112 protein-coding genes and 2 tRNA genes (2 of these 114 cut by a window edge) are annotated in these 115,343 nt (G+C 35.0%); 65 read left to right on the top strand and 49 right to left on the bottom strand.

The genetic code is table 11. The features are described 5' to 3' along the window. On the top strand, positions 1-419 hold the end of the coding sequence (gene ald, locus ACZ1AQ_RS10145; RefSeq protein ID WP_489632791.1) for an alanine dehydrogenase. The gene continues 712 nt to the left of window position 1, outside the view; the window shows 419 of its 1,131 coding nt (coding positions 713-1,131); its start codon lies beyond the left edge, outside the window; its stop codon occupies positions 417-419. A gap of 280 nt (positions 420-699) precedes the next feature. On the opposite strand, the gene ACZ1AQ_RS10140 is transcribed toward ald, so the two are convergent. The 3 genes from ACZ1AQ_RS10140 to ACZ1AQ_RS10130 form a co-directional block, all read right to left on the bottom strand. Further along, on the bottom strand, positions 700-1,800 hold the full coding sequence (locus ACZ1AQ_RS10140) for a DUF3644 domain-containing protein (protein WP_489632790.1): 1,101 nt from the start codon (positions 1,798-1,800) through the stop codon (positions 700-702). Positions 1,801-2,094: 294 nt separating this feature from the next. Then, entirely contained in the window at positions 2,095-3,516 is a 1,422-nt protein-coding gene (locus tag ACZ1AQ_RS10135) for an APC family permease (RefSeq protein WP_489632789.1), read from the bottom strand. Between the two features lie 90 nt (positions 3,517-3,606). Next, positions 3,607-4,884: a dicarboxylate/amino acid:cation symporter gene (locus ACZ1AQ_RS10130; protein WP_489632788.1), complete on the bottom strand. Its 1,278-nt coding sequence runs from the start codon at positions 4,882-4,884 to the stop codon at positions 3,607-3,609. 332 nt (positions 4,885-5,216) lie between these two features. On the opposite strand from ACZ1AQ_RS10130, the gene ACZ1AQ_RS10125 reads away from it, so the two are divergent. Both ACZ1AQ_RS10125 and ACZ1AQ_RS10120 read left to right on the top strand, forming a co-directional pair. Continuing rightward, on the top strand, positions 5,217-5,558 hold the full coding sequence (locus ACZ1AQ_RS10125) for an iron chaperone (RefSeq protein WP_489632787.1): 342 nt from the start codon (positions 5,217-5,219) through the stop codon (positions 5,556-5,558). A gap of 226 nt (positions 5,559-5,784) precedes the next feature. Continuing rightward, complete coding sequence (locus tag ACZ1AQ_RS10120; RefSeq protein ID WP_489632786.1) at positions 5,785-6,606, top strand: alpha/beta hydrolase; 822 nt, start codon at positions 5,785-5,787, stop codon at positions 6,604-6,606. An 86-nt stretch (positions 6,607-6,692) separates the two neighbouring features. Here ACZ1AQ_RS10120 and ACZ1AQ_RS10115 read toward each other — a convergent pair whose 3' ends face one another. Then, positions 6,693-7,607 carry a TIGR01777 family oxidoreductase gene (locus ACZ1AQ_RS10115; protein ID WP_489632785.1) on the bottom strand — a complete coding sequence of 305 codons (915 nt, stop codon included), beginning with the start codon at positions 7,605-7,607 and terminating at the stop codon, positions 6,693-6,695. A gap of 118 nt (positions 7,608-7,725) precedes the next feature. Between ACZ1AQ_RS10115 and ACZ1AQ_RS10110 the strand changes: the two genes are divergently transcribed. From ACZ1AQ_RS10110 to ACZ1AQ_RS10075, 8 genes are all read left to right on the top strand, one after another. Next, positions 7,726-8,385, top strand: a complete 660-nt coding sequence (locus ACZ1AQ_RS10110) for a TetR family transcriptional regulator C-terminal domain-containing protein (RefSeq protein WP_489632784.1) — start codon at positions 7,726-7,728, stop codon at positions 8,383-8,385. Further along, entirely contained in the window at positions 8,385-9,692 is a 1,308-nt protein-coding gene (locus ACZ1AQ_RS10105; RefSeq protein ID WP_489632783.1) for an ABC1 kinase family protein, read from the top strand. The genes ACZ1AQ_RS10110 and ACZ1AQ_RS10105 overlap by 1 nt, the downstream gene beginning before the upstream one ends. Positions 9,693-9,694: 2 nt before the next feature. After that, on the top strand, positions 9,695-9,850 hold the full coding sequence (locus tag ACZ1AQ_RS10100) for a DUF2256 domain-containing protein (protein WP_201296271.1): 156 nt from the start codon (positions 9,695-9,697) through the stop codon (positions 9,848-9,850). Further along, complete coding sequence (locus ACZ1AQ_RS10095) at positions 9,805-11,109, top strand: DASH family cryptochrome (RefSeq protein ID WP_489632782.1); 1,305 nt, start codon at positions 9,805-9,807, stop codon at positions 11,107-11,109. Before ACZ1AQ_RS10100 ends, ACZ1AQ_RS10095 begins: the two co-directional genes overlap by 46 nt. Before the next feature lie 3 nt (positions 11,110-11,112). Beyond that, positions 11,113-12,597: a cryptochrome/deoxyribodipyrimidine photo-lyase family protein gene (locus tag ACZ1AQ_RS10090; RefSeq protein ID WP_489632781.1), complete on the top strand. Its 1,485-nt coding sequence runs from the start codon at positions 11,113-11,115 to the stop codon at positions 12,595-12,597. 38 nt (positions 12,598-12,635) lie between these two features. Next, positions 12,636-12,920, top strand: a complete 285-nt coding sequence (locus ACZ1AQ_RS10085) for a TIGR03643 family protein (protein WP_489632780.1) — start codon at positions 12,636-12,638, stop codon at positions 12,918-12,920. Positions 12,921-12,942: 22 nt separating this feature from the next. After that, a complete protein-coding gene (locus ACZ1AQ_RS10080; protein WP_489632779.1) occupies positions 12,943-13,626 on the top strand; it encodes an SDR family NAD(P)-dependent oxidoreductase in 684 nt (227 codons plus the stop codon). A gap of 130 nt (positions 13,627-13,756) precedes the next feature. Continuing rightward, positions 13,757-15,178, top strand: coding sequence for an SDR family oxidoreductase (locus ACZ1AQ_RS10075; RefSeq protein WP_489632778.1), 1,422 nt, complete (start codon positions 13,757-13,759; stop codon positions 15,176-15,178). A gap of 100 nt (positions 15,179-15,278) precedes the next feature. On the opposite strand, the gene ACZ1AQ_RS10070 is transcribed toward ACZ1AQ_RS10075, so the two are convergent. From ACZ1AQ_RS10070 to ACZ1AQ_RS10020, 11 genes are all read right to left on the bottom strand, one after another. Beyond that, positions 15,279-17,489 carry a heavy metal translocating P-type ATPase gene (locus ACZ1AQ_RS10070; RefSeq protein ID WP_489632777.1) on the bottom strand — a complete coding sequence of 737 codons (2,211 nt, stop codon included), beginning with the start codon at positions 17,487-17,489 and terminating at the stop codon, positions 15,279-15,281. Positions 17,490-17,596: 107 nt separating this feature from the next. After that, positions 17,597-18,163: a helix-turn-helix domain-containing protein gene (locus tag ACZ1AQ_RS10065; RefSeq protein ID WP_489632776.1), complete on the bottom strand. Its 567-nt coding sequence runs from the start codon at positions 18,161-18,163 to the stop codon at positions 17,597-17,599. A 30-nt stretch (positions 18,164-18,193) separates the two neighbouring features. Beyond that, a complete protein-coding gene (locus tag ACZ1AQ_RS10060; RefSeq protein WP_489632775.1) occupies positions 18,194-20,419 on the bottom strand; it encodes a multicopper oxidase family protein in 2,226 nt (741 codons plus the stop codon). A 67-nt stretch (positions 20,420-20,486) separates the two neighbouring features. Continuing rightward, complete coding sequence (locus ACZ1AQ_RS10055; RefSeq protein WP_489632774.1) at positions 20,487-21,074, bottom strand: DUF3347 domain-containing protein; 588 nt, start codon at positions 21,072-21,074, stop codon at positions 20,487-20,489. 521 nt (positions 21,075-21,595) lie between these two features. Continuing rightward, on the bottom strand, positions 21,596-22,891 hold the full coding sequence (locus ACZ1AQ_RS10050) for a cryptochrome/photolyase family protein (RefSeq protein WP_489632773.1): 1,296 nt from the start codon (positions 22,889-22,891) through the stop codon (positions 21,596-21,598). Next, on the bottom strand, positions 22,891-23,352 hold the full coding sequence (locus ACZ1AQ_RS10045; RefSeq protein ID WP_489632772.1) for an SRPBCC family protein: 462 nt from the start codon (positions 23,350-23,352) through the stop codon (positions 22,891-22,893). Before ACZ1AQ_RS10045 ends, ACZ1AQ_RS10050 begins: the two co-directional genes overlap by 1 nt. 190 nt (positions 23,353-23,542) lie before the next feature. After that, positions 23,543-23,983, bottom strand: coding sequence for a sterol desaturase family protein (locus ACZ1AQ_RS10040; protein WP_489632771.1), 441 nt, complete (start codon positions 23,981-23,983; stop codon positions 23,543-23,545). Positions 23,984-24,019: 36 nt separating this feature from the next. Beyond that, complete coding sequence (locus tag ACZ1AQ_RS10035) at positions 24,020-24,859, bottom strand: phytoene/squalene synthase family protein (protein ID WP_489632770.1); 840 nt, start codon at positions 24,857-24,859, stop codon at positions 24,020-24,022. A 3-nt stretch (positions 24,860-24,862) separates the two neighbouring features. Then, positions 24,863-26,329 (bottom strand): phytoene desaturase family protein, encoded by a 1,467-nt coding sequence (locus ACZ1AQ_RS10030; RefSeq protein WP_489632769.1) that lies wholly within the window; start codon positions 26,327-26,329, stop codon positions 24,863-24,865. 28 nt (positions 26,330-26,357) lie between these two features. Then, positions 26,358-27,254, bottom strand: a complete 897-nt coding sequence (locus ACZ1AQ_RS10025) for a MerR family transcriptional regulator (RefSeq protein WP_489632768.1) — start codon at positions 27,252-27,254, stop codon at positions 26,358-26,360. A gap of 65 nt (positions 27,255-27,319) precedes the next feature. Beyond that, the gene (locus tag ACZ1AQ_RS10020; protein ID WP_489632767.1) at positions 27,320-28,279 is read right to left on the bottom strand and encodes an ion channel; all 960 of its coding nucleotides are present in this window, start codon (positions 28,277-28,279) and stop codon (positions 27,320-27,322) included. A 140-nt stretch (positions 28,280-28,419) separates the two neighbouring features. On the opposite strand from ACZ1AQ_RS10020, the gene ACZ1AQ_RS10015 reads away from it, so the two are divergent. From ACZ1AQ_RS10015 to ACZ1AQ_RS09995, 5 genes are read left to right on the top strand one after another with little or no spacing between them, the layout of a single operon-like run. Beyond that, the gene (locus tag ACZ1AQ_RS10015; RefSeq protein WP_489632766.1) at positions 28,420-28,797 is read left to right on the top strand and encodes a hypothetical protein; all 378 of its coding nucleotides are present in this window, start codon (positions 28,420-28,422) and stop codon (positions 28,795-28,797) included. Positions 28,798-28,825: 28 nt separating this feature from the next. Continuing rightward, positions 28,826-29,713 (top strand): dienelactone hydrolase family protein, encoded by an 888-nt coding sequence (locus tag ACZ1AQ_RS10010; RefSeq protein WP_489632765.1) that lies wholly within the window; start codon positions 28,826-28,828, stop codon positions 29,711-29,713. 33 nt (positions 29,714-29,746) lie between these two features. Further along, a complete protein-coding gene (locus tag ACZ1AQ_RS10005; protein WP_489632764.1) occupies positions 29,747-30,385 on the top strand; it encodes a CatB-related O-acetyltransferase in 639 nt (212 codons plus the stop codon). Then, positions 30,375-31,028, top strand: coding sequence for a hypothetical protein (locus tag ACZ1AQ_RS10000; protein WP_489632763.1), 654 nt, complete (start codon positions 30,375-30,377; stop codon positions 31,026-31,028). The genes ACZ1AQ_RS10005 and ACZ1AQ_RS10000 overlap by 11 nt, the downstream gene beginning before the upstream one ends. Before the next feature lie 8 nt (positions 31,029-31,036). Next, a complete protein-coding gene (locus tag ACZ1AQ_RS09995; protein ID WP_489632762.1) occupies positions 31,037-31,882 on the top strand; it encodes a sulfurtransferase in 846 nt (281 codons plus the stop codon). Between the two features lie 67 nt (positions 31,883-31,949). Here ACZ1AQ_RS09995 and carB read toward each other — a convergent pair whose 3' ends face one another. Both carB and rpmH read right to left on the bottom strand, forming a co-directional pair. Next, complete coding sequence (gene carB / locus ACZ1AQ_RS09990) at positions 31,950-34,802, bottom strand: carbamoyl-phosphate synthase large subunit (protein WP_489632761.1); 2,853 nt, start codon at positions 34,800-34,802, stop codon at positions 31,950-31,952. Positions 34,803-34,925: 123 nt separating this feature from the next. Then, positions 34,926-35,087: a 50S ribosomal protein L34 gene (gene rpmH / locus ACZ1AQ_RS09985; RefSeq protein WP_008464848.1), complete on the bottom strand. Its 162-nt coding sequence runs from the start codon at positions 35,085-35,087 to the stop codon at positions 34,926-34,928. Positions 35,088-35,256: 169 nt separating this feature from the next. On the opposite strand from rpmH, the gene ACZ1AQ_RS09980 reads away from it, so the two are divergent. Further along, positions 35,257-35,772 carry a DUF2892 domain-containing protein gene (locus ACZ1AQ_RS09980; protein ID WP_438062035.1) on the top strand — a complete coding sequence of 172 codons (516 nt, stop codon included), beginning with the start codon at positions 35,257-35,259 and terminating at the stop codon, positions 35,770-35,772. Positions 35,773-35,812: 40 nt separating this feature from the next. Here ACZ1AQ_RS09980 and ACZ1AQ_RS09975 read toward each other — a convergent pair whose 3' ends face one another. Further along, on the bottom strand, positions 35,813-36,487 hold the full coding sequence (locus ACZ1AQ_RS09975; protein ID WP_489632760.1) for an alpha/beta fold hydrolase: 675 nt from the start codon (positions 36,485-36,487) through the stop codon (positions 35,813-35,815). A gap of 258 nt (positions 36,488-36,745) precedes the next feature. On the opposite strand from ACZ1AQ_RS09975, the gene ACZ1AQ_RS09970 reads away from it, so the two are divergent. Beyond that, positions 36,746-37,030: a GNAT family N-acetyltransferase gene (locus tag ACZ1AQ_RS09970; protein WP_489632759.1), complete on the top strand. Its 285-nt coding sequence runs from the start codon at positions 36,746-36,748 to the stop codon at positions 37,028-37,030. Positions 37,031-37,063: 33 nt separating this feature from the next. Here the strand turns inward: ACZ1AQ_RS09970 and ACZ1AQ_RS09965 are convergent, their stop codons facing one another. Beyond that, entirely contained in the window at positions 37,064-38,197 is a 1,134-nt protein-coding gene (locus tag ACZ1AQ_RS09965) for a dermokine domain-containing protein (RefSeq protein WP_489632758.1), read from the bottom strand. Between the two features lie 158 nt (positions 38,198-38,355). Between ACZ1AQ_RS09965 and ACZ1AQ_RS09960 the strand changes: the two genes are divergently transcribed. Genes ACZ1AQ_RS09960 through ACZ1AQ_RS09950 form a run of 3 tightly spaced genes read left to right on the top strand, consistent with a single transcriptional unit; the run spans position 38,356 to position 41,899 of the window. Further along, a complete protein-coding gene (locus ACZ1AQ_RS09960) occupies positions 38,356-39,756 on the top strand; it encodes a TolC family protein (protein ID WP_489632757.1) in 1,401 nt (466 codons plus the stop codon). Between the two features lie 29 nt (positions 39,757-39,785). After that, positions 39,786-40,739, top strand: a complete 954-nt coding sequence (locus ACZ1AQ_RS09955) for an HlyD family secretion protein (protein ID WP_489632756.1) — start codon at positions 39,786-39,788, stop codon at positions 40,737-40,739. Positions 40,740-40,741: 2 nt separating this feature from the next. Continuing rightward, complete coding sequence (locus ACZ1AQ_RS09950) at positions 40,742-41,899, top strand: ABC transporter permease (RefSeq protein WP_489632755.1); 1,158 nt, start codon at positions 40,742-40,744, stop codon at positions 41,897-41,899. Between the two features lie 53 nt (positions 41,900-41,952). Here the strand turns inward: ACZ1AQ_RS09950 and ACZ1AQ_RS09945 are convergent, their stop codons facing one another. From ACZ1AQ_RS09945 to ACZ1AQ_RS09935, 3 genes are all read right to left on the bottom strand, one after another. Beyond that, positions 41,953-43,590 carry an ABC-F family ATP-binding cassette domain-containing protein gene (locus ACZ1AQ_RS09945; protein WP_489632754.1) on the bottom strand — a complete coding sequence of 546 codons (1,638 nt, stop codon included), beginning with the start codon at positions 43,588-43,590 and terminating at the stop codon, positions 41,953-41,955. Positions 43,591-43,765: 175 nt separating this feature from the next. Further along, positions 43,766-44,941, bottom strand: coding sequence for a GlmU family protein (locus ACZ1AQ_RS09940; protein WP_489632753.1), 1,176 nt, complete (start codon positions 44,939-44,941; stop codon positions 43,766-43,768). Positions 44,942-45,095: 154 nt separating this feature from the next. Next, positions 45,096-45,347, bottom strand: coding sequence for a type B 50S ribosomal protein L31 (locus tag ACZ1AQ_RS09935; protein ID WP_024981357.1), 252 nt, complete (start codon positions 45,345-45,347; stop codon positions 45,096-45,098). 241 nt (positions 45,348-45,588) lie between these two features. Between ACZ1AQ_RS09935 and ACZ1AQ_RS09930 the strand changes: the two genes are divergently transcribed. The 5 genes from ACZ1AQ_RS09930 (at position 45,589) to ACZ1AQ_RS09910 (ending at position 51,552) form a co-directional block, all read left to right on the top strand. Beyond that, on the top strand, positions 45,589-46,122 hold the full coding sequence (locus ACZ1AQ_RS09930; RefSeq protein ID WP_489632752.1) for a DUF4199 domain-containing protein: 534 nt from the start codon (positions 45,589-45,591) through the stop codon (positions 46,120-46,122). Positions 46,123-46,131: 9 nt separating this feature from the next. Then, positions 46,132-47,088: a glycosyltransferase family 2 protein gene (locus ACZ1AQ_RS09925; RefSeq protein ID WP_489632751.1), complete on the top strand. Its 957-nt coding sequence runs from the start codon at positions 46,132-46,134 to the stop codon at positions 47,086-47,088. Positions 47,089-47,143: 55 nt separating this feature from the next. After that, positions 47,144-48,871: a phospho-sugar mutase gene (locus ACZ1AQ_RS09920; RefSeq protein ID WP_489632750.1), complete on the top strand. Its 1,728-nt coding sequence runs from the start codon at positions 47,144-47,146 to the stop codon at positions 48,869-48,871. 78 nt (positions 48,872-48,949) lie between these two features. Continuing rightward, positions 48,950-50,797: an ABC transporter ATP-binding protein gene (locus ACZ1AQ_RS09915; RefSeq protein WP_489632749.1), complete on the top strand. Its 1,848-nt coding sequence runs from the start codon at positions 48,950-48,952 to the stop codon at positions 50,795-50,797. Positions 50,798-50,850: 53 nt separating this feature from the next. Further along, complete coding sequence (locus ACZ1AQ_RS09910) at positions 50,851-51,552, top strand: hypothetical protein (RefSeq protein ID WP_489632748.1); 702 nt, start codon at positions 50,851-50,853, stop codon at positions 51,550-51,552. On the opposite strand, the gene ACZ1AQ_RS09905 is transcribed toward ACZ1AQ_RS09910, so the two are convergent. The 3 genes from ACZ1AQ_RS09905 to ACZ1AQ_RS09895 form a co-directional block, all read right to left on the bottom strand. Continuing rightward, a complete protein-coding gene (locus ACZ1AQ_RS09905; RefSeq protein ID WP_489632747.1) occupies positions 51,553-52,275 on the bottom strand; it encodes a hypothetical protein in 723 nt (240 codons plus the stop codon). 93 nt (positions 52,276-52,368) lie between these two features. Next, the gene (locus tag ACZ1AQ_RS09900) at positions 52,369-54,834 is read right to left on the bottom strand and encodes a TonB-dependent receptor (RefSeq protein WP_489632746.1); all 2,466 of its coding nucleotides are present in this window, start codon (positions 54,832-54,834) and stop codon (positions 52,369-52,371) included. An 8-nt stretch (positions 54,835-54,842) separates the two neighbouring features. Further along, a complete protein-coding gene (locus ACZ1AQ_RS09895; RefSeq protein WP_489632745.1) occupies positions 54,843-56,543 on the bottom strand; it encodes a M23 family metallopeptidase in 1,701 nt (566 codons plus the stop codon). Between the two features lie 174 nt (positions 56,544-56,717). On the opposite strand from ACZ1AQ_RS09895, the gene ACZ1AQ_RS09890 reads away from it, so the two are divergent. From ACZ1AQ_RS09890 to rny, 3 genes are all read left to right on the top strand, one after another. Next, a complete protein-coding gene (locus ACZ1AQ_RS09890) occupies positions 56,718-57,008 on the top strand; it encodes a hypothetical protein (RefSeq protein ID WP_489632744.1) in 291 nt (96 codons plus the stop codon). A gap of 3 nt (positions 57,009-57,011) precedes the next feature. Beyond that, positions 57,012-57,302: a cell division protein ZapA gene (locus tag ACZ1AQ_RS09885; RefSeq protein ID WP_489632743.1), complete on the top strand. Its 291-nt coding sequence runs from the start codon at positions 57,012-57,014 to the stop codon at positions 57,300-57,302. A 206-nt stretch (positions 57,303-57,508) separates the two neighbouring features. Then, a complete protein-coding gene (rny, locus tag ACZ1AQ_RS09880) occupies positions 57,509-59,074 on the top strand; it encodes a ribonuclease Y (protein ID WP_489632742.1) in 1,566 nt (521 codons plus the stop codon). A 58-nt stretch (positions 59,075-59,132) separates the two neighbouring features. Here the strand turns inward: rny and ACZ1AQ_RS09875 are convergent, their stop codons facing one another. The 3 genes from ACZ1AQ_RS09875 to ACZ1AQ_RS09865 form a co-directional block, all read right to left on the bottom strand. Next, positions 59,133-60,644: a sensor histidine kinase gene (locus ACZ1AQ_RS09875; RefSeq protein ID WP_489632741.1), complete on the bottom strand. Its 1,512-nt coding sequence runs from the start codon at positions 60,642-60,644 to the stop codon at positions 59,133-59,135. A gap of 87 nt (positions 60,645-60,731) precedes the next feature. Further along, positions 60,732-61,637 (bottom strand): site-specific tyrosine recombinase, encoded by a 906-nt coding sequence (locus tag ACZ1AQ_RS09870; RefSeq protein WP_489632740.1) that lies wholly within the window; start codon positions 61,635-61,637, stop codon positions 60,732-60,734. Between the two features lie 75 nt (positions 61,638-61,712). Continuing rightward, a complete protein-coding gene (locus ACZ1AQ_RS09865) occupies positions 61,713-62,321 on the bottom strand; it encodes a porin family protein (RefSeq protein WP_489632739.1) in 609 nt (202 codons plus the stop codon). 367 nt (positions 62,322-62,688) lie between these two features. Between ACZ1AQ_RS09865 and ACZ1AQ_RS09860 the strand changes: the two genes are divergently transcribed. From ACZ1AQ_RS09860 to ACZ1AQ_RS09850, 3 genes are all read left to right on the top strand, one after another. Continuing rightward, the gene (locus tag ACZ1AQ_RS09860; RefSeq protein ID WP_489632738.1) at positions 62,689-63,252 is read left to right on the top strand and encodes a porin family protein; all 564 of its coding nucleotides are present in this window, start codon (positions 62,689-62,691) and stop codon (positions 63,250-63,252) included. Positions 63,253-63,326: 74 nt separating this feature from the next. Continuing rightward, positions 63,327-63,740, top strand: coding sequence for a type II 3-dehydroquinate dehydratase (gene aroQ, locus ACZ1AQ_RS09855; RefSeq protein ID WP_489632737.1), 414 nt, complete (start codon positions 63,327-63,329; stop codon positions 63,738-63,740). An 81-nt stretch (positions 63,741-63,821) separates the two neighbouring features. Beyond that, positions 63,822-66,311 (top strand): DUF5686 and carboxypeptidase regulatory-like domain-containing protein, encoded by a 2,490-nt coding sequence (locus ACZ1AQ_RS09850; RefSeq protein WP_489632736.1) that lies wholly within the window; start codon positions 63,822-63,824, stop codon positions 66,309-66,311. Between the two features lie 172 nt (positions 66,312-66,483). On the opposite strand, the gene ACZ1AQ_RS09845 is transcribed toward ACZ1AQ_RS09850, so the two are convergent. The 4 genes from ACZ1AQ_RS09845 to ACZ1AQ_RS09830 form a co-directional block, all read right to left on the bottom strand. After that, positions 66,484-67,350, bottom strand: a complete 867-nt coding sequence (locus ACZ1AQ_RS09845; protein ID WP_489632735.1) for a cation diffusion facilitator family transporter — start codon at positions 67,348-67,350, stop codon at positions 66,484-66,486. A 195-nt stretch (positions 67,351-67,545) separates the two neighbouring features. Next, positions 67,546-68,856, bottom strand: a complete 1,311-nt coding sequence (murA, locus tag ACZ1AQ_RS09840) for a UDP-N-acetylglucosamine 1-carboxyvinyltransferase (protein ID WP_489632734.1) — start codon at positions 68,854-68,856, stop codon at positions 67,546-67,548. A 45-nt stretch (positions 68,857-68,901) separates the two neighbouring features. Next, on the bottom strand, positions 68,902-69,621 hold the full coding sequence (locus ACZ1AQ_RS09835; protein WP_489632733.1) for a DUF4290 domain-containing protein: 720 nt from the start codon (positions 69,619-69,621) through the stop codon (positions 68,902-68,904). Positions 69,622-69,623: 2 nt separating this feature from the next. Then, complete coding sequence (locus ACZ1AQ_RS09830) at positions 69,624-69,920, bottom strand: DUF493 family protein (RefSeq protein ID WP_489632831.1); 297 nt, start codon at positions 69,918-69,920, stop codon at positions 69,624-69,626. 299 nt (positions 69,921-70,219) lie between these two features. On the opposite strand from ACZ1AQ_RS09830, the gene ACZ1AQ_RS09825 reads away from it, so the two are divergent. From ACZ1AQ_RS09825 to ACZ1AQ_RS09805, 5 genes are all read left to right on the top strand, one after another. Further along, positions 70,220-70,762: an AAA family ATPase gene (locus tag ACZ1AQ_RS09825; RefSeq protein WP_489632732.1), complete on the top strand. Its 543-nt coding sequence runs from the start codon at positions 70,220-70,222 to the stop codon at positions 70,760-70,762. 46 nt (positions 70,763-70,808) lie between these two features. Next, complete coding sequence (locus ACZ1AQ_RS09820; RefSeq protein WP_489632731.1) at positions 70,809-72,701, top strand: RecQ family ATP-dependent DNA helicase; 1,893 nt, start codon at positions 70,809-70,811, stop codon at positions 72,699-72,701. A gap of 1 nt (position 72,702) precedes the next feature. Beyond that, positions 72,703-73,650: a methionyl-tRNA formyltransferase gene (gene fmt, locus ACZ1AQ_RS09815; RefSeq protein ID WP_489632730.1), complete on the top strand. Its 948-nt coding sequence runs from the start codon at positions 72,703-72,705 to the stop codon at positions 73,648-73,650. 175 nt (positions 73,651-73,825) lie between these two features. Further along, positions 73,826-74,098: an HU family DNA-binding protein gene (locus tag ACZ1AQ_RS09810; RefSeq protein ID WP_064714443.1), complete on the top strand. Its 273-nt coding sequence runs from the start codon at positions 73,826-73,828 to the stop codon at positions 74,096-74,098. A 119-nt stretch (positions 74,099-74,217) separates the two neighbouring features. After that, positions 74,218-74,778, top strand: coding sequence for a YqgE/AlgH family protein (locus ACZ1AQ_RS09805; protein WP_489632729.1), 561 nt, complete (start codon positions 74,218-74,220; stop codon positions 74,776-74,778). On the opposite strand, the gene ACZ1AQ_RS09800 is transcribed toward ACZ1AQ_RS09805, so the two are convergent. Beyond that, a complete protein-coding gene (locus tag ACZ1AQ_RS09800) occupies positions 74,775-75,614 on the bottom strand; it encodes an aminotransferase class IV (RefSeq protein ID WP_489632728.1) in 840 nt (279 codons plus the stop codon). The two genes, ACZ1AQ_RS09805 and ACZ1AQ_RS09800, sit on opposite strands and share 4 nt — an antisense overlap. 55 nt (positions 75,615-75,669) lie before the next feature. Further along, positions 75,670-76,062, bottom strand: a complete 393-nt coding sequence (locus ACZ1AQ_RS09795) for an START-like domain-containing protein (protein ID WP_159682455.1) — start codon at positions 76,060-76,062, stop codon at positions 75,670-75,672. A gap of 151 nt (positions 76,063-76,213) precedes the next feature. On the opposite strand from ACZ1AQ_RS09795, the gene ACZ1AQ_RS09790 reads away from it, so the two are divergent. Both ACZ1AQ_RS09790 and ACZ1AQ_RS09785 read left to right on the top strand, forming a co-directional pair. Continuing rightward, positions 76,214-76,290, top strand: a tRNA-Met gene (locus ACZ1AQ_RS09790). 204 nt (positions 76,291-76,494) lie between these two features. Next, the gene (locus ACZ1AQ_RS09785) at positions 76,495-76,677 is read left to right on the top strand and encodes a hypothetical protein (RefSeq protein WP_315145814.1); all 183 of its coding nucleotides are present in this window, start codon (positions 76,495-76,497) and stop codon (positions 76,675-76,677) included. A 53-nt stretch (positions 76,678-76,730) separates the two neighbouring features. On the opposite strand, the gene ACZ1AQ_RS09780 is transcribed toward ACZ1AQ_RS09785, so the two are convergent. Beyond that, complete coding sequence (locus ACZ1AQ_RS09780) at positions 76,731-77,183, bottom strand: DUF4442 domain-containing protein (protein WP_489632727.1); 453 nt, start codon at positions 77,181-77,183, stop codon at positions 76,731-76,733. Between the two features lie 253 nt (positions 77,184-77,436). Here ACZ1AQ_RS09780 and ACZ1AQ_RS09775 point away from each other — a divergent pair, with 253 nt between their 5' ends. From ACZ1AQ_RS09775 to ACZ1AQ_RS09760, 4 genes are all read left to right on the top strand, one after another. Continuing rightward, positions 77,437-77,892, top strand: coding sequence for a DUF4870 domain-containing protein (locus tag ACZ1AQ_RS09775; protein ID WP_489632726.1), 456 nt, complete (start codon positions 77,437-77,439; stop codon positions 77,890-77,892). Positions 77,893-78,014: 122 nt separating this feature from the next. Next, on the top strand, positions 78,015-78,347 hold the full coding sequence (locus ACZ1AQ_RS09770) for a PadR family transcriptional regulator (RefSeq protein ID WP_489632725.1): 333 nt from the start codon (positions 78,015-78,017) through the stop codon (positions 78,345-78,347). A gap of 2 nt (positions 78,348-78,349) precedes the next feature. Then, entirely contained in the window at positions 78,350-80,074 is a 1,725-nt protein-coding gene (locus ACZ1AQ_RS09765) for a PspC domain-containing protein (protein WP_489632724.1), read from the top strand. Between the two features lie 2 nt (positions 80,075-80,076). Then, entirely contained in the window at positions 80,077-80,817 is a 741-nt protein-coding gene (locus tag ACZ1AQ_RS09760) for a head GIN domain-containing protein (protein WP_489632723.1), read from the top strand. A gap of 204 nt (positions 80,818-81,021) precedes the next feature. On the opposite strand, the gene trxB is transcribed toward ACZ1AQ_RS09760, so the two are convergent. From trxB to ACZ1AQ_RS09740, 4 genes are all read right to left on the bottom strand, one after another. Next, positions 81,022-81,969, bottom strand: coding sequence for a thioredoxin-disulfide reductase (gene trxB / locus ACZ1AQ_RS09755; protein ID WP_489632722.1), 948 nt, complete (start codon positions 81,967-81,969; stop codon positions 81,022-81,024). 407 nt (positions 81,970-82,376) lie between these two features. Further along, entirely contained in the window at positions 82,377-82,514 is a 138-nt protein-coding gene (locus ACZ1AQ_RS09750; protein WP_489632721.1) for a GIY-YIG nuclease family protein, read from the bottom strand. Between the two features lie 124 nt (positions 82,515-82,638). Further along, positions 82,639-82,884, bottom strand: a complete 246-nt coding sequence (locus tag ACZ1AQ_RS09745; RefSeq protein ID WP_489632720.1) for a GIY-YIG nuclease family protein — start codon at positions 82,882-82,884, stop codon at positions 82,639-82,641. 42 nt (positions 82,885-82,926) lie between these two features. Further along, a tRNA-Pro gene (locus ACZ1AQ_RS09740) sits at positions 82,927-83,001 on the bottom strand. Positions 83,002-83,233: 232 nt separating this feature from the next. Here ACZ1AQ_RS09740 and ACZ1AQ_RS09735 point away from each other — a divergent pair. The 7 genes from ACZ1AQ_RS09735 (at position 83,234) to ACZ1AQ_RS09705 (ending at position 89,469) form a co-directional block, all read left to right on the top strand. Then, positions 83,234-83,866, top strand: coding sequence for a PliI family lysozyme inhibitor of I-type lysozyme (locus ACZ1AQ_RS09735; protein ID WP_489632719.1), 633 nt, complete (start codon positions 83,234-83,236; stop codon positions 83,864-83,866). Positions 83,867-84,209: 343 nt separating this feature from the next. Continuing rightward, complete coding sequence (locus ACZ1AQ_RS09730) at positions 84,210-84,977, top strand: ParA family protein (RefSeq protein ID WP_489632718.1); 768 nt, start codon at positions 84,210-84,212, stop codon at positions 84,975-84,977. Between the two features lie 5 nt (positions 84,978-84,982). Then, positions 84,983-85,882, top strand: a complete 900-nt coding sequence (locus tag ACZ1AQ_RS09725; protein ID WP_489632717.1) for a ParB/RepB/Spo0J family partition protein — start codon at positions 84,983-84,985, stop codon at positions 85,880-85,882. A 35-nt stretch (positions 85,883-85,917) separates the two neighbouring features. Continuing rightward, the gene (locus tag ACZ1AQ_RS09720) at positions 85,918-86,442 is read left to right on the top strand and encodes a DUF5683 domain-containing protein (protein ID WP_489632830.1); all 525 of its coding nucleotides are present in this window, start codon (positions 85,918-85,920) and stop codon (positions 86,440-86,442) included. Positions 86,443-86,468: 26 nt separating this feature from the next. Next, positions 86,469-87,173, top strand: coding sequence for a 4-hydroxy-tetrahydrodipicolinate reductase (gene dapB / locus ACZ1AQ_RS09715; protein ID WP_489632716.1), 705 nt, complete (start codon positions 86,469-86,471; stop codon positions 87,171-87,173). Positions 87,174-87,211: 38 nt separating this feature from the next. Continuing rightward, the gene (lepB, locus tag ACZ1AQ_RS09710; RefSeq protein WP_489632715.1) at positions 87,212-88,768 is read left to right on the top strand and encodes a signal peptidase I; all 1,557 of its coding nucleotides are present in this window, start codon (positions 87,212-87,214) and stop codon (positions 88,766-88,768) included. 77 nt (positions 88,769-88,845) lie between these two features. Next, entirely contained in the window at positions 88,846-89,469 is a 624-nt protein-coding gene (locus ACZ1AQ_RS09705) for a WbqC family protein (protein ID WP_489632714.1), read from the top strand. A gap of 161 nt (positions 89,470-89,630) precedes the next feature. Here the strand turns inward: ACZ1AQ_RS09705 and ACZ1AQ_RS09700 are convergent, their stop codons facing one another. The 6 genes from ACZ1AQ_RS09700 to ACZ1AQ_RS09675 all read right to left on the bottom strand — a co-directional run bounded on the left by ACZ1AQ_RS09700 (position 89,631) and on the right by ACZ1AQ_RS09675 (position 96,114). Next, positions 89,631-90,674 carry an endonuclease/exonuclease/phosphatase family protein gene (locus ACZ1AQ_RS09700; RefSeq protein WP_489632713.1) on the bottom strand — a complete coding sequence of 348 codons (1,044 nt, stop codon included), beginning with the start codon at positions 90,672-90,674 and terminating at the stop codon, positions 89,631-89,633. Positions 90,675-90,725: 51 nt separating this feature from the next. Continuing rightward, entirely contained in the window at positions 90,726-91,592 is an 867-nt protein-coding gene (locus tag ACZ1AQ_RS09695) for a rhomboid family intramembrane serine protease (RefSeq protein WP_489632712.1), read from the bottom strand. 58 nt (positions 91,593-91,650) lie between these two features. Then, positions 91,651-92,409, bottom strand: coding sequence for a rhomboid family intramembrane serine protease (locus ACZ1AQ_RS09690; protein ID WP_489632711.1), 759 nt, complete (start codon positions 92,407-92,409; stop codon positions 91,651-91,653). After that, complete coding sequence (mutL, locus tag ACZ1AQ_RS09685) at positions 92,406-94,271, bottom strand: DNA mismatch repair endonuclease MutL (protein WP_489632710.1); 1,866 nt, start codon at positions 94,269-94,271, stop codon at positions 92,406-92,408. Before mutL ends, ACZ1AQ_RS09690 begins: the two co-directional genes overlap by 4 nt. 178 nt (positions 94,272-94,449) lie before the next feature. Beyond that, complete coding sequence (gene ribH / locus ACZ1AQ_RS09680) at positions 94,450-95,022, bottom strand: 6,7-dimethyl-8-ribityllumazine synthase (RefSeq protein WP_489632709.1); 573 nt, start codon at positions 95,020-95,022, stop codon at positions 94,450-94,452. Positions 95,023-95,340: 318 nt separating this feature from the next. Then, the gene (locus tag ACZ1AQ_RS09675; RefSeq protein WP_489632708.1) at positions 95,341-96,114 is read right to left on the bottom strand and encodes a tetratricopeptide repeat protein; all 774 of its coding nucleotides are present in this window, start codon (positions 96,112-96,114) and stop codon (positions 95,341-95,343) included. A gap of 201 nt (positions 96,115-96,315) precedes the next feature. Here ACZ1AQ_RS09675 and recF point away from each other — a divergent pair, with 201 nt between their 5' ends. The 11 genes from recF (at position 96,316) to ACZ1AQ_RS09620 (ending at position 107,753) form a co-directional block, all read left to right on the top strand. Further along, a complete protein-coding gene (gene recF / locus ACZ1AQ_RS09670) occupies positions 96,316-97,395 on the top strand; it encodes a DNA replication/repair protein RecF (protein ID WP_489632707.1) in 1,080 nt (359 codons plus the stop codon). 194 nt (positions 97,396-97,589) lie between these two features. After that, positions 97,590-98,288: a thioredoxin domain-containing protein gene (locus ACZ1AQ_RS09665; protein WP_489632706.1), complete on the top strand. Its 699-nt coding sequence runs from the start codon at positions 97,590-97,592 to the stop codon at positions 98,286-98,288. A gap of 3 nt (positions 98,289-98,291) precedes the next feature. Next, positions 98,292-98,963 (top strand): DUF2461 domain-containing protein, encoded by a 672-nt coding sequence (locus tag ACZ1AQ_RS09660; RefSeq protein WP_489632705.1) that lies wholly within the window; start codon positions 98,292-98,294, stop codon positions 98,961-98,963. 19 nt (positions 98,964-98,982) lie between these two features. After that, positions 98,983-100,008, top strand: a complete 1,026-nt coding sequence (gene murB, locus ACZ1AQ_RS09655; protein WP_489632829.1) for a UDP-N-acetylmuramate dehydrogenase — start codon at positions 98,983-98,985, stop codon at positions 100,006-100,008. Between the two features lie 177 nt (positions 100,009-100,185). Then, on the top strand, positions 100,186-100,800 hold the full coding sequence (locus tag ACZ1AQ_RS09650; protein WP_489632704.1) for an FMN-binding negative transcriptional regulator: 615 nt from the start codon (positions 100,186-100,188) through the stop codon (positions 100,798-100,800). 73 nt (positions 100,801-100,873) lie between these two features. After that, the gene (locus ACZ1AQ_RS09645; protein WP_489632703.1) at positions 100,874-101,980 is read left to right on the top strand and encodes a glycosyltransferase; all 1,107 of its coding nucleotides are present in this window, start codon (positions 100,874-100,876) and stop codon (positions 101,978-101,980) included. Next, on the top strand, positions 101,971-102,522 hold the full coding sequence (locus ACZ1AQ_RS09640; protein WP_489632702.1) for an RNA polymerase sigma factor: 552 nt from the start codon (positions 101,971-101,973) through the stop codon (positions 102,520-102,522). The genes ACZ1AQ_RS09645 and ACZ1AQ_RS09640 overlap by 10 nt, the downstream gene beginning before the upstream one ends. A gap of 198 nt (positions 102,523-102,720) precedes the next feature. Beyond that, positions 102,721-103,542, top strand: coding sequence for an energy transducer TonB (locus tag ACZ1AQ_RS09635; RefSeq protein ID WP_489632701.1), 822 nt, complete (start codon positions 102,721-102,723; stop codon positions 103,540-103,542). A gap of 125 nt (positions 103,543-103,667) precedes the next feature. Further along, positions 103,668-104,537, top strand: coding sequence for a lipoyl synthase (lipA, locus tag ACZ1AQ_RS09630; protein ID WP_342692863.1), 870 nt, complete (start codon positions 103,668-103,670; stop codon positions 104,535-104,537). 28 nt (positions 104,538-104,565) lie between these two features. After that, positions 104,566-105,570, top strand: a complete 1,005-nt coding sequence (gene gap / locus ACZ1AQ_RS09625; RefSeq protein ID WP_489632700.1) for a type I glyceraldehyde-3-phosphate dehydrogenase — start codon at positions 104,566-104,568, stop codon at positions 105,568-105,570. Then, on the top strand, positions 105,570-107,753 hold the full coding sequence (locus ACZ1AQ_RS09620) for a tetratricopeptide repeat-containing hybrid sensor histidine kinase/response regulator (RefSeq protein WP_489632699.1): 2,184 nt from the start codon (positions 105,570-105,572) through the stop codon (positions 107,751-107,753). The genes gap and ACZ1AQ_RS09620 overlap by 1 nt, the downstream gene beginning before the upstream one ends. Here ACZ1AQ_RS09620 and ACZ1AQ_RS09615 read toward each other — a convergent pair. The 3 genes from ACZ1AQ_RS09615 to ACZ1AQ_RS09605 form a co-directional block, all read right to left on the bottom strand. Continuing rightward, entirely contained in the window at positions 107,750-108,562 is an 813-nt protein-coding gene (locus tag ACZ1AQ_RS09615; protein ID WP_489632698.1) for a purine-nucleoside phosphorylase, read from the bottom strand. The two genes, ACZ1AQ_RS09620 and ACZ1AQ_RS09615, sit on opposite strands and share 4 nt — an antisense overlap. Next, a complete protein-coding gene (gene lpxK, locus ACZ1AQ_RS09610; RefSeq protein ID WP_489632697.1) occupies positions 108,534-109,559 on the bottom strand; it encodes a tetraacyldisaccharide 4'-kinase in 1,026 nt (341 codons plus the stop codon). Before lpxK ends, ACZ1AQ_RS09615 begins: the two co-directional genes overlap by 29 nt. A gap of 66 nt (positions 109,560-109,625) precedes the next feature. Then, positions 109,626-110,363, bottom strand: coding sequence for a peptidase associated/transthyretin-like domain-containing protein (locus ACZ1AQ_RS09605; RefSeq protein WP_489632696.1), 738 nt, complete (start codon positions 110,361-110,363; stop codon positions 109,626-109,628). A 230-nt stretch (positions 110,364-110,593) separates the two neighbouring features. On the opposite strand from ACZ1AQ_RS09605, the gene ACZ1AQ_RS09600 reads away from it, so the two are divergent. The 4 genes from ACZ1AQ_RS09600 to rluF all read left to right on the top strand — a co-directional run bounded on the left by ACZ1AQ_RS09600 (position 110,594) and on the right by rluF (position 114,288). Further along, positions 110,594-111,709 carry a Nif3-like dinuclear metal center hexameric protein gene (locus tag ACZ1AQ_RS09600; protein WP_489632695.1) on the top strand — a complete coding sequence of 372 codons (1,116 nt, stop codon included), beginning with the start codon at positions 110,594-110,596 and terminating at the stop codon, positions 111,707-111,709. A gap of 3 nt (positions 111,710-111,712) precedes the next feature. Continuing rightward, complete coding sequence (locus ACZ1AQ_RS09595) at positions 111,713-112,492, top strand: zinc ribbon domain-containing protein (RefSeq protein WP_489632694.1); 780 nt, start codon at positions 111,713-111,715, stop codon at positions 112,490-112,492. 36 nt (positions 112,493-112,528) lie between these two features. Continuing rightward, positions 112,529-113,371: an alpha/beta fold hydrolase gene (locus ACZ1AQ_RS09590; protein WP_489632693.1), complete on the top strand. Its 843-nt coding sequence runs from the start codon at positions 112,529-112,531 to the stop codon at positions 113,369-113,371. Positions 113,372-113,469: 98 nt separating this feature from the next. Continuing rightward, positions 113,470-114,288, top strand: a complete 819-nt coding sequence (gene rluF / locus ACZ1AQ_RS09585; RefSeq protein ID WP_489632692.1) for a 23S rRNA pseudouridine(2604) synthase RluF — start codon at positions 113,470-113,472, stop codon at positions 114,286-114,288. Positions 114,289-114,332: 44 nt separating this feature from the next. Here the strand turns inward: rluF and ACZ1AQ_RS09580 are convergent, their stop codons facing one another. Then, positions 114,333-115,343: the 3' portion of a DUF4153 domain-containing protein gene (locus ACZ1AQ_RS09580; RefSeq protein ID WP_489632691.1), read on the bottom strand. It continues 369 nt past the right edge of the window; the window shows 1,011 of its 1,380 coding nt (coding positions 370-1,380); its start codon lies beyond the right edge, outside the window; it ends in the stop codon at positions 114,333-114,335.

The following is a 115,343-nucleotide window of genomic DNA, read 5'->3' as shown; positions in this document are numbered from 1 at the left end:
GTGTATTGATTCCAGGAGCCAAAGCGCCTCACTTAATCACTCGCGATATGCTAAAATTAATGAGTCCTGGAACCGTAGTTGTAGACGTAGCCGTTGACCAAGGAGGTTGTATCGAAACTTGTAAACCGACCACTCACGAAGACCCGACTTTCATCATCGATGATATTGTTCACTATTGTGTGGCTAATATGCCAGGTGCAGTGCCTTACACTTCAACTTTGGCGTTGACCAATGCGACTTTGCCTTACGCAATTCAATTGGCCAACAAAGGATGGAGAAAAGCCTGCGAAGAAAACAAAGAACTAAAATTAGGATTGAACGTAGCCAACGGAAAAGTAGTATACCGTGGCGTTGCCGAAGCTTGGGATTTACCGTTGCACGAAGTAGAAAGCGTTATAGCCGAAGAAGCGGTTTGCTAATTCCTTACAGTTAAAATACAAAATCCGTCTCGTTGCAAAACCAGACGGATTTTTTTATGCTTATTTGGGAGCGGAAAGAATAGGCTTTTTTGTGGTCATCGTCCTGCTCTCCGCTCTATCTTTGCTTTTTAACCCAAAAAGCAAAGGATGCCGCTGCGATCAGGGCTAAAAGCTGAGAAATGGCTTTCTTGGAGGTATTGAGAATAAAAAATATTTTAAAGAAAACAAATAATTTATTAACATAATTGAGAATATGGAAATAGTATAATATCCTGAAACTTTATAATTCAAAATCTTCAATATTAAGTAAAGTCTTATTATCAAAGTTTTGTTTCCATATCTCTTTATTTATCATATTATTAGATAAAACGTGTATTAAAAATTGAACCCAAGACTCTTGATATAGATAGTCATTATGTACTTCATCATAATGACAATATATAGTATTAGTGTCAAATGGATCAAAATCTTGACAAAAATCTTTGTATGGTCTTATTTTAAAAATTGATTGAATATATTTATGATCAGCGTGATTTATTTTAAACTGCAAATGTTTGTTAACTTGTTTTATTACTGCACCAGGTTTCAACTTTCCAACATTTGAAGCTTCTACTTTAATGACTTTATCTTTAACTATCGTTGAAATTTTATCATATTTTTCTTTATCATCCTCAGACAGTAAGTTCCAATTAACAAATTCAACTGCTAAATCATTTTTATTAGTGTTTGCAATTTTTGGTATTTGTATTAATTTGATACTAAACTCTTGAGTAGCAAAAACCTCATCTTTTAAATTGTCTCTATATTTTTTAATAAAATCTAAAATATCTTTATATTCTGAAGATAGAAGTTGTTTACTTGCTTCTTTTTGTTTTGTAGTTCTTAACCTAGAAAACTGTAATGAATAAGCAAGACTTTCATTTAAAGCATAATCATTTCCAAAAAGTTTAATTAATTCATTTTCAAAATTATACAACAAGGATTGACATTCGCCAAAAATCATTAATCCTATTTCGTCTTTATTTATAGTTCTATGTTCAATTTTGTTCCTTAATTTGATAAAGAATTCAAGATTAGTTTTTACACCTTCTGATAAATTCCCATATTCTTTAATTGAAGTTTTTAGCTCCCAAGATTTTTTATCACCATCTATTATTTTGTATCGTCCGTTTTTTTCTTTGTAAAAATAAGTTTCCCCAATAGTATGATTAAAGTAGGCTTGAAATAATCTTGTCCAAGCCATAATCATATGTGTTATAAACGTTTCAACTCTAAAAGGAGCTCTTGGTTTATTATATATTTCTACAGCCAAAAGAGCACAATCAATTGAACTTTCAAGTAATGATTTTGTTTTTCCTTTTCTTAGAATCGGTGTCCCCATTTTTACTCATAAATTTTAAATTACAACTAACTCATTTACTAAATATAAACTTGTGTAACCTACAGAATTTTAAAACAAATTACAACGATTACCAAAGTATTCTTATTATTTCAAATTTAGTATTCATCCTCCAAAATAAACCTTTATGCCTCATATCTTAACACCTGAAAGGTTTAAAAACCTGTCAGGTGTATAATTCAACAGAACTATTAAAAACAATTCTCCTATGCAACTAATTACAATCCGCTGCTTTTAAAACATTATCTTTTAAGCTTGTCAATTCTGGTTAAAAAACTACTCTTTCAACACCTTACGCTGCGTAACATAATACACTGGAATACCCGTAAGCATAATCAGTACGCCCCAACCACAAGTAGAAAATTTGGTAAACAATAACGAGATACAAATTGCCGTGGCAATTACGATATACAAACCTGGTAAAAAAGGATAGCCAAACGCTTTGTAAGGACGCTCAGCGTCGGGCATTTTTTTACGTAAAATAAAAATACCGTAGATGGTCAAAATGTAAAAAATCAATACAATGATGATTACAAAATCCAATAAATCACCGTATTTACCTGTCAAACACAAAGCCGAAGCCCAAAAACACTGTGCCCAAAGCGCCCATCCTGGTACACTTTTCTCATTCAGTTGTGCGGCTTGCTTGAAGAACAAACCGTCTTTGGCCATTGTGTAATACACTCGTGAGCCCGCCATAATCAATCCGTTATTGCAAGCAAAAGTCGAAATCATAATCATCACCGCGATAATCACCGTACCGTAATCACCAAACGTATATTGAGAAGCCACCACCGCTACCCTATCGGATTTGGCTGTGGCAATTTCTTCTATTGGAATAACTGCCAAATACATCAAATTGGTCAACACATAAATAATCGTTACAATGAAAGTTCCTAGAAACAAACTCAAGCCCACATTGCGCTTTGGATTTTTCAATTCGGCTGCAATAAAAGTAACTCCGTTCCAAGCATCACTCGAAAACAACGACCCTACCATAGCTGCCGAAATCCCAGCTAATAATGCCGTTCCTGCAATTGGTGTCCATTGTTTTGTATCTAAATTATAGGATTTGGTTTCCCATACGTCCGTCCAGTTCACGTCCCAAACTTCGGCTTTTGCCGCAAGGATAAATCCAAAAACAATCAATCCAAAAAGTGACAAAATTTTGATAATCGTAAGCACCGTTTGCAACGTTTTGCTGTCTTTTACGCCGCGACTGTTGAGATAGGTTAAGAAAACAATGGTAATGATAGAAACAATTTGAGCCGCGTTGAGTTGAAAAGCACCCAAATCGAGCAAAATATTTTCATCACTCAAGGATGGAATCAAATAGGCGGCAAACTTAGAAAAACCTACACCCACCGCAGCAATAGTTCCAGTTTGAATCACTGCAAAAAAACTCCATCCATACAGAAACGCAATCAATTTGTTGTAGGCTTCTTTTAGATACACATATTGTCCGCCAGCATTGGGCATCATAGCGCTCAATTCGCCATAACTCACCGCAGCAATCATAGTAATGAGTCCAGAGATTAACCAAATCAAAGTAAGCCAAGCAGCAGAACCTACTTGTCGCGCAATATCGGCACTTACAATAAAAATTCCTGAGCCAATCATCGAACCTACTACGAGCATCGTACCATCTAAAAGTCCGAGTTCACGTTTAAAATCTTCGGGTTTGTTTTCTTTGTTCATAGTTGAAGTTAAAATTCATTAAATAAAATTGGCTTTCGCCAGTTGTTAATAGCATAAAAATTGTGAGTTCACTCTTTAAAAGTAAAGGCGTTATCGCAACGCTTTTTCTAAGGCTTCCTCATCGAGTTGATTTTCCCAACGAGCAATGACAATTGTAGCAACGGTATTGCCAATAAAATTAGTCAATGCTCTACATTCTGACATAAATTTATCAATACCAAGAATCAAGGTCATTCCAACTACTGGCACATCAGGAACGACGGCTAATGTCGCAGCCAATGTAATAAATCCAGCTCCCGAAACTCCCGCAGCTCCTTTTGAACTCAGCATAGCAACGAGTAACAACAAAATTTGTTTGTCAAGAGATAAATCAACATCACAGGCTTGGGCAATAAAAAGTGCTGCCAAAGTCATATAAATATTAGTCCCATCCAAATTAAAAGAATAGCCGGTTGGAATTACCAATCCAACGACTTGTTTGGCACAGCCTGCTTTTTCTAACTTCTTCATCACATTTGGCAAAGCCGATTCAGAAGAGCTAGTACCTAATACCAAAACCAACTCTTCCTTAATGTATCGTAGCAATTTGAAAATATTGAATTTATTGTACCAAGCAACAGCCCCTAAAATGATAAAAATAAAAAAGGCTGAAGTCAGGTAAAAGGTAACTACCAATCCTCCTAATTTCAATAAAACAGACAAACCAAATTTACCCACCGTAAAGCCCATCGCTCCAAACGCACCAATGGGAGCCAGCTTCATCAATATTTCGACGATTTTAAAAATGGGATGCGACAATGCGTGTAAAAAATCAAGTACTGGTTTACTTTTATCGATAGTCAACGTAATCCCAATACCGAACATAATCGATACGAAAAGTACTTGTAAAATGCTGTCACCAGTGAGGGAACTCATCAGCGATTTTGGAATAATATCTAGCACAAAGTTGGATAAATTATGCTCCTTTGTGGCATCAATATAATCTTGTATAGATTTGGGGTCTAGGGATTTTGCATCAATATGCAGGCCGGCTCCAGGTTGAATGATGTTACTTACTAACATTCCTATAATCAAAGCCAAAGTCGAAAAGATAAAAAAGTAAACAAATGCTTTACTAGTAATTCTTCCCATTGCTTTTAGGTCGCCCATAGAAGCAATTCCTGTAGTAACTGTTACAAAGATTACTGGGGCAATAATCATTTTTATTAAAGCAATAAATCCGTCTCCCAAGACTTTTAAATTCATCGCTTTTTCGGGTACAAAATGGCCCAATAGAACTCCTGCTAGGATAGCAAGGAGCACCTGAAAATAAAGAGCTCTATACCAAGGTTTGGGGAGAGTTGGAGTGGTATGCACTTCAAATGACATAAGAAATAGGTTAGTTATAGTTGGCTAAAGATATACTTTTTTGCTAAAAATTGGATGTTATGAAAAAAAATCCTAACAAAGGCTAAAAAAGCAGGCCACAAATTCACAAATTCTTTTTTAAATCTTTTACTGACGAAAAAATAAAAAAAAAGATTTTACTATTTTTGAGAATGTTTACATAAGGGTACTTTGTTTCCTTTTAGCCCCGGGAGGAGCGGCATCCTTTGTCTTTTTTCTTTAAAAAGGCAAAGATATAGCGTATCACGGGACTTTGATGGCCAAAAAGCCGATTGTTACTGCTCCTAATACTTTTTATTTTAAAATCATTAGATATGGAAACCGTAGCCTCTTATTTCGCTAAATTCCCCGAAGTCAGTCAGAAAAGAATGCAGCTAATTAGAACGCTCATTTTGGAAAAAGCGCCCGAGGCTCAAGAAAGCATTAGCTACGGAATGCCCGCCTATAAAACCAATGGTAAGCCGTTGATTTATTATGCGGCTTTCAAAAATCACATTGGTTTGTATGCTACACCTTCTGGTCATTCGCATTTCGCTGAAGCACTTTCGTCTTACAAACAGGGCAAAGGCTCCGTACAGTTTCCGAATGACAAGCCGCTTCCACTTGATTTAATCGCTGAAATTATAGCGTTCAGGGTGGAAGAAAACAAGAAATAGCCCATTGGGTAAAATTATTTTTACCACATAGAATCATAGAATTTATAGTTTTTTAAAAGAAATAAATAGACGTTTTACTATTCACATAGGTCATCTATTGTGAAAAATAGAACTATTTCTGTTTTTTCTATGTTGATTTGCTACTAATATATGGCTCTATGTGGTTAAGTTTTTTTAATTTCAATTAACAGTTAAGATATACCCACTTTAAAGCAACAAGTATAGTATGAAATATTCCTTTTTAGTCCTTTTTTGTATCCTTCATTTTTCTGTTCAAGGGCAATCCGTTTCAAAACAAAGTACGCCTTTGACGATTGGTGAAGTGAAAACTATTTCTTCTTCGATTTTAAAAGAAGAGCGAACTTTAAATATTTATTTGCCTCAAAATTATGATACTACCAAATCTTATCCCGTAATCTATCTTCTTGATGGAAGTAGGAATGAAGATTTTCTGCATATTACAGGCTTGGTTCAGTTTTTTAACCTTCAATTCAAAATGCCTGATTGTATTTTGGTAGGCATTGCCAACATTGACCGTAAAAAAGATTTCACTTTTTACACCGATAAAAAAGACTTTCAAAAAGAATTTCCGACCACAGGACATTCCGCAGAATTTATCAATTTTATTGAAAAAGAGTTGCAGCCCTTTATCCAATCCCAATACAAAACCAACGGAACCAACTATTTAATTGGTCAATCCTTGGGCGGACTTTTAGCTACTGAAATCGTCCTAAAACGCCCCAATTTATTCTCGCATTACTTAATTGTGAGTCCAAGTTTGTGGTGGGATGACGAAAGTTTACTTACACAAGCACCAGAATTACTATCAAAATCAAGCCCTCAATCAAAATACGTTTACATAGCAGTAGGAAAAAAAGAGCATCCTGTGATGCAAAAAGATGCCGAAACATTAGTTACTATTTTACAAAAAGCACAATTGAAAGACACCAAGATAGATTTCAAGAGTATGCCTAATGACAATCACGCTACTATTTTGCACCAAAGTATCTACGAGGCTTTTCTTTTGTTGTTTCCGTTTAAAGAATAAAAAACCTCATTTCGCTATGGCAGCAGCAAAATGAGGTTATTACAACAAACTACAAGTAACAAATTAAACTATTAAAACAAATTCTTCTATTTTTTTAAGCAATCGCGCAAGGCAAAATCAAGATTTTTAAATTGAAATCGAAAACCTAAATTGAGTAATTTATCATTGGAAATGCGGCGACCTGTAAGTACCAAAACCGACATTTCGCCCAAAGCCAGTTGCAATACAAAGGCTGGAATCCTTGGCAACCAAACCGAATATCCATAAATATTAGCTAAACTTTTAGAGAAAAGAGCATTTGTTGTACTATCCTCAATAGCGGCATTGTACGCACCAAACATTTCTTCATTTTCCAAGGCTTCTAGATAAATGGCACACAAATCATGAATATGAATCCAAGGCATAAATTGGTTTCCTGAACCCAAAACCGAACCAAATCCATATCTAAAAATTGGTACCATTTTTTGTAGAAATCCTTCATTTTTACCAAGAACTAATCCTGTTCTTATTTTCACTGTTCGGATGCCAAGTGCTGCTACAGCATCGGCAGCTTTTTCCCACTCTTGACAAACTTTACTCAAAAAATCATGAGCAACTGGTGATTCTTCGGTGCATATACCTTCTCCATTCAGAGCGCCATAAACCCCAACACCAGAGGCCGAAATAAAAGCTTTGACTTTTTTATTGTTGGTTTGTAAAACTGAGGCCAGCAAACCCGCTGATTGCACCCTACTGTCTAAAATTTCTTTTTTTCGTGCTACAGTCCATCGCTTATCTCCAATAGATTCTCCAGCCAAATGAATGATATAATCGGCATCCATTATCGCTTTTTCTTCGATACAACCCGTAGACACATCCCAAGTATAATAAGAAATTCCTTCTGTATTTTTCTTTGGTGTTCGTGTCAATACATTTACAGTATATCCTTTATCGAGCAACATTTGAGTTAAATGTTTCCCAACAAAACCAGTACCTCCTGTCAACAATACCCTTTTTTTCATTTTATTTTTTTTGTGTTATCAAAATAACTTATGCAAACATAGGTTAAAATTTTGTTTAACGTTATTAATAATAAGTTAAACAATAGTATCTTTATACTCTAATTTAAATGGAACAGCAATGGCAACTAAAAAATCAGCAATATCCAAAGACAAAATCGTATCCTTTTATATGGATTATGTTGTAGAGCACAACGAAAAACCAAAATCAATTTTCCAATTTGCTAAGCTTAACGGATTTAGCGAAGCAGAGTTTTATACTTTCTTTGGAACACTTGAAGCTATCGAGAAAGAAATCTTCATTCAGTTCTTTGACAAAACCATCGAATTATTAGAAAAAAACCCTGCTTATCCAAGTTATGACATGCGGTCCAAATTGTTGAGTTTCTATTTTACATTTTTTGAATTGCTAACTGCGAACCGAAGTTATGTTTTATATGCCTTGCAACAGCATAAAAATCAGTTAAAAAATGTACTGATTTTGGCTGATGTTCGTAAAAAATTCAAAAATTATATAGGTGAAATTACAACCGATGATTTTCGCATTCAAATCGAGCGCTTTCAGGAATACCAAGAAAAAGTAACAAAAGAATCGTTGTGGATTCAGTTTTTACTCACCATAAAGTTTTGGATGGACGACAGTTCCGCTGGATTTGAAAAGACAGATATCTATATAGAAAAATCAGTAAAGGCAGCCTTCGAATTAATGAACATCACTCCTATTGACAGTTTAATCGATCTTGGAAAATTCCTATTCAAAGAAAAAATACAAAAAAACTAATGAAAACTATAGACTATATTCCTACTTCAAAGATTGAACGAGCGACCAAATTGGTGCAAACGGGGGCAAAAGTAGGTGTGAATTACCTAAAATATTACGGCGAAAAAATAGTCAACTCCGACTTGACGAGAGATAAACTCAACGAAGACAATGCCGAAGATATTTATGACGGCCTAAAAAGCTTGAAAGGAAGTGCGCTAAAAGTGGCACAAATGCTGAGTATGGACAAAAATTTTCTACCACAAGCCTATGTAGAAAAGTTTTCATTGTCACAGTTTTCTGTTCCTCCGCTTTCGGCTCCTTTGGTACTCAAAACCTTTAAATCGAATTTTGGCAAAACACCTTATGAAATTTTTGATGAATTCAATGCCGAATCGTTAAATGCAGCAAGTATTGGTCAAGTACATTTGGCCAAGAAAAACGGAAAAAAATTAGCGGTAAAAATTCAATATCCAGGTGTAGCCAATAGCATTTCTTCGGATTTGGCTTTGGTTAAACCAATGGCGATTCGAATGTTTAATCTACAGGGCAAAGATTCTGATAAATACTTTAAAGAAGTAGAAGACAAATTGATTGAAGAAACCAATTATACGCTTGAACTAAAACAAAGTCAAGAAGTAGTGGCAGCTTGCCAAAAAATAGAAAACTTGGTTTTTCCTGCCTACTATCCTGAATTTTCATCCGAAAAAATCCTAACGATGGATTGGATGACAGGGAAACATTTATCTGAGTTTACTGCCGAAAACACCAATCAAGAAACCGCCAACAAAGTGGGACAAGCACTTTGGGATTTTTATATGTACCAAATTCACGTTTTACGAAAAGTACACGCCGACCCACATCCTGGAAACTTTTTGGTAGACGAAAACCAGCAATTGGTTGCCTTAGATTTTGGTTGTATGAAAAGCATTCCGAATGACTTTTATGTGCCATATTTTGAATTAATCAACAAAGAAATTATTGACAACAAGCAACTTTTTAATGCCAAATTATTTGAGCTTGAAATTTTAAGAAAAGAAGATACTCCAGAAGAAATCGAGTATTTCACGAGTATGTTTTATGACTTGCTATCACTCTTCACTTTGCCGTTTCAAAACACGCATTTTGATTTTTCAGACGAAGTCTTCTTTAACAATATTGCGCAATTAGGCGAACGATTTGCCAAAGACACTAACCTGCGCAAGATGAATGGTAATCGCGGTTCCAAGCATTTTATTTATATGAATAGAACCTTCTTTGGCTTGTATAATTTGATGTTTGACCTCAAGGCTTCCATCGCCGTAAATCAATATCAAAACTATTTATAAAGTTGAAAAAAACACATTTGCCTTCCAAAATATGCGTGGTCTGCAATCGCCCTTTTGATTGGAGAAAAAAATGGGAAAAAGTTTGGGACGAAGTAAAATATTGTAGCGAAAAATGCAGAAGAAACAAAAAGGAATCGTTTGGTTCAGAAATGACCTAAGAGTCGCGGATAATCCAGCGCTACAAAAGGCTATTGCCGAAAACGAAAGCGTAGTTGGCGTGTATTGTTTTGACCCAAAACAGTATGCAACCACAGCTTTTGGATTTAAAAAAACGGCGCATTTTAGAGCACAGTTTACCATAGAATCGGTTCAGGAATTAAGAGCAAATTTAGCTACTCTTGGCATTACACTTTTGGTGTATCACGATTCGGCTTCACAAGTTATTCCGACTTTGATTGATTCATCTATCCAAACTACGCTTTACTTTCAAAACGAATGGACGAGTGAGGAAAAAGAAGAAATCGATAGTGTGAAAAAAAATTGCGGTCCAACTGTAGAATTTGTTGCTGCCTATCATCAATTTTTATTTCCGCCAGAAGTCATTCCGTTTTCGATAGCCGAAATACCCGCTGTTTTTACTCAATTCAGAAATGCTTGTGAAAAAAAAGCAGTCGTTCCGAAAATTGGCAAGCTAACCGCAATGCCTAAATCGAATACGATTGACACACAAACCGCAATTCCTACTTTGGAAGATTTAGGATTTACAACCTTTCAAGTAGATAGGAGAACAGCTTTTCCTTTTCGTGGTGGCGAAAATCAGGCATTGGCAAGACTGCAAGAATACCTCTGGAACACCAAAAAAATCAGTCAGTACAAACAAACCCGCAACGGATTGATTGGAACAGATTATAGCTCAAAGTTTTCGCCTTGGTTGGCCAATGGATGCCTTTCTCCCAAAACCATTTATTGGGAAATAAAGCGCTACGAAAAAGAAATAGAAGCCAACGAGTCCACGTATTGGTTGATTTTTGAATTGCTTTGGAGGGATTACTTCAAATACATTTCGCTGCAAAATGGCAATGCAATTTTTAAAATTGGGGGCATTCAAAACCGAGAGTATCAATGGTCGCAAGACAAAAAAGCCATTCAACAATGGATTAACGGTACTACGCCAGCACCTTTTGTGAATGCAAATATGCTGGAATTGCAACAAACAGGTTGGATGAGCAATCGCGGACGACAAAACGTAGCTTCTTACTTTGCCAAAACTTTACTCTTAGATTGGAGAATTGGAGCGGCCTATTTTGAATCGATGCTTTTGGATTATGACGTACACAGCAATTATGGCAATTGGATGTATGTTTCAGGTGTAGGCAACGACCCTCGAGACCGAAAATTCAATGTCACCTTGCAAGCGCAAAACTATGATAAACAGTCCAAATTCCAACAACGCTGGCTACAACAACAACTTTTTTAAAAGATGAATTCGAATAAAAAACATATCAATATCGTTTGGTTCAAAAGAGACCTTCGTTTGCAGGACAACGAGGCAATCCATAATGCAATCCAATCTGGTCAGCGTACACTTTTACTGTATGTTTTTGAAAAATCATTGCAAAACGATGGACATTATAGCGAAAGACATTGGAATTTCATCAAGCAATCTATCGTAGCCCTCAACGCAGAACTTCAACCGTATCAAACAAAAGTATTAGCTGTAAATGGAGAAGTAATTAGCACCATTAATAGCATACTCGAACTATACACCATCAAAAATGTCTACTCGCATCAAGAAACCGGAATAAAAATTACATACGATAGAGACAAAGCTTTCAAAAGATTTTGCAAAAACAACCAAATCGATTGGGTAGAAAACATAAACAATGGCATTTTTAGAGGGCTAAAAAACCGAAGCAATTGGGTGACGCAATGGGAAAAATACATGAATGAACCTCAGCTAGAATTTCTACCAAAAGAGAACAGTTTTTTAACGCTACATCAAATCGAAACTATAGAACGTTTGCTTGAAAAAACCAACTTAGACACCCAACAAGATAGTAGGTTTCAAAAAGGCGGAACCGAAATGGGACGAAAATATTTAGATTCGTTTTTTAAAGATCGGTACTTCAACTACAGCAATCATATTTCTAAACCCTTACTGGCCAGAAAAAGTTGCAGTCGGCTTTCGCCATATATTGCTTGGGGTAATTTATCAACCCGAGAAGTATTACAAAAAGCCGCTACCTTCCGACAAATTTGCACCAACAAAAAACAAATTGATTCCTTTGTGTCGAGACTTACTTGGCAAGCCCATTTTATTCAAAAATTTGAAATGGAAGAAATTATGGAGTTTGAAAGCATCAACAAAGGCTATCACGATCTAAAAAAGAAAGTCAACACTCAATACATCAAAGCTTGGAAAGAAGGCAATACGGGAGTTCCATTGGTCGACGCATGTATGCGTTGCTTAAACGAAACTGGCTATCTCAACTTTAGAATGCGAGCCTTGTTGGTATCCTTTTTTACCCATAACCTTTGGCAACCTTGGCAAGAGGCTACGCAACATTTATCGCAAATGTTTTTGGATTTTGAGCCGGGCATTCACTACCCGCAATTGCAAATGCAAGCTGGCGAAACGGGTGTCAACTTATTGCGCATCTACAATCCGATAAAAAATAGTTTGGAACACGACCCACAAGGAGAATTTATCAAGCAATGGGTTCCCGAGTTGCGAAATTTGCCTTTGGCTTTCGTTCATCAACCTAGTAAAATGACTTTTTTGGATCAAAAATTCAACAACTTCGAACTTGGAAAAGACTATCCAAAACCGATTGTCAATATTGACAGAACTCGAAAATTTGCTTCGGATTTTTTATGGAAAATGAAGAAAAATCCATTGGTTAAAGAAGAAAGTAATCGGATTTTGAAATTACATACCCTAGCCGACATTGGCGATAGCGATTAAAAAACAAACCTAGAACATCTATCAAAAAAGCTTTAGCTATGCCCAACAAAATAGCCCTTACCGAATTAGAAATTGACCGAATTATAGAAATGGCGTGGGAAGATCGAACCACTTTCGAAGCCATTCAATTGCAATTTGGATTAAAAGAACAAGAAGTCATCAACTTGATGCGTACCGAAATGAAACCTTCAAGTTTCAGACTTTGGCGTGCTCGAGTGCAAGGTCGAAAAACAAAACACGAAAAACTTCGAAATTTTACCGAAGGAAGATTCAAATGTACTTTACAACGACAAATCACCCACAACAAAATATCAAAACGATAAACCAAACTCAATACATTTTTTTATGAAAAACATCGTAATTATTGGCGGTAGCAAAGGAATTGGTAGCGCGATACTAATGCAACAATTACAATCCAATCAGGTATTCAACATCAGTAGAACAGCGCCAGATTTGTCACATCCTAATTTAACACACTATGCCGTTGATGTTTTACAAGACCCACTTCCGGATATCGAAAATGTGGATACTTTGATTTATTGTCCGGGCTCGATTAACTTAAAACCAATCGGAAACCTCAGCATATCAGATTTTAAAAACGATTTTGAAATCAATGTTATTGGCGCTGTAAAAGCCATTCAAAAATATTTGCCTGCCTTGCGAAAAGGACAAAACCCCTCCATTCTTTTGTTTAGTACTGTTGCTGCCAAATTAGGAATGCCATTTCACGCGAGTATTGCTACCGCCAAAGCAGGTGTAGAAGGATTGGTAAAATCATTAGGTGCTGAACTAGCTTCAGTTGTACGTATAAACGCAATTGCGCCTACAATTACCGATACCTCATTGGCTTCAGGTATTTTAAGAAATGACAGAATGAAAGAAAACATGATTGAACGCCATCCGATGAAAGGGTATCTAAAACCTGATGAAGTAGCGCACATGGCCAATTTTTTAATTTCGGAAGAAGCCAAATCCATTTCGGGACAAGTCTTTTCCTTAGATTATGGAATTGTAAGTTTTAAAATCTAACAATATGGTTTCGGAACACTAAAAAAACATTCCAAAGCATCTTTTATCGGTAAAATTCGCAAAAACATCGATTTTATTTATCTATAAATCAATATTTTAACTATATTTAAAAGAAAATAAAAATTTCAATATGAACATTCTACTAACAGGAGCCACTGGATATATTGGAAAGCGACTATTACCTTTATTAGTGGCTAAAGGTCATCATGTGATTTGCTGTGTTAGGGACAAAGACCGTTTTTATTTACCCGAGAATTTAGTTCAACAAGTTCAAGTCATTGAAGTTGATTTTTTGAATCAGGAAACCTTAATTGCCATACCCAACGAAATTGATGCCGCGTATTATTTAATTCATTCCATGTCGGGTTCGGCAAAGAATTATGATGAATTGGAGTATGCTTCTGCTTTGAATTTTGTAGATCGCATGAACCTTACTCGAGTAAAACAAGTCATTTATTTGAGTGGTATTGTCAATGACACCATTTTATCAAAACATTTGGCTTCTCGCAAAGCCGTTGAAGATGTTCTAAAAACAGGTCTTTTTGCTATAACTACTCTAAGAGCAGGTATCATTGTAGGCTCAGGAAGCGCTTCCTTTGAAATTATTCGTGACTTGGTCAACAAACTTCCAATAATGATTACGCCAAAATGGCTCAATACCAAATGCCAACCGATAGCCATTTCGGATGTGTTGGATTTTTTGATAGGAAGTTTACATAATCCCGAAACCTATGATCAAAATTTTGACATAGGCGGACCAGATATTCTCACTTACAAAGAAATGCTATTAGGATTTGCTAAAGCTGCAGGACTGAAACGCTATATTTATACGGTGCCCGTAATGACTCCCAAATTGTCCTCCTATTGGCTTTATTTTGTTACCTCAACTTCTTACAAGTTAGCTTCAGCCTTAGTGAGCAGTATGAAAGTCGAAGTCATTTGCCAAGACAACCGCATAAATGCACTGCTAGATTTACAGCCAATGAGTTATAGCGAAGCCGTTTCGAGAGCATTGATTAAAATAGACAAAGACGATATAGCTTCAAGTTGGAAAGACGCCATGATTAGCGGACAATTCATAGGTAATGTAGCCGATTATTTGAAAGTCCCTAAGAAAAATTGTTTCATCGACCGCCGCAAAAAAGAAATCATCAATCGAAACTATACTACAGAACGTATTTGGTCTATTGGTGGTGAAACGGGTTGGTATTATGGAGACTGGCTATGGGAAATTAGAGGATTTATAGACAAATTGGTGGGCGGCGTTGGTTTACGTAGAGGACGCACCAACCAACACGACATCCATTCTGGCGATGTTTTGGATTTTTGGCGGGTATTGTATGCCAACAAAAAAGAAGGTAAACTCGTTTTGTATGCCGAAATGAAACTCCCAGGAGAGGCTTGGCTTGAATTCAAAATCATACACAATACACTATACCAAGCCGCTACTTTCAAACCTCACGGTTTTTGGGGCAAATTGTATTGGTACTCCGTACTCCCCTTTCATGGCTTTATCTTTGAAGGCATGATTAATAAATTGGTTAAAAAATAGATTTAATTCTTGGAAGAAATTCCAAAAAGTTAAATTCCAAATTCCAAGGCTTGTGCAAAACCTTCGGATTTGGAATTTAATTTTTAAAAGCTTACTTAACCTATAACTTTTTCAATTTCAATCGTAAACTATTACTTACTACACTCACACTGCTCAATGCCATAGCTGCACCCGCGAGCATCGGGTTAAGTAAAAAGCCATTGAAAGGAAATAAAACACCTGCCGCGATAGGAATCCCAATCACATTATAAATAAAGGCCCAAAATAAATTTTGGTGTATCGTAGCCACAGTAGCTTTTGACAAACGAATCGCTTGTGGAATCTTATGCAAATCCGAGGTCATTAGCGTCATATTGGCGACTTCCATCGCAATGGCGCTTCCTTTCCCCATAGCAATACTGACATCGGCTTGGGCCAATGCGGTGCTGTCGTTAATTCCATCACCCACCATAGCAACTGTTTTGCCTTGAGCTTGCAATTCCTTGATAAAATCTGCTTTTTGTTGGGGTAAAACTCCGCCTTTGTAGTGAGTAATTCCCGTTTGTATAGCCATCGCTTGTGCGGCTTTTTCTGTATCCCCCGTAAGCATATAGACTTCGACCCCCATCTGTTGCAACTCCCGAATCGCTGCCGCAGAAGTTGGTTTTACCGCATCCGAAATGGCCAAGAGGGCTAAAACGCTAGTCGAGTTGGCAAACCCAATTACGGTTTTGGCTTCGGTTTCCCAAATGGTAGTCTTTTGAAGCAAGTCTTCGTTTATTTCGATTTGGTTGGCTTTTAAAAAAGAGGGATTCCCTACAAAATACTCCTCACCTCCTACTTTGGCGCGAACGCCTTGGCCCGTAACACTTACGAAATTCGATATAGCAACCGTTGGAACTCCCTGTAAAAAATGAACTACAGCTTCCGCCAAAGGATGCTCGGATTGCGATTCGATACTCAACAAAATAGAACGCAACTGAGGATCGGTACTACTCCACAATTCATCCGTTACTTTGGGTTTTCCTTCGGTGATGGTACCTGTTTTGTCTAGAACGATGGTGTCTATTTTTTGTGCCAATTCTAAACTCAGTGCATCTTTAATGAGTATTCCATTTTCGGCTCCCTTGCCTACTCCAACCATAATGGCGGTAGGAGTTGCCAATCCCAAGGCACAAGGACAAGCAATCACCAAAACAGTGACCAAAGCCATAATACCTTGCGTAAAACCATTTTCTCCTCTTAAAATCCACCACAAAACAAAAGCCACAACCGCAATCGCCATAACCACAGGCACAAAAATACTAGCGATAAAATCGACCTTTTTTTGAACTGGTGCTTTGCTTCCCTGAGCTTCTTGTACTGTTTTTATAATATGAGCCAAAAGCGTTTCGGAACCAACTTGAGCGGCAGTAAAAACCAAACTCCCTTTTTGGTTCAACGTACCCGCCCAAACTTTTTCATTTGCCATTTTGAGTACGGGAATGGGTTCGCCACTTAACATACTTTCATCTACATAGGAATCGCCACTTATCACGACCCCATCGACCGCAATTCGCTCGCCGGGTTTTACCAACAATTTATCACCTACTTTGACTTGGGCAATAGGAATTACTTTTTGTTGCTCGTTGTCTAGCCACAAAGTCACCTCATTAGGTTGCAACGCCATCAACTTTTTTATGGCTGTGGACGTATTGGATTTGGCGTTTTCTTCCAACCATTTGCCTAATAAGATAAAAGCTACTACTACAGCAGCTGCTTCAAAATAAACGTGTCCGTGCAATCCTTTTTGATGCCAATACTCCGGAAACAACGTATTGAATACACTAAACACGTAAGCGACTCCCGTACTCAGCGCCACCAAAGTATCCATATTGGTCGTACCATGACGCGCTTGCTTCCATGCATTAATAAAAAAACGGTTTCCTAAACCAAAAACAACGGGAGTAGAAAGTATCCACATAATTTCGTTGGCATACGGCATTTCCATAAAAAACATTCCAATAATTACAATGGGCAAAGCCAATAGCAAAGCCCAAATGGTTTTGTTTTTTAAAGTGGTCATTTTTTCTTCTTGTATTGAAGCTAAAGTTTCGCTATCGTTAGTATCGTCCTCGATAAACAAATCATAGCCTGAATCCTGAACTGCTTTTTGGACTTCGGATAGGGTAATGATTTTTGGCAGAAACTCAAAGGAAAGCATCGCCGAAGCATAGTTGACTTCGGCTGAAACAATCCCGTTTAAGGCTTGAACCGTAGTAGCGATTTTATTGGCGCAAGATGCACATCCCATTTGTAAAACAGGAATTTGTCTCTTTATAGTAGTTTTCATAGTATACTGTTTTAAATTACAGTACAAAATTACTTGGAAACAAATTGAGAAGTATTACACAATTATCCTAAAGAATTACAACAATTTCAGAAGGTGAACAATAAAAATTATGCCTTCACTTGGTCTAAGGGAATACGGCGGTCAGCGCGAAGATTTTTGAAATAACTCGGAGTTAAGCCTGTAACACTTTTGAATTGATTGCTCAAATGTGCCACGCTGGAATACTGCAACTGGAAGGCAATTTCACTCAAAGTCAATTCGTTGTACACTAACAATTCTTTGACTTTTTCGATTTTTTGAGCAATGAAATATTTCTCAATCGTAGTGCCTTCGAGTTCAGTAAATAAAGTAGTAATGTATTTATAGTCACAATCCAATTGGGTGCTCAAATAATCGGAAAGGGTGTTTTTAAGTGCCGAATTTTGATTTTGAACCAAATCAATAATCAAGTTTTTCACTTTTTCAACCCCTTGCTTTTTTTGGTCTTCGATGATTTCAAAACCAACATTTTGAAGTGTTTTAGCAATAATTTGCTGGTCACTTACAGCAAGTTCCTTTTCAAAAACTACTTCACCAAGAGATACGGAAAGTGGCGTAAATCCGCTCTTTTCCAACTCGGATTGCACCACCATAATACAACGATGGCACACCATATTTTTGATATAGATTTTCATTTGTTTTTTTACCATTAGTTTTGATTCTCTTTAATAATTCAAATTAATTCCAAATCCAAGCCCCATATCACTATCATAGTGTGTAGTAATACCAAAATTTCTTCCAGTAATATAGCGCAATCCTGCCATATATTCTTTATCCGTATTCCACATCAGATTCATTCGTAAGCGCTTTGAAATTGGGATGTCCTTTCGTTCTAATTGTAGTCGAACATTTCCATCCGAATACACTTCAGTTTGTAGTTTTACCAACATAGGTAATACATATTCTATTCCCAAACTTACTACAGAACGGTTATCTTTTGTATTAGATTGTCCGAACAGATTTTTTTCCTGTTGTCCTAAATTCATTTTTCTGTATCTCCAATCAAATCCAACAAAGGGCATTATCCATTGCATTTTACCCAAGTACCGCCCAATATGAGTTTCTGTTTCATACCCGTGATTATCGTTGTATCCTAATCTCCATTCGGTTCCAATGCTCCATCGTGTATTACTAAACATGACTTCTCCATCGTTCCCATTGGTGGCAAAGTCATTTTCAGACATAAAATGAAACATTCGATCTTCGGCAAACAATTGCTTTTGCGCCAATTTAGGATTGGGAATCAAAGGATTTGCAGCCTGATTTTCATAAGTAAAAACCCTACCCATTCCTGCCATCATGTGGTACAAGATATGACAATGAAAAAACCAATCTCCTTCCACATTAGCATTAAATTCCAACGTATCTGTTTCCATTGGCATGATATCAACCACATTTTTCAAAGGAGCATAATCACCTTGATTGTTAAGTAACCTAAAATCATGACCATGCAAATGCATTGGATGTCTCATCATGGATCCATTATAAATGGTAATCCGAACGTTTTCGCCCTTTTTAATCAATATTTTATCGGTTTCAGAAACTACTTTATTATTTAAGCTCCATACGTACCGATTCATATTTCCAGTAAGTTCAAAACGCAATTCTTTTACTGGAGCATTCTTAGGCAAACTGGTTTTCGAAGGTGATTTTAACATCGTATAATTGAGCGTTACAATATCGGAAAGGGCATTACTATCATAGTCACTTTCAGACATATTCATAGCCTTTTTACTCGTAGCTTTTTTTGCTTCACCCGTAATTTCAGGATACATTACTACGTTCATATCCATTTGATTCAAACTCATACTCATTCCCATATCATCTAAATCCCCATTCATTTTCATCATACCATTCATCATTTTCATTCCCTCAAAATACTTTAATTTAGGTAATGGTTTGGCTAATTGTTTTGGTCCATTTCCTAAATACAATGAAGTTGATTTCGTTCTGTCTTCTGCAGTTGCCAAAAATTCGTAGGACGCTCCATCATTTGGTATAGTAACTACTACATCGTAGGTTTCAGAAACAGCTATAAGCAAGCGATCCACCTCGATAGGTTCAACATCATTTCCGTCGTTAGCCACAACTGTTATTTTTCCGCCAGCATAAGTTAGCCAAAAATAAGTAGAAGCGCCTCCATTCGAAATTCGTAAGCGTGCTTTATCACCAGCCTTGAATTGCGATAATTGTGTTTCCTTTTTACCATTAATTAAAAAAGCATCATAGAAAACATCGCTTACATCCATAGCGTTCATACGCTTCCATTCATTATTCAATTTAGTACCAAAGTGTCCTTGTGCAATAGCTTCAGCATAACTTTGAGTAGTTCCTTTTTGTATGGCAAACCAATCCGATGCGTTGTGCAACATTCTATGCACATTATTAGGATTGACATCGGTCCATTCACTCAAAATGATGGGAATAGTAGGCAAATCATCAATTCCTTTTCTAAACTGTTTGTCTGCGTCTTTCTTTTTCAAAATCATAGAGCCATACATTCCTATTTGCTCTTGCAAACCTGAATGGCTGTGATACCAATGGGTTCCGTTTTGTATAATGGGAAAAGTATATTTGTGTGTGGTATTAGGAGCAATTGGCATTTGAGTCAAATTGGGAACGCCATCTTCTTGGTTGGGCAAAAACAAACCGTGCCAATGCAAAGAGGTGGATTCCTTTAGCTCATTATGCACATAAATTTCTGCAATATCCCCTTCGGTAAAAGTTAAAGTCGGCATAGGAATTTGACCGTTTACTGCAATAGCTCTCTTGGGGTTACCAGTAAAATTGACTACAGTATCACGAACATACAAATCATATCGAACCACATTTTGAGCAAAACTTACAACTGAAAACAGCATTAACAGTAAAGAGACTTTCAGTAGCCTCATCCTTTTTTTTATATCTATCATAGTACATCTAATTAATAAGGCGAAATGAAAACATTTCGCCTTAAAATTATTTTATAGTTTCCACTACTTTACCACAAGTTAGCATCATTGATCCATAATATGGATTTTTGACAGTACTCTCTTTACTAAGCCAATTGGCTCCTTTTCCACCATTTGCCATTGGACAATGTTGGATGTAAACAGGCGTAGCTTGTTTGGATACTTTCAATAATTGATATACATTTTTAGACAAGGTAATAAAATGATCTCTTTGGTGTTTTGGATCTTTTGTCTCCGAAATATGTTCAGCATCTTCAGTTAAATCTTTCACAACCTTCATCCAAACCATATGAACTTTCATGTCCAATTTTTCCATTTTAACACTTTTAATAGCCAAAAGCATTTGCTTTGCTCTTCCCGCCGCATCATTACCATTACTGCTAACTAAAGCGTCTTTAACTGTAAAATAAGTATCAAAAACGGGGGTGAGCTGATCCACTTTTTGCGCCTCACCCATTGATTTGACAACTACTGACTCGGTATTAGTATTTTGAAATTGGTTGGTTCCTTTTGCAGGAATTACTTGTTTTGCCTGCGAAGTTACGGTTGATAATAATACAGTGATTACTACCAACATTTTTGATGTTTGTTTCATTTTTTTCTATTTAGATATAATACTATTTTTTTTCATAAATGTCCATTCTCAAGAAAACAGACCTATGGCTAGGAACAAAAAAATTATAATATTTTTGGGGGTAACCAAATAGAAATATGAGCTGAAGAAACGAAAGGATCTACATAGTAAAAAGTGGTTTTTTGAATAAAATTTTCAAAGATGCTTGATTCAAATGTAAACTCAATATTTAGAAATAAATTAAATGAAGTGCAAGAAGTTATGCATTTGGTGCTTCCACATTTTCCTGAACATGGATTAGACTTCTTGTTTGAATGATTTTCGCAACACGTTTGCTTTTGTATTTTTAAAGACTCGCATTTTGTAGTACTGATTTTATGAGTCGATTTAGTTTTAGTACAAGCATAGCCTTTCATTGGAACACAAAAGAGTCCAAAAAAAACAAGTAGTAGCACAAAAAACCTTTTTTCCATGATGCAAAACTAATCATTTATTTGTTTTTATTCTAAATTGCGGAATTAATTATCACTTAAAATAAGTATTCACTTCAAAATCCCAGCTTTATAAGTAGCAATAGCACGGTCTCTTGCCATATCGTGTTCCACCATAGGTGCGCCGTAGCCTAAATCAAATTCAGGAATCCATTTTCGGATGTAATGGCCTTTGGCATCAAATTTTTGCAATTGAATATCGGGATTGAACACTCTAAAATATGGAGCAGCATCACAACCTGTACCAGCTGCCCATTGCCAATTGCCCACATTGGCAGACAAATCATAGTCTAAGAGTTTTTGAGCGAAATAGGCTTCGCCCCATTGCCAAGGTAATAACAAATGTTTGCACAAAAAGCTTGCTACCACCATACGCACGCGATTGTGCATATAACCCGTAGCATTGAGTTCGCGCATACCTGCGTCAACCATTGGATAGCCTGTCGTTCCTGAACACCAGCGTTGAAAATCGGCTTCATCATTACGCCATTGTATGCCGTCGTAAGCTGATTTAAAATTGTGTTGGACTACTTTGGGGAAATGATACAAGATTTGCATAAAAAATTCTCTCCAAATGAGTTCGCTCAAGAAAACGTCATTTTTACGCGCTGCCCAATTCACTAATTTTCGAACACTAACAGTACCAAATCGCAAATGTGGCGACAAATAAGAGGTTGTATCTAATGCTGGAAAATCACGGGTTTCGTGATAATTTGCAATTTTAGTCAAATTGTGGGGTTTGACTTTGATGCTACTCGTTTCAAAACCAATAGCAGACAAGGAAGGAAATTCGAAGGAACTAGCCAACCAATTTTCTGAAAAAACTGTCTTTTCGTGCTCAGTAACGGGTGCTATTGTTTTGTATTTTTCTAACCATTTGTTTTTATAGGGCGTGTAAACCGTGTAAGGCAAACCGTCGGCCTTGGTGATTTCGGCTTCTTCAAAAATGACTTGGTCTTTGAACGCCTGAACTTTTACGCCATTTTGAGCTAACAATTCAGTAATCTGTTGGTCTCTGTTTATGGCATAGGGTTCATAATCTTTGTTGAAAAAAAGCGCTTTGACCTCAAATTCGGTTATTAATTGTTGCCAAACATCTTGGGTTTTTCCTTTTTTTACCAAAAGAGAACTCCTAAATTCGGCTAATTTTTCGTTGATTTTCGAAAGTGATTCGTAGATAAAAGTGACTCTAGCATCGTCTTTGGGCAAATGTTCCAAAATGGCATCATCAAAAATGAAAACAGCAAGTACTGGATAGCCACTTTGTAACGCCTGATATAGGCCTACATTATCTTCTAACCGCAAATCGCGACGGAACCAAAAAACAGTAACAGGCTGGGCAGTCATTATTTTGCATTAAAAAGTTGGTCTACTGCTACTCTTCTGTAGTCGAAGATTGTTTTTAGTTTATTTTTGACTACTAGGAAATTCATAATGCGACCTAAAAAACCTAGAGGTAGGGCGTAATGAACCACATCGGTCATTTTTACACCGTTTTCGGTGGCTTCAAAGAAATGTTTGTGGTGCCACAACGTATAGGGACCAAAACGCTGCTCATCTATAAAATAACTTTTGTCTTTTACGGCTGTAATGATGGTCATCCAACTTAGTTTTATTCCTGCTAAAGGCGACACTTTGTATTGTATCACTTGACCTGGATAGGCGGTTCTACCATCGAAATCTACGATTTGAAACCCCATATCCAATGGCGTTATTTTTTGCAGATTTTGTGGACTAGAGAAAAAGCTCCAACATTCGTCAAGTGTAGCATTGATGTTTTGAACAGTTTCTAATTTATATACTTTCATAATGTATGCGATAAATGGTGTTGATTTCCCTGCGTGAGGGGTAGTAATGGAGCTCTTTTTAATTTTTTTATAGCTTAGGGTTTAAGCCCTAAGCTATAAAAAAATTAAAAAAGCGGGAATGGATGACCCGACCCCCGATTGGAGTGTCGTTTTGTTAGTATATTCGTGTTTCGGGGGGCACGCCCAAAAACTACATTTTATAATATTTGAAGGGTACGAATAGCATTCCGAAACATTCGCCATGCTCTTTGCCCAAATGTTTGTGGTGTACTTTGTGAGCTTTCCTGAGTCCGATTAAATATCTGTTGTTCGTGTGTTTGAACCACTTGAAACGTTGGTGAATTAAAACATCATGGATTAAAAAGTAGCAAATTCCATAAAATAGAATGCCTAGCCCTATGAAAAACTTGTAATTGAGTCCGCCCTCTACTCCATAATAAAAAAGAATGATGCTAGGAATGGCAAAAATGACAAAGAAAATATCGTTGCGTTCGAATACATGTGCGTATTTGGGTTGATGGTGATCGGCGTGAAAATACCACATAAAACCATGCATCACGAATTTGTGGGTGCACCAAGTCACACACTCCATAAATAAAAAAACTCCTAGAAAAATGAAAAAATTAAGCATAGTACTTACGTTTTTTTTTAATTAAATGCTATTGGGCTAGACCATTCGTAACTTGTAGGTCACAAATGACTGTGCCAACAATCCCGCTTTTGAATAATTTGACACACGGATTCTAGCAGTTCCAATTTTGTGACAAGGTGTTTTTTCGAGTTTACGCAAGAGTTTTAAGTAATACACATAAGCTGTAAACACTCCAAATTTAGCTTCGAGTGGTAATTTTTTAATTCCTTCTCTTGCAATTCTAAAATCTTCTTGAATTTCGGCAATGATTGCTTTTTTGGCGGTTTCGTCGAAAGATTTCAAATCTACACCTGGGAAATAATTGCGATTTAGCACTAAATTATCATCTCTTAAATCTCTCAAGAAATTTACTTTTTGAAAAGCCGAACCTAATCTCATGGCTTCGTCTTTTAAAAGATTGTATTTTTCTTCGTCGCCTCGTACAAAAACTTTTAGGCACATTAGTCCAACAACATCTGCTGAACCATAGATATACTCTTCGTACTCTGACTTGGTGTTGTAGTCTGACTTTACCAAATCGAGTTTCATGCTTTTGAGAAATGCTTGAATCAAATCGTCTGAAATATTATTTTGTTTGACTGTGATTTGAAAGGCATTCAAAATAGGGTTCAAACTGATTCCTGATTCGTAAGCTTTGTAATACTCGGTTTCAAAATCATTGATTAATTTTTCTTTTTCGAAACCATGAAACGAATCTACGATTTCATCGGCAAAACGAACAAATCCATAAATACTGTAAATGTCCTCTCTAATACTTGGAGCTAGCATATATACCGCCAGCGAAAAGGAAGTGCTGTAATTTTTGGTTACTAATTTACTACACTTAAAAGATACCTCATCAAATAATTGCTTCATAATTTACGCTACTGAAAATTGTTTATTAATTAATTCTGACACTAGTTTACCTGAAATTAAAGCAGGAGGTACTCCTGGACCTGGCACGGTTAATTGTCCTGTAAAATATAAGTTTTTGACTTTTTTACTTTTCAATTTTGGTCTCAAAAAAGCGGTTTGCAATAAAGTATTGGCCATTCCGTATGCATTCCCTTTATAAGAATTATACTCAGACACAAAATCATTTTTGCAAAACGATTGTTTAAATATAATGTTATTTTTTACAGTTTGTTGCGTAAGTTGCTCAAAACGAGCAATTATTTTATCAAAATACTGTTCTCTTAATTCCTCAGTATCATTAATTCCGGGAGCCAAGGGTACTAAAAAGAAAGCAGATTCCATTCCTTCCGGAGCTGCAGTTGGATCAGTAAGAGAAGGAAAATTGGCATAAAACAAAGGCTCTTTTGGCCATTGCGGTTCATCGTAAATATCTTTGGTATGTTGGTAAAAATCAACATCAAAGAATAAAGCGTGATGAGAAATATTTTCTATTTTTTTATCAAAACCTACATAAAACAATAATGAGGAAGGGGCAAAAACGCGACTTTCCCAATAGGCTTCTGAGTAAGCTCGATGCTCTTTATCCAATAAAGTTTCTGTATGATGATAATCGGCACCGCTCAAGACTACATCAGAGGTGATGGTTTGTCCGTTGATGACAACCGCTTTGGCAATTTTGTTTTCGACTACAATTTTTTCTACGGCTGCATTGGTAACAAATTTAACTCCTACTTCCCTAGCCAAACTTTCCATAGCTAAAACTACATCAAACATACCTGTTTTAGGATGCCAAGTGCCTAAACCAAAGTCTGCATAATTCATAAAACTATAAAACGAAGGCGTATCTGAAGGTTTGGCTCCAAGAAACAAGACTGGAAATTCAAGAATCTGAATCAATCTTGGATTGGTAAACTTTTTGCGAACATCTCGACTGATATTACTAAAAAACTGTCCAACTTTCTGAGCTGTTTTTGTAGTAACCAATTCTAAAGGAGAAACACCAGGGCGATATACCAAATCTTTAATAGCAATATCATAATTACTTTGAGCTTCGGCCATAAATGACCTAAGAACTTTGCCACTTCCCTTTTCTATTGCTTCAAAAGTTTGGGCTATTGCATCTAAGTTATCGGCTATGGCTATAAAATCATTGATTCCGAAATATACACGGTAGGCTGGTGACAGTTTGATTAGCTCATAATAATCTGTGGTCTTCTTCCCAAAATCGGCAAAAAAGCGTTCAAAAATATCAGGCATCCAATACCAGCTAGGGCCCATATCAAAAGTAAAACCCTCGGCTTTTAACTGTCTTGCTCTTCCGCCAATTGTTGCATTTTTCTCAAAAATAGTAACATCGTAGCCGCTTTTGGCCAAATAACAAGAGGCGGATAAAGCAGAGAAACCTGAACCAATAATTGTAATTTTTTTCATTGTTTAGTAAGGGGCTTAATTAGAAGGGCTAAATGGCATCTACCAATTCTGTAATGGATTCAAAAACTCTCGTATCCTGAGCAATTTTATCTTTATTGATGTTATCTACTAAACGACCAATAAACCATAATTTCGTTCCATCACCCAACAAATCAGACTCCATCGTAGATACGTAATTATCAATAGCTTCACGATCTGGTTGCACAGTCATGTAAGTAATGTAAACAATGGGAGCAAAATTGTTTTTCAACACTTTTAAGTTGTCAATAGGCATACTTTCTCCTAAATAAACCGTTTTATAGCCTTGTAACAAAATCTCGTAATGTAAATACATCAAACCTAGCTCATGAATTTCATTCATTGGCAAAGACAATACAAATACTTTATCATGATGTTGTACAGGCTGCGTTTGTAATTGCTCAATATTAATTAGTAATTTTTGTTTAATCAAATAGCTCACAAAATGCTCATGTGCTGGTGTAATAGTGTCAGTTTGCCATAATAAACCCAATTCATTCATCAAAGGAACGAACACTTGCAAAAAAACCTCTTTGAATGTCTTTTTTGCAATTAACCAATCGTACGTTTTAAAAAACAAATCTTGGTCAAAGTTCATCATTGCCATTTTGAAATCACTAATGGCATGATTGTTTGCATTTTTTGTGGTAATAATTTCTCGAACCAAGGATGGAATCTTCTCCTCTGAGTAAGTAGCAATTTTCGAAATCTTATATCCATAATCATGAAGCAAGGTGATGTTCAATAATTTTTGCAGACTATGAAGATCATATAAACGAATATTTGTATCCGTTCGCATAGGTTGCAAAACATTGTATCGTTTTTCCCAAATACGAATCGTATGTGCTTTAATCCCCGAGAGATTCTCTAGGTCTTTGATGCTGAATACATTTTTAATATTGTTCATTGTTTTTGAAAATTTATTAAACAAAAGTAAAATATTTTTTTCGATAAACAATAAAAAAAGTGTAATTATAAAGTTACTTTTTCAAAATCATTGAGCTGATTCAAATGAATTAAGGTATGGGTGTGTTTAGCACTACTTTCAAACATCGATCTAAACTTAGCTCCATAAACAACTTCTGGAAATATATATGACGTTCTTGTTGCTACCGTGGTGCTATACATATCATCAAACGTTTTGACAAAAACTAAAATTTCTCCTTGTAGATTTGCAAAATCTTGAGCCGTAAATTGATATAAAGGACTCTTATCGGTAATAGGATGTACAATAGTCCAACTCAATACGAGTGTATTGACTCTGTTAATTTCTAAATCTAAAGTGTAAAACTTATTGGTCAAAACACCGTTTTCCTCTATGCTCAATCCCAAAGTAACGCTGACTTCAGTATCGAGATAATTGGTGTTTTTATAAGGCGCCAGCCTAAACATCAAAGCTGTTCCGCCTTGATACGGCGCAATAATGGCATTATCAGAAAATTTTAAATAGACTCTAGGTTTACTAAATCGACCAAAAAACAACCCAGTTGCTATTGCAAAACTGAGCAAACCAATTAAAGCTTCGGCAGCAGAGAGCGAACTGGTTAAAAACCCAACGGGACTTATATGACCATATCCAACCGTGGTAAAAGTTTGTGCACTAAAAAAATAAGCTTGTCCAAATTGCTCGAATTGACTTTGAGTAGTAGCAATTCCGTTTAAATACTCTATTCCAATGGCAAAATACAAACAAGCAAAAACAAAATTAATACCAATATAAAACAACAACAATAAACCTAGAAACTTCCAAGAAGGCAAATCTAATAACGTATGGTACCAACTTCTACTTTCAAAAAATGAAAGCCCCAAACGTTTCACTCTGGCATTTCCGTCTTTGTTTAAAAAACGCTTACCGTTAATAGTTGCATTAGTTCCAAATCCAGTATTGATAATAGGGGTTAACTTGGAATTCAATCGTTGAAAAAGTGCCATAAAATTTGATGATTATATACCAAAAACAGTATTTTATTTATTTTTAATGCAATAAAAATAAATAAATAACACTAGAATTTATAATCAATCGATAAGGAAGCGAAAAAAAAGTTATTTTTATGAGCAAAAACCTTCTATCTATGAGAACACTATTTTTCATAATTGCATTTGCTACTTTTCAAATGAATGCTCAGCAGCTCAAAATGCCCATTCCTGCAGCCTCTTTTCAGCCTAAATTGGCGTTCTCAAATTACAACAGCATCCGATTTACTTATCCGAATCTTAGTTTCAAAACGCATACTACGCCCTATTCGTTGAATGTGTATAATCCCGCCAGCGGTTTGAACGATAGTTTTTATTTAAAAAATCAAGAAGCAAAATACAGTAAATCGTTTTATATTCCACAAAATGTAATGTATCCTAGAGGGGCAAAAATAGATTCTTTTAACCCATACGGAACTAATAACATTGGAGCCGCCTTAACTCTTGGAGTCATAGATTTATTACTCAACAAATAAAACCTACATAACAAAAAAACAACCAACTATGAAAGAAATCACCAAAGCAGACATTAGCCAAGAAGTTTTTGATTTATATGATGATTATGCCCATAACAAAATTGAAAGAAGGCAATTTATAGAAAAACTATCCCTTTTTGCAGTAGGAAGTTTGACTGTCCCTACACTACTCAATTTTATGACCCCAAATTATAAAGACACTCAAACTATTGCAGCCAATGATCCAAGATTAGAATCAGCCATGATTAGCTACCCTTCTCCAAAAGGAGGCGGAACAATCAAAGGATTACTTTCTAAACCAACCGACAAAAAGAAAAAACTACCAGGTATTATTGTAGTTCATGAAAATAGAGGTTTAAATCCCTACATTGAAGACGTAGGAAGAAGAGGAGCCCTAGAAGGCTTTATCACATTAGCACCCGATGCTTTGAGTCCACTAGGAGGTTATCCTGGAAATGATGATGCTGGTCGTGAATTACAAAAAAAACGTACCCGTGAGGAAATGCTCGAAGATTTTATTGCTGCCTATGAATTTTTAAAAGATCATAAAGATTGTAATGGACATGTAGGAGTGGTAGGATTTTGTTTTGGCGGATGGATTGCCAATATGATGGCAGTTCGTATACCAAAATTAGGAGCAGCAGTACCTTTTTATGGTGGTCAACCTAGCGCAGAAGATGCCGCTAAAATAAAAGCACCGCTCTTGATACAATATGCAGGCTTAGATACACGAGTTAATGAAGGTTGGCCCGCTTATGAAAAAATTTTAAAACAAAATAAAGTCGCTTATACCGCTTACATCTATCCCGATGTGAATCACGGTTTCCACAACAATACTACACCAAGATATGATGAAAAAGCAGCCACTCTAGCCTGGACAAGAACCATTGATTTTTTCAAAAAAAATCTAAAATAAAAAGTATTCAAAAAGCGATTCCAAAAGAGTTATATGCAATATCCTAATAAAGATCAAAAATTTCCACTCGAAAACTACACTAGATTATGCTTTTTAAAAAACATAATCACCAATCCCAACATTATCGTTGGAGATTACACCTATTATGATGATTTTGAAGATGTGGCCAATTTTGAAAAAAATGTAAAGTACCATTTTGATTTTATTGGAGACCAATTGATTATTGGTAAGTTTTGTATGATAGCCTCTAATGTAACGTTTATTATGAACGGAGCTAACCATTTAACCCAAAGCATTAGCTCGTATCCCTTTGCCATCTTTGGACACGATTGGCAAAATGCTATGAAAGACAAAACCTATCCCAACAAAGGAAACACAATAGTAGGCAACGATGTTTGGATTGGTTACAATGTGACAATTTTGCCAGGAATAACAATAGGTGACGGTGCCATAATTGCGGCCAATACAACAGTAACCAAAGATGTTCCTCCATACTCAATTGCTGGTGGCAACCCCTCAAAAGTGATTAAAAAAAGATTCACTGATGAAAAAATCGAAACCCTTTTAGAACTTAAGTGGTGGGATTGGGATATTGAAAAAATTACCAAACATGTCGCTGATCTTACAGGCGATGGCATTATTAATTTGAAAGCTATTGCAAATGAAGAATAGACTCCTATTTATATTCCTTCTTTGTTACACTACTCTTGTTTATTCACAAGAAAACGTTCTAAATATTGACCCCGAAGGTATCATCATAGAAGAAGTTGCCAATGGAAGAATAGAAAACAATGTATTTATTTGCAATCTATTTGATTGGAAAATTGCTATCCCTAAGGACTTTAAAGTAACTGAACTCTCAAAAGCAGAAGAATTACAAAACAAAGGCTTTGCTTTTATCAAAAACAATGCTCCTGAGGGTACGGTTATTCATTCTAAACCTCCAATTTTGATTGGCTTTGAAAGAAATAAATACAACTATTTTAGTTCAAGTTATGAATCGCTCAAAGGAGAGAAAACAACAACATTGGAAGATCACAAAATTTTTTTGGTTCAATTGTTAACCAATACGTATGCAAAAATTAAAGAACTCAAATCCGAAATTAAAACATCAAACCTAAACTTAGGATCCCACCAATTTTATAAAATAACGATTAGACTCTATAATACTAAAAATGACAGACTTGTATTAACCCAAGAAATCTACAATACTTTTATCAATGAACATTTGTTTAGTGCCTCTATAAATTATACTAATGAGATTACTGGAATGCTGTTGTATTATAGTTTGAAAAAATCATTTGAAACCAATTAAAGATAAACATGTCAATAAATGCAATCATAAACGCATCAGAATTACTAGCCATTTACAAAACCGAAAACATTCTTTTGGTTGATGCAAGCAACGGACCAAATACCAAACTTAATTACGAAAACAAACATTTGGAAGGAGCCATTTTTGTAGATGCAAATACACAATTAGCTACAATCGAAACTGACGTTGCCGTGGGAGGAAGACATCCCCTACCAAGCATTGAAGATTTTTCAAAAACTTTGGGCAATTTAGGGATTACTCCTCAAACATGGGTCGTAGTTTACGATGATAAAAATGGAGCAAATGCCGCCGCTCGCTTTTGGTGGATGCTACGCGCTATTGGTCACGAAAAAGTACAAGTGCTTAACGGTGGCATTCAAGCTGCTGAAAAAATAGGTTTTCCTGTAAATTCAGGACCAGTTTCTATAAGAAAAAAAGAAAACTATCCTTGCACAACTTGGCAATGGCCTATTACTTCAATTGATGAAGTCGAAAAAGTAGTCAAGCTTCCTTCACATACCGTAATCGATGTTAGAGAAGCTTTTCGCTATAATGGAGAAAGTGAACCCATTGACTCAATTGCAGGTCATATTCCTAGCGCCATCAATATGCCTTTTATTCAAAACCTAGATGAGAACGGTTTATTTTTGCCTCCAGAAGTAATAAAAGAAAAATACATTACCCTACTTACTGAATATGTTCCCGATAAAACCATTGTTCATTGCGGTTCAGGCATTACAGCATGCCATACTATATTAGCCTTACATCATGCAGGTTTTGCTATCCCAAAATTGTATGTAGGCTCTTGGAGCGAATGGAGCCGAAACGACAAACCAATAGCTACTAACAAATAACAAAAGCGTTTCTTTGAGGACACAAAAAAAGCCCCTAAACGGGGCTTTTATATCTATAATTTTGAGTTTATTTGCTCAAGTACATTTTTCTTCTAGAGTACAACTCATAGAATTGATCATCTTTCAGGTCATCTATAAACAAAATACTTTCTCCAGTAGATTTCATTTCTGGTCCTAAAGCTTTGTTTACATTTTTGAACTTACTAAATGAGAAAACAGGCTGTTTGATAGCGAATCCTTTTAACTGTGGATTAAAATCAAAATCAGTTACTTTATTTACACCAAGCATTACCTTTGTCGCGTAATTCACGTAAGGCTCGCCATAAGCTTTTGCAATGAATGGTACCGTTCTAGAAGCTCTAGGATTTGCTTCGATGATGTATACCATATCATCTTTGATCGCAAACTGAATATTGATTAACCCTACCGTTTTTAATGCCAAGGCAATTTTCTTCGTATGATCTTTAATTTGTTGCATTACAAATTCTCCTAAATTAAAAGGAGGCAAAGTAGCATTACTATCACCAGAGTGTACTCCACAAGGCTCAATGTGTTCCATAATTCCGATGATGTACACATTTTCACCATCGCAAATAGCATCTGCTTCAGCTTCTATAGCTCCTGCTAAGTAATGGTCTAGTAGTAATTTATTACCAGGAATAGACTTTAACAAGTTAATTACGTGTTCTTCTAATTCTTGTTTGTTAATCACGATTTTCATTCCTTGACCACCCAATACATAAGATGGACGAATCAACAATGGAAAATCTAATTTATCTGCTAAAGCCGAAGCTTCATCAGCAGTTTCTGCAATTCCAAACTTAGGAAACGGAATATCTAATTCAGTCAAAAGATCTGAAAAACGCCCTCTATCTTCCGCTAAATCCAAAGCTTCAAAACTTGTTCCGATGATTTTTATACCATATTTGGATAGTTTTTCAGCTAATTTCAAAGCTGTTTGTCCACCTAACTGAACGATAACTCCTTCTGGTTTTTCATGCTTAATGATATCGTATATGTGTTCCCAGAAAACTGGTTCGAAATACAATTTATCCGCAGTATCAAAATCGGTAGAAACCGTTTCTGGGTTACAATTGATCATAATGGTTTCGTAACCACATTCTTTGGCTGCTAAAACTCCGTGTACACAAGAGTAATCAAATTCAATTCCTTGACCAATTCGGTTCGGTCCAGACCCAAGAACAACAATTTTCTTTTTATCGGTTACTATACTTTCATTATGAACATAACGCTCTCCATTGGCTTTTTCAATTTCGGCCTCAAAAGTAGAATAGTAATATGGTGTTTGCGCTTTAAACTCAGCCGCACAAGTATCTACCAATTTAAACACACGATTGATGTTCATCTTTTCTCTCAACTCATGTACTTGACTCTCTAAGCAACCCATCATGTGAGCAATTTGTCTATCGGCAAATCCTTTTTGCTTAGCTTCAAGCAACAATTCTCTTGATAAAGTATCTACTTTGTGGTTGGAAATCTCTTTCTCTAAGATATATAGTTCTTCATATTGTTTTAGGAACCACATATCGACTTTTGTAATTTCGTGAATACGACTCAACGGAATCCCCATTGCAATAGCATCATAAATTACGAAAACACGGTCCCAACTTGCAAAAGTTAGTTTTTCAATAATTTGCTCGTAATTGGTGTAGCCTTTTCCGTCAGCACCTAATCCATTACGTTTGATTTCTAATGACTGAGTAGCTTTGTGCAAGGCTTCTTGAAACGAACGTCCAATCCCCATCACCTCACCTACAGATTTCATTTGAAGTCCTAACGTTCTATCAGAACCTTCGAATTTATCAAAATTCCAACGAGGAATTTTCACAATTACATAATCTAAAGTTGGCTCAAATAAAGCTGATGTAGATTTTGTAATTTGATTTTGTAATTCATCTAAGTTGTAGCCCAAAGCTAGTTTTGATGCAATTTTAGCAATTGGATATCCAGTAGCTTTAGATGCTAAAGCAGAAGAACGAGATACACGAGGGTTAATTTCGATAGCAACGATATCTTCTTTTTCATCAGGAGAAACCGCAAACTGTACGTTACAACCTCCAGCAAAGTTTCCGATAGAACGCATCATTAAGATGGCCATATCACGCATTTTTTGAAAAGTAGTATCTGATAAAGTCATCGCTGGAGCAACAGTAATCGAGTCTCCTGTGTGAATTCCCATAGGATCCATGTTCTCAATAGAACAAATGATTACTACGTTGTCATTTTTATCTCTTAAAAGCTCTAACTCATATTCTTTCCAACCTAGCAGCGCTTTATCAATCAATACTTCGTGAATTGGTGACATTTCTAAACCATAGGTTAGTTTTTCATCAAATTCTTCTTTAGTATGCACAAAAGCAGCTCCAGTTCCTCCTAAAGTAAACGATGGACGGATTACTAACGGAAAGCCAAATTCTTGAGCAATTTCTTTACCTTCAAGGAAAGAAGTAGCTGTTTTAGCAGGAGCCGTAGGAACATTAATCTTTTGAAGCAATTGTTTGAACTGCTCTCTATCTTCGGTGATGTTGATTGCATTTACATCAACACCAATCATTTTTACCCCAAAATCATCCCATATTCCTTTTTCATCAGCCTCCAAACATAAATTCAACGCTGTTTGACCTCCCATTGTAGGCAAAACAGCATCAATTTGTGGATGCGCTTTAAGAATTTCAATAATAGATTTTGTAGTTAAAGGTTTTAGATAAACGTGATCCGCCATAGAAGGATCCGTCATAATTGTAGCTGGATTCGAATTGATAAGAATAACTTCTATTCCTTCTTCACGAATAGAGCGTGCCGATTGCGAACCTGCATAATCAAATTCGCAAGCTTGACCAATTACAATAGGTCCTGAACCTATTATTAAAACGGATTTTATCGATGTGTCTTTTGGCATTTTGTATGGGATTGTGTTGTTATTGTACTTATTCCGAGGAAACTAATCTACGCAAGTCGCGTTTGGGTATAAAAAAAGGCGATACTAACAATAAGTAACGCCTTTATGATGTTTATGAAAACATTATTTTTTGTGTCTAGGTTCGCTAGAAACAGTCAATTTATGTCTTCCTTTAGCTCTTCTACGCGCTAGAACTTTTCTTCCATTCGCAGACGCCATTCTGTCCATAAATCCGTGTTTATTTCTTCTTTTTCTTTTCGATGGTTGAAATGTTCTTTTGCTCATTGCTTTGTATCTTTAAAAATCTTGTTTATGTATCTTTATTTTGTTTGGACTAACCCTTATTCCAAAACCGAGTGCAAATATACAAAGACTTTTTTTTTCTAGCAAGTAGTTTTATAAAAATATTTTTAATTCCTTTTACTATCTTTGCAATCTAAATTTAACACCTATTATGTTTCACAGAAATATCAAACTTATCTTAGCTGCATTAATCATCATTGCAGGAATTTGGCAATTTACAGAATCTAATATTGGAAACGGAATTTTCCTATTATTCCTTAGCGCCTTCCCTATTTTTCTTTATTATAAAAATGAATTTATTTTACTTGCCTTTTTAAAATTAAGAAAACAAGATTTTCCTGGTGCTCAAAAATGGTTAGCGTATATCAAAAATCCTGAAACAGCTTTGGTTAGAAAACAACAAGGATACTTTAATTACCTTCACGGGATTATGGTTTCTCAAACCAATATCAACCAAGCTGAAAAGTTCTTCAAAAAAGCTATCGAATTAGGACTTTCTATGGATATGGATTTGGCAGTAGCCAAATTAAATCTAGCGGGAATTGCTCTTTCTAGAAGAAGAAAATTAGAAGCCACTAACTTATTGAATGAAGCAAAAAAGTTAGACAAACAAAATATGTTGAAAGAACAAATTACTTTGATGAAAGAGCAAATGAAAAAAATCTAATTGCTACATCCTATTTATAAAAGGCGATTGACTGATAAAGTTAATCGCCTTTTTTAGTTCCTGTAAGAATTAATTCTGGTAAATACTCGTTCAACCAACGGAATCTAAACAAAATCATCGCGTGATTTCCACCAGGTACTACAATTGCATTTGAAATATACTTTATAGGGAACACATCATCTTCATCGCCGTGAACGTGAATCACTTTTGCATCAACCTCTGTTCGTTCCCAAAGAATCACCTGTTCTATAGCCCAATCTAAATAAGTGATATCCCTTACCGAAAGGAATTTTTCATACAATTTGAGTCGGCTTTTTATTTTTTCACCAAAAGAAAATTTAGCTAAATTCTCTACATTCAAAATCAAACTCGTAGGAATCAATTTGTAGGCTTTGGTGGTCTTGGCAACTTTCATTCGTCTCGGGAATTCCAAATTTGTTTTGACACTCGAAATTATTATAATCCGAAAAGGATTCAAAAAAGTTGCCATTTCTTGAACCAAAATACCTCCAAAAGAAACCCCAATCAACACAGGGTTTTCATGAATTACCTTTGCAGCCATTCGCTCTGCATACTGCAAAAGCGTTTCGGCAGAAAACGGAATCTCCCATTCTAGCAGAATCACTTCAAACCGTTCCTTGGGCAAATCAATTCGTTCGAAAATAGCAGAACTGGCCGCTAAACCAGGCATAAAGTAAACTGGAATTTTATTCATTATAGTTCAAATCTAATACTAGCTAAATTTAGTTTTAAAAAAACAAAAAAACGAATCATTGTTATTGTATTATCAAATGACATACTTTGTTCAAACCTCTTACAAATGACAACAACAGAAACACAGAGTTATTTCATAAATAACACAAAAATACTACTGTTTGATTATCAATTCATTACCTTTGCAACAAATTTTTCTTAAACCACAAAAGAATTATTTTAAAAAACATAAGTACAATTTTCGAAAACACTTTTTACAATGGAAATTAAAGACAATATTTTTGCAAGACAATTTGAAACCATTGTACCTGAAGGCACCTTAATCGTTGAGTATTCCTTTCAAGAGAAAAAGATTTTCCTCACGAAATTTAATGCTCCTGATTCATTCTCTGATGAAGAAACAACGCAGCGATTTTTCAAATCTATTTTAGACAATATAAGCGAACGCAACCTGAAAGCCGTTCCCATTTTACCCAAAATAGTACATTTCTTCAAAAAAAACCCATCGTACAAAGAACTTCTTCCTCCAGGAATTCGTTTATAAAAAAAAAGCTGCCCTTTAAAGCAGCTTTTCATTTTAATTTCTACCGGCTCGATTACCCACACCTCTATTCATAGTAGCAGGTTGTCCTGATGGTCTTGTAGCTGGTCGAGTTGAAGGTCTTGTGACAGGACGAGCTGAAGGAACACTTGGACGAACACTCGGTGTTGAAGGCCTAACAGAAGGAGTTGTTGGTCTAGATGTTGAAGGTAATCTATCCGAAGGTCTTGTAGACGGACGACTCATAGTGTTATTAGAGTTCGCAGGCCGCGTAGTTGGCCTCGTTGTTGGTCGTGTCGAAGGACGATTTGTTGATGGTCTAACTACTGGAGAAGCAGGTGTTCTATACGTTCTTCCATCATAAGTTGCTCTGTAACTGCCATTAAATCTGTTATTTCTAACCACAACCGAAGTAGTTCTTCGATTAGAGTAATACACTCTGTGACCCGGATTTCGGATAATTACCGTTCTGTGATAGTAATGATTTCCATAATAATGTCTGTGATACCCCCAATAGTTGTGATAAAAAACAGGACGCCAAGGTCTCCAGTATGGAGGATAATACCCCCAATACCATGGTGAGCGCCAAGGAACAAACAAAGGAGAAAACAAATACAACACTACTGGCCAAGCACTAACCGTTGTTCCGCTATTCGAATTATAATTATTTGTGGTATTATTATTAATGATAACCGTTCCTTCGCCTTTATATCCAGGATTTGGAGTACCCGAAACTTTTGCTACTTCGGCAGGTTCAACAATATAATCTTTACCATATAATTCTTCGTCGCCAATGATTTGAACCAACACTTGTCCTTTTTTATCTTTGGTAACCTCAACAACAGCAACATCTTGTTTTTCGGATGAATTGACCGCTACTTGCAAAACCACAAAATAAGCATCTCCTTTTTTCTCACTAACCACTTGAATATAATCAATAGTATTATCGTTGTTCAAATCAAGATTATTGATTTTTCCTTCTTCATCATTTATCGCTTTCTCAAAATCCTCTAATGTTTTTGATTTTTGAAAAACATCCAAAACCGCATACAAATTCAAATTATCTCCAGGAAGCCCCAATGCCTCTGGTTCATCGTTGGATTGGGCATAAGTCGAGAGACTAAAAAAACTCATCAAAAGAAGTATCAAATAAGGCAATACATTTTTCATATTTATTTTTTTTCCATTAATATACCTCTAAGATAAATAAAAATGTAAAAGGTTTAACTTCAAATAAAAATTTGACAAACAAATAGTTACTTTTTTTTGTACTTTTAAAAAGACAAACATTTTGAAAAATTACTTTTCAGTCTTTTAACGATTTTATTATGAAAAGAAGTTCCCACTATCCTTTACGTTGGTTTACAGTTTTTCTTTTTACAATCTCCATTTCTTGGGGACAAATAAAAATCTCAACAACATTAGACGAAGCTATAAACAAAGCTTTGGAAAAAAGTCTTTCACAAAAAAACAAAGAGCTCGAAATTGAGAAACTGAATTTACAGGAAAAAGGAATCTGGAATAAATATATTCCAACGGTTGAAGCTAGTGCTCTTTATTCTTATTTCGACAACAAACTCACGGTAGATTTACCCACTACTCAAATACCCATTATCAATTATCCTCTTTTTGACGGAAAAACGCCTTTCGATAATTATGGCAATATTTTCAATGGTAGTATTATGGCAAAAACAGTCCTTTTTAGTGGTATGCAAATCCCAAATGGCGCCAAAGCGATTAAAGAAAAAACCAAAGGGACGCAATTCCTAAAAGACTCCGAAAAAGACCAAATCATCAAGGAGGTTATCAATACTTTTGATCAATTGTCACTTTTAAAAGCCATTGACACTTTAATTAAAGACAGTAATAATCGCCTTCAAACCGAAGCAAAAAGAGTCCAAAAAGCCATCGAACAAGGCCTAGCAGTACCCTATGACCGAGACAAAATCAAACTTGCTGCTTTAGAGTTACAATCCAAAAAAGCAGAACTTGACGGAAAAAGAGAGCTGATATACAAAAAAATCACATATTTAACCGGCTACGATGCCTCGCAAATTAATTTGGTTACCTACAATTTAGAACCATACCTTATCCTGAATAATCAATTAAACACAGAAAACAAACAGGAAATCAAAGCTCTCGAATCTTTTAAAACAGCTTATGAATTTTTATTAAAAAAAGAAAAAGGCACTTATCTCCCAACAGTTGGAGCCTTTGGAGGCATTACCTATTCAAGTTTATTCGATGCTAGAGCCACTACACCAGTAATCACTGGAGTCAATCAGGCTCTATATTTAGGGCTCAACGAATTGACCATAAGCAACAATTGGATGGTTGGCGCAGCTGTAAAATGGGAGATTTTCACAGGCTTTGAAAGACAACACAAAATTCATGAAGCCAAAATAAACATCCATCAACTGCAAAATCAAATTGATGATACGAAAGAAAAACTAGCATTGCTACTTGAAAACAATTGGGTCAATTATACAGTTTTAAATAAAAAATTAGAAATCGCTTACCAACAAGAAAAAATTTCAAAAAACAATTTAAATCTTGCTTCGAAACAATACGCTCAAGGTCTTATCTCAGTCTCTGAACGATTAGAAGCTGAAAATGATTGTTTCAAAAGTGCCGTAAGCAAAATCAATACCCTAATTGACCAACGTTTGGCAGCTATTGAAACTATAATTGCTACTGGCGATCTTACCAAACAACTTAACAAACAATAAATCAGATTCCAATCAAAATATAGCTAAAGATGAAAAATACAATCCTATTATTCCTCACCCTACTATTATGTGCGAGTTGTAACCAATCTAAAAACAAAGAACTCCTTCAGGGTAAAGTAGAAAAAGAACAAATTGCAATTGTTAGCAAAGTCCCTGGAAAAATCATCAGTTTGCTGGTCAAAGAAGGAGATTTTGTACAGAAAGGAGATACCCTTGCCATTTTGGATATTCCTGAAGTCGATGCTAAAAAAAGTCAAGCAGAAGGTGCTGTTTTTTCGGCAAAAGCCCAATACAACATGGCTGTAAAAGGAGCAACCGACAATCAAATCAAACAATTGGAAGCCAAACTAATGGCTTTAAGAGAACAATATCAGTTTGCACAAAAATCGATTAAACGTTTGAATAATATGCTGAAAGACTCTCTGATTCCACAACAAACTTACGACGAAACTTTTGCCAAATATCAAGGTGCTTTAGCCCAATACAATGCCGTTCAAGCCGAATTGGACGATGCCAAAAAAGGAGCAAGAAAAGAGCAACAAGAAATGGCGCTCGGACAACAAGAACGTGCATACGGGGCACTACAAGAAGTAGAAACTGCCAATAAAGAACGATATGTAATTGCGCCTCAAGACATGAGCATCGAAACCATAACTTTAAATCTGGGAGAATTGGCGCTTCCAGGCTACACTCTATTTAATGGATTTATAAAAAATAGCACGTATTTCAGATTTACAATCGCAGAGAGCAAGTTAAACCAAATCAAGAAAGGTCAAGAAGTAGCTGTTACTATCCCATACAACAAACAATCCATCAAAGGAAAAATCACTACTATAAAACAATTGAGTTCCTACGGGAATATCACAACCGCTTATCCCGACTATGAAATGCAAGAAAGTTTGTTTGAAATCAAAATTACACCAATTCAAGTGCAAGACACTAAAGATTTGATTTCAAAAGCATCAGCCACTTTATCTTTATAATTATGCAGCACTTCTTTTCCCTATTAAAAAGAGAATTTCAATTGTTTTGGCAAAATAGTGTGTTACGAATGCTTTTCATTGGTGCACCACTTTTGTATGCCATATTATTAGGATATGTATATAGCAAAGGAAAAGTAACCGACTTACCCATACTAGTAATAGATTATGATCAAACCGAAATGAGCGCCAAAGCCATCGAGATGTTTAACGATGATGAAGTTATCAATGTAGCTGCGGTTTTATACGATCAAAATGAAGTGGCAAAAATTACTATTGATAAAGAGGCTAATGCGGTAGTCATCATTCCAAAGGGTTTTCAAAAAATGGTGTTTACCAAAAAATATCCTGAAATAACTACCATAGTTAATACAGCCAATATTCTAACTGCCAATTATGCATCAACCGCTATACAAATTTGTTTAGGGACTTTAAAGGTGGGAATTCAAATGGAAACACTAAGAAAACAAGGTGTTCCCGAAAAAATACTTCCCTCTCAATACGAACCTTTTAAAACAACTTTTATAAAAAAATACAATCGAAGCACCAACTATATGTATTATCTCTGGCCAGGTGTTTTATCGGCAGTTCTACAACAAGTTATGTTATTAGCCTTAGCGCTTTCCTTTGCATCCGAATTCGAGAACGGTACCTTTAGCCAATTAGTCCAAAAAAGCAATTCGATTGTACAAATGATGAGCATTAAAATCATACCTTATTTAGTGATGAGTTTTGGAGTATGGCTCATCTATTGGTTTTTTACCTTTTATTTCCGGATTCCTTTTTTCACGAACCTTCCACAACTCACTTTTGTGGCAGGTATCTTTATCCTCTCGGTTTCTTTTATCGGAATTCTAGTAAGTATCTTGATTCCAAATCAACTCAAAGCCACCGAAATTTTAATGGTGATTGCTACTCCGAGTTTCATTTTGAGCGGCTTTAGCTGGCCACTGAGTCAAATGCCTAATTGGGTTCAAGGCGTGGCTAATGTCATCCCACTTACACATTTTTTAAAGGCGTTTCGCATCCTAATTATTGAAGAAGGTACTTTATCACAAGTACAAAAACCTATTTATAACATGATTATAATCGGAGTGATTTGCGCTATTTTATCCTATATAGCCTTGTATTTCAAAAGTAAAAAAGCATTACAATCAACATAAAAAAAGGCAAGTGAATGAACCACTTGCCTTTTGATTATTTCAGAAAAAGTAAATTATTTCTTTTCGATTTCTCGCATACTATCCATTTTCTTATGAGCAAGGAAACCTTTGATATCTTCAAAATGTTCTACGACACGTTTGTTTCCAAATTCAAAAACTTTTGTAGCCAATCCGTCAAGGAAATCCCTGTCGTGCGAAACTAGAATTAAAGTACCATCAAAATCACGCAACGCATCTTTGATAATATCTTTGGTTTTCATATCCAAGTGATTGGACGGCTCATCCAGAATCAAAAGGTTTACGGGTTCTAATAACAATTTAATCATGGCCAAACGCGTTTTTTCTCCACCCGAAAGCACTTTTACTTTCTTTTGAATATCATCTCCTTGAAACATGAAGGCGCCAAGAATATTTTTAATTTGCGTTCGAATATCTCCAACAGCAATTCTGTCAATGGTTTCAAAAATGGTAGCATTCTCATCCAACATGGCGGCTTGATTTTGGGCAAAATAGCCAATTTGTGCATTGTGCCCAACTTCTACAGAACCTCCATTGATTTCGATTTCCTTCATGATGGCTTTAATCATGGTAGATTTACCTTCACCGTTTTTACCCACGAAAGCCACTTTTTGACCGCGCTCAATTACCAAATTGGCATCTTTAAAAATCAATTTATCACCATACGATTTTTCCAAATCTTTCACAATAACAGGGTATTGCCCAGAACGAACTGATGGTGGAAATTTCAATTTCAAAGCCGAAGTATCAATTTCATCTACCTCGATAGGAACAAGTTTTTCCAACATTCTCACACGAGATTGTACAGCATCGGTTTTAGAAAAAGTACCACGAAAACGCTCAATAAAAGCTTGATTATCTGCAATAAATTTTTGTTGCTCATCATAAGCTTTTTGCTGATGAACACGTCTTTCTTTTCGTAATTCTAAATAATGAGAATATTTGGCTTTGTAGTCATAAATTCTTCCCATTGTCACTTCGATAGTACGGTTGGTAATATTATCGACAAAAGCTCTATCGTGAGAAATCACCATAACGGCTTTGGCTTGATTGATCAAAAAGTCCTCTAACCATTCGATACTATCCATATCCAAGTGATTGGTTGGCTCATCGAGTAGAATCAAATCAGGTTTTGTTAAAAGGATTTTTGCCAATTCAATTCGCATTCTCCAACCACCAGAAAATTCTTTGGTGGGACGATTGAAATCTTCTCTTTCAAAACCTAAACCTTTTAATATCTTTTCAACTTCAGCTTCATAATTAACCTCTTCAATCGAATAATATTTTTCGGACAACTCAGAAACTCTTTCAATCAATTTCATATAGTCATCACTTTCATAATCTGTGCGAACCGTTAATTGTTCGTTGATATCATCAATTTCTTTTTTCATATTCAAAACACCCGCAAAAGCCTTGGATGTTTCTTCCATCACAGTACAATTATCCTCCGTTAATAAATGTTGTGGCAAATAAGCAACTACGGCATCGTTTGGAGCCGAAATAACCCCGCGTGTAGGCTTGTTTACCCCTGCTACAATCTTTAATAAAGTAGATTTCCCCGCTCCATTTTTACCCATAAGGGCAATTTTATCGGTTTCATTGATAGCAAAAGTAACTTCGCTAAAAAGAGTAGTGCCACCAAATTCAACGGCAATATCGTTTACTGTAATCATTAATTTAAAAATAAAAGGTTAAAGGTTAAAAATCAGATGATTTTGAACGCTAAAATTTTGAAGGTGCAAAGATAGTTTAAATAAAGAATTGCGCAATTGGTATCCCGATTAAGTGCAATAAAAAATGCCTCTTCAAAACGAAAGAGGCATTTTTTATAAACAGTTGAAGAACTTTTTATTCTTTACGATACTTTTTAGTAATTTCAAAAACGTGCTCTAGAATTGCCGCTTCTTTTTCGTCAAAAACAATATTTCTTCGAGCCATTACCAAACGTGCTGTTTCGAAAGCTTTTTTAGTTAGATAGGTAGTAAATCCAGAAGCTCCTCCCCAAGAGAAACTTGGAACAAAATTTCTAGGAAACCCACTGCCAAAAATATTAGCACTCACTCCTACTACGGTTCCTGTATTAAACATGGTATTGATGCCGCATTTACTATGATCGCCCATCATTAATCCACAAAACTGAAGTCCTGTTTTCGCAAAACCTTCTGTTTGGTAACTCCACAAACGAACTTCTTCATAGTTGTTTTTAAGGTTTGAATTGTTGCTATCTGCACCAATATTACACCATTCTCCTAACACTGAGTCTCCTAAAAACCCATCATGTCCTTTGTTCGAATAAGCAAAAATCACAACATTTTTCACCTCTCCACCTACTCTAGAATAAGGACCAACTGTGGTTGCTCCATAAATTTTTGAAGCCATTTTCACTTGAGCGTTGTCGCATAGTGCAAACGGACCACGAATCACAGAACCTTCCATAATCTCGCTATCTTTTCCAATATAAATAGGACCCGAAGAAGCATTTAAGGTTACAAATTCCAGCTTAGCTCCTTCCTCAATAAATACATTCTCGGGTGCAATTACGTTTACACTTTTTGGAATAGACTGAGAACGTCTATCTTGCGTTAAAAGTTCAAAATCTTCTCTTATTGCGATATCATTTTTAGAAAAAATATCCCAAGTATTTTCAATTGTAATACAATCGTCGTTGTATTCAATGATTTCATAAGTATCAAAATCAACTTCTTCTTGATTTTCAGAGGTATAAAAAGCAATGATTTCGTCTTTCTTGAAAATGGCTTGATTGGGTTCTAAGTTACTTACCAATTCTGCTAAAATTGCATTAGGCAAAAAAGAGGCATTAATCATAACATTGCCTTCCAATTCTACCATTGGATATTTATCAGACAAGTATTCTTCGGTTAAAGTAGTGGTAGTCGACCCGAGATGTAGCTCCCATTTTTGGCGAATAGTCATGATACCTACCAAAATATCCGCTACGGGACGGGTAAAGGTAAACGGCAACAAAGCATTTCGAGCGGGACCGTCAAAAAGAATGTAATTCATAAAAAAATTGATTTGGCTATTGTTTCTTTTTCGATTTGGTTATCTCGCACAAAGTTAATTCATTTTATGCTATAAATTTTATCCAAACCCAACCCAAACAAAAAAAGCCTTTCTAAAAAGAAAGGCTTGATTATATTTAAAAAACGAGTTAAAATTATTTAACGTGTTTTGCGTATTTAGTTTTGAATTTATCAATACGTCCTGCTGTATCGATAAGTTTAGATTTACCTGTGTAAAAAGGGTGAGAAGTTCTAGAAATCTCCATTTTTACTACTGGATATTCAACGCCTTCGTGAATAATTGTCTCTTTAGTTTCTGCTGTAGATTTAGTAATAAAAACATCATCATTTGACATGTCTTTGAAAGCAACTAATCTGTAATTCTCTGGGTGAATACCTTTTTTCATCTTAAATCTTTTTTTATTGGTTTCAATTATAATTTGTTTTGCAGCTTTTCTTCTACACGAAAAGGTATAAACATCTTATAACTTTTTATTTACACTATTATTTTTTGAGTGTGCAAATTTACACTTATTTTTATAATTACAAACCTTTGCTTAGTTTTTTTTAGAATTTTCTAAAAACATTTTTTACCCCTCGTAAATGCAGAATTGCTATATTTGTGGATTAATTAAAAACCGAACCTATATGATCAATGAAATTATAAAAAAGAATGGGATTACTTTTGGTATAGTAACAGGAATCATCTCTTGTTTATTGACTTCTACAATTTACGCTATTGATTTGAATCTTTTTATCAAGCCTTGGATTGGAGCAGTAAGTATTGTCATCTACTTGATAATCGGAATTGTTCTTTTATCAAAAACAAAAAAAGAAATTAATGGGTTTTTCTCTTTTAAAGATGCATTTACAACTTACTTTATTTCAGCAGTCGTTGGAATATTGATTTCTACTCTATTTAATATTATGCTTTTCAATTTCATCGATCCTTCTGCCAAAGAAACTTTAAATGAGATTACCATAAAATACACCATCAATATGATGCAAAAATTTGGAGCTCCTTCCTCATCTATAAATGAAGCCATCAAAGGAATGAAAGAAAGCAGCCCTTATGATATCGATTCTTTATTAAAAGGAATGATTACTAGCATTGTTTTCAGTTCCATTTTTGGTCTTATTATGGCAGCCTTTTTCAAAACTAGACAATCTTCTCAAGAATAAAACAATTAAATGAATTTAACTATCCTAATACCACTTCTTAACGAAGAGGAATCCTTACAAGAATTGTACACTTGGATTCTAAAAGTGATGCAATCCAATAATTACTCCTATGAAATCCTTTTCTTGGACGACGGAAGCACAGACAATTCTTGGACTATTATTGAAAATTTTGCCGCAACAAATCCCAACGTAAAAGGGATTCGTTTTATGAAAAACTTTGGTAAATCGCAAGCGTTACATGCTGGATTTGCTCAAGCCAAAGGTGACGTAATCATCACTATGGATGCCGATTTACAAGATAGTCCTGACGAAATTCCAGGATTATACAACATGATTACCGAACAAAAATATGATTTGGTTTCGGGTTGGAAAAAGAAACGCTACGATTCGGTTGTAGCTAAAAACCTTCCTTCTAAATTATTCAATTGGGCCGCTAGAAAAACATCAGGTGTTGAATTAAACGACTTCAACTGCGGGTTAAAAGCCTATAAAAATGTTGTAGTCAAAAACATTGAGGTTTCTGGCGAAATGCACCGATACATTCCTGTTCTGGCTAAAAATGCTGGTTTTGGAAAAATTGGAGAAAAAGTAGTACAACATCAAGCTAGAAAATACGGAGAAACCAAATTTGGAATGGATCGTTTCATTAATGGTTTTTTAGATTTAATCACCATTTGGTTTTTATCCCGTTTTGGTAAAAGACCCATGCATCTTTTTGGAGCAATTGGTTCTTTAATGTTTGTTATCGGTTTTGTAGCTGCAGCTTATATTGGAATATCAAAGTTGTATCATATGTACAACGATATGAAATACACTTTGGTTACCAATAATCCTTGGTTTTATATCGCTTTAACCACCATGGTTTTGGGAACTCAACTATTTTTAGCTGGTTTTCTTGGAGAAATTATTTTAAGGACCAAAAATAATGAAGCGCGATACAAAATTGCGAATCAAATCAATTTATAATTAAACCTCATCAAATTCAATTACAATTTATTGTTTCATATAAAATCAGTATAAAATGTACATCCCTCAAAATATCCTTGACGCACTGAATGTCTGGCTTACTCCAACATTTGATACAGCTACTCAAGATGCTGTAAAAGAGTTAATGACTTCTGCTCCAAAAGACTTAGAAGAGAGTTTTTATAAGAACTTAGAATTTGGAACTGGCGGAATGCGTGGTGTTATGGGTGTAGGTGATAACAGAATCAACAAATATACCCTAGGAAAAAGCACTCAAGGACTATCTAATTACTTAAAAAGTGTGTTCCCTGGGGAGCAAATAAAAACAGCTATTGCTTTCGACTGTCGTCACAACAGTAAAACGTTAGCAAAAGTTGTAGCCGATGTTTTTTCTGCTAATGGAATCGAAGTATTTCTTTTTTCAGACTTGAGACCTACTCCCGAATTATCTTTTGCTTTAAAACATTTGAACTGCCATTGTGGAATTGTACTAACTGCATCTCACAATCCACCTGAATATAATGGCTACAAAGTATATTGGCAAGATGGAGGACAAATCGTTCCTCCTCAGGACGGTGAAATCATCAATGTAATTGAGAATCTGAAATATGATGAAATTAATTTCACCGCTAACGAAAACTTAATTCATTTTATTGACAAAGAGATTGATCAAGCTTTCATTCAATCCTCTATAGAAAATGCAAGTTTTAATACTCCAGCAACTGCCAAAGAGAATTTAAACATTGTTTTTACTTCCTTACACGGAACTTCTATCACAGTTATCCCTGAAACGCTTTCTAAAGCTGGATATCCAAATGTACATATTGTAGAGGAACAAGCTGTACCAAATGGCGATTTCCCAACCGTAAAATCACCAAATCCAGAAGAACCAGAAGCACTAACAATGGCGTTGGCATTAGCTGATAAAACAAATGCAGATATCGTAGTAGGTACAGATCCTGATTGCGATCGTCTTGGTGTTGCCGTGCGAGATAACAATGGAAAAATGGTCTTGTTAAACGGAAATCAAACCATGATTTTGATGACCGCCTTTTTATTAGAAAAATGGAAACAAGCTGGAAAAATTAACGGTAAACAATTTGTGGGCTCAACCATAGTTTCTACACCAATGATGATGGAACTAGCTACAGCCTACGGTGTAGAATGCAAAGTAGGTTTGACTGGATTCAAATGGATTGCCAAAATGATTAAAGATTTTCCTGAACTACAATTCATTGGTGGTGGAGAAGAAAGCTTTGGATTTATGGTTGGAGATGCAGTAAGAGACAAAGATGCTGTAGCTGCTACACTACTAATCTGTGAAGTGGCTGCACAAGCAAAAGCAAGCGGCAGCTCCGTTTACAAAGAGTTAATCAACCTTTATGTAGATCACGGATTCTATAAAGAACATTTAGTTTCCCTAACCAAAAAAGGAATGGACGGATTACAAGCCATTAATCAAATGATGATTGATCTTCGTGAAAATCCTTTAAAAGAAATCAACGGACAACGTGTAATTATGGTAGAAGACTACCAATCTTCAATTGCCAAAAATTTGTTATCTGGCGAAGAATTGACCATGGATATCCCAAAATCTAATGTGCTAATTTACTACACAGAAGATGGTTCAAAAATTTGCGCTAGACCAAGCGGAACCGAACCTAAAATTAAATTTTACATTAGTGTAAATGCCGACTTAGAAACCGCTTCTGACTTTGATGCCGTAGAAAACATTCTAAATCAAAAAATAAAAAATATCATTGCTGCAATGCAATTAAATTAATTTAAAAACCATCTATTTTTCTGACAGACCCGATAAGTCCAAGAACTCATCGGGTCTTGACGATAAAAAACAACTCAAATGGATCCAAATTTCAAAAAAATCATCCCCTTCACCAAGCCTTATCATTCACATGTAACCTGGAACATACTCTTTAATATACTGTACGCTTTGTTTAGTACACTATCTTTTATTGCATTAATTCCTATGATGAATGTGCTTTTTGACACTTCAGAAAAAGTAACAAAAATGCCTGTTTATACTTCTATTTTTGATATTACAAAATTCGCAAAAGAGTATCTTTACTATTACATCACTTTACTATCAGAACAAAACGGAAAACAATTTGCACTAGTATTAGTAATAGCCTTAGTAATTGTAACTTTTCTTTTCAAAAACCTATTTAATTACCTAGCTTCTAATCATTTGATGCACCTAAAAAATGGCGTTTTGAAAGATTTAAGAAACGCAATGTATCACAAAATAATCAATCTACCCGTTTCATATTATTCAGAAAAAAGAAAAGGAGACATTATGGCACGTATGCTTGGAGATGTAAACGAAGTTCAAACTTCATTTTTTTCCATTTTAGAGTTGATTGTAAAAGAACCTATGACAATCATCTTTACATTGATTGCCATGATTTCGATTAGCTTCAAACTAACTTTATTTGTTTTTATTTTCATACCTGTTTCAGGAATTTTGATTTCTAAAGTAGGCAAATCATTACGAACTAAATCCGAGAAAGTACAAGCAGAAAATGGATACTTAATTTCGATTGTTGAAGAATCGCTTTCAGGATTAAAAGTGGTAAAAAGTTATAATGCAGAATCGAGCTTTAAAGAAAAATTTAATGACTCTGTTTCGCGAGTACTAAAACTTTCTAACAGCATTGGCAAGAAAAACAACCTTGCCACACCATTGAGCGAATTTTTGGGTATCATCACCATTTGTGTTTTGCTTTGGTTTGGAGGAAAAATGGTTTTGGTCGACAAACTCCCAAACGGAAAAGCATTATTAGATGGCGCCAAATTTCTTGCTTACATGGGACTTGCGTATAATATTCTAACTCCAGCAAAAGCAATTTCAAAAGCTTCTTACCAAGTAAAGAGCGGATTAGCTGCCGCTCAACGTGTTTTTGATGTATTAGAAGTTCAAAACGAAATAACATCTAAAGAAAATGCCATAAAAAAAGTAATCTTTGAAGACAAAATAAGTATACAAAACATCAACTTCAGGTATGAAGACGAAAATGTTTTGAAAAATTTCTCATTAGAAGTCAAGAAGGGCCAAACGGTAGCTCTTGTAGGACAATCAGGAAGTGGAAAAAGTACAATTGCTAATTTACTCACTCGTTTTTACGATGTAAATGAAGGTACCATTTCAATAGATAATCATGACCTTAAAGACTTTGATTTACATTCATTAAGAAGTTTGATCGGACTAGTTACACAAGACAGCATCTTGTTTAATGACACTATTAAAGCCAATATTTCACTTGGCAAACCCAATGCGACCGATGAAGAAATCATTGAAGCTCTTAAAATTGCTAATGCATATGAATTTGTATCAACATTACCAAATGGCATTTACACTAATATTGGAGATAGTGGAAACAAACTTTCAGGCGGGCAAAAACAGCGTTTATCTATTGCTAGAGCGGTGCTCAAGAATCCTCCAATTATGATTTTGGATGAAGCAACATCAGCATTGGATACAGAAAGTGAAAAATTTGTTCAAGTAGCTCTCGAAAACATGATGCAAAATAGAACCTCAATTGTTATTGCGCATCGTCTTTCTACCATTCAAAAAGCAGATGTTATTGTAGTAATGAAAAAAGGAAAAATTGTTGAACAAGGCACTCACGAAGAATTAATCGCGCTTGATGGAACTTACAACAAATTAGTAACCATGCAATCCCTTGAATAGTCTCAAATGATTTGTATCTTTAAACAAGATTTTTTCTTTTTTAAATTCAACAAATGTATTTAGACAACCCCAACATAAAATTACCTGAAGATCCTGAAACTATTGTCTGGAAATACCTAGACTTGTCTAAATTTTTAGATTTATTATTATCCAAAAAATTATTCATGTCTAGGTCAGACAAGTTTGAAGATCAATACGAAGGCACCTTTAGTGAGCCTACCTTTGAAGAAATCAAAAAATTATCCAAAGACAATCCTGACTTTTTAAATTATTATAAAACTCATCGGGAAAAAGTCGCCATCAGTAGTTGGCACATTAACGAATATGAATCTTTTGCAATGTGGCAAATTTTCACCCAAAACAGTGAAGGACTTGCCATACAATCGACCATAGGAAGATTACAAAAAGCACTGCTTCCTGAAGATCATTTTCAACAATATATAGGTGAGGTAAATTATATTGACTACAAAAAAGAGTACATCCCTTTTGATGATTTATTTTTCCCTTTTTTATACAAAAGAAAAAGTTTTCAATACGAACGTGAAGTCCGCATTATTAGTGATGTAACACAAAATAATTTGAAACTAAATGATGGACTAAAAATTAATGTCGATGTGAATCAACTAATAGAAAAAATATACATCCATCCAAAGTCTGAGAACTGGTATAAAAATCTTGTAATTCAACTAGTAGCTCAGTTAGGGTTTGATATCGCCATTGAAAAATCAGACTTAGAGAGCGATATTTTGATATAATTATATAGGAGAATAACGAATTACTTTCCAATCGTTCTTATTCAAATCGATATAGTTATAGTGTACCACATCTTTTTGGTCAAACTGTCCATTTTTATTGGTATCCTCAATAGTTCTGAAATATAATCTATTCGAAGACTCGATTAAATTCCAATCGATAAGCTCCTCCAAATCAGTAGAAACTTTAGTAAAATCATCACCGCTAATTGCACTCAAATACAATGTATTGATATCATTGGTATCCAACTTGCCGTCTTTATTAGTATCAGCATCAACCATGGTGTAGACCATAATTTGCTTTTTGATACGATCTGATACTGTTTTTAAATAAGTAGCCGTTTCAATCAAAATAGGCTTATCTGTCAACGGACGAATTGAATCCGAATCAATCTTTTGAAATTTTAGATTCTGCAAAAAACCTGTTATCTCATATTGCCCTAAATTGCTAATGGTAAAACTTACATCATTTACTGCTGAAGAACCATAACGGGACTTGGCGCCTCTTTCATAAATACGCAAATCGCCTACCGGATGAATCAAATAATTAGTTCCTTCCATTTGAACTGGCAAATCTGCAATTTCTACTTTTGTAGAATCTAGTTTTGGTGCCATAGTATTTTTTGACGAATTATCGTATATCACTTTAGGCTTTTCAACTTCTTTCTGGCAACTCACCATCAAAAAGACTAAAAACAAACCACTGATTATTGATTGAATCTTCATGCTAAACATAATTTATTTTCAAAAGTACACAATTCTAATAAAACCCTACACTTTATGATTTGAAATCACAGTAATTAATCAACACTTCACAAATTAAAAACGTGCATTCAACCTGATATTAAAAACTCTAGTCGTCATATAATTAGGAATACCATATTGATTTTTGGTATACACATCACGAACCCAAGTATTCGTAATTGCATTTTGGTTATTGAATATATTAAACACTTCAAGACCAATAGCCAACTCTTGAAAACTATCGGCCCATTTCCCATATTGTCTAGAAGTACTTCTATCGACTAGAAGTTTTGAAAACCCAACATCTGCACGACGATAATCTCTGAGTCTGTTTTGATACAAGTAAGGGTCTGCATACGATGGAGAACCTCCAGGTAAACCTGTATTATAGACCAAATTAAGATACAATTTTACACTAGGAATATTCGGCATATAATCTTGAAACAGCATCGCAAACTTTAATCTTTGATCTGTAGGCCGAGCGATGTAACCTTTCCCTTTGCTATTTTCTTCTGTTTTTAAATACCCAAAACTTATCCATGATTCAGTCCCAGGAACAAACTCACCATTCCATCTCACATCAATTCCTTGCGCATACGCTTTTGCATCATTATTGGCTTGATAACGAATCCTAACATTGTCGATGGTATAAGTATTAACATCAGACATAGATTTATAGTAAACTTCGGTGACTAATTTAAAAGGACGACTCCATAAGTTGAAACTATAATCGTTCCCCAGAACCATATGAATAGATTGCTGAGCCTTTACATTGGGCTGAACTACCCCTTCACTATCACGAAGTTCCCTATAGGATGGCGGTTGATGATACATTCCTCCAGACAATCGAAACAAAAGATTTGCCTTAGAATTAGGCTTCATGGTAAACTGCACTCTTGGACTAATGGTGAATTGTTGATTACCCGAAACATAGCCTCCTAAAACTTGCCAATTATGCATTCTCACTCCTAAATTATACCAAACCAAACTAGTTCCTAGATTGGCTTTACGACTCCATTGCAAATAGCCAGAAAAACGATTAATTGTATTAAAATTAATTGCTCGAACCTCTTGGTAAGGAGCCAAAGGGCCATTGTAAATTGTGTAAGGCTCGTCTTTTTTAGGTAAAAAACGTGGAGGATTTAGAGCAAAACCAGCAGAATCAATTACTTCCCATTCACTAATTCTGTCTCGTATAGATTCACGAGTGTATTTTACTCCCCACTCGACAAGATTGTTTTTCCAATCATGAATACCTTTAAACTCTGCATTAGCAATTAAGGCATCCAAATCATTTCGAGCATGATTCAATTGTGAACCAATTCCTCTAGAAAACGAAACATCACCCAAGTTTTCTGAGCCAATATTAGTATCTAGTTCTGCCAAACGATATTCAGCTAAAATATCAAAATGTTCTTTTTCTAGAGTATGAAAAACAGCACCTATAAATTTATATGTTGATACATCCGAAGCCCTAAAAGTAGATTTTACAGCCCCAAAAAAAGTTTGATATTGATCGCGTTCTTGTCCATCATAAAAAATCAATAACGCTTGAGGATTATCTATTGTACCAAAATTTGTTTGACGCGTTAATGGTTCATAATTGTATTTATTTTGAGAAATATTTCCTAAAAAACTCCATTGCCATTTTGAAGAAGCTTGAAAATTGATGGCAGTTTGCACGTCAATAAATGACGGAGTATAATTGGTTTGTGTTTCTTGACTGTTGACCAATAAACTATTATTTCTATACCGAACACCCGTAATTGCTGTCCATCGCTTGTCTTTTGAAATCAAATCCAAAGAAGCACTCCCTCCTAAAAAACTAGCTTCTACAGTAGCACCAAAATCTGTCGGTTTTCGATACGTTATATCCAAAACAGAAGATAATTTATCTCCATATTTACTTTGAAAACCTCCAGCAGAGAAATCAATGTTCTGGATTAAATCAGTATTAGTAAAACTCAAGCCTTCTTGCTGACCCGACCGAATCAAAAAAGGACGGTAGACTTCTACTTCATTAACATACACTAAATTTTCATCATAATTTCCACCACGAACTGCGTACTGCGAACTTAATTCGTTATTGGAATTTACACCTGCCAAAGATTTCAAAACATTTTCTACTCCAGGATTGGCTCCAGGAATATTCTTTAATGTAGCTGGGTCTATAGTTAAAATACCTTGAACTCCTTTTTTATTATTGGCATTTACAAACACCTCCCCCATTTGCTCTTCTTTCTCACTTAGTACCAAATTGAAATCCACTACTTCATTAGGAGTTACAGATAAAACCAAAGTGGCTTTTTTGAAAGAAACATGACTAAATACAACTGCTACTTTTTCATTTGACGGAATCGATATCGAATAAAAGCCTTTGACATTGGTTTGTGAAGTAAGTCCTTGAATCGTTATATTTACATCATTGACAGGATTTTTTTTATCATCTAATACAAAACCTTGCAACTTCCCTTTTTGAGAAAACACAGGTGCACCAATAAAAACAAGGGTGAAAAAAAAGCAGATTTGGAATACTTTCAAGCGAAGAACTATTTAATGATTTGACTTCTAAAAAAACGCGTTTCAAAGGTAGTGGAATTTCCCATTTGGTCTACTACAATTACTTTAAGAATGTTAGCGCCTTCAGCAATAATTCCATCGCTAAAATCATGTGTAAGCTGTCTAGTTTTATTGTCGTATTCCATTAAAATCCATTGATCGTTTAAAAAAGCATTGTACGATTTTATTCCAGACAAAGCATCATATATAGTGACTTTTAACTCTTTTTGAGCAGTAATCCATTTTCCTTCTATCGACCTACCAATATTAATGACAGGATTTACATTATCAAGAACAAGACCGTATTTACCAAGAGTTTTAACCTTAGTGGTAAAAGTATTTCCCTTTACAGTAGTTGGGTTGTAGGATATTCTTCCTCCTTCAATCCTTCCCAAAAATATTTTCTCTTTTTCTAAAGCCGAATGAGTACTATCTTGAACTTGAATCGTAAAATTAGAATGTACCGGAACCGTATCGTCATGTAAAGTCAAAACTTTATTTGCAACAGAAAGATTCAAATCAAAATCAGTATAAAAAGTATTAGCAGGAAAAGTAACCGTCCAATTATCTTTTTCAAACATGTATTCCTTTTTTGCCTTGATATAATAATTCGAATGAGTTGTTTCTTTTGGTATTACTGCTGCCTTTTCATCATAAGCAATAGGAATAGTAATAAGTGTTTTGTTGTTAAAATAATCAGCAACTTCAATACGATAAGCACCCGACAAATTAGGCACTACTGATATTACTCCATTATTTTCATCGGTTTTTATAATACTCAAATCAAAGGGCGAAGTTCTAAACAATCGCTGAATACGCTGTTGTGATTTTTTATATCTAGCATAATCTATTAAAACATTGATGTATCGCATTTCGTCAAACGAATAAGTCCCAAATTGATAAGCATATGTAGGCATTCCGTTGTAAAAAGCTCGCACATCAAAAACTCCATTTTTGTTAAAAGAAACATCATCCATATCTGTTACAACGATACCAAAACCAATCTTACCATTAGCCAAAACTGGATCTGCCAAATAAGACCCATCTTTTTGTAGAGTCAGATTAATAGGAATAGGCCGCAAAGACTGATTAACAGTAGTTTTACTATCCAAAGGAAAAGCGTAAACAGCAGTAACTTGTGGTCTTTTGGTATCTTTCAAAAAAGAATCAAAACCAAAAAACAAGGGATTGATAATAAACTCGGTTTTAGAATCTCTGATTTCAAAATGAAGGTGTGGCCCTTCTGAAGCACCTGTATTTCCTGAAAGAGCAATAAGTTGTCCTTTGGTAACAACTAACTCATTTGGTTTTAAGAAAATCTCTACTTCAAAGGATTTTTCTTCGTATTGTCTTCTTTTAATTAATTCCTGAATAGGCCCAACAGCTTTTTGCAAGTGAGCATAAACGGTTGTATATCCATTTGGATGAGTAACATAAATAGTCTTTCCGTTTCCAAAAGTGGAAATTTTAATTCTTGAAACATATCCATCTGCCGCCGCATAAACTGATAATCCCTCCCGTTGTTGCGTTTTGAAATCAAACCCAGCATGAAAATGATTGGGACGCAATTCACCAAAATTACCTGATAATTGCATAGGAATATCCAATGGTGACCGAAAATAATCTTTAGGATACTGATGTTGCGCTAACAAAGCATTACAAAAAAACAACAGAAAATAGAATAACTTCATCTTAATCTTTTTGCTAAGGTAACCAAAACTCTTAAAATTAAAAAAAACAAAAAAACATCAATACCAACTGATAATCAATGTGTTATTTTTTTTACTACAAAAAAGCTAATAAAATATTGCAATAATAAAAAGGAATACTAACTTTGTAAGATTAAGAAATGAATTGGTCAAAAAATGAGTGTAATTGCAGAAATAATTGATACTCTTGAAAATAAGATTGTAAAACTTTTTTCTAAATTAAAAAGTCTAGAAAAAAACAATCAAGAATTAAGAGGAAAATTATCCGAAGCGACACAAATCATATCAAAACAATCTGAAGAGATTGAAGCCCTGAAAAAGCAATATGAAACACTCAAAATTGCCAATACATTACTAGGCAGTGACGATAATAAAAGAGATACAAAGCTTAAAATAAATTCATTAATTCGTGAAATTGATTACTGCATAGCCCAGCTATCAGATTAAAAAATGGAAGAAAAGCTTAAAATAAAGATATCGATTGCAGATAGAGTTTACCCGCTAACGGTAGATGCTGCTCAAGAAGAAGGGCTAAGAAGTGCTTCAAAAAAAATTGATATGATGATTAAGCAATTTGAAGAAAATTATGCCGTACGAGACAAGCAAGATGTTTTAGCCATGTGTGCTCTACAATTTGCTTCTCAAGTTGAACAAAAACAAATTGACAATGCAATGGATGGGAATCAAACCATTGATAGATTGCAAAAAATCAATGCTGTTTTAGATCAATATCTCGATTAACGTTCTTACAACAGATTAAGATACTGCCTACATTAGTTCTTATTTGATAAACTCAACACTAACAATTTAGAATGAGCGAATCATCGTTTCTATAGCAAGCCAATTCAGTTTGGAAGCTTGAACAACGAGTTAGCTCAAAACTTGTCTTTTCGAGTTTATACAATCCCACTAATGTAGGTTTTTTTATATATATAATTTAAACACAAATGGATAGTACATTATTAATAATTGTTTCAGGAATTATAGGTATTGCAGTTGGTTTTGGTATTGCCAAAATCATCGAAAAAAGTAATATCTCTAATTTAATCAAGAATGCTAAAAAAGAAGCTGCTTCAATTTTAAAAGACGCCAATTTAGAAGCTGAAAACATTAAAAAAGATAAAATTCTTCAAGCAAAAGAGAAATTTATCGAACTAAAATCAGAGCACGAGCAAGTGATTTTGGCTAGAGATAAAAAAGTAGCCGAAGTTGAAAAAAGGGTTCGCGATAAAGAGTCTCAAGTTTCTAGTGAACTATCTAAGGCAAAAAAAATCAACGATGATTTTGAAGCAAAAAAAGCTGAATTTCAAGCCAAAATAGAAGTTCTCGACAAGAAACAATTAGAAGTTGAGCGCTTACACAAAAGCCAATTACAGCAACTGGAAGTTATTTCTGGATTATCTGCCGAAGAAGCTAAAGAACAACTAGTTGAGGGATTGAAGGCTGAAGCCAAATCAAAAGCTATGTCTCACATTCAAGAAACTATTGAAGAGGCTAAGCTAACGGCACAACAAGAAGCTAAAAAAATCATCATCAATACCATCCAACGTGTAGGAACTGAAGAAGCTGTAGAAAATTGCGTTTCAGTTTTCAACATTGAATCCGATGACGTAAAAGGAAGAATTATTGGACGCGAAGGAAGAAATATCAGAGCTCTTGAAGCCGCAACTGGTGTTGAAATTATCGTAGATGATACTCCAGAAGCTATCATACTTTCTTGCTTTGACCCTGTTCGAAGAGAAATTGCTCGTTTATCTTTACATAAATTGGTAACCGATGGACGTATTCACCCAGCAAGAATTGAAGAAGTTGTAGCCAAAACAACAAAACAAATTGATGACGAAATCATTGAAGTTGGTAAACGTACTGTGATAGATTTAGGAATCCACGGATTACACCCTGAATTGATAAAAGTTGTAGGTAGAATGAAATATCGCTCCTCATACGGACAAAATTTATTACAACACTCACGCGAAGTATCTAAACTTTGTGGAATAATGGCAGCTGAGCTAGGATTGAATGTTAAACTTGCCAAAAGAGCTGGTTTACTTCATGATATTGGTAAAGTTCCAGATACCGAAAGTGATTTACCTCACGCTTTATTAGGTATGCAATGGGCCGAAAAATACGGTGAGAAAGAAGAAGTTTGCAACGCAATTGGAGCTCACCACGACGAAATAGAAATGAAATCACTATTGTCGCCAATTATTCAAGTTTGTGATGCTATTTCAGGTGCAAGACCGGGAGCCAGAAGACAAGTATTAGATTCTTATATTCAACGTTTAAAGGACCTAGAAGAAGTTGCTTATGGCTTTAACGGAGTAAAAAATGCCTATGCTATCCAAGCAGGTAGAGAATTGCGTGTGATTGTAGAAAGCGAAAAAGTTTCTGATGATAATGCTGCATCTTTATCTTTCGAAATTTCTCAAAAAATACAAACAGAAATGACTTACCCAGGTCAAGTGAAAGTTACTGTAATCAGAGAAACAAGAGCTGTAAATATTGCTAAATAATTATCTTAACACATAAAAAGAAAGCTTCCCTAGGGAAGCTTTCTTTTTATACGCTTAATTAATCTAATGCTGATTTTTTAAAATAAATCTTGAATGTAGAGCCTACATGTAGCGTACTTTCTACTTCTATTTTCCCACCCATATTTTCAATTTGATTTTTGGTCAAATACAAACCAACTCCACGAGCATCATTGTTCTTATGAAATGTTTTATACAATCCAAAAATAGAATCTTTGTATTTATTCAAATCAATTCCCAAGCCATTATCTTTTATATTCAAAATAATAAAATCCTCATTTTCATCTGAAGTAAAAATAATTTTAGGCACTTTCTTTTGATCAGAATATTTAATAGCATTAGTAACTATATTCAACAAAATACTTTCTAGATAAGCAGGCAAACAATCTATGGTCACACTACTTTGAATATAATTTAACACCACTATATCTTTTTGTTTGATAGAATCGTGCAATACATCTAAGACTTTGTTAATGTATACATTTAAATTTAACTGCTCAATTTCTTTATCTTTTACTGTATGAATATTAACCAACTCATTCAGATTTTCTATTGTAGAAAACAATTCATCCGAAACAATTTGAATATTATTTAATGTATCAAAATCAGAGAGCAATTCTTCTTTATGCAAATCCAACAAAGATTTGATATTACCACTATGAGTACGCAAATTATGAGAGACAATATGAGCAAAATTGAGCAACTTATTATTTTGTGTATTCAAAATTTCAAGCATTTTGGCCAACTCTAATTCTTTTTCCTTCTGTTCTGAAATATCGGTATGAGTTCCTACGATTCGTAAGGGTTTACCTTCTGCATCGCGTTCAATAACTTTTCCTCTATCCAAAATCCATTTATAACGACCATTACACAACACCCTATGACAGGTCTCATAAAAAGGAATTTTATTCTCGAAATGGAGATTAATATTTCCATAATACTCTGCTCGATCATCAGGATGCACTCGTTCATCCCATTCTTCGGGAGTAGCTACCAAATCGGATTCTGTCAGCTCCAAAATCTTCATCGATTCAGAAGAATAATAGACTTTTCCCGTAACCAAGTCCCAATCCCAAACTCCTCTATCCGATGCTTGTACAGCAAAATGATAACGTTCATCTGCAATACGCATTCTAATTTCTTGCTCTTTTACATCGGTAATATCTGAGATTAAGCCATAAAAAACAATCTCATCATTATCATTTTTTTTGGGTGTGGCATCAATCCTTATCCACTTGTACCCGCTATCGGGCAATAGCAGCCTAAACTCTATATCCCAAACTTCTATATTAGCAATAGCTCGCTCGTAAGATTCAATAAACCCTTTTAAATCTGGCTCATAAATAGTATAATTAGACAACTTATAAGAGTCCTCTATAAACTCATTAAATGAGAATTCATTAAAAAAATCTATGGGCTTACTAAGAAAATCAAATGCTATCTGTCGTTCAGCATTGACACGAATCTGAAAAATTATATTGGGTAGTTGTTTGATTAAACTTTCGTAGAGTTTGTTTAAATCTTCTGGATTTCGACTTTTTGCAAATATCATTTGTTATGCTCTTTCATTTGGATAAAAATACTAAAAGTTTTAATTAAACTAACATTTAACAATAATATAGTTAAAAAAATTCAACCTCTACATCTTTTCCTTTCGTGGATGATAAGAGTGCATTACTTGTTTTAAAAAAGAACGGTCTAGATGAACATAAATCTCGGTTGTAGTAATAGATTCATGTCCGAGCATCAATTGAATAGAACGCAAATCGGCCCCATTCTCTAATAAATGAGTTGCAAAAGAATGTCGAAATGTATGAGGGCTAATCTTTTTATTGAGCTCGATCAAGTCTGCGAGTCTATTGATAATGGTAAAAATCATGGCTCTTGTTAATTGTCGACCTCGTCGGTTTAGAAACAACGTGTCTTCAAACCCTTTTTGAATAGGCAAATGAACTCGAATAGTTTCTTTATAAATGTTGATATATTTTTGAGCCAATTCGCCAATAGGAACAAATCGTTCTTTATTGCCTTTTCCGTGAATTTTGATAAAGCCTTCCTCAAAAAAAAGATCCGAAATTTTCAAACCAACCAATTCAGAAACACGAAGACCACAACCATATAAAGTTTCGAGCATAGCGCGATTGCGTTCTCCTTCGTTTGAAGTTAAATCAATCGCCAAAATTAAATCATCAATTTCCTCAACCGATAACGTATCAGGTAATTTTCTACCCAATCTAGGTGATTCAATTAACTCCATTGGATTGTCGCTTCGAAAATCTTCAAAAATCAAATATGAAAAAAAACTTTTAAGCCCAGAAATAATTCTGGCCTGAGATCTCGCATTTACCTCTTTTGAAACGGCATAGATAAATTGCTGTACCGTATCTTCATTAATATTTATTGGAGAAACTTTTATATTTTCATTAGACAAAAACAAACAAAGTCGCTCGATATCCAAAGTATAATTTGCAACCGTATTGGCCGACAAACCTCTTTCAATTTTTAAATACGATTGATATTGCTTGATATAATTACTCCAACTCATATTACAAAGAAAAACAATTTTAGGGCATAAAAAAACCTCCTTTTAAGAGGAGGTTAATTGAATATTATTACTTTATTAAAACTTGTAACCAAGTGAAAAAGTAAAAACACTATTTTGCACTTTAAAATCCCCAGCATCTTTCACAATATTACTTAGCCCTAAATTATATCTACCACCGATAGATAACTTTTCAGTTAAGTCATAGCCTAAACCAAAATTTAATCCGAAATCAGTTGATTCAAAAACATCTTTTGTATCTACTTTATCAGAAATAGTAACGCCTGCTATGCTTTCCTCAAATTTTGTTTTTGAACTCAACAAGAAACCTATTTGCGGTCCTACTTCTACATTAAATTTTGGTGTAACATACAATTTAGCCATTACTGGAATGTTCAAATAACTATTATTTATTTTTTCTTCATATCTATAATCATTTGCATTGTCAACTTCTTTAGAATTTCCACCTTGAGCTGAAAACAAAAGCTCTGGTTGAATGCTAAATTTATCAGAAATTTTAATCTCTGCAAATCCACCTAATTGAAAACCTATTCTAGATTTATTATCTTCAACATCCCCACTAAAATTTGCAATGTTTATACCTCCTTTAACACCAAATTTAACTTCTTGTGCATTAGCAAATGCGAATCCAAATACTGCAACAGCAGTTAAAATAATTTTTTTCATTTTTTTGTTTAGTTTATTAAGATTATTCAGCTAAACTAGTAATTCAAAATCAAATAATGAAAAAATAAATTTGAAAGAATTGTTGTTAAAAGTAGTTTCAAGGTTCTTTATAAAAAAACCTATTTATTTAAACAACTAATTATCAACAATCTAAAAACATGTATCTCACTAAATTCAGGTATTTTGTACTCAACACATAAAAAAGATATTTTAACAAGTCAAATCACTCTTTTTAACACTTTGGAAAGCTATAAAAATTGTTGTTACTTCGCGATTCAATAACCAATCGGTTATGAACAATAGTTTTTCAATACAATATATGTTTGAAAACGCAGTTTATAACCATATAAAACCATTAAAAAAAAACATGAAAAAGATTATTCTTATTGCTGCATTTGCTTTTTTAGGCACATGGAGTTCACAGGCACAATTATTACGATTAGGAGCCAAAGCTGGTATTAATTATGCTAATCTTACAGGAACTGAAATTACTGTAAACACAGAAAACTACAAATCTGACGCAATCACAAGCTACCACATTGGTTTATTGGCCGAAATCAAATTAACCGAGAAGTTTGGTATCCAGCCTGAGTTGTTATACTCTACTCAAGGTGCCTCTTATAAAAGTGCCATCAAAGAATTCAAAAATGAATTGGGCTACTTAGCTATTCCTGTGATGGCAAAAATCTATTTAAACAATACTTTCAGCTTAGAATTAGGACCTCAAGCTTCATTTTTGTTAAGTGAAAAAGACAAAGTGAACATTGAAGATTCCAAAACATTCGACTTTGCAGTTGCGGGTGGTTTAGGTGTAAAAATCACAAAAGGCATCTTTGTTCAAGCACGTTACGGTCTTGGGTTAACGGAAGTTTCTACCAATGCAAAAGCAAAAAATTCAGTAGTACAAGTGTCTGCAGGATTTATGTTTTAATAAATAACAAAAACTACTTCAAAACCGTACTATTATTTAGTGCGGTTTTTTTATTTTTACCAAAAACAACCATTATGCAAATTGCTATTATCAACGGACCAAATCTTAATTTACTAGGAAAACGCGAGCCTGAAGTGTACGGAAGTGAAACTTTCGAAGATTATTTTGAAAGTCTAAAGGCTAAATTTCCTCATATTCAGTTTTCTTATTTTCAAAGCAATATCGAAGGGGAATTAATTAATAAAATCCAAGAATTCGGATTTTCTTATAACGGAATCATACTTAATGCAGGAGCCTATACCCACACTTCAATTGGCATTGGCGATGCGGTAAAAGCTATAACGACTCCAGTAATCGAAGTGCATATTTCCAATACTTTTTCAAGAGAAAGTTTTAGACATCAATCCTATATTTCAGGAAATGCAAAAGGGGTTATTTTGGGTTTTGGTCTAAAAAGCTATGAACTCGCTATCCAATCTTTTTTATAATCTTAAGATTTTTAACACAATAAATTAACAAGTTTTTATGATGTAAGTTTTTTCATCTGTTTAATTTTACAAAAAAAACAGATGAAACAATTTTACGTTTTTATTTTATTTTTAATCTCTTCCCCTTTTATAGCACAAGTAAAAGGAACTATTACAGACGAAAAAGGAACCCCATTACCTTTTGTTTCCGTTATTATTCAAAACTCCTATTCAGGAACTACCACAAACGACAAAGGAAAATACGAACTAAATCTCAAAAAAGAAGGTGATTATACCTTGTTGTTTCAGTTCCTTGGATATAAAACCGTAAAGAAAACGATTCACTACGAAAAAACACCAATAACAATTGACATTCAGTTATCGGAAGAAAATTACAACCTCAACGAAGTCGTTATCAATCCCAAAAATAATCCTGCTAACGCCATTATCAGAAGTGCGATTGCAGCACGTAAAGAAAACGCAGAAAAAACAGCTCGATTTACTGCCGATTTCTATTCGCGAGGATTATTCAAAATCAAAAATCTGCCCAAAAAGATTTTAGGAATGAAAATAGAAATGCCAGACGAAATGACCACTGGCTTAGATTCAACTGGAAGCGGTATTTTGTACTTATCTGAAACCGTATCAAAACTCACCTTCGAAAAACCAAACAACTACAAAGAAAGAATTATTGCCTCAAAAATATCAGGAAACGACAAAGGCTTTAGTTACAATACCGCTCGCTCTTCATTTTATGATTTTTATGACAATACCGTCGATTTTGATGTAAAAATGATTTCACCCATAGCTAGCAATGCTTTTCAATATTACAAATACAAACTCGAAAGCACTTTTTTTGACGAAAGCAATCATCAAATCAACAAGATTAAAGTCATTCCAAGACGCGACAAAGAACCCGTTTTTGAAGGTTACATTTATATTGTAGAAGACAGTTGGGAGATTTATGCCGTTGATTTCGACATCAAAGGCTATCGTATGCGCAATGAATTCACCGAAGTAATGACCTTAAAACAAAACTTCAATTACAATTCCAAAACTAAAATTTGGAGCAAAAATGCCCAAAGCTTAGCATTTACAGCTGGTGCTTTCGGAATCGGATTCTCAGGCACTTTCAACTATGTGTACAGCAATTATGAATTCTTTGATGCTTTTGATAAAAAGACCTTTGGCAATGAAATTGTTAGTTTTGAAAATAATGCCAACAAAAAAGAAGATACTTTCTGGAAAAACACAAGACCTATTCCACTCACCGAAGAAGAAAGCAAAGATTATATCAAAAAAGACAGTATTCAGACCATTCGTTCATCCAAAACCTATTTGGATTCTATTGACCAAAAACGAAATAAATTCAAACTATTAGACCCAATAACAGGCTATAATTATAGAAACACCTTCAAAAAATGGTCGTTCGATTATGCTGGATTAATGGACATAAGTTCATTAACGTTCAACACGGTTCAAGGTTTCAATCTAGACTCTGGCTTTACCTATAGAAAATGGGATGATGAATCTGGAAAAAGCACAGCCCTTGCAACAACTTTCAATTATGGCTTTTCAGACGAACGTCTTCGCGTAGTCGGAAACTTTAGTCACCGATTTAATAATCAAAATTATGCCACAATTTGGGTTGCTGGAGGAACGGCTGTGAAACAATTCAACGAAAACAATCCAATCTCGCCTTTCATCAATTCGATAAGCACACTCTTCTTCAAAAACAATTTTATGAAATTGTACAACAAGGAGTTTTTCAATGTTACGTATTCACAAAATATAGCCAACGGCATCAACTTTACGGGAAAACTGGAATACAGCCAACGCAAACCTTTATTTAATACTACTAACTATACCTTTATCAAAAATGACGACCTTTATTCTTCAAACAATCCTTTGGATCCTAATGATTATTCAACTGCTGGTTTCTCAACTCATCAGTTACTAAAAGCTAATTTGAACTGGCGCATTAACTTTGGCAACCAATACATTTCGCGACCTGACGGAAAATTCAACCTCCGAAACGACAAGTATCCAACCGTGCTTTTAGGCTACGAAAAAGCCTTCGCTGCTAGTCAAAAAAACTACGAGTACGACTTAATTACTGCACGTATTCTGTATGACCTTCCGTTGGCCAACAAAGGCGATTTGGGTGTAAACCTAAGAGCTGGCAAATTCTTCAATGCCGAAAATATTGCCTTTATGGATTACAAACATTTCAACGGCAACCAAACGCGAATTGGTCAAACCGAACGTTATTTAAACGTTTTCAACCTATTACCTTACTACAGCAATAGCACAAACGATGCGTATTTTGAATTCCATTCAGAGTACAGCGACAATGGTTTTATAATGAACAAAATACCAGGACTCAACCTTTTAAAAAGCAGTTTAATGCTCGGTTTTCACAACTTAGCCATTCCAAATCGCAAACCTTACCAAGAAATCAGCATAGGCCTCGACAACTTAGGAATCGGGAAATTCAAACAGTTTAGAGTAGATTATGTCCGCTCTTACCAAAATGGATTTCAAGGTGATGGCGTAATTTTTGGACTAAAACTTTTGAATATTTTAGATTAGGAGCGGTATGAATAGGCTTTCTTGTGGGTAAAGTCCCGTCATCCGCTATATCTTTTTTTATTTTACCCTGTCAGGGTTTTGAACCCTGACAGGGTAAAATAAAAAAAGGATGCCGCTACTACCGGGGCTAAAAGGAAGCATCTTACCTTTTTGCTTTCGTAGTAACTCAAAATTAATTCGGTTCTACATGAATCAACACATGTCCCAAAGAAGGGATTTGAGCTCTGAGCGTATCTTTCAAGTCATGCGCAATATCGTGTCCAGCTCGCACTGTAATAGTACCTTCTACCCTTGCGTGCAAATCTACATGATACTGCATTCCTGCCTTTCTAATAAAACATTTCTCAGTATCTATAACACCTGGAACCGTTAAGGAAACAACTCTAATTTCCTCCACCAATTCATCATATAGATGTTCATCCATTATTTCGCTCAAAGCCGGTCTAAATATTTTATAGCTATTGTACAAAATAAAACCAGATGCAAAAAGAGCCGCCCAATCATCGGCAGATTCATAACCTTTACCAAAATAAAGTGCGATAGAAATACCTAAAAATGCCGCTACCGAAGTAATAGCATCGCTTCTATGATGCCAAGCATCGGCTTCCAAAGAAGAACTATTAGTTTCTTTACTCCTTTTCATCACTAGTTGAAACGAATATTCTTTCCAAACAATAATGGTTCCCAAAATATAAAGTGTCCATGATTTAGGTAATTCATGAGGAGTTCCTATATTCTGAATACTCTCATACGCAATAATCGTTGCCGAAGTAATCAAAAAACCAACTACCAAAAACGTAATTAAAGGTTCAGCACGACCGTGTCCGTATGGATGATTATCATCTGCAGGTTTATTCGAATATTTGATTCCAAAAAGGACCAAAAAAGACGCGAAAATATCCGTAGTAGATTCAATCGCATCGGCAATTAGCGCATAAGAATTACCAAAAAAACCAGCCAATCCTTTTACAATAGCTAAAGAAGTATTACCAATAATACTAAAATAAGTTGCTTTTATAGCCTTTTGTTCTTTTGTCATAATTTAGTCCTTAGTCCTTAGCAGTTAGTCCTTAGCAATTAGTCAATTTGGCTAATTACTAAGGACTAAAACTAATTATTAATTTTAAGCGAATTGTTGATTTAGTAAAAACTAAACTTGTATTTAGTCAAGATTTAGCAACTAGTCCATTGCGCTATTCACTATGGACTAATTACTAAGTACTCAAAAAAAAAATTAAGCTCTTACAATATTGGCTCCGATAGCTCTAAGACGCTCATCAATGCGCTCGTATCCTCTATCAATTTGTTCAATATTTTGAATAGTACTTGTTCCTTTCGCTGACAAAGCAGCAATCAATAACGAAATACCCGCACGAATATCTGGTGAAGACATTGTAGTAGCTTTTAATTGCGATTTGAAATCATGCCCAATAACTACCGCTCTATGTGGGTCACACAAAATAATTTTTGCTCCCATATCGATTAACTTATCTACGAAGAACAAACGGCTTTCGAACATTTTTTGGTGTATCAATACGTCACCTTTAGCTTGAGTAGCTACTACCAAAACAATACTCAACAAATCTGGAGTAAATCCAGGCCAAGGTGCATCAGCAATGGTTAAAATAGAACCATCAATATCTGTTTTCACTTGGTAACCATTAATGTGAGCTGGAATATAAATATCATCTCCTTTTTTCTCTAATGTAATCCCCAGTTTACGGAATACATTAGGAATAACTCCAAGATTTTCCCAACTTACATTTTTTATCGTAATCTCAGATTTAGTCATTGCCGCTAATCCTATCCAAGAACCAATCTCAATCATATCCGGAAGAATACGGTGTTCGCATCCACCTAATGCTTCTACTCCTTCAATAGTCAACAAATTAGACCCAACACCTGAAATTTTAGCTCCCATTGCATTGAGCATTTTGCATAATTGTTGCAAATAAGGCTCACAAGCAGCGTTGTAAACTGTAGTTGTACCTTTCGCCAAAACGGCAGCCATTACGATATTAGCCGTTCCTGTTACTGAGGCTTCGTCCAATAACATATCTGTTCCTGTAAGTCCATCTGGAGCTTCTACTCCATAGAAATGATCTTCTCTATTGTATCTAAACTTAGCGCCTAAATTGATAAATCCTTCAAAATGGGTATCCAATCTTCTTCTTCCAATCTTATCTCCCCCTGGTTTAGGAATATAGCCTTTACCAAATCGAGCTAATAATGGACCAACAATCATAATCGAACCACGTAAAGAACCTCCTTCTTTTTTAAAAGCCTCAGTCTCTAAATAGCCCATATTTACTTCATCAGCCTGAAAAGTAATGGAACTATTTCCGTTTTTTTGAATTTTAACTCCTAAGTTACCCAACAAAGTGATTAACTTATTGATATCAATAATATCTGGAATATTATTGATTGTTACTTTTTCTGGAGTTAGCAGTACGGCACATAAAATTTGTAACGCTTCATTTTTTGCACCTTGTGGGGTGATTTCTCCTTTTAATTGAATTCCACCTTCGATCTTGAAAATTCCCATTTGTTATACCAATTTATATTAATCAATAATTATCCTACACTATAATTACTGCTGTTTTCTATTTTGATTTTTGTGCATCGGTGTTTTACCCGATTTATTTTTATTGTTTTGATTCTTTTGTTGATTGGAAGGTGTGATCTTATTCGACATCCTTTTGTTTGTTCGAAGTAAATCTGTAGTTCCCAAAAGCTCTTCTTTGCTTTGCAACAAATTCAATTTTCCACCAGAGAGCTCATACAAATGCTCAAAAATAACATCGTCTTTTACCGTGTCTTTGTTCCAACTCAAATACGATTTCTTCATATGATTGGCAATTACCTTCACCAAAGCACTTTTCATTTCGCCTTCTTCCCATTTATTGGCTACATCAATCATATATTTGATGTTATTACCATAATATCGGTACTTAGGATAATTTTGAGGATACTGTAAAACTTCTGGCTTCAATTGTAAAACTTCACGTGACGGGATAGGATATGGAGAATCTACCGCCAAACGAAAGTCGGACATGATAAATAATTGATCCCATAACTTATGCTGAAAATCTGGGACATCTCTCAAATGAGGATTTAAGCTTCCCATTACTTGAATGATGTATCTAGCGGCTTTATTACGCTCTTCATCGTCCTTAATATCAGTAGCTTGCTCGATCAATTTTTGCAAATGACGACCATACTCAGGAATGATTAAATGTTTTCTTTCAGAATTATACTCCAAATGACACACTACATCATTCGCATTTTCTTTTTTATATTTTTCGATCATAATTATAGGGAAACAATACCTTCAATTGTAGATAATTCTTGGTATTTTTCAATAATTTCTTGTGAGTTTTTCATGGTCACATCAACAGAAACACTGGTGAATTTACCGGTTTTTGATTTTGTAGTTTTAATTACGGCTCCCATACAATTGAAAGCCTCCTCTACTTTTTTCACATTTCCATCCACTGATGGAACGATAAATTTAAACAAATATTCTGCAGGCCAAGTATTACTTTTATCTAATTCTACTTGCAATCTTTCATAAAAAGCAGCGGTCTCTTTCTCTTTGTCTTTATCCATTACTAATTTAAAATAAACGCAAATATACATTTTTGAAGGCAGATTCAAGAATTTAGGTCCAGGATTTAGGATTTTTTTTAGAATGATCAAAGAAGAGAAACTAGCTTTGCTCAAAAAACTGTTTTTTGTAACACAAAAAAGAAAACCGAAAGCAAAACTCTAAAAGCCAATACATTTAGCTTCTTTTGATACTCAAAAGTACAATCAAAATCAATTGAAGATTCTGCCATAAATAATCCCAACAAAAATGTTTTGAAAACCAATAAGTTTAGGTAAATTTGCGCCCTTATTTACAAAACGTGCAAAAAGAAATCATTGTTATCATTGGAGGTCCTGGAACAGGAAAATCAACTATCATAAATCAGCTTACGGCTATGGGGCATTGCTGCTATCCTGAAATCTCAAGACAAGTAACTGCCGAAGCCAAAAAACTAGGAATCGATCAATTATTTCTAGAAGACCCAATATTGTTTAGTCAAAAACTACTAGAAGGAAGAATTAAACAATTTAACGACGCACAAGAAGAACCTCATCCAGTGGTTTTTATAGACAGAGGCGTACCAGATGTAGTCGCTTATATGAATTTTATTGGAGATGCTTATCCTCCACACTTTGAGGAAGCCTGCGTGACTTGCACTTATTCAAAAATATTCATGCTTCCCCCTTGGGAAGAAATTTACGAAAGCGATGGTGAACGCTACGAAAACTACGAACAAGCACAACAAATATATCTTCATTTGAAAGAAACCTATCAAAACTATGGGTACGAATTAATCGAAGTCCCAAAAGATACCGTTGATAATAGAATTCTTTTTATCTTAGACCGAATTTCTAGCAAATAATTAAGAAATCGGAAACAGATTTCTAGTTTGAACGAAACTGAAATCCATGCATGAAGCCTTACAAATTCTAAAAAAATATTGGAAACACGATAACTTCCGTTCACTTCAACAGGAAATTATCGAATCTGTTCACAAGGGTAAGGACACCCTGGCCATTCTTCCTACAGGAGGAGGAAAATCGGTATGTTTTCAAGTTCCAGCCCTAATGAAAGATGGCATTTGTTTGGTTATATCTCCTCTTGTAGCTTTGATGAAAGACCAAGTTGCTAATCTTCAACAGCGCAACATCAAAGCCATAGCTCTAACTGGCGGAATTGGAACTGAAGAAATCATTGATTTGCTAGACAATTGTCAGTTTGGGAATTACAAATTCTTATACCTTTCTCCAGAACGGCTCCAAGCTGATTGGATTTTAGACAGAATCAAAAACCTCCCTATTAACTTAATTGCTATTGACGAAGCGCATTGTGTATCTCAATGGGGTCATGATTTTAGACCTGCTTACTTAAAAATCTGCCATCTTAAAGAACATTTTCCTAACACTCCTTTTTTGGCATTGACGGCAACAGCTACACCAAAAGTTAAAGAAGACATCATTCAGGATCTCAACTTATATCAACCCACTGTTTTTCAAAAATCATTTGCAAGAAACAATTTAGCTTATATGGTTTTTGAAGTCGAGGACAAACTATATCGCATTCAACAAATACTGATAAAAAATCCTGCACCGTCTATCATATATGTAAGAAACAGAAAATCGTGTTTAGACCTTGCAGCACAGCTCAACACTTTAGGATTTAAAGCCACCTATTACCATGGTGGTCTATCCTATAAAGAAAAAGAGAAAAACATGCAACGATGGATGAATGAAGAGACCCAAGTTATCGTTGCCACCAATGCTTTTGGAATGGGAATTGACAAAGCAAATGTAAAAACGGTCATTCATATTCAATTACCCGAAAATTTAGAAAACTACTACCAAGAAGCAGGAAGAGCAGGAAGAGATGGTAATAAAGCGTATGCCATTTTATTAAATAGCCCCTCTGATAGTATTCAGGCGGAGTCACAGTTCATCAATAATCTACCAGATCGTCCTTTTTTGAATTTGACTTTTGTTAAACTTTGTAATTATTTTCAAATCGCTTATGGAGAAGGAATAAACGAACAGTTCACTTTCAACTTAAACCATTTTTGCACAAAATATAGTTTTCCTATTCTAAAAACGTATCAAGCATTACAATTTTTGGACCAACAAGGCATTATTTCTTTATCTCAAGAATTCTCTGAAAAAATAACTTTGCAATTTTTAATTCCGTCGAAAGAAGTCATTCGATATATTAGCCTTAATCCAAACGACGAAGAGATTATCCTGGCTATTCTTCGAACATATCCTGGCATATACGAAATGCAAACTCCTTTTAATCTTTCGTTAATCGCAAAAAAAGCAAACGTAAAAGAAGAAGCCGTTCAATTGGTTTTAAAAAAATTAACTGAAAAAGAAATCATTGATTATCATGCCAAAAACAATGATGCAACCATTCTTTTTAATGAAGTAAGAGAAGACGAACGAACCATCAATCGGGTAATTAAACATTTGGATCAACAAAACCAGTTAAAAAAAGAACATCTTGCTAGTGTCATAGCATACATACAAAATAAACACCAATGTAAGAGTCAACAGCTTCTTGCTTATTTTGGCGAAAAATCAAGCCCGGAATGTGGTATTTGTTCTTATTGTATCTCCAAATCAAAGCCCACTTATCTTGATGAAGAGTTGCCCAATGTCATACTTGATTTTTTGCAAATAGAAGATTTGAACTCGAGAGAACTCGAAAAAAAGACTCAAAAAAGCGCCGACGCTATTATCTTTGCACTTCAAACCTTGTTGGAACATGACAAAATCAAAATTCTACCCAACAACAAATACACTTTACAATAAAATGGAAAAATTACGAATCGTTTTTATGGGAACTCCTGAGTTTGCCGTGGGAATTCTGGATACAATAATCAAAAATAATTTTGACGTAGTTGGAGTAATTACTGCAACTGATAAGCCTGCTGGACGTGGTCAAAAAATCAAATATTCAGCAGTAAAAGAATATGCACTAGAAAAAGGATTAAAAATACTACAACCTAGTAATTTAAAAGACGAAGGTTTTTTAGCAGAATTACAAGCTCTAAATGCCAATTTACAAATTGTTGTAGCATTCCGAATGCTTCCAAAAGTAGTTTGGGAAATGCCAAAATTGGGAACTTTTAATCTACATGCTTCCCTATTACCTAATTATCGTGGCGCGGCACCTATCAATTGGGCTATTATCAATGGGGAAACCAAAACTGGAGTTACCACATTCTTTATAGATGACAAAATCGATACAGGAGCTATGATCCTTAGCAAAGAAACAACAATCGGCAATGAAGAAACGGCAGGGCAACTGCATGACCGACTCATGTATATCGGAAGTGAAACAGTTGTAGAAACTTTACAACTTATCGAATCCAACAAAGTAACCACTAGAATTCAAGAAGATTCAGACGTAATCAAAACTGCCTACAAGCTCAATAAAGAAAATTGCAAAATAGATTGGAATCAATCTGCCGAAAGCATCCACAATTTGATTCGTGGTTTAAGCCCATATCCAGCTGCTTGGTGCTATTTTAATGACAACAATACCGAATACAATGTAAAGATTTACGAGTCGAAACCTATTATAGAATCACACAATAGCCCCATTGGAAGTATCATTAGCACTAAAAAAGAACTAAAAATAGCCGTTCAAAATGGTTTTATTGAAATTTTGAGTTTGCAATTCCCTGGAAAAAAAAGAATGAAGACTGCGGAACTACTAAATGGAATTACACTTTCTGAAAATGCGAAGGTGGCTTAACATCAGTAAAAATAGGCACTCCCAAACTTTAATACTTTTTCAGACCTCTTTTATGAACAAAAAAAGCAAGTTATTAACAATTTTATTTAAAAATCACAAAAACACTTGCAAGGAACGTAAATCCTACTAAATTTGTTGTAATAACATTTTAACCAACAATTAATAACTATTTATTATGAACAAATCAGAATTAATCGACGCTATTGCTGCTGATGCAGGAATTACTAAAGCAGCTGCAAAATTAGCATTAGAATCATTTTTAGGAAATGTAAGTGGTACCTTGAAAAAAGGAGGAAAAGTATCTTTAGTAGGTTTTGGATCATGGTCAGTTTCTTCAAGAGCGGCTAGAGACGGTAGAAACCCACAAACAGGAAAAACTATTCAAATTGCAGCAAAAAACGTTGTAAAATTCAAAGCTGGAGCTGATTTAGAAGGAGCAGTAAATTAATCCATTCTAACAATAATACATCAAAAACCCTCCATATGGAGGGTTTTTTTTTGCATTTGAACGATTATTTTTGGCAATCTAAATTTATTTTAGTTAAATTTAATAAAAAAAGAAATGTTATGATATCAGAAAAATTAAAAAAAGGACACCTGCTAATAGCAGAACCTTCGCTAATTGGTGATTTATCATTTAATAGATCCGTAATTTTATTAGCCGATCACAACCAAGAAGGCTCAATTGGTTTCATCATCAACAAACCTTTAAAATACACCATTAATGATTTGATTCCTGAAATTGATGCTCGATTCAAAATATACAATGGTGGCCCTGTTGAACAAGATAATCTTTACTTTATTCATAACATTCCCAATCTCATTCCTAATAGCGTTGAAATATCAAACGGCATCTACTGGGGAGGCGATTTTGAATCCACTAAAGAATTGATCAATTCTGGCCTGATAGGAAAAAATAACATCCGTTTTTTTCTTGGTTATACAGGTTGGGATGAAAAACAATTAGAAAACGAAATGGAGGGCAACTCTTGGATTGTCGCCAAAAACTTGTATGAAAACAAAATAATCGGAAAATCTTCTACTCATTTCTGGAAAGAGCAGTTAATGGAACTAGGTGGAGACTATTTAATTTGGTCTAACGCACCGGAAAATCCTTATCTAAACTAATTCATTGCTAAATGTTGATTGAGTAAATCATTCAACATTTTAGCGGTTTCAATTGTAAATACTTTTTTTCTGTATTTTGTAATCGGTTGAATCCCTTTAATAACATTTGTTATAAACAATTCATCTGCTTTTTGAAGGTCAAAAGGAGATATGATTTGCTCAACAACTTCAAAATTGGTTTCCTTTTTTGCCAAACTTAAAATTTGCTTTCTCATAATCCCATTCAAACATCCTTCGCTAATTGGTGGCGTTATTAATGTATTACCCATTCGCATAAACAAATTACCCTGCAAAGCCTCAACAACATTTTTACTGTCATTTAGCAAAATACAATTGTCCAAGTCATTTTCTTTTGCATAAATACTTCCCGTAACGTGAATCATTTTATTAGTAGTCTTCAGCGTAGACAATAATTGCTTAGTAATATAAAAATCTTTATACAAATCCACTTCATATTCCTTTTCGCTAATACTATATACTCGACTCTCTATTGCCGAAGCTTGAATCAAAAAAGAAACCGTAGTATTCGTTGGCAAATAAAATCCACCATCGTTTCTATAAACTGTTATTCTAGCACGAGCAGATTGCTCTATATTATTATTTTTTACCAATGATAAAACTTGTTCTTCAAGATATTCTAGTGTAAAATTCATTGGAATTTCCATACGAACGATTCGCATAGCCGCCATTAATCTAAAATAATGATCTTCAAAAAATAAAATCTTGCCCCCAACAATTTTCAATGTTTCAAACACCGCATCGCCATATAAAAAACCACGATTTTGTTCTAACAAATTTGTATCTGAGTCCTGAAGTATTCCATTAAAATTAATCATAAAAAAAGCCCTAAAGTTAGTTTAGGGCAAAGATATAGTTTAAAATAGACTTTTACTACACGGAACCTATGAGATGTTTTAAATCAGAAATTTGATTTTCCCACAATTGTGAAGCTTCAGGTATTTCGTTTTTCTCAGCAAAATCAATTACCAACAAAGAGACATCCTTAGTCAACTCATCCTCAAGAATATGCAATTCAAAAAAATAATCTGTGTCTTTGTTTTTATCATCGACCCATCTAAATTTAACTTTTTCACCTGATTTTTTCGAAGCCAATCTCGCTTTTTCTTGTGTATCATCCCAAATGAAAGTAAAAAATTCCCCTCTTGAATTCACATCATCAGCAAACCATTCCGCCAAACCCGAAGGTGTCGATATATATTGATACAGTAATTGCGGAGATGAGTTTATAGGGAATTCAATCTCATATCTTACTTTTTGATCCATACTTACTTTTTTTTTTTGGAAATATAAGAATATAATGCCAAAATAAAACGATTTTAAAAAAAAATATTTTTTGAGTAAATATACTTGCCAACTCTAATTTTATTTCTATATTTGCACCCGCATTCAGGGGTTATTTGATTAACCAGAATAAGGCGAGATAGCTCAGTTGGTTAGAGCGCAGGATTCATAACCCTGAGGTCCCGAGTTCAAATCTCGGTCTCGCTACCAGAAGCCTCAAATTTACTATTTGAGGCTTTTTTTATACCCTACATTATCCTATCGTCACTTCACTAATAAAAACCCTAATCAATAAATACATTAAAGATTTTTTGTTAATTTTTATCAAAAAGAGAGCCTCAAAAATCGTACAATTGATTTTCTTGTTATATTTGATAGCATATAAAAGTATATCATAAACTAAACTTAAATACAATGAAAAAAGTAGCCGCAATTTTAGCTTTTTCATTCTTTGCTTTGTCAGTTCAAGCACAAGAAGCTCCAGCTAAAGAAAAAACAAAAAAAGAAACTTCAACAACTAAAAAAGAAGCAACAAAAACAAAGACCGAATGCAAAGCAGAAGGTAAAAAATGTTGCTCTTCTAAAAAATCAAAATAAAAAAATGCCTCAATTGAGGCATTTTTTTATTTTTTACTTAAATCTAGAACTAACTATTTTACTCTAACGCTCCATTCAAAATCCATTTCAGAAACCTGAACTCCTTTTTCATCGGTTCCGATGGATTTCATCCAAAAGGTTTGCCCCTCACCTGTCGCAATAGTTTGTTTTATTGCTTCTTCTATCAAATGTCCATCATTACAGATAAATGTAATTCTGCCTGTGGCTTTCTTGGTAAAATTCCCTTTGTTGTTAGCTACTAACATAGAAATTTTTCTACCGCTTTTTTGAATTTGATACATTACTAATGCCCCTGTAGACAACTCTGCAGCCATTGCTTGAACAGCAAAATACATAGAATTAAACGGATTTTGATTGATCCAGCGGTGCTTTACACTTACTACACATTGCTTTTCGTTAATTGCTTTTACCCTTACTCCACACAAAAAAGCCGAAGGAAGTTTAAAAAATAAAAATTGATTCAATTTTGATACGTTTATTTCCATTATATATTGGTTTTTGGGTAAAAGTACAAAAAAATACTATGCATACATACAAAATTACAATATCACCCCTAAACCATAACCACATCTCCAAATAACACACTCAAAGTACTACTAATCAACAGAAAACAACTAAATAAGCAGCAACTAAAAAAAATAAATTTGTTAATATTTTGTTAATATTCACTACTATGCGATACAAGATACTTTTTTTTAGACATATATTTGCATAAGAAATTACTATATACTTTAAATCATGGAAACATCATCAGAAAAAAACATTGCAACATTTACTCATCTGAGTACACTGAGCCAGTATATAATTCCTTTTGGAAATTATATCTTCCCTATTTTGATTTGGACTTCAAAAAAAGATCAATCAGAATTTGTAGACCATCACGGAAAACAAGCTATTAATTTTCAATTAAGTATCCTTATTTACTCTTTGGTATTGGCAGCAATAGCATTACCGATATTAATTTTTACTGTTTTTAACAATATGACCTTTGATGAATTCTACCACAATCAAGGATTAGTGATTAGAGACTTTAATTTTGAAGACCACATTGGACTTATTACAGTTGGGATCATCGCTGCTCTTACTTTTGTTGGATTCAAAATAGCAGAATTCTTCTTGATCATTATTGCAGCTGTCAAAACATCAAATGGAGAAAAATATCAATATCCATTCACTATTCCCTTTATAAAGTAATCAATTATAAAGTAGTATATAGTAGTCTAATCAACGCTATAAATCATCTCAACTATCACCTGTAATGGAAAGTAATCAAAAAACGAACAGTTCTAATCAAACAAAAAATCAAAACGAAAATTATGAACATTGAAAACACAAAAGCCCAGATGCGTAAAGGTGTTCTCGAGTTTTGCATCTTATCTGTATTAAAAGAAAAAGATGCCTACACTTCTGAAATATTAGACACTTTAAAAGACGCTAAATTGTTAGTAGTAGAGGGAACCATTTATCCTTTGCTAACTCGATTAAAAAATGATGGATTACTCAACTATCGTTGGGAGGAATCAACCTCTGGACCACCAAGAAAGTATTATGGTCTTACTGAAATAGGTCAAACCTTTTTAACTGAATTAAGCGGCACTTGGAATGAATTATCCGAAGCTGTAAGTCTAATAACCAACCAAAAAAAATAGTCATGAACAAAACTGTAAATATAAACCTAGGAGGAATGTTCTTCCATATTGATGAAGATGCATACCAAAAATTAACTCGATATTTTGAAGCTATAAGACGCTCTTTGTCTAAATCTTCTGGTCAAGAAGAAATCATAAAAGACATCGAAATGCGTGTTTCAGAATTATTGAATGAAAAACAAAAGAGCGACAAACACGTTGTAGGTCTGAAAGACGTAGACGAAGTTATCGCAGTAATGGGACAACCAGAAGACTATATCATTGAAGAAGAAACAAGTAGTTCACAAAAATTTAATGAGTATAGCGCTAGAAACACCAAAAAATTATACCGTGACAAAGAAAAAGGAATGATTGGTGGTGTAGCCACAGGTCTTGGACATTACTTTGGTATCGATGCGGTTTGGTTAAAAATCATGTTCTTAATCTTTGTTTTTGCTGGATTTGGTTCAGGTATATTGGCTTATATCATTCTATGGATTGTAACTCCTGAAGCCATCACTACTTCGGAAAAACTAGAAATGACTGGCGAACCCGTAACGATCTCTAATATTGAAAAAAAAGTACGTGAAGAATTTGAAAACGTATCTGGTAAATTCAAAAATGCCGATTATGACAAAATGGGAAACCAAGTCAAATCGGGAGCAGAAAAGCTAGGCAATACTCTGGGTGACTTCATTATGACACTTTTTAAAGTTTTTGCTAAAGTTTTAGGCGTTATTTTGATTTTGACAGGACTTTTTACACTAGTTAGCTTATTTATTGGTGTATTTACATTAGGTTCTTCAGCATTCATCGATTTTCCTTGGCAAAACTTTGTAGAAGCAGGGAACTTTGCTGACTATCCTGTTTGGAGCTTTGGTCTATTGATGTTTTTTGCTATCGGAATCCCATTCTTTTTCCTTACTGTATTAGGATTTAAATTATTGTCGCCAACAATAGGTTCTATTGGAAATATCGCTAAATATAGTTTATTAGCATTGTGGTTAATCTCTATTGCAATCCTCATCTCTATTGGAGTAAAAACAGCTACTCAAGTAGCATATGATGGAAAAACAGTAGCAAAACAAAACATTCCTTTGAGTGCAAACGATACTTTATTCGTAAAATTCAGATACAATGATTATTACACAAAAGATATTGACGAGCATACTGAATTTGAATTTGTACAAGACTCTGCAGACAACAAATTGATTTATTCTAACAATGTAAGCTTGAGAATTTTGTATACCGATGAAAAAACTCCTTACATCCAAATTGAAAGAACGGCGAAAGGAAAATCGTTTCAAGACGCAAAATTCAGAGCTGAAAAAATTCAATATGGGATAAAAGTAGAAGGAAATCATTTGTACTTAGACAATTATTTATTGACAGATGTAAAAAACAAATTCCGTGATCAAGAAGTTGAATTGTACTTGTATTTACCAGAAGGTACGTTATTGAAACCAGACGCATCGGTACAAAACTACGATCGTTCAGACAATGATTTCTTTAATTTACACTACAGCTCAGATAATTACGTTTACAAAGTGACTGATTCTCAGATAAAATGTTTAAATTGCCCTGATGATGAGGACGAGTGGAATGATGTAGAAAACGATTCAAAATCTACTAATGTTACCATCAACGAAAATGGTATTTCTATTAAAAAAGATACTTTAATTAAATCCAATAAGGATATAAAAGAATTAAAAATCAATAAAGACGGAATAATCATCAAAACCGAATAGCTATGGTAAAAATAATCACTTTAGTAACAAAATTCATCATTGTTACATTGACCGCTTTACTTTTTGCCTCTTGTAACTTGTCCACAAATTTCAATTCCATCACAGGAAGTGGTAATGTAACTACCGAAAAGAGAATTGTAAATGGCGATTTTAAAAGTATTGAAGTAGGAAACGCTATCGATTTGGTAGTAGAACAAGCCGACAGAGTTGAGATTATAGTAGAAGCCGATGATAATTTGCAAAAAGAAATCACTACCAAAGTAGAAAATGGCAAGCTTATTATTGGATGTAAATACAGTTCTTTCTTAAATATCACTTCGAAAAAAGTTATTGTTCGCGCTCCTATCATTGAAGGTATAGAAGCCAATAGTGCTTCGACTGTGAATAGCAAATCTACCCTTAAAGCTGCTGAATTTAAGATTGATGCATCGAGTGCGGCTTCTTTGGATTTGAACGTAGAGTCTGAAAAAATTATTTGTGATTCGGGAAGCGGAAGTAGCATTGAATTGAAAGGTAAAGCTATTAGCTTAGAAACCAATTCTTCGAGCGGAAGTTCTATCAATGCCGAAGAGCTATTGGCAAACGATATTAAATCACAGGCTTCCTCAGGAAGTATACAATCATTACATCCGTTGGTGAGCCTTGATGCCGAAGCATCTAGTGGAGGAAATATCTCTTATAAAAATAAGCCAAAAAGCCTGAAAAAAAGCGAAAATTCTGGCGGTTCGATAAGCCAAGAATAGTTTTTGGTTGACATAAAAAAAGTCCTTCTTCGTGAAGGACTTTTTTTATGTCTAAATTAAGAATGCAACCCAAAATTCTCATTGCTGCTCTTTAGCCCCGATTGTAGTGGAAATCCTTTGTTGCCGGGGTTCGGCAACAAAGATTATAACGGAGAGCGGGACTTTGAATACAAAAAAGCGCTTTGACTACTGCTCCTAAAAAGATTATTCTTTGGCAGCCAAATAACGCTCAGCATCCAATGCGGCCATACAACCTGTACCCGCAGCAGTAATGGCTTGGCGGTATACGTGATCGGCAGCGTCTCCTGCTACGAAAACTCCTGCCACATTCGTTTTGGAACTTCCAGGAACATTTACGATATATCCCGTTTCGTCTAAGGTCAGGTAATCTTTGAAAATATCGGTGTTGGGTTTGTGACCAATGGCTACGAAAAATCCAGTAGCTGGAATGTCATACACTTCATCGGTGGTTTTGTTTTTTACTTTGATAGCCGAAACGACTTGTTCATCTCCTAAAACTTCAACGGTATCGTGGTTTAAAAGGATTTCGATGTTTTCGGTTTTGCGAACTCTTTCTTCCATAATTTTGGAAGCTCTGAATTTATCGCTTCTAACCAACATCGTTACTTTTTTACACAACTTAGATAGGTAGTGTGCTTCTTCGCAAGCTGAATCCCCTGCTCCAACGATTACTACTTCTTGATTTCTGTAGAAAAATCCATCGCAAACGGCACAAGCAGAAACTCCTCCACCCATTTTTAAATAATGTTGTTCCGATGGTAAACCTAAATATTTTGCAGAAGCTCCTGTAGAAATAATTACGGTTTCGCAGTGCAATTCGATGGTGTCATTAATCCAAACTTTGTGGATATCGCCAGAGAAATCAACTTTGGTAGCCCAACCATCGCGCACATCGGCACCAAAACGTTGCGCTTGTTGTTGCAACTGGATCATCATTTCTGGACCAGTTACACCATCTACATAACCAGGGAAATTTTCTACTTCGTTGGTCGTTGTCAACTGTCCACCAGGTTGCATTCCTTGGTACAAAACTGGATTCATATTGGCTCTAGCAGCATAAATAGCAGCGGTATAACCCGCAGGTCCTGAACCTATAATTAGGCATTTTATTTTTTCGATAGTATTTGACATTGTGTTTTGAGTTTTTTAAAATACACGCAAAAATAGGATTTTAAAAAATAATAACTCGATTTGAAGTATTTGTTTTGATTATGGGGTAATAAAAAAACACATTCTTACTAAGTATAGTGCAATAGTATTTGTTATAAAATGTTTTTTTGAGTCACTTATCCTAGACGTGACAAATAGAAAATAAAAAATCCCTTCTGAAACTCAGAAAGGATTTTGTCGGGGTGGCAGTGTTTATTCCGTTTAACGGAAATTCGAACCTGCGACCTTCCCGATTACCATCGGGACGCGATAACCGTTCACTACTTTTTTAAGAGTTGGATTTTGACTTTGCTTTTCCAACTTTTTATTTCTTTTTCTCTTTTAATAGCTTCACTCTTTTCTGGGAACTTCTCAAAATAAAACAACTCTCAATCTTTAATTCTTCCAGTAAAACCTTTATGATTACTTAAATGACGTCTTAGTCGTTCATCAATAGTCATAGAAGTATAACCAACATAAAACTTGTCAGCGGATTTTGAATATAATATGTAAACTGTAAATTCCATATATACAAAAAAATCCCTTCTGAAAAACAGAAAGGATTTTGTCGGGGTGGCAGTGTTTATTCCGTTTAACGGAAATTCGAACCTGCGACCTTCCCGATTACCATCGGGACGCGATAACCGTTCACTACTTTTTTAAGAGTTGGATTTTGACTTTGCTTTTCCAACTTTTTATTTCTTTTTCTCTTTTAATAGCTTCACTCTTTTCTGGGAACTTCTCAAAATAAAACAACTCCCAATCTTTAATTCTTCCAGTAAAACCTTTATGATTACTTAAATGACGCCTTAGTCGTTCATCAATAGTCATAGAAGTATAACCAACATAAAACTTGTCAGCGGATTTTGAATATAATATGTAAACTGTAAATTCCATATATACAAAAAAAATCCCTTCTGAAAAACAGAAAGGATTTTGTCGGGGTGGCAGGATTCGAACCTGCGACCTCCTGCTCCCAAAGCAGGCGCGATAACCGGGCTACGCTACACCCCGTAACGCGGGTGCAAATATAGAATACTTTTTTGGCTATCACAAGTTATTTCAGAAATAAAATTACTTAATATCTTAGGTCATCACCAAAAACAAACCATTCAATTCAATTCCAAATACTTAGAACAACTTTCAATACATAATTTTACTATCAATTTTAGAGATTAGAATTGGGATTATCATTTCATTTTTATTAACTTTCAACTATTAATCAATTAAAAAACAATCATTTAAAATGAAAAAGTATCATTTAATCAGCTTAGCACTAACTTTAGCACTTTTTTCTATTAGTTGTCAAAAGAAAACGGAAACAACTACCGAATCCAATAAGCCAAAAGATTCCATTACTACTACAAGTTCAGAGCCAGTAGAACCAAAAACAGCTTTTAAAAAGACTGTTTCTTATAAAACCATAAGTTTTGATATAACTAAATCAGGCGACACCCTATCGATTCAACCCTCAGGCTTTGAATCAGACAACACAAAAGTTATCAAAACCATTGAAGGAACGGTTACAAATATTGAAGTTGACGACATAAATGCTGATGGTTCTCCGGAATTAATGATTTACATTACTAGTTCAGGAAGTGGAAGCTACGGAACAGCCATAGGTTTTTCTGGAAACAACAATAAATCAATGAGCGAAATCTCTATTCCTAGCATAGTTGACAATCCCAAAACAAACAAAGGATATATGGGTCATGATGATTTTGCAATTGTCGAAAACACTTTCGTGCAACGATTCCCTTTGTATAAAGAAGGAGACAGTAATAGTAAGCCTACCGGCGGAACTCGACAAATTCAATACAAATTAAAAAATGGAGAAGCTTCAAAAGTTTTTGTAATTGACAAAATCATTGAATACTAACACATAATATATTTACTAGTTTTTTTAAGCATCAATCAACATGTTTCGTTCATTTAGTTGATACAATTTCAATACTAAAAATTTTAAAAAATCATTTACTCATTAAATTAAATACTTCTAAAAAAGAAGAACCTAGCAAGTAACTCCACTTTTTTTTGCCTTTGAGATTTAACAAATAGCCATAAAATAACCGTAAAAAAAATAATTCCGTAATTAGAAGCGCTTTCGCTTGTAAAAAATATAGTCTTGAAAATGGTTTCTGAAAACAATCACAAATGTTATTAAATAGATTTTCAATAACCATAAAAAATTGTATTTTTACCGCTCAAAATTCAAAAAACAAATGGGCAAAATCATTGCGATTGCTAATCAAAAAGGAGGAGTTGGAAAAACTACAACATCCGTAAATCTTGCAGCATCATTAGGTGTTTTAGAAAAAAAAGTTTTATTAATTGATGCTGACCCTCAAGCCAATGCCACGTCTGGACTTGGAATTGACGTTGAATCAGTTGAAATTGGCACCTACCAAATTTTAGAACACAGTCATACACCGCACGAAGCGTTACTGAAATGTACCGCTCCAAACGTAGACGTGATTCCTTCCCATATCGACCTTGTGGCTATCGAAATCGAATTGGTAGACAAAGAAAACCGTGAGTACATGCTCAAAAAATCATTAGATAGTATCAAAGATGAATACGATTACATTTTGATTGATTGTGCTCCGTCTTTGGGTTTACTAACTTTGAATGCACTTACTGCAGCTGATTCTGTAATTATTCCGATTCAGTGCGAATATTTTGCACTCGAAGGATTAGGCAAATTATTGAATACCGTAAAAAGTATTCAAAAAATTCACAATCCAGATTTAGACATCGAGGGATTATTACTAACTATGTATGATTCTAGACTACGATTATCTAATCAAGTTTTAGAAGAAGTACAAAAGCATTTCAACGATATGGTTTTTGAAACTGTAATCCAACGAAATGTAAAATTGAGTGAAGCTCCTAGTTTTGGTGAAAGTATCATCAACTATGACGCAACTAGTAAAGGAGCGGTTAACTATATTCACTTAGCTCAAGAAATAATAAAGAAAAATAGCAAATAGGTTTTATGACAAAAGCAGTAAAAAAACAAGCACTCGGTAGAGGATTATCCGCATTATTAAAAGACCCTGAAAACGATATTAAATCGGTTGAGGACAAAAATGCAGACAAAGTTGTTGGTAATATTATTGAGCTTGAAATTGATGCTATTGAAATTAATCCATTTCAACCTAGGACTAATTTCAATGAAGAATCACTGCGTGAATTAGCCACTTCTATTAAAGAATTAGGTGTGATTCAACCTATTACCGTTCGTAAATTAGATTTTAATAAATACCAACTAATTTCTGGGGAACGTCGTTTGCGTGCTTCTGTTTTAGTAGGACTTACTACAATTCCTGCATACATTCGAATTGCAAATGATAATGAATCATTAGTTATGGCTTTGGTGGAAAACATTCAACGTCATGACTTAGACCCAATTGAGATTGCGCTTTCTTATCAACGTTTAATGGATGAAATCCAATTGACTCAAGAACAAATGAGTGAAAGAGTAGGTAAAAAACGCTCTACCATTGCCAACTATTTACGTCTTTTAAAACTAGACCCAATTATTCAAACTGGAATTAGAGACGGTTTTATTAGTATGGGACACGGTCGTGCTATCATCAATGTTGAGGATTTAGACGTACAAGCCCAGATGTATCAGAAAATTGTTAGCCAGAATCTATCGGTGCGTGAAACTGAAACTTTGGTAAAAAACTATCACGAAAGTTTGTTACCAAAATCAAATACGCCTTCAAAATCTGCTGCTTTCGAAATTGACGATGAGCAACAGCACAGTTTTAATTCTTATTTTGGAACCAAAGTTGATTTGAAAGTAGACCCTAAAGGAAAAGGGAAAATAACAATTCCATTTCACTCTCAAGAAGATTTAAACAGAATTATCAAATTAATCAAAGGGTAGTGACTAAATTCCTTACCATATGTATCCTCGCTTTTATGCTCGGAAATGGTTTTGTTTTTGCACAAGATAAAAAAACGGAAGTTTTAGTTGCAAAAGACACTGTCCAATCCAATGATATTGACCCACTAACACCTGCAAAAGCTGCTTTTTACTCAGCTATTTTACCAGGTCTAGGTCAAGCCTACAACAAAAAGTATTGGAAAATTCCACTAGTTTATGCTGGAATAGGTACTAGCTTGTATTTTTATATTGACAATAATAGAAAATACAATCAATATCGTGATGCTTACAAAAGAAGATTAGAAGGTTACACTGATGACAAATTTTCTTATTTAGACAATAGCCGACTCATTGCTGGACAAAAATTCTACCAACGCAACAGAGATTTATCGGCATTAGTAACCGTTGGTTTTTATGTGCTAAATATTATTGACGCCAATGTAGATGCGGCTTTAATTCAGTTTAATGTAAATGAAAACCTATCATTTAAACCTGAAATTTACCCAAACGATGTAACGTTTCGTCCCAACGTTGGACTAACTTTCAATTATACTTTTTAATAAGTACTTATTTTAAATCAAAAAAAATGAAGATTGCGCTTTTAGGATACGGAAAAATGGGCCAAGTAATCGAAAGAATTGCACTTGAAAGAGGCCACGAAATAGTTTTGAAAAAAGACGAATTCAACACTTACGAAGGACTAGAAAAAGCCGATGTTGCCATAGATTTCAGTGTCCCAGCAGCAGCAGTTGCCAATATTTCGGCTAGTTTTAACAACAATGTCCCTGTCGTTTCGGGTACAACTGGTTGGTTAGAACACTATGACGAAATGATTGCCTTATGTAAAGAAAAAAACGGTGGTTTTATTTCTAGTTCTAACTTCAGTTTAGGGGTAAATCTATTTTTTGAATTGAATTCCTATTTATCAAAAATAATGGCTCCTTATGATTCTTACAAAGTTTCAATGGAGGAAATTCACCATATTCATAAGTTAGACGCACCAAGTGGCACAGCTATTACCCTTGCCGAAGGAGTTATAGAAAACAGTAACTATTCAAAATGGACACTAGACAATAGTCCAAAAGAAAACGAACTCCACATTGAAGCCATTAGAACAGGAGAAGTACCAGGTACACATACAGTAACCTACAACTCCCCTATCGACTCTATCGAAATTAAGCATACTGCTCACAACAGAGAAGGATTTGCCTTAGGTGCTGTTATTGCAGCAGAATGGTTGGCAGGAAAACAAGGTGTTTTCACCATGAAAGATGTTTTAAATTTTAAATAATCATAGAGCTACATTAGTTTTAAAAAATATCGAATCCTATGACACTATATTCTTGGTTTGTATTCTTTTTAGTTATTCAAATAATCCATTTTTTGGGCACGTGGAAAATGTACGAAAGTGCTGGAAGAAAACGCTGGCAAGCAGCAATTCCTATTTACAATGCTATTGTATTGATGAAAATCATAGGAAGACCAACTTGGTGGACCATTTTATTGTTCATTCCAGTAATCAACCTAATTATGTTTCCTGTGGTTTGGGTAGAAACCTTGCGTAGTTTTGGAAGACGTTCTACAGTAGACACTATCTTGGTAATTCTAACTTTTGGTTTTTATTTGTATTACATCAATTATACACAACCGTTGAATTATATTGCCGATAGAGACACAGCGCCTGACCATAAAGCGGCTGATACAGTTAGTTCATTATTGTTTGCCGTTATTGTTGCTACTATTGTTCATACTTATTTCATTCAACCCTTTACCATTCCTACTTCATCTTTGGAGAAATCCTTATTGGTGGGAGACTTTTTGTTTGTAAGCAAAATGAACTATGGAGCAAGAGTTCCAATGACAACGGTAGCGATGCCGATGGTTCACGATACTATTCCGCTAACTAAGAAAAAATCGTATTTGAATTGGCCACAATTGCCATATATGCGATTCCCTTCTATCGAAGACATCAAGCGAAATGACATTGTAGTATTCAACTGGCCGGTAGATACCGTATATCAATTTAGAGACAAATCAGGCTTACGCGTTGATAAACCTATCGATAAAAAATCAAACTATGTAAAACGTTGTGTAGGTTTGCCAGGAGATAATTTATCTATAAAAGATGGTTTAATTTACATTGACGGTAAAGAACTTATCTTACCTGATAGAGCCAAACCTCAATATTCGTACAAATTGGCTTTGGATGGTAAAACGCCAATTGATTTTGAAACGCTGTTCAAAGAACTAGACATTACAGACCCTGCAGGCTTTTTGGATGACCAAAAAAGAGATACTTTATTTATTAGTGCTTTGACTGCAGCCGGTGCGGAACGATTTAAGCAAGTACCAGGTATTACTTCGGTGACTAGAATAATTTCAAAAGGAGCAGAAAAAAGCGTCTTTCCTCATACCAAAAACTGGAATCAAGACAACTACGGTCCAATTTATATTCCGCAAAAAGGAAAAACAGTGGCTTTGAATCTAGAAACGCTTCCTTTTTACAAAAATATCATAACCGATTATGAAAATAAAAAATTAGAAGTAAACGGAACCGAAATCCGAATTGATGGTAAAGTAGCTACTAATTACACTTTTGCTCAAAATTATTATTGGATGATGGGAGACAATCGCCATAACTCTGAAGACAGTCGTTATTGGGGATTTGTTCCAGAAAACCATATTGTGGGTAAACCTATTTTTATTTGGTTAAGCTGGGATACTAACGGAAAAGGCATCAACAAAATTCGTTGGGATCGTGTTTTCACAACCGTTAGCGGTGAAGGTCAACCTCAATCTTATTTCAAATATTTCTTAGTTGCTTTAGTTGCTTTCTTTATTGGAGAATATTTTTGGAAAAAAAGAAAAGCTAAAACTGAGATTTAACACAATGTATAACGTTTCTTCAAAAGTCATATTTTTCCTTATCGGATAGATATGACTTTTGACTTTAAAAAAGTAGTATGAATACACTAATTCACCCCTCGTATTTCCCTTCTATCAGTCAGTTTGCGGCTATGGTGCAGTCGGAAGTACTGACATTTGAAGTTGAAGATAATTTTCAAAAGCAAACTAACAGAAACAGAACTTACATTTATAGTCCGAATGGGATTCAAATGCTAAATATTCCTATTAAGCATGCCAACAAAGGACATCAAAAAACAAAAGACATTATCATTGAGAATGATTTTGATTGGCAAAAGCAGCACTTTAAATCGCTTGAAGCGGGTTATAGAAGCTCCCCTTTCTTTGAGTTTTTTGAAGATGATTTTATGCCATTTTTTGAAAAAAAGCACACTTATTTGATGGATTTGAATTTTGAAACCATTGCTTTGATAGAAAAATGCCTTCGATATCCGCTTGAGTTTAAAAGAACAGATGAATATTTTCACGAAGTAGCAGATGATATTTTTGATGCTAGAACCCTTGTTAATGGCAAAAAAGACCCTAATATTTTCGAGAGCTACACTCAAGTTTTTGACGACAAACACGGTTTTATCAACAATTTGAGCGTGCTGGATTTGATTTTTAATGAAGGTAAATTTGCTTTGGATTATCTGAAAAATCAAAAGATTATTGTGAAATAAATGACCTATTGACGGTCCTTTAGCCACGATTGCTTCGCCAGTTCGCTGTCGCTCGTGTGCAGTGAAAATCCTTATGACCCGGGGTTCGGGGCATAAGATTATAACGGAAAGCGGGAAACCATAACTCCAAAAAGCCTTTTGTTTCGCTCCTAAAACTGATTTTAAAAACTCAATTTGGCTATGATGGGATAATGGTCTGAGTTTTGAAATTCGGGGAAACTTTGAAAATCTTTAACTTCCATTTGATTGTCTGCAAAAATATAATCAATCCTCGCAGGGTAGTATCGAAAGGTATAGGTTTGCCCAAAGCCTTTTCCGGCTTCTTCGAAAGTGTCTCTCAATTTGCCTTTTACATTGCGATACACGTACGAGAAGGCGCTGTTATTCAAATCGCCACAGATGATTAACGGATAGGTACATTCTTTTTTGTGAGCGATAAAAATTTCGGCTTGTTCTTGTTGTTGCCTGAATGCTTTGCTAATTCGGTTGTATAATTTCTGTGATTTTTGTTGATTGATTACCTCGATGTTCTCGGAAATTTCGTGTACGTCTGGCGATATTTTTATGGATTGAAAATGAATATTGTACACGCGAATGATGTCTTTTCCGCGCTTGATATCGGCAAAAATGGCGTTATTATTAGAATTAGGAAACACGATATTGCCTTGATTGATGATAGGAAATTTTGAAAAAATGGCTTGCCCAGTGCGAATTTTATCTCCTTCGATAAAAATATAGCGGTAGGGATAGACTTTTAAATCGACATTGCCGTGGTTTGAATATTCCTGAATACATAGAATATCAGGATTGTTTTGATTGATAAAAGTCAAAATTACTTCTGGAATGTCGTCTCTATCGATCCATTTGAATACGTTAAAAAGGCGAACATTATAGCTCATTATTTTAAAATCCTTTGGAGATTCGGGATAGGTTTTTTGTGAAAATTTGTAAAATTTATTGATAAAAGTAATCCCCATCAGCAAAACCAAACCTGATAGAATCATTCGTTTTTTGAACTGAATTCCCCAATAAATAAAAAACAAACCGTTAAGCACGAAAAAAACAGGCATAAACAGTGTAAAAACAGCAAACAATGGAAACACTTTGGGCGACAAAAAAGGAAAAATGTAAGCCGTAAAGGTGAATACAGTTAGCACTATATTCAAGAAAAACATTATTTTATTGAACCAAGATAGGTTTTTCATTTTTTATTAATTTCAGGTTGAAGATTTAGATTTGCGGGATCTAAAACAACTTTATTTTCCGGCTTTAAACAAAAATTCTTTTTCTTCTTTGGTCAGACAATCATAACCTGACTGACTAATTTTATCTAAAATTTCATCAATTTGTTGTTGGGTTTTGTCTTTAGTAACGATTCTTGAAGAGGTTCTTGTTGGTTCTTTTTTGGAGTAATTAACGTGAACTTTCTTGAATGGTGTTTTCTTTACAGGCTTAAACAATCCCGCAACAAAATCGATAATACCCGTCACCAATTTACTCAAATCCAAACCATTAACCAACAACTTTATAAATAAAAAACCAAAAAAAGCGCCAGCAAAGTGAGCGATGTGCCCGCCCATATTCTCTAAACGAAATTGAAGCACATCCAATAAAAGAATTACAGCGGTGATGTACCATAACTTTACTCTACCAAAAAGAAATAATTGTACTTCCATTAGAGGTTGATAGGTTGTAGTAGCCATTAGAATAGCGTAAATGGCTGCAGAAGCACCAACTATTAACGACGTATATTGTAAAAAATAATATGACACAACAAACACTATCCCAGAAAAAATTGAACTCAGCACATATAATCCCACGAATTGCTTGGTCGTAAAAAATGTCAAAAACAACTGACTACAAAAATGCAATACAATCATATTGAAAAACAAATGCCCAATCCCGTCATGAAAAAAAGCATACGAGAGATACGTCCATGGATGACGTAACGATACCGTAGGGTCTGATGATAAAGCAATCCAATCAGGAAAGATAAATTGTCCCAATTTGAATTGATAAAAAAGAAGTATGGAGAGTAAAAAGATGCCTATATTCCAGAAAATGAACTGCACTGCAACATCTCCCAAACGGTAACGTGACTTTAAATCATCGAATATATTCATAAAATGATGCTATTAATATCCCAAATATAAACAAAGCTAAAAAAAAGAACTCTTTTTATTAATTCCAACGATTATTATTGAATTGATTTTTTTTCCAGTACCACATCATCAAGAAACCTAACAAAGCACCGCCCAAATGAGCAAAGTGCGCAATTCCTGTAGAGCCTCCAAAAATAGAAGAACCTGAAACCCCAGAGTATAAATCTATGAACAATAAGCCTGGTACAAAGTATTTTGCTTTAATTGGAATAGGAATAAACAACAAAGCCAACTCAGCATTAGGAAACATAAAAGCAAAGGCTACCAACAATCCGTAAATGGCACCCGAGGCTCCAACTACTGTTCCAAAATAAGCACTTACAAACTCATTGAACTCGGTAACTGTAAGCAATTCTTGCCATCTTGTATTAATTTTTCCTTCGTTCAAAACTTGCAAAATATCAGTCTTGGTAAAACCATTTGAAATTAAAGTATTCAAGCCATTTTCGAAGAAATAATAATTTACACCTGTATGCAAAAGTGCCGCCCCTAATCCACAAGAGATATAAAAAAACAAAAACTTTCTACCTCCCCAGAAATGCTCAAGAGCAGAACCAAAAGAATACAACGCAAACATATTAAACAAGATGTGCATTATATTTGGCAATGGAGCATGCATAAACATGTGCGTAAAAATTTGCCAACTATGAAAATCTGGATTTTCAAAGAAATACATGGATAACAAGCGATAAGCGGGTTCGCCCACAATCATAGAACCAATATAAAACAGCACGTTAATAATCAATAATTGCTTAACGGTTGGGGTGATATTCATCATACAGCAAATTTTTTATCTAAATCTTCCACACGCATAGTAATGAAAGTAGGTTTATTAAAAGGAGAAACATTGGGATCTTTGCATGCAAAAAGACCATTTACAACATTTTCTTGTTCTTTTTCAGTCAAATACGTTCCGGTTTTTACTGCTAAACTTTTTGCCATTGATTTGGCAATACTATCGCTTTGACTAAAACTATTTTCTGGAATTCCATCGTGTAAATCGGCTAATAATTGTTCGATAACCAAAGCCACTTCACTTTCAGAAATCGTAACAGGAATTCCCGAAATCACTACGTGATCTGTAGCCGAAGTGTCAAAAACAAAGCCTGTTGCAGTCAATGTACTTTGCAATTCTGCAATCAACGCCATTTCATCGGTAGAAAAGAACAAATTCAACGGAAACAACAATTGCTGACTAGCCGCTTGATGCATGGTCATATTGGCCAAAAATTGCTCATACAACACTCTTTGGTGAGCGCGCTGTTGGTCGACAATTACCATTCCTGACTTTATAGGTGAAACAATATATTTTTTATGAATTTGATACGTTTTTTGCACAGCCTGCTCGACCTCATTTTCTGAAAACAGCGAAGAAGAAATAGTATCTGCTTCAAACGCTATACTAGAAAACTGCTCGGGTTCTGGATTGCGTTCTATCTCTGGTTCTAGCCCGACATACAAGCTTTCCCAACTTGCTGTAGCTTCTGGTTTCTTATAACTTGAATACGATTTTTGAGGTGTTGGAGTAGATTCAGCGAAAGGGTTGAAATTACCATCTACCTCAATCGTAGGAAAAGAACCTTCCAAATCTTTATAATGATAAGGCGTATCCAAATTAGCATCACGATCAAAGTCCAACACAGGAGCTACATTAAATTGCCCAAGACTATGCTTAATAGAAGCTCTTAAAATAGCATACAAAGCGTGTTCATCGTCAAATTTAATCTCGGTTTTGGTAGGATGAATGTTGATATCAATCGTATTGGGTTCAACAGTGAGGTACAAAAAGTAACTGGGTTGCAAACCATCTTTCAAAATACCATCAAAAGCTGCCATCACTGCGTGGTGCAAATAGCCACTTTTTATGAATCGGTCATTGACAAAGAAAAACTGTTCACCCCTACTCTTTTTGGCAAATTCGGGTTTGCTAACGAAACCTTGAATACTCACTATCTCGGTTTCTTCGCTAACTGGAACTAACTTTTCATTGGTTTTACCAGCAAAAATTCCAACTATACGCTGACGTAAAGTGGCTGGAGGCAAATTGAACATTTCATTTCCGTTGTGATAAAAAGTGAAATGTATTTTGGGATGCGCCATAACCACACGTTGAAACTCATCGACCACGTGACGAAATTCGACAGTATCTGATTTTAGGAAATTACGACGAGCTGGGATATTAAAGAAAAGATTTTTTACGGCAAAAGAAGTTCCTTTGGGCAAAACAGCCACTTCTTGGGAAACGAATTTACTTCCTTCGATAACAATGTGAGTACCCAATTCGTCTTGATCTTGCTTGGTTTTCATTTCTACGTGGGCAATCGCAGCGATAGAAGCCAAAGCTTCGCCACGAAATCCTTTGGTGTTTAATGAAAACAAATCTTCGGCCAAACGAATTTTGGAAGTAGCGTGGCGTTCAAAGCACAAACGCGCATCTGTCACGCTCATTCCTACGCCATTATCTATGACTTGTACGAGAGATTTTCCTGCATCTTTTATAATCAATTTAATATCGGTGGCTTTGGCATCTACGGCATTTTCTAACAATTCTTTGACAACAGATGCAGGTCTTTGAACTACTTCTCCAGCAGCAATTTGGTTAGCGACGTGATCCGGAAGCAATTGAATAATACTCGACATTAAAAAAAATAAGATTTAGAGGTTACGAATTTCTGATTTGGATTTAAAATCAAAAACCAAGGAGGACAAATTTAAGCAAAAACTATTGGGTTTTACTAGCGTCGTACTCATAAAAAAAATAAAAAAACCTATACTTGAAAAATCGAAGTATAGGCTGTACTATTGAGAAACTATAACACTATTCTTCAAGTTGTAACGGCTTGTCTTCGATTTGAAGAGCGCCTGCTCCTAATAAATTTTGATGTTGAAATTGGTGCGTTAGCGTAGCTTGATGACGAATGTATGCCATTTTTATAGCAGCGATGGCGGCTTCGGTACCTTTGTTTCCGTGAATTCCTCCGCTTCTATCGATAGATTGTTGCATCGTGTTATCGGTTAGTACGCAAAAAATTACAGGAATATCGGTTTGTACGTTTAGGTCTTTGATACCTTGGGTAACGCCTTCGCAAACAAAATCGAAATGTTTGGTCTCGCCTTGAATCACACAACCAATCACGATAACCGCATCTACGTTTTGGGTTTGTAGCATTTTTTTGGCTCCATAAATCAGCTCAAAACTTCCTGGAACATTCCAACGGATAATGTGTTGAGCTGGTACTTGATTTTCTATCAAGGCTTGGTAGGCGCCATTAAAAAGTCCTTCTGTTATGTTCTCATTCCATTCTGCAACCACAATCCCGAAACGGAAATCTTTGGCATCTGGAACTTCGTTTTTATTATAATCCGATAAATTTTTGTTTACGGTTGCCATTGTATTATTTTATTTAAATTAAACTCTTGTTCTTTTTGTTGCCTTTTAAGAATGTTGCCAAAAAAGCAAACACATTACTCCTAGCCCCGATGGGAGGGAATATCCTTTTGTTTATAGCTGGCAGTTCTTCAACTGCCAGCTATAAACAAAAGATAGGAAGGACAGCGGGACGATTTTGCCTGAAAAGCCTATTGTTACTGCTCCTAAAAGACCCTATAAATATAAGTATAAAAAAAGAGGTTAGAAATGAAAGTATTCAAAAATTAATTCGAACTCCTTTGGTTTCTAACCTCAAATTATTTTGGGGAAAAGTGCTTCTTATTGCGCTAATCCTATCAATCCATCTACAACGGCTGCTTCTGGAGTTGCGTCATAATTTTCTTTGATGTCTGTAAAGTATTTTAAAGCGTCTTCTTTTTTACCTAGGCTCAAAGCTGTTTTACCTGCTTTCATCAAGAAACGTGGCGTAGTAAAATCGTTTTTGTTAGACTCAGCTGCTTTTACGTAAAAATCTAAAGCTTCTTCTGGTTTGTTGGTTTGTGCATAAGCATCTCCAATAGCTCCTTTTGCTAATGCGCTAAGGATAATATCATCAGATTTGAATTTCTCTAAATAAGAGATTGCTTCTGCATATTTGCCTGTATTTAGGTAAGCGATACCTCCATAGTAGTTGGCTAAATTTCCAGCAGCGGTTCCTGAGTATTCGTCAGCGATTTTGATAAATCCGAATTTACCTTCAGACCCGTTTAGTGATAATTTGTATAGAGAGTCGCTTGCTACACCATCTGTTGCTTTTTGGAAGTTTTGTTGTGCTACGAACATTTCGTTAGCAGCTTCTTCTTCGTGTGGAGTAGCAATAAATTTTTGATACGCTAAATATCCTACAGTTATCAAAGCAATACCTGCTACGATACCAATAATGATTTTTTGGTTTTTGGCAACAAAATCTTCAGTTTTTGAAGCGGTTTCGTCTAACTTAGAGAAAACTTCAGCTGTAGCGCTGTCTTTTTCATTAATTTGAACTTCTTCGATTGGTTCTTTTACTTCTTTCTCTTTTGGTGTTTTATATCCTCGTTTGCTGTAAGTAGCCATTTAAAATTAATTTAGTGAGCCGCAAAAATAAAATTTTTATTGAAACAGACGTAAAAAAAATTGATTTTATATTCAGTTTTATCTTCTTTCTTTTTTCAATTCCTCAAAACCTTAATAATATGGATATTTTTCAATAATTTGCGCCCCTCTAAACTAGCACGCATAAACGAGGTTGTTGTCAATAAAAAGGGAGCTTTCACTATGTATTTAAAAAAAATTTCTTTATTCAATTATAAAAATTTTGCCGAAGCTGAATTTGAATTTGACAACAAGATTAATTGTTTTGTTGGCAAAAACGGAATTGGAAAAACGAATGTTTTGGATGCCATTTATCATTTGGCGTACGGCAAAAGTTATTTCAATCCGCTAGCCATTCAAAACATTAAACACGGTGAGGATTTTTTTGTAATTGATGCTTTGTTTGAAAAAAATGAGCGCAACGAACAAATCGTTTGCAGTATCAAAAAAGGACAAAAAAAGATTTTAAAAAGAAACGGCAAAGCCTACGATAAATTCTCGGACCACATTGGCTTCATTCCACTGGTTATTATTTCGCCTGCCGACCGCGACCTTATTATAGAAGGCAGCGAAACCCGAAGAAAGTTTATGGACAGCGTGATTTCGCAACTTGACGCGACCTATTTACAGCAATTAATTCAGTATCAAAAAACAATCAGTCAGCGCAATGCTTTATTGAAGTATTTTGCTTTGAACCACGTTTTTGACAAGGACACCTTATCTATTTACAACGAGCAATTGGATGGTTTTGCTTCCTTACTTTTCGAAAAAAGAAAAGCCTTTATTGCCGAATTTTTACCGATTTTTAATAAACATCATCAAGCCATTACTGGAAGCGCAGAACAAGTACAACTCGTGTATGAAAGTCATCTTTATGAGAACTCTCTTTTGAACTTACTAAATGAAAATTTAGCCAAAGACCGAGCGTTACAGTACACCAGCGTTGGCATCCATAAAGACGATTTGTCGTTTGAGATTGATTCGTTTCCTATCAAAAAGTTTGGTTCACAAGGCCAACAAAAATCATTTTTGATTGCGCTAAAACTGGCTCAATTTGATTTCCTAAAACAACAAAGTGGCGTAAAGCCAATACTGCTTTTTGATGATATTTTTGATAAGCTAGATGAATTTCGAGTAGCCAAAATTATCGAAATGGTTAAAGACGATTCGTTCGGACAACTCTTTATATCGGATACCCATCCCGAAAGAACCGAGGCCATATTGCAATCGACTTATCAAAGCTATACCGTTTTCAATCTGTAGCAAACAAAAAGAACACGCTGCAACATCCAAGATTTGAAATGTTTTATTTTAATCAAAGCCCAAAAAATAATTACTTTTACATAAAATCATTCAATACTTATGAAATCGCCATTAACAAAGAGTTTGCTGCAAGCAAACACCAATAAATAAAAGGCGATTGCTTATATGACCACTAAATAATAAATTTTACATATATGAAGAACATTTTTATCATAGCATTGGCAATGTTTTTTAGTTTTACTTCTTGTCAAAGTCAAACTTCAAAAAACATACAACTACTAGAAGCTTCAGTTTTTGCAGAGAAAATACAAAACACCTCAAATGCACAAATCCTTGACGTAAGAACGCCTCAAGAATTTGCGGGTGACCATATAGAAAATGCCAAAAACATCAATTGGCTCAATGCTGATTTTGCCACAAATGTTGCAACATTAGACAAAACAAAACCGGTTTTTGTGTACTGCAAAGCAGGAAGTCGTAGTCAAAAAGCTGCCGCAAAATTAGAAGAAATGGGGTTTACCACCATTTATGACCTACAAGGTGGTATCCTAAAATGGGAAGCCGCTGGACTTTCAAAACCAAGTGATAAACTCGTTGGAATCAACAAACAACAATTTGAAGCACTTTTGAACTCAGACAAAAAAGTACTAGTCAATTTCTTCGCTCCTTGGTGCGCTCCTTGCAAAAAAATGGAACCGTACATCTCAAAAATGCAAAAAGAAAATAGCGACAAAGTTGTTATTGTTCGTTTGAATGCCGATGACAACAAAACCATTATGAAAGAATTAAAAGTAGAAGAACTTCCTACCCTGCTTTTGTACGAAAACAAAAATCTAAAATGGAAAAGTAGCGGATTTGTAAGCGAAGAAGATTTGAAAAAACAAATACTATAACTTATGGTTTCTGAAAGCACAATACAATTCTTGAAAGATTTAAAAACCAACAACAACAGAGAGTGGTTTTTAGACAACAAAAAACGATACGAAGCTGTCAAAAAAGAATACTACCAAATAACTGCTGACATCTTGGATAGTATGAAAGCTTTGGACCCAACTTTAGAGCTTTTGGAAGTAAAAAACTGTGTATTCAGAATCAATCGTGACATTCGTTTTTCAAAAGATAAATCGCCATACAAAACCCATTTAGGCATTTGGCTTTCTACAGGAGCAAAAAATGTAGAATCGGCTGGATATTATTTACAAATCGATGCCGAAAACCCTTTTGTTGGCGGCGGAATGTATTGTCCGCAACCCGAACAAATTCAGAAAATCAGAAAAGAAATCAACTTTTTTTATGACGATTTAGTAGCTATAACTAGCGACAAAGATTTCGTCTCCAATTACAAAGCACTGAATCGTGACGAAAATTCAACGCTAAAAAATCCACCAAGAGGCTACGAAAAAGACAACCCAGCCCTAGAGTTTTTAAAATTAAAAAGCTATTCTGCTACAGAAAACTTTAGTCCTGAACTTTTGACGCACAAAGATTTCATTCCGTTAATGGTTCAAAAAATGATTACTTTACGACCGCTAAACGAATTCCTCAACAGAGCTTTAGAAATAGAATAACCTGTTTGCAACAGACAAAATAATTATCCATATGGAAATCCTTGAAAATTTTTCATTAAAAAAATACAACACCTTTGGCATTGAAGCCAAAGCCAAACAATTCGTTGCCGTTCACTCTACCGAAGAACTACAACAAGTATTAGCACAGCATCCCAACGAAAAAAAATTCATTTTAGGAGGAGGCAGCAATATGCTATTAACCCAAGACATTGACGCCTTGGTCATCCACATCGATTTGAAAGGAAAAAAGATAATCGATGCTAATGACGATTTTGTTTGGGTCGAAGCTCAAGCTGGCGAAAATTGGCACGAGTTCGTGCTTTGGACCATCGAGCAAGATTTTGGTGGATTAGAAAATATGTCGCTCATTCCGGGCAATGTGGGCACCACTCCCGTTCAAAACATTGGGGCTTATGGCACCGAAATCAAAGACACTTTTGTTTCGTGCAACGCTATGCACATAGCCACTCAAGAAATCAAAAAATTCACCAATGCCGATTGCCATTTTGGATACCGCGAAAGCATTTTCAAAAACGAAGTAAAAGACCAATTCGTAATTACTAGCGTGATTTTCAAATTAACCAAAAGAAATCACCACATCAACACCTCTTACGGCGATATTACTGGAGAATTAGCCAAAAACGGCATTACACAACCCACGCTAAAAGACGTGAGCAACGCCGTAATTGCCATCCGACAAAGCAAATTACCCGACCCAAAAGAGCTTGGCAACAGCGGTAGCTTCTTCAAAAACCCAATACTTCCAAAAGCCGATTTCGAAAGCATTCATAAAAAATTCCCAGAAATGCGCTTTTTTGAGGTCTCTCCTACCGAGGTCAAAGTACCTGCAGGTTGGCTAATCGAGCAAGCGGGCTTCAAAGGCAAACGCTTTGGTGACGCCGGAATTCACAAAAATCAGGCGCTGGTGCTTGTCAATTACGGCAACGCGACAGGGCAAGAAATCGTGGCAGTCTCCAAAAAAATCCAAGAAACTATTTTCAACACCTTTGGCATCCACATCGAGGCCGAAGTGAATATCATTTAGGAGCGAAACAATAGGCTTTTCAGGAAACAAGGCTCCCTCTTTTCGCTACAATCTTTTGTGCCGAACACCGGCACAAAAGGATTTCCGCTGCACCCGAGCGACAGCGAACTGGCGAAGCAATCGGGGCTAGCGAGCCACAAAAGGCATTTTTGTAAACATTCAAAAATCTCAAAAAAAATGTACACACCCGCTATTTACCAACTAGAAAATCCCGATACTATTCGCGCCTTTCTAAAAGAAAATGCTTTTGGTATATTAATCAATCAAACCAACGGAAAATTGTGGGCCACGCACATCCCAATGGAATTGGATTACAATAGCGAGGGTAAAGAAATTTTGCACGGTCATCTTTCCAAAGAAAACCCACAAGGTATCGCTTTTGAAGATAACACCGAAGTTTTAGCTGTTTTTACGGGGCCGCACGCTTACATTTCGTCTTCTTGGTACGACCACGAAAACGTTCCTACTTGGAATTACACCGCCGTTCACGTATACGGAAAAGTGAAAATCATCCACGGAGATGCGGTAATCAATTCTCTGACAAAATTGGTAGACAAATACGAACAAACCTCAGCCTATCCGGTAAAAGTTAGTGACTTATCCAAAGCTACGATGCGACAAGCCAAGGGCGTAATTGGTTTTGAAATCGAAATCACTCAAATCGAAGCCACTCAAAAAATGTCTCAAAATCGCGACGACCACAATTACAAAAACATAATTCAAGAGCTAGAAAAAACGCAATCTTCTTCAGCTATTGCCGTTGCAGAAGAAATGAAAAAATTAAGAAAGTAAATCACCGATTGTATGGAAAGTTTACAATTGATAATTAACTTTGCAGCCATCCTATCAGAAACTAATTAATACAATGTTTTTATATCTACTATACTTTTTTATCGCCTTAATTGTAATACAATTTGTATACTATATCGGTATTTTTAGTAAATTTTCCTTCACAAAACCAGAAGCAATTACACCCAAAAACATTCCCGTTTCAGTAATCGTTTGTGCCAAAAATGAAGAAGAAAACGTAAAAGAATACATTCCTATTCTTGCACAACAAGACTACCCTACCTTTGAATTAGTATTAATAGATGACGCTTCTAGCGACGAAACATTAGAAGTTTTTGAAGCCTTTGAACAACAATACCCAAACATCCGATTAGTAAAAGTAAAAAATAACGAAGCGTTTTGGGGGAATAAAAAATACGCTTTGACCTTAGGGATTAAAGCCGCAAAATACGAACATTTGCTATTCACAGATGCAGATTGCTTCCCGCTTACCAAAGACTGGATTACCAATATGGCCGCTCATTTTGACCGTGACAAAAAAATAGTCTTGGGCTACGGAGGCTATACCAAAGTCGCCAATTCTTTTTTAAACAAAATCATACGCTACGAAACCGTATTAACAGCCATACAATATTTTTCTTGGGCAAAATCAGGTCGCCCTTATATGGGCGTTGGACGAAATTTAGCCTACAAAAGAGAAGTTTTTTTTAATGTAAACGGATTTATTGACCATATTCAAGTGCGTTCTGGCGACGATGATTTATTTGTCAATCAAGCAGCTAATAAAGAAAATACAACCATTGCTTACACTCCAGAAAGCTTTACGTATTCTGAACCTAAAAAAACATTCAAAGAGTGGTTCAATCAAAAAAGACGACACGTAGCCACGGCTGAACATTACAAATGGGGAGACCAATTCCAACTTGGTGTCTTTTATTGTTCTCAACTACTTTTCATTGTATCCGCAATTGTATTGCTAGCTTTTCAATTTGAATGGATTATCGTTGCAAGCTTAATCGCTTTCCGATATTTATTCACTTGGATTAGCTTTGGATTAGGAGCTAAAAAACTAAAAGAAAAAGACATCATCTATTGGTATCCTGTTCTTGAATTTTGGCTTATATCCACACAAATTAATATCTTTATTACCAATATTTTTTCAAAACCTGTACATTGGAAATAAATAAAAAAATTGAAAAAGCTAAAAAAGGAGACCAAATTGCCTTTACTTTCTTGCTAGATCATTACTGGAATGAAGTATACGGCTTTATGCTCAAAAGAACCGAAAACGAAACCGATGCAGAAGACATCACTATCGAAACTTTCTCTAAAGCGTTCGATAAAATCAGTACTTACAATAGCGAATTTCAATTCAATACTTGGTTAATTGCCATTGCAAAAAATGTCCACATTGACTTATTGCGCAAAAAAAAATCCAATCTTTTCGTAGAAATTACCGAAGAGCAAGACCGCCAAGCTCAAAATATTGCCGACACTACACCATCAGCAGAAGACGAATTGATTACAGAGCAAAATTTATCTCGTTTATTGCAGTTCATCAAAGAGTTAAAACCGCATTATCAAGAAGTTATTCATTTGCGTTATTTTCAAGAATTAAGTTACCAAGAAATCGCTACCAAAATTGACGAACCTATCAGTAATGTAAAAATCAAACTCTTGAGAGCTAAAAAGTTACTAGCAGAAATTATCCAGCAAAAACGCTAATTTCATCAAAAAGCAGACTTCCCTACTTTAATTTTTGCAACAAAAAAAACCCAATTACCACATATTACACATTAAAAAAGTTAAATACTTGAAATTATTTTTACAATTTAACACAATAAGAAAATACTTCTTTACGTTGTTAAATATAAAAATACTGCTTATGATTCTATAGTTACTTAACCTCTAAAACTATACACCATGTCTAAATTAAGTATTTACGAAAGCCGCTGGATTGATCTTGTTTTTGAAGACAAAAACAAAAATTATGGAGCCTATCAATTACGACAAGAAAGTACCAAAAACACGGTATCTGCTTTTTTTCTTGGAGTTTTATTAATTACCACTATCGTCTGTATTGCAATGGTCATTAACAAGTTAAGCCCAAATACAATCGTAGCGCCAGAAATTCCAGAATTTGAAATACGACCTATAGATTTAGATGACATCATTCCGGTGACACCTGAAGAGCCTGTTAAAAAAACAGCACTCCCAACGGTAAAAAATCCTGTAGAAAATGTAGTAACCGCCCAAAACATGACCAATCCACAAGTTGTGGATGCTCAAACAGCTACTCCAGACGTTCCAAAAAACAATGAGTTTTCACAATCGAATACGACAACTGCTGTTACAGGAGAGGCTACAACTGGAACGGTAACCACAGCAACACAAGGCACAGCTCCGGAAGTAGAATTACCCAATAATGGCATTGTTAACACCACTATGCTTGACAAATCACCAGAATTTCCTGGTGGAATGAAAAAATTCTATAGCTACGTAGGGAATAACTTTGCAAAACCAGACATCGAAGGATTAGAAACCATCCGTATATCGGTAGCTTTTGTAATCGAAAAAGACGGAAGTTTGACCGATATTCGCGTGTTAAAAGACTCTGGCTACGGATTAGGACAAGAAGCCATTCGAGTTTTGAAATCTTTAAAAACCAAATGGACTCCTGGAATTTTAAACGGCAAACCGATGCGCACCGCCTATACATTACCCATAGTCATCAAGGCAGAATAACTTCAAAAAAGCAGAACATTTAGTTCTGCTTTTTTTATGCAAAATTCACTCAAAAACTGATGTGTTAACTTCCTTTTTTTACATATAACTTTGCCCTATCTTTGTGACTCTGAAAAAATGAAGATATGGAAACCTTAACAGATAACACCTTACCAGTAGGCAAACCAAAATGGTTAAAAGTAAAATTGCCCATTGGACAAAAATATACTGAATTACGCGGATTAGTAGATAAATACAGCTTAAACACCATTTGCACCTCAGGAAGCTGCCCAAATATGGGAGAATGCTGGGGCGAAGGAACTGCTACATTTATGATTTTAGGAAATATTTGTACTCGTTCTTGTGGTTTTTGTGGCGTAAAAACAGGAAGACCAGAAACCATTGACTGGGACGAACCTGAAAAAGTTGCACGTTCAATAAAAATTATGAACATCAAACACGCCGTCATCACAAGTGTAGACAGAGATGATGTAAAAGATGGCGGATCAATTATTTGGAATGAAACCGTAAAAGCAATCCGAAGAATGAATCCAAACACCACACTTGAAACACTTATCCCAGATTTTCAAGGTATAGAAAGAAACATCGACCGTATTGTTGAAGCCAATCCTGAAGTGGTTTCACACAATGTAGAGACCGTTCGAAGACTAACTCGTGAAGTACGCATCCAAGCCAAATACGACCGAAGCCTAGAAGTACTGCGTTATTTAAAAGAAAAAGGCATCAACAGAACCAAATCTGGAATTATGCTAGGCCTTGGAGAACAAGAAGAAGAAGTTTTCCAAACACTTAGAGATTTACGCGAAGCTAAAGTAGACGTTGTTACCATTGGTCAATACCTACAACCTAGCAAAAAACACCTTCCTGTAAAAGAATTTATCACGCCAGAACAATTTGCTAAATACGAAGCCTATGCTTTAGAACTTGGCTTCAGACACGTAGAAAGTGGACCGCTAGTTCGTTCTTCTTACAAAGCACAAAAACATATTTTATAAAAGGATTTTCAAAATACCACACACAGAATTGAAAACAAGAATTGCAATTAATGGTTTTGGACGAATAGGACGTAATTTATTTCGTCTTTTGGTCAACCATCCTACCATAGAAGTTGTCGCTATAAACGACATTGCCGATGTAGCAACAATGGCTCACTTGATAAAATACGACAGCATTCACGGAATCTTACCTGAAAAAGTAAGTCACGACACCACTGGTCTTATCATTGCCGACAAACATTACTTGTTTTTTAATGAAAAAAACATCGCCAACCTAGATTGGAAAAAACACAACATTGACTATGTCATCGAATCTACTGGTAAATACAAAACTTTCGACGAGATTAATGCACATATTTTAGCGGGTGCCAAAAAAGTAATTTTGTCTGCTCCCGCCGAAGTGGAACAAATAAAAACGGTGGTTTTAGGTGTAAACGAACACATCCTTGATGGAACCGAAACCATTATATCGAATGCTAGTTGTACCACAAACAATGCCGCACCTATGATTCAAATTATTGACGAATTATGTGGCATTGAGCAAGCATACATTACCACCATACACTCATTTACAACCGATCAAAGTCTTCACGATCAACCCCACAAAGACCTAAGAAGAGCTCGAGGTGCCAGTCAATCTATCGTACCCACAACAACAGGTGCTGCCAAAGCACTCACAAAAATTTTTCCTAAATTAGAAGGCAAAATTGGAGGTTGTGGCATACGTGTTCCCGTTCCGGATGGTTCTCTGACTGATATAACTTTTAATGTAAAAAGAGCTGTATCGATTGAAGAAATCAACAAAGCTTTTAAAAATGCTTCTCAAAAAGAACTAAAAGGAATTCTGGATTATACTGAAGATCCTATCGTTTCTGTAGATATTCTGGGCAACACGCACTCTTGTCTTTTTGATGGTCAGCTAACATCTGTGATAGACAAAATGGTAAAAGTTGTGGGTTGGTATGACAACGAAATAGGCTATTCCTCTAGAATTATTGATTTGATTTTACACACAAAACAGGAATACAAATAATGATAAAACAAATAAAATACTTTTGGATTCTATTATTGGTCAGTAGCACTATGCTATCTGCTTCTAGTACACAAATCATTGACAGTATTTCTATTTATCATAATTTATCACAATACAATTTCAAAATTCACAATTACGAGAAAGCTCTTTATTTTGCTAATAAATCACTAAAATACAGTCAGACTACCAAAAATATCGAAGCACAAATCGAAAGAAACTTTGTTCTTGGCAAGCTGTATTTTGATTTAAAAAAATACAATGAGGCCCAAAATTATTTTGAACAAAGCTTTCTACTGAACACCAAAAATCCACCCGATTTCAATACATTCAAAGCCATCTATTTTGTAGGCTATTGTGCCATTGAGAAAAAAGATTGGGACAAGGCTTCTCTTTCATTTGCAAAAGCGGACAATTTACCAATTACGCCCGCACTCAAAGAAAAGGTCAACTTATTGCTTTTAAGAAAGGCAAAGCTATATTTCAGCAACAATCAATACGATGTTGCCGCTATTAATTTCGACAGAGTCCTAGCAAACTCAGACCCTACTACTGAAAAAAACAACATAGAAGCAGTCTATCTGTATACAGGAATTATAGCACTTCAAAACAAAAAATATCCTGAAGCACTTGCTCTTTTGGAAAAAGCTTTGGTTTTGAACAAAACTACCAAAAACCTAAAAAGCAAAGAAAACATCCTGCTGCAACTCAGCAAATGCTACAAAGGAATGCGTGATTTTGATCAAGCCTATTCTTACTTGGAAGAATATCATTTACTCAAAATGCATTTGGCCGAAATCATGAACGCCAAGCAAAATCAAGAAAACTTCAAACAATTCAAGCGTGATGAAGCATACAAAGCCATAATAAAGAAGAACAAAGAGCAACAACAAGAAGAAGATGCCAATAAGTACTCTAAACTAATCAATATTTTAGCCATTGCTCTAATCACTATTTTGTCACTTTTGAGTTTGTCCTTATACAAAAACAACATCATAAGAAATGAAACCAATAGACTTTTGAAAGAAAAAAATCAAGAATTAATCATTGCCAAAAACAATGCAGAAAAAGCTTCTAAAGCCAGAGCTGAATTCCTTTCGACTGTAAGTCACGAATTGCGAACACCTCTTAATGCCATCAACGGAATCACCCATTTGTTACTAGAGGAAAAACCAAAAAAATCGCAGTTAAATTATTTGGCATCGCTTCAATTTTCAGGGAATTACTTAGCCACTTTTATCAATGAAATTCTTGAAATCAACAAAATCGAGTCCAATAAAATTGAACTAGAGAGTATCTCGTTTCACTTAAAAGAGTTATTAGAAAATATTCAAAGCTCACTAAACAAATTTGCTTTAACTAACAACAACGAATTCAATTTAGAATTTGACGACAATATACCGAATTACCTCATAGGCGACCCCACAAAACTTTCGCAAGTGTTTTTGAATTTAATCAATAATGCTTTAAAATTTACCCACGACGGAACAGTCACTATCGTAGCTAATTTGATTAAAATTAAAGACGACAAAGCCAAAATCAACTTTCAAATTATCGATACTGGAATTGGAATCCCACAGGACAAACTCGAATTAGTCTTTGAAAACTTCTCTCAAGGTTCGGTAGAAATCAACAGAAAATACGGTGGAACAGGATTAGGATTAACCATTGTAAAAAAGCTAGTCAAAGTCTTGGGTGGAAAAATAAAGCTGGTGAGTGAAGAAGGAAAAGGGTCGACTTTTTCGTTTAGCTTACCGTTTAAAATAGCAGAAAGTTTAGAAGAGGTTACAGAAAAAGTGACGAACTATGATGAGGAGCAATTCAGAAGCAAAAAAATATTATTGGTAGAAGACAACAAAATCAACCAAATGATTACCAAGAAAATGCTTGAGAATAAAGGAATTGTATGCATCATTATAGACAATGGCGAAGATGCTGTCAAATTAATGCACAACCACGAATATGATTTAGTCTTGATGGATGTGCATTTACCAGGCATTAACGGAACAGAAGCTACTAAACAAATTCGAGAATTCGATCATACTGTACCAATTATAGCCTTAACTGCAATTTCACTCGACGAAAACAGAGAGACACTCCTTTCTTACGGTATGAATGATGTGATTACCAAACCATTCATACCAGAAGAATTTTACACTATTATCTCAAAATACATTGCTAGTTAGTAAGTCAAAATAAGTTCTCTAATCAATTGTCTTACTTTGGGTTCCGCACCTTTGGCTGCTTCGAGGACTTCGTCGTGTGAAATGGTATCTATACTATCGGCATCACCCATATCGGTTATAACCGAAACCCCAAAAGTCTCGACATCCATATGACGGGCTACGATAACCTCTGGTACAGTCGACATACCAACACAATCAGCGCCTAGAATTTTTACCACTTTATATTCAGCCAAGGTTTCAAAAGTAGGGCCTTGTAAACCTAAATATATTCCGACATGCACTTTGATGGCTAATTTTTCCGCCAATGAAGCAGCGTGAGCAATCATTTTTCGACTATACGGTTCACTCATATTGACAAAACGTGGACCAAAACGTTCGTCATTTTTCCCACGTAAAGGATGCTCTGGCAAGAAATTGATATGGTCTTTCAATACTACTATCGAACCCACTTGATACTCAGAATTCACACCACCCGAAGCATTAGAAACAATCAATTTGGTTATGCCTAAATATTTCATCACTCGAACAGGAAAGGTCACTTCCTTCATGGAATAGCCTTCATAAAAATGGAAGCGCCCTTGCATCGCCACTACATTTTTGTCTCCAATCGTTCCAAACACCAAGGCTCCTTTATGACCTTGCACTGTTGATACTGGAAAATTTGGAATTTCGGTATACGGCAACGTGTACACAATTTCCATTTCGTCCGTAAAACTTCCTAATCCTGAACCTAAAATCACCCCATATTCAGGTGCAAAATTGATTTTATTTTGAATAAAACTAACGGTTTCTTGAACTTGTTCCCACATAATCTAAAATGGTTTGGTCGAATTCTTTTTCATTACTGATAAAAGAACTTCGAATTGGTAAATAATACAATTGTTCGGAAAGAATAGAATCTTTCAATCGAACATAATCTTTTTCGGTGGTAATAATCTTTCTACCCTTTGCTTGCTTTTGAATAGCGCTAATTTCGCTTTCGCTAAAATGGTGATGATCTGGAAATATCAAACATTCATCATTTGCTTCTTTGATATGCTCAAAAAAAGATTCTGGTTTTGCAATTCCCGCCAAAAGCAATTTAGATTCATCTCCTAAATCGGCCAATTTTACTTTTAACTCTTTCGAATAAACTGAATCTTCATAATCAATAAAGGTAAAATATAATTGCTGATTATCGGCTAACTTGAGTTGGTTTTTTATCCTTATTTGTTCCGAAGTAGAAAGGTTTTTAGGGCATTTGGTTACTACCACAATCGCTGCTCTTTGGACACCCCTTCTACTTTCTCTTAAGTTTCCTGTTGGCAATAGATAATCATTAGCATAAATATCTCCGTAAGCCGTTAATAGAATATACAACCCTGCTTTTACTTTGCGGTGTTGATAGGCATCATCTAACAAAATAACTTCTGGAGAAATCTTTTGTGACAACAATTGTTCGATACCATTTTTCCTGTCAGCATCTACCGCTACTTGAATAGCGGGGAACTTTTGAAAAAACTGAAAAGGTTCATCTCCCAAAATCGCTGCATTTACAGATGAATCCGCTAGTAGAAAACCTTTAGATTGTCGCTTGTACCCTCGACTCAAAGTTGCCACACTATATTTGTCTGAAAGCAACCGAATCAAATATTCAATTTGAGGGGTTTTGCCAGTTCCGCCAACACTTAAGTTTCCAACCGCAATAATTGGTAATGGAAATGCATACGATTTTAAAAATCCAATATCAAATAGAAAATTTCGGATAGTCGTTATAACGCCATATAAAACAGCAAAAGGGAAGAGTAATTTTCGAAGTAATTTCATAATACGAAATTAGGACAAAATATTAAAACATCTCCAAACAACAATTAATTTATAGTATCAATACTGCTAATTTGAACTTGTTCTTCTTTCCAAATATTCTTTGTGCTTTTTAAATAAAAAATCCAACAAAGTCAATTCGTCTTTGTTTATAAAAACCTTTTTTGATTCAGGGTCTTCTTTACAAAAGGTCAAGAAATTATCTATTTCATTTTTCTGAAGACCAAGCTTCTGCTTATAAAAAGACTCGTCAATACTAGCTTTAGCATAAGCTATGAAATCTTCCTCAGGCTGTTTTTTTCGTTTTGGGTTGTCTGGATTTTTGAAAAGACTGATTATTTTTCTTCCAATTTCCATAAAATCCATCCCGTTGGTAATGGTACCATCATAAACAAAAGGATTTTTGGGATTAGTGGCTTGTTTATCAATTCTAGCGGCAGCCGCTTGCTCATAAGTAAACATTGGGACATTTAACTTGGTATTTTTAACAACTACTTCATCCAATTCGATAGCTGACTTAATGAGGTTAACCTTCCATTGTTTCATCTGAAAGTACTCTGGAACAACCACCACCTTTTTAAAAACATACTCTTTCGAATAAAACGCAACAACGTCTTTGCTTTTGGCGGAAATAGCGAAAAAACCTCGACTATCGGTTTTGGTGCTTTGCTCTGTGCTCAAATTAATTACTTCGATTCCGCTAACTGCCAATGTATCGCACATCACTTTTCCTTTCAACAGATTAGTGGTTTGTGCCTTTCCAAAAGAGAAAAATAAAAGTCCAAAAACAATGGCCAGTTGCTTCATAATTACATAAAAATTAGACTACAAAAATACCCAATAATCGTTCTGTCTTTCAAAAACTATCCTAATTTACTGTTAATGAATGTTTAAATTTTATTCTTCGAAGAAAAAAAGAGAACAAATAGCCCTTTAATAATTATTCAATAAAAAAAACTAAAAAGTGTATATTTGTTAGGCTTTTCAGGTACTCCCTATTGAAAACCAAATCAATCTAATACTCAAAATTCCTTTGAATGAAAATAAAACAAATCCTTGCTTTACTTGAAGAAATGGCACCACTAGGTTATGCTGAAGATTTCGACAATGTAGGCTTATTAGTGGGTGACCAAGATGCCGAAGCTACTGGTGTTTTGGTTTGTCACGACGCCCTTGAAAATGTTATTACAGAAGCAATTAATAAAAATTGCAATTTGATCGTGTGCTTTCACCCCATTCTTTTTTCGGGCATTAAAAAAATTACTGGCAAAAATTATGTTGAAAAAGCAATTCTAAAAGCGATTAAAAATGACATTGCCATTTATGCCGTTCACACCGCTTTAGACAATCATCCTGAAGGAGTCAATCAAATCTTCTGCGATGCCTTGGGCTTAAGCAACACCAAAATATTAGTTCCCAAACAAAACTATATTCGCAAATTAGTTACCTACACAATACGAGAAAATGCAGATGCCGTTCGAAACGCTTTGTTTCAAGCGGGTGCAGGAAGCATTGGTAATTATGATAATTGCAGTTTTAATTCAGAAGGTACTTTCACCTATCAAGGCAACGAAAATAGCAATCCCGTAGTAGGACGAAAAGGTGTTTTATCAACAGGAACCGAAACCAAAATAGAAGTTGTTTTTGAAAAACATTTGCAATCAAAAGTTCTAAAAGCATTATTCACTACTCATATCTACGAAGAGGTAGCCTACGAAATTTATGATTTGCAAAACAATTACCAAAAGATTGGACTAGGAATGGTGGGCGAACTAGAAGATTCAATGGAAGAAACTTCCTTTTTGCATTTTGTAAAAGAAAAAATGCAAGCAGAGGGCATTCGCCATTCGGCATTTTTGGGTCGTCCCATCAAAAAAGTAGCCGTTTTGGGTGGCGCTGGAAGTTTCGCTATTTCACAAGCCATACAAGCTGGAGCTGATGCTTATTTGACCGCAGATTTGAAATATCATCAATTTTATGAAGCAGAAAACAGAATACTTTTGGCTGATATCGGACATTTTGAAAGCGAACGGTATACAAAAAATTATATTGTTGAGTATCTTCGAAAAAAAATCCTTAATTTTGCACCCGTCTCGCTACCAAGCGGAATCATTTTATCAGAAGAAAATACAAATCCAGTTAAGTACTTATAGAATATGGCTACTACGAAAGAATTAAGTGTTGAAGAAAAGTTAAGAGCAATCTACGATTTACAACTTATTGACTCAAGAATTGACGAAATTAGAAACGTAAGAGGAGAGCTTCCTTTAGAGGTGGAAGATTTAGAAGACGAAGTTGCAGGTTTGAGCACTCGTACCGAAAAATTAAAAGCTGATCTTGAGGTTATCGAAGACATGATCAAAGTAAAGAAAAATGCCATCGATGAGCACAAAGAAGCGATAAAAAAATACACCAAACAACAAGAAACTGTTCGTAACAACAGAGAATTCAACTCTTTAACTAAAGAAGTAGAGTTTCAAGAATTAGAAATTCAATTGGCTGAAAAGCAAATCAAAGAAATGAAAGCTTCTATCGAACACAAAAAAGAAGTAATCACTAATTCTAGAGAAAAATTAGAAGCTAAAACTTCTCATTTAAAACATAAAAAATCAGAGTTAGAAGCTATTATGGCAGAAACTCAAAAAGAAGAAGAGTTTTTAACTCAAAAATCTGAAGAGTTTCAAGCAAATATTGAAGAGCGTTTATTAACTGCTTACAAAAGAATTAGAAGTAGTGTTCGTAATGGATTAGCAGTTGTTTCTATCGAAAGAGGAGCGTCTGCAGGTTCATTCTTTACTATTCCACCACAAACGCAAGTAGAAATTGCTGCAAGAAAGAAAATCATCATCGATGAGCACTCAGGAAGAATCTTGGTTGACAGTGTTCTTGCCGAGGAAGAAAGAGAAAAAATGGAACAATTGTTTTCTTCAATATAAATTATAACAAGCCTCCTTCTAGGAGGCTTTTTTGATATGAAAGATAGCGTGCGCAACTTGTACATCAAATCTATTGGTCTAGCCATAAATCTTTTGAGTTTTGCTTTCCCCAAGAAGGCTACTAGTATTGCGTACGGTCTATTTAGTGAACCCCGTTCGGGAAAACTGAATCCAAGCCAGCTCCCGAAAATCCTCCAAGAGGCAGTGACCGAAAAGATAACACATGGAGATTCTTTTTTTCAAACATATATTTGGAAAGGAAATGACACGGTAATCCTCTTAGTTCATGGCTGGGAAAGCAACGCAGGACGTTGGGAAAACTTACTCCCTTTTTTGAGAAAATCAGGGAGCACTATTATTGCTATCGATGCTCCAGCCCATGGATTATCTAGCGGAAAAGAATTTAGCATTCCTCTTTATGCGGAATTTATTCATAGTAGTGTTCAAAAATTTCGTCCTAAATATATTATTGGACATTCTATTGGAGGTCAAACCTGTTTGTACTACCAATCTTTATATCAAAACCAAGACCTTGAAAAAATGGTTATTCTAGGTGCACCCAGCGATTTTAATATTATTCTGTCGAATTTTGTTACTTTATTACGACTTAACAAAACGATTGCACAAAATATAGAAAACCACTACTTAGATCATTTCAAATTAGATATCCACGAATTTTCTAGTCAATTATTTGCAAAAAAAATCAATACCAAAGGTTTTATTGCTCACGATGAAGAAGATACTGTGGTGAAAATTGAAGAAGCCAAAAAAATAGCTACCACATGGCAAAACGCCATTTTTTTTAAAACTAAAGGGTTAGGACATAGCATGCACGATGCACAATTGTATAATAGAGTGAGTGACTTTTTATTTGTGTAATATTGAAAATCACATTTAAATAAATTAAAAAAAGGTTACCCATACAAACTATTACATCATGTACCTCAACCTACTAGTCAAATTTGTATTTTTGCAACATGGAAGAAAATCTAAAACGACTCAATAAATTCATTGGAGAAACAGGATATTGTTCTCGTCGTGAAGCTGATAAACTAATCGAAGAAGGTCGCGTAACCATTAATGGAGTGGTTCCTGAAATGGGAACCAAAGTTTCGCCTCAAGATGAAGTACGCATAGACGGAAAATTGATTACTGAAAAACACGAAAAATTAGTGTACTTGGCTTTCAACAAACCCGTAGGCATTGAGTGTACGACCAACTTAGAGGTTCGAAACAACATCGTGGATTACATTAATTATCCCAAACGTATTTTCCCGATTGGCCGATTGGACAAAGCCAGTGAAGGTTTGATTTTTATGACCAATGACGGAGATATTGTGAACAAAATTTTGCGTGCGAGAAACAACCACGAGAAAGAATATACAGTTACCGTAAACAAACCCATAACCGACCGTTTCATTCAAAGGATGGGTAACGGTATTCCTATTTTGGAAACAGTAACTCGCAAATGCAAAGTAGAGCAAATCAGTAAATACACCTTTAAAATTATTTTAACGCAAGGCTTAAATCGTCAAATTCGAAGAATGTGTGAATATTTAGGCTATGAAGTAACTGCTTTGAAACGAATCCGAATCATTAATATCTCATTGGATATTCCAGTAGGACGCTACAGAGATTTGACCGATGCAGAAATCAAAGAACTCAACACGCTTATCGAACCTTCTAGCAAAACAGAAGAAGCCAGCTTACCCAAAGCCAAAGCTGAAACTCCAAAACGAAGAGCCGAGTTCATCAAAAAAGACGACCCTAGATTTAAGAAAAGAGGAGAATACTAAATAGAAAACCCAAGACTTTCATCTTGGGTTTTCTATTTAACACCTTAATCTTTTATGAAATCATAGTACAACGCTTTGGATAAAAAAGGTTCCTTTTTTTGTTGATGAATAAAACCTTGTCTAAAGGAATATTGCTCAGGGGTATTGATTTTGTTCGCTAAAAAATAGTTATCCCTCGCTTCATCATTAAAATTCAAGCTACATAAAAAAGTAGGCTCCACTCCTTTTCCTACCGAAATATTGTAGATTGTAATTATATTTCCCCAATTGATACAAGCACACAAAAGAATGGTTCCATAAAAATACCAGACCATTTGATTAAAAATATAAGCATTGGTTTTTTGACGAATAATCTTTATGAAAGTATATCCCAAGCCAATCAAGGCCAAAATCAAGAAGGCATAAACGCCCAATCGTTTATATGTCAAACCAAAAAAGGCTACATATTCTGAATTCTTGATAAACGTACTTATGATTAACACACTATTTAAAAGAATCCAAATTTTGGCTAAGCGTTTAAGATGAACCGCTCTTTTATCAAAATTAAAACCACCTTTAAAGTAAAACAATAAAACACCAACCGCCATAATCGTTGAAAAAATAACCGCATTCACTCTTTCGTGCGTCGCTTTACTCAATGAGCTACTTGCTGATACTTCAAAAAATTGTTCGTAGTTGTAGGTGACTATAAAAACCAAAAGCATAACATTGAGCAACCACAACGTAATTTCACCACTTTTTCTTTCAAAATCTAAGTCCAAAAAAGAAAAAGTGGGTTGATTTACCTCCTCGGCTATTACGAAGTCATTAGCTAACTTTTCATTAAGTTCATAGGACATGTCGGGAACCCAATAATTCCAAAAACTAAAGGAAATATAAAACCCAATCAAGACGATTAAAAGCAGTTCAAAAATATCCAAATCTAAAGTGTAGTCAGTAAAAAGTGCCGAAAAATGGTCGCTACCAAAAGAATATACAACAAAAAACAGCAACAAAAACACTAGTGGAATCACTACATAGGCAATCAGTTTTTTAGCAAAATCATTTTTTAATTC

This window comes from Flavobacterium sp. UM26, from assembly GCF_057922445.1.
This window is presented reverse-complemented; position numbering and strand designations above follow the sequence as displayed.

Bases quoted from the DNA above. Each gene is read 5' to 3' on its own strand.
- ACZ1AQ_RS10140 (WP_489632790.1), bottom strand. From the start codon at position 1,800: ATGGGGACACCGATTCTAAGAAAAGGAAAAACAAAATCATTACTTGAA.
- ACZ1AQ_RS10135 (WP_489632789.1), bottom strand. From the start codon at position 3,516: ATGAACAAAGAAAACAAACCCGAAGATTTTAAACGTGAACTCGGACTT.
- ACZ1AQ_RS10130 (WP_489632788.1), bottom strand. From the start codon at position 4,884: ATGTCATTTGAAGTGCATACCACTCCAACTCTCCCCAAACCTTGGTAT.
- ACZ1AQ_RS10125 (WP_489632787.1), top strand. From the start codon at position 5,217: ATGGAAACCGTAGCCTCTTATTTCGCTAAATTCCCCGAAGTCAGTCAG.
- ACZ1AQ_RS10120 (WP_489632786.1), top strand. From the start codon at position 5,785: ATGAAATATTCCTTTTTAGTCCTTTTTTGTATCCTTCATTTTTCTGTT.
- ACZ1AQ_RS10115 (WP_489632785.1), bottom strand. From the start codon at position 7,607: ATGAAAAAAAGGGTATTGTTGACAGGAGGTACTGGTTTTGTTGGGAAA.
- ACZ1AQ_RS10110 (WP_489632784.1), top strand. From the start codon at position 7,726: ATGGCAACTAAAAAATCAGCAATATCCAAAGACAAAATCGTATCCTTT.
- ACZ1AQ_RS10105 (WP_489632783.1), top strand. From the start codon at position 8,385: ATGAAAACTATAGACTATATTCCTACTTCAAAGATTGAACGAGCGACC.
- ACZ1AQ_RS10095 (WP_489632782.1), top strand. From the start codon at position 9,805: ATGCAGAAGAAACAAAAAGGAATCGTTTGGTTCAGAAATGACCTAAGA.
- ACZ1AQ_RS10090 (WP_489632781.1), top strand. From the start codon at position 11,113: ATGAATTCGAATAAAAAACATATCAATATCGTTTGGTTCAAAAGAGAC.
- ACZ1AQ_RS10085 (WP_489632780.1), top strand. From the start codon at position 12,636: ATGCCCAACAAAATAGCCCTTACCGAATTAGAAATTGACCGAATTATA.
- ACZ1AQ_RS10080 (WP_489632779.1), top strand. From the start codon at position 12,943: ATGAAAAACATCGTAATTATTGGCGGTAGCAAAGGAATTGGTAGCGCG.
- ACZ1AQ_RS10075 (WP_489632778.1), top strand. From the start codon at position 13,757: ATGAACATTCTACTAACAGGAGCCACTGGATATATTGGAAAGCGACTA.
- ACZ1AQ_RS10070 (WP_489632777.1), bottom strand. From the start codon at position 17,489: ATGAAAACTACTATAAAGAGACAAATTCCTGTTTTACAAATGGGATGT.
- ACZ1AQ_RS10065 (WP_489632776.1), bottom strand. From the start codon at position 18,163: ATGAAAATCTATATCAAAAATATGGTGTGCCATCGTTGTATTATGGTG.
- ACZ1AQ_RS10060 (WP_489632775.1), bottom strand. From the start codon at position 20,419: ATGAGGCTACTGAAAGTCTCTTTACTGTTAATGCTGTTTTCAGTTGTA.
- ACZ1AQ_RS10055 (WP_489632774.1), bottom strand. From the start codon at position 21,074: ATGAAACAAACATCAAAAATGTTGGTAGTAATCACTGTATTATTATCA.
- ACZ1AQ_RS10050 (WP_489632773.1), bottom strand. From the start codon at position 22,891: ATGACTGCCCAGCCTGTTACTGTTTTTTGGTTCCGTCGCGATTTGCGG.
- ACZ1AQ_RS10045 (WP_489632772.1), bottom strand. From the start codon at position 23,352: ATGAAAGTATATAAATTAGAAACTGTTCAAAACATCAATGCTACACTT.
- ACZ1AQ_RS10040 (WP_489632771.1), bottom strand. From the start codon at position 23,983: ATGCTTAATTTTTTCATTTTTCTAGGAGTTTTTTTATTTATGGAGTGT.
- ACZ1AQ_RS10035 (WP_489632770.1), bottom strand. From the start codon at position 24,859: ATGAAGCAATTATTTGATGAGGTATCTTTTAAGTGTAGTAAATTAGTA.
- ACZ1AQ_RS10030 (WP_489632769.1), bottom strand. From the start codon at position 26,329: ATGAAAAAAATTACAATTATTGGTTCAGGTTTCTCTGCTTTATCCGCC.
- ACZ1AQ_RS10025 (WP_489632768.1), bottom strand. From the start codon at position 27,254: ATGAACAATATTAAAAATGTATTCAGCATCAAAGACCTAGAGAATCTC.
- ACZ1AQ_RS10020 (WP_489632767.1), bottom strand. From the start codon at position 28,279: ATGGCACTTTTTCAACGATTGAATTCCAAGTTAACCCCTATTATCAAT.
- ACZ1AQ_RS10015 (WP_489632766.1), top strand. From the start codon at position 28,420: ATGAGAACACTATTTTTCATAATTGCATTTGCTACTTTTCAAATGAAT.
- ACZ1AQ_RS10010 (WP_489632765.1), top strand. From the start codon at position 28,826: ATGAAAGAAATCACCAAAGCAGACATTAGCCAAGAAGTTTTTGATTTA.
- ACZ1AQ_RS10005 (WP_489632764.1), top strand. From the start codon at position 29,747: ATGCAATATCCTAATAAAGATCAAAAATTTCCACTCGAAAACTACACT.
- ACZ1AQ_RS10000 (WP_489632763.1), top strand. From the start codon at position 30,375: ATGAAGAATAGACTCCTATTTATATTCCTTCTTTGTTACACTACTCTT.
- ACZ1AQ_RS09995 (WP_489632762.1), top strand. From the start codon at position 31,037: ATGTCAATAAATGCAATCATAAACGCATCAGAATTACTAGCCATTTAC.
- carB (WP_489632761.1), bottom strand. From the start codon at position 34,802: ATGCCAAAAGACACATCGATAAAATCCGTTTTAATAATAGGTTCAGGA.
- rpmH (WP_008464848.1), bottom strand. From the start codon at position 35,087: ATGAGCAAAAGAACATTTCAACCATCGAAAAGAAAAAGAAGAAATAAA.
- ACZ1AQ_RS09980 (WP_438062035.1), top strand. From the start codon at position 35,257: ATGTTTCACAGAAATATCAAACTTATCTTAGCTGCATTAATCATCATT.
- ACZ1AQ_RS09975 (WP_489632760.1), bottom strand. From the start codon at position 36,487: ATGAATAAAATTCCAGTTTACTTTATGCCTGGTTTAGCGGCCAGTTCT.
- ACZ1AQ_RS09970 (WP_489632759.1), top strand. From the start codon at position 36,746: ATGGAAATTAAAGACAATATTTTTGCAAGACAATTTGAAACCATTGTA.
- ACZ1AQ_RS09965 (WP_489632758.1), bottom strand. From the start codon at position 38,197: ATGAAAAATGTATTGCCTTATTTGATACTTCTTTTGATGAGTTTTTTT.
- ACZ1AQ_RS09960 (WP_489632757.1), top strand. From the start codon at position 38,356: ATGAAAAGAAGTTCCCACTATCCTTTACGTTGGTTTACAGTTTTTCTT.
- ACZ1AQ_RS09955 (WP_489632756.1), top strand. From the start codon at position 39,786: ATGAAAAATACAATCCTATTATTCCTCACCCTACTATTATGTGCGAGT.
- ACZ1AQ_RS09950 (WP_489632755.1), top strand. From the start codon at position 40,742: ATGCAGCACTTCTTTTCCCTATTAAAAAGAGAATTTCAATTGTTTTGG.
- ACZ1AQ_RS09945 (WP_489632754.1), bottom strand. From the start codon at position 43,590: ATGATTACAGTAAACGATATTGCCGTTGAATTTGGTGGCACTACTCTT.
- ACZ1AQ_RS09940 (WP_489632753.1), bottom strand. From the start codon at position 44,941: ATGAATTACATTCTTTTTGACGGTCCCGCTCGAAATGCTTTGTTGCCG.
- ACZ1AQ_RS09935 (WP_024981357.1), bottom strand. From the start codon at position 45,347: ATGAAAAAAGGTATTCACCCAGAGAATTACAGATTAGTTGCTTTCAAA.
- ACZ1AQ_RS09930 (WP_489632752.1), top strand. From the start codon at position 45,589: ATGATCAATGAAATTATAAAAAAGAATGGGATTACTTTTGGTATAGTA.
- ACZ1AQ_RS09925 (WP_489632751.1), top strand. From the start codon at position 46,132: ATGAATTTAACTATCCTAATACCACTTCTTAACGAAGAGGAATCCTTA.
- ACZ1AQ_RS09920 (WP_489632750.1), top strand. From the start codon at position 47,144: ATGTACATCCCTCAAAATATCCTTGACGCACTGAATGTCTGGCTTACT.
- ACZ1AQ_RS09915 (WP_489632749.1), top strand. From the start codon at position 48,950: ATGGATCCAAATTTCAAAAAAATCATCCCCTTCACCAAGCCTTATCAT.
- ACZ1AQ_RS09910 (WP_489632748.1), top strand. From the start codon at position 50,851: ATGTATTTAGACAACCCCAACATAAAATTACCTGAAGATCCTGAAACT.
- ACZ1AQ_RS09905 (WP_489632747.1), bottom strand. From the start codon at position 52,275: ATGAAGATTCAATCAATAATCAGTGGTTTGTTTTTAGTCTTTTTGATG.
- ACZ1AQ_RS09895 (WP_489632745.1), bottom strand. From the start codon at position 56,543: ATGAAGTTATTCTATTTTCTGTTGTTTTTTTGTAATGCTTTGTTAGCG.
- ACZ1AQ_RS09890 (WP_489632744.1), top strand. From the start codon at position 56,718: ATGAGTGTAATTGCAGAAATAATTGATACTCTTGAAAATAAGATTGTA.
- ACZ1AQ_RS09885 (WP_489632743.1), top strand. From the start codon at position 57,012: ATGGAAGAAAAGCTTAAAATAAAGATATCGATTGCAGATAGAGTTTAC.
- rny (WP_489632742.1), top strand. From the start codon at position 57,509: ATGGATAGTACATTATTAATAATTGTTTCAGGAATTATAGGTATTGCA.
- ACZ1AQ_RS09875 (WP_489632741.1), bottom strand. From the start codon at position 60,644: ATGATATTTGCAAAAAGTCGAAATCCAGAAGATTTAAACAAACTCTAC.
- ACZ1AQ_RS09870 (WP_489632740.1), bottom strand. From the start codon at position 61,637: ATGAGTTGGAGTAATTATATCAAGCAATATCAATCGTATTTAAAAATT.
- ACZ1AQ_RS09865 (WP_489632739.1), bottom strand. From the start codon at position 62,321: ATGAAAAAAATTATTTTAACTGCTGTTGCAGTATTTGGATTCGCATTT.
- ACZ1AQ_RS09860 (WP_489632738.1), top strand. From the start codon at position 62,689: ATGAAAAAGATTATTCTTATTGCTGCATTTGCTTTTTTAGGCACATGG.
- aroQ (WP_489632737.1), top strand. From the start codon at position 63,327: ATGCAAATTGCTATTATCAACGGACCAAATCTTAATTTACTAGGAAAA.
- ACZ1AQ_RS09850 (WP_489632736.1), top strand. From the start codon at position 63,822: ATGAAACAATTTTACGTTTTTATTTTATTTTTAATCTCTTCCCCTTTT.
- ACZ1AQ_RS09845 (WP_489632735.1), bottom strand. From the start codon at position 67,350: ATGACAAAAGAACAAAAGGCTATAAAAGCAACTTATTTTAGTATTATT.
- murA (WP_489632734.1), bottom strand. From the start codon at position 68,856: ATGGGAATTTTCAAGATCGAAGGTGGAATTCAATTAAAAGGAGAAATC.
- ACZ1AQ_RS09835 (WP_489632733.1), bottom strand. From the start codon at position 69,621: ATGATCGAAAAATATAAAAAAGAAAATGCGAATGATGTAGTGTGTCAT.
- ACZ1AQ_RS09830 (WP_489632831.1), bottom strand. From the start codon at position 69,920: ATGGATAAAGACAAAGAGAAAGAGACCGCTGCTTTTTATGAAAGATTG.
- ACZ1AQ_RS09820 (WP_489632731.1), top strand. From the start codon at position 70,809: ATGCATGAAGCCTTACAAATTCTAAAAAAATATTGGAAACACGATAAC.
- fmt (WP_489632730.1), top strand. From the start codon at position 72,703: ATGGAAAAATTACGAATCGTTTTTATGGGAACTCCTGAGTTTGCCGTG.
- ACZ1AQ_RS09810 (WP_064714443.1), top strand. From the start codon at position 73,826: ATGAACAAATCAGAATTAATCGACGCTATTGCTGCTGATGCAGGAATT.
- ACZ1AQ_RS09805 (WP_489632729.1), top strand. From the start codon at position 74,218: ATGATATCAGAAAAATTAAAAAAAGGACACCTGCTAATAGCAGAACCT.
- ACZ1AQ_RS09800 (WP_489632728.1), bottom strand. From the start codon at position 75,614: ATGATTAATTTTAATGGAATACTTCAGGACTCAGATACAAATTTGTTA.
- ACZ1AQ_RS09795 (WP_159682455.1), bottom strand. From the start codon at position 76,062: ATGGATCAAAAAGTAAGATATGAGATTGAATTCCCTATAAACTCATCT.
- ACZ1AQ_RS09785 (WP_315145814.1), top strand. From the start codon at position 76,495: ATGAAAAAAGTAGCCGCAATTTTAGCTTTTTCATTCTTTGCTTTGTCA.
- ACZ1AQ_RS09780 (WP_489632727.1), bottom strand. From the start codon at position 77,183: ATGGAAATAAACGTATCAAAATTGAATCAATTTTTATTTTTTAAACTT.
- ACZ1AQ_RS09775 (WP_489632726.1), top strand. From the start codon at position 77,437: ATGGAAACATCATCAGAAAAAAACATTGCAACATTTACTCATCTGAGT.
- ACZ1AQ_RS09770 (WP_489632725.1), top strand. From the start codon at position 78,015: ATGAACATTGAAAACACAAAAGCCCAGATGCGTAAAGGTGTTCTCGAG.
- ACZ1AQ_RS09765 (WP_489632724.1), top strand. From the start codon at position 78,350: ATGAACAAAACTGTAAATATAAACCTAGGAGGAATGTTCTTCCATATT.
- ACZ1AQ_RS09760 (WP_489632723.1), top strand. From the start codon at position 80,077: ATGGTAAAAATAATCACTTTAGTAACAAAATTCATCATTGTTACATTG.
- trxB (WP_489632722.1), bottom strand. From the start codon at position 81,969: ATGTCAAATACTATCGAAAAAATAAAATGCCTAATTATAGGTTCAGGA.
- ACZ1AQ_RS09750 (WP_489632721.1), bottom strand. From the start codon at position 82,514: ATGGAATTTACAGTTTACATATTATATTCAAAATCCGCTGACAAGTTT.
- ACZ1AQ_RS09745 (WP_489632720.1), bottom strand. From the start codon at position 82,884: ATGGAATTTACAGTTTACATATTATATTCAAAATCCGCTGACAAGTTT.
- ACZ1AQ_RS09735 (WP_489632719.1), top strand. From the start codon at position 83,234: ATGAAAAAGTATCATTTAATCAGCTTAGCACTAACTTTAGCACTTTTT.
- ACZ1AQ_RS09730 (WP_489632718.1), top strand. From the start codon at position 84,210: ATGGGCAAAATCATTGCGATTGCTAATCAAAAAGGAGGAGTTGGAAAA.
- ACZ1AQ_RS09725 (WP_489632717.1), top strand. From the start codon at position 84,983: ATGACAAAAGCAGTAAAAAAACAAGCACTCGGTAGAGGATTATCCGCA.
- ACZ1AQ_RS09720 (WP_489632830.1), top strand. From the start codon at position 85,918: ATGCTCGGAAATGGTTTTGTTTTTGCACAAGATAAAAAAACGGAAGTT.
- dapB (WP_489632716.1), top strand. From the start codon at position 86,469: ATGAAGATTGCGCTTTTAGGATACGGAAAAATGGGCCAAGTAATCGAA.
- lepB (WP_489632715.1), top strand. From the start codon at position 87,212: ATGACACTATATTCTTGGTTTGTATTCTTTTTAGTTATTCAAATAATC.
- ACZ1AQ_RS09705 (WP_489632714.1), top strand. From the start codon at position 88,846: ATGAATACACTAATTCACCCCTCGTATTTCCCTTCTATCAGTCAGTTT.
- ACZ1AQ_RS09700 (WP_489632713.1), bottom strand. From the start codon at position 90,674: ATGAAAAACCTATCTTGGTTCAATAAAATAATGTTTTTCTTGAATATA.
- ACZ1AQ_RS09695 (WP_489632712.1), bottom strand. From the start codon at position 91,592: ATGAATATATTCGATGATTTAAAGTCACGTTACCGTTTGGGAGATGTT.
- ACZ1AQ_RS09690 (WP_489632711.1), bottom strand. From the start codon at position 92,409: ATGATGAATATCACCCCAACCGTTAAGCAATTATTGATTATTAACGTG.
- mutL (WP_489632710.1), bottom strand. From the start codon at position 94,271: ATGTCGAGTATTATTCAATTGCTTCCGGATCACGTCGCTAACCAAATT.
- ribH (WP_489632709.1), bottom strand. From the start codon at position 95,022: ATGGCAACCGTAAACAAAAATTTATCGGATTATAATAAAAACGAAGTT.
- ACZ1AQ_RS09675 (WP_489632708.1), bottom strand. From the start codon at position 96,114: ATGGCTACTTACAGCAAACGAGGATATAAAACACCAAAAGAGAAAGAA.
- recF (WP_489632707.1), top strand. From the start codon at position 96,316: ATGTATTTAAAAAAAATTTCTTTATTCAATTATAAAAATTTTGCCGAA.
- ACZ1AQ_RS09665 (WP_489632706.1), top strand. From the start codon at position 97,590: ATGAAGAACATTTTTATCATAGCATTGGCAATGTTTTTTAGTTTTACT.
- ACZ1AQ_RS09660 (WP_489632705.1), top strand. From the start codon at position 98,292: ATGGTTTCTGAAAGCACAATACAATTCTTGAAAGATTTAAAAACCAAC.
- ACZ1AQ_RS09650 (WP_489632704.1), top strand. From the start codon at position 100,186: ATGTACACACCCGCTATTTACCAACTAGAAAATCCCGATACTATTCGC.
- ACZ1AQ_RS09645 (WP_489632703.1), top strand. From the start codon at position 100,874: ATGTTTTTATATCTACTATACTTTTTTATCGCCTTAATTGTAATACAA.
- ACZ1AQ_RS09635 (WP_489632701.1), top strand. From the start codon at position 102,721: ATGTCTAAATTAAGTATTTACGAAAGCCGCTGGATTGATCTTGTTTTT.
- lipA (WP_342692863.1), top strand. From the start codon at position 103,668: ATGGAAACCTTAACAGATAACACCTTACCAGTAGGCAAACCAAAATGG.
- ACZ1AQ_RS09620 (WP_489632699.1), top strand. From the start codon at position 105,570: ATGATAAAACAAATAAAATACTTTTGGATTCTATTATTGGTCAGTAGC.
- ACZ1AQ_RS09615 (WP_489632698.1), bottom strand. From the start codon at position 108,562: ATGTGGGAACAAGTTCAAGAAACCGTTAGTTTTATTCAAAATAAAATC.
- lpxK (WP_489632697.1), bottom strand. From the start codon at position 109,559: ATGAAATTACTTCGAAAATTACTCTTCCCTTTTGCTGTTTTATATGGC.
- ACZ1AQ_RS09605 (WP_489632696.1), bottom strand. From the start codon at position 110,363: ATGAAGCAACTGGCCATTGTTTTTGGACTTTTATTTTTCTCTTTTGGA.
- ACZ1AQ_RS09600 (WP_489632695.1), top strand. From the start codon at position 110,594: ATGAAAATAAAACAAATCCTTGCTTTACTTGAAGAAATGGCACCACTA.
- ACZ1AQ_RS09595 (WP_489632694.1), top strand. From the start codon at position 111,713: ATGGCTACTACGAAAGAATTAAGTGTTGAAGAAAAGTTAAGAGCAATC.
- ACZ1AQ_RS09590 (WP_489632693.1), top strand. From the start codon at position 112,529: ATGAAAGATAGCGTGCGCAACTTGTACATCAAATCTATTGGTCTAGCC.
- rluF (WP_489632692.1), top strand. From the start codon at position 113,470: ATGGAAGAAAATCTAAAACGACTCAATAAATTCATTGGAGAAACAGGA.